Source organism: Pseudarthrobacter sp. NPDC092419 (genome assembly GCF_044755045.1).
GTDB lineage: Bacteria > Actinomycetota > Actinomycetes > Actinomycetales > Micrococcaceae > Arthrobacter.
In genome coordinates this window covers 1-115,343 of record NZ_JBIVQF010000004.1, presented here as the reverse complement: position 1 = coordinate 115,343, position 115,343 = coordinate 1, and the positions used below count along the sequence as shown (strand labels likewise).

Here is a 115,343-nt window from a genome sequence, read left to right as displayed (position 1 = left end):
AGGCCTGAACCGGGCCGTGGGCCGGCTTGCGGACGGCATTTACGACTTCGCCGATGCGGTGCGGGCCGGCATGCATGAGCGGGAGTCCGACCTCCGCTCGGCCCTGGGCGTCGAGCCAGCGGACGCGGCCCGCCGCTGACCGCCCTGGCCGCCACCCCCGGCAGGCCGGAAGCAAACCGGCAGGACCATCCTTGGGCCTGCCAATGAACGATCAATCCGTGCAGGTGCGCGGACCAAGAAGGGTAAGAAGACAGCACATGAAGTCGCAGGAGATTACGAAGCGCTGGGTGGACTTTTTTGTCAGCAAGGGCCACACGGCGGTTCCGTCCGCGTCGCTGGTATCCAGCGACCCCTCGCTGCTGTTCACGGTGGCCGGCATGGTGCCGTTCATCCCGTACCTCACTGCCCGTGAGGAAGCCCCCTACTCGCGCGCCACCAGCGTCCAGAAGTGCATCCGCACCGGCGATATCGAAGAAGTGGGCAAGACGGCCCGCCACGGCACCTTCTTCCAGATGTGCGGCAACTTCTCCTTCGGCGACTACTTCAAGGAAGACGCCATCAGGTTCGCCTGGGAACTGCTCACCAAGAGCGTTGACGACGGCGGCTACGGCCTCGCGCCGGAACGCCTCTGGGTCACCGTGTACCAGGAGGACGACGAGGCTGCCGAACTGTGGCTGAAGAACACCGGCGTCCCGGCAGAACGCATCCAGCGGATGGGCAAGTCGGACAACTATTGGCACACCGGCCAGCCCGGCCCGGCGGGCCCGTGCTCGGAGATCTACTACGACCGCGGCCCGGCCTACGGCGTTGAAGGCGGCCCCCTCGCCGACGAGACCCGCTATATCGAGATCTGGAACCTCGTGTTCATGCAGTACCAGATCGACAACGTCCGCTCCAAGGAAGACTTCGATGTGCTGGGGGAGCTGCCCAAGCGCAACATCGACACCGGCCTGGGCATGGAACGCCTCGCCATGATCCTCCAGGGCGTCGAGAACATGTACGAGACCGACCAGGTGCGTCCTGTCATCGACAAGGCAGCCGAGCTCTCCGGCAAGGAATACACGTCCGCAGAGTCCGATGACGACCCGCACCACACGGATGATGTCCGGATGCGCGTCGTGGCCGACCACATCCGCTCCGCGCTGATGCTCATCTCCGACGGTGTCACCCCCTCCAACGAGGGCCGCGGCTACGTGCTGCGCCGCCTGATCCGCCGCGCCGTTCGCTCCATGCGCCTTCTGGGCGTCGAGCAGGCCTGCCTGCCGGAGCTGCTGCCGGCCTCGCGGGACGCCATGAAGGGTGTCTACCCCGTGGTGGAAACCGATTTCGACCGCATCAGCCGGATCGCCTACGCCGAAGAAAAGGCGTTCCTGCGCACCATCGCCTCCGGCACTGCACGGCTTGAAGACGCGGTCCGCGAGTCCAAGGCGGCCAACCGCCCGTTGTCCGGCTCGGACGCGTTCACGCTGCACGACACCTACGGTTTCCCGATCGACCTCACCCTCGAAATGGCAGAGGAAGCGGGCCTGAAAGTGGACGAGGCGGCGTTCCGGAGCCTCATGCAGGAACAGCGGCAGCGCGCCCAGGCCGACGCCAAGGGCAAAAAGGGCGGCCACGCCGACCTCAGCGCCTTCCAGGAGATCCTCGCCCAGGGCGAAACTATCTTCACCGGCTACACAGAGCTCGACGGCGAATCCCGGGTCCGCGGGATCCTCACCAACGGACTTCCGGTACAGCAGGCGTCCACGGGCGACGAAATCGAACTGGTGCTCTCCGAGACGCCGTTCTACGCCGAGGCCGGCGGGCAGGCAGCGGACACCGGCCTGATCACGGGCGACGGCTTCGTCGTCGAGGTCCTGGACGTCCAGCGTCCGCTGAAGGGCCTGAGCGTCCACAAGGCCATTGTCCGCGAGGGCGAAATTGCGTCCGACGCCCTGGTGCGTGCCGCCGTCGACCGCGAACGGCGCCATGCCGCAGAGCAGGCGCACACCGGCACCCACATTGTCCACGCTGCACTGCACCAGATCCTGGGGCCGGAAGCCACCCAGCGCGGCTCCTTCAACAAGGCCGGCTACCTGCGCTTCGACTTTGCCTGGGGCGAAGGCCTGAGCACGGCCACCCGGTCCGAAATCGAGGAAGTCTCCAACCTCGCCATTCGCAACAACTTCCGGGTGGAAACCAAGGTCATGGGCCTGGCCGAGGCGAAGGCACTGGGCGCCATGGCGCTGTTCGGCGAGAACTACGGCAGCGAGGTCCGCGTCGTGGAAATCGACGGCGCTTGGTCCCGCGAGCTCTGCGGCGGTACGCACGTGGCCAACACGTCCCTTATCGGCAGCCTCTCGCTGCTCGGCGAACAGTCGGTGGGTTCTGGAAACCGCCGCGTCGAGGCCTTCGTGGGCATGGATGCCTTCCGCCACCTTGCTGCCGAGCGTGCCCTGGTGACGGAACTGACGGAGATGCTGAAGGTTCCCTCCGGCCAGCTGGCCGACCGCATCGCCACCACCTTGTCCAAGTTGAAGGCCACGGAAAAGGAACTGGACCGGCTGCGCAAGGAACAGCTGGCCGCTTCGGCAGCGCAGCTGGTGGGCAGCGCCAGGGACGCCGCCGGCGTCAGCGTGATTGCGCACGACGCCGGGACCGTCAGCGGTGCGGATGATCTTCGCGGGCTCGCCCTGGACCTGCGCAACCGGCTCGGTTCCGCCGCGGCAACGGTGGCGGTAGCGGGTGTGGCGAACGGCCGTCCCATGGTCCTGGTGGCCACCAATGAGGCTGCCCGCGAATTCGGTGTCAAGGCGGGTGCGCTGGTACGCCTGGCCGCCGGTGTTCTCGGCGGCGGTGGCGGCGGCAAGGACGACGTGGCCCAGGGCGGCGGAACCGACGCGACGAAGGTTCCCGCTGCCCTCACCGCCATTGTCGACGCCATCTCGGCCCGCTAAACCTCATCATGACCCATCCTGAACCGGCCGGCGGATACCCCCAGGGCGTGAAACTGGGGGTGGACGTAGGCACTGTCCGGGTCGGCGTGGCGCTCTGCGACCGTGACTCGATCCTGGCCACGCCCTACAAGACCCTGGACCGCAACGCCAAGAAGAACTCGGACGTGCGCATCATCGCGGACCTCGCCGCGGACCTCGGCGCAGTGCAGGTCTTTGTCGGGCTGCCCCGGACGCTCAAGGGCGAGGAGCGGGCGTCGGCGCAGATGGCCACGGACTACGCCGGGCTCCTGGCTGCCGAGCTGTCCGCGCGTGGCCTCGAGGTGCCTGTGAACCTGGTGGACGAGCGGCTCAGCAGCGTTACAGCCCACCGCAACCTGCATCAGGCTGGCATGAGCAGCAGGGACCACCGTAAAGTAATTGACCAGGTCGCGGCGGCAGGTATCCTCCAGCACGCGATCGACATGCAAAAAGCCAGGGGAGCGGACGTCGGTTCACGAGTGGACGCGCCGGCCCCTGCCATCGAGCCGGCATCCGGCGGACTGGACCAGCCCGCCCGGGACCTGCCGGTGGATACGGCCCGATCTTCAGATAATGGAAGGCAACAGTGAGCCCTGCCAACATCGACGACGCCTCCGGCTCGCGGGCCGGAGGATCCGGGCGTCCGCTGACCCGGAAGGAACTGCGCGCCCGGGAAAAGAGCCTTGAGACCGGCAAGCACGGGGCCGTTCCGGAGCAGGCCTATGAGACGGGCCATGACATCCCGCCCCAGCCGGTCCAGCCACCGGTGGCCCTGCCGCAGGAAGAGCCGGCCGTGCCGCCGGCCCCTGTGGAACCGCCCGCCGCGCAGGAGCCTGCCGCTGCCACGGTGCCGCCCGCTCCGGTGACACCGCCTGGAATCAACGTGCGCCAGGACCTCCGGATTGAAGCGCATCACGGTGCAGAACAGCAGCCTGACGCGCCACTCGTGGACGAACCCCACTACGCGGGTCAGCACTACGCGGAAGAGCCGGGCCACGGTCACGGCTACGATGATGGGCTGCACCAGGACGCGGTTCTCCTCAGGGAGGACTTTCACCACCCGGAGCTCCACGAAGATCAGCATCACGACGACGATCTCCACCACGGTCTGCTTCCGGCCGCGGTTGCCGCACCGCCGCGGCCCTCAAAGAAGGTTCGGCGCCGCCGTCGGATTCTTGCACTGTTCCTCACGCTGGCCGTGTTTATCACCGCGGTCGCAGTGGGAGCGCAGTTCCTCAAACCGCTCCTTGGCGACTCCCGGCCCAGCGATTTTCCCGGCCCCGGCACGGGAGAGGTCCAGGTGACCGTCGCCAACGGTGAAGGCAGCCGCTCAGTCGCTGCCACCCTCGAAAACGAACAGGTCATCGCCAACGCAGACACCTTCCTGCAGGCGTTCAACGCCTCGGGCGGAACCCTCTCTCCGGGCGACTACACGTTTAAGCGGGAGATGAAGAACTCCGACGCCGTCAGCGTCCTCCTGGGCGAAGGGTCGGAGAAGGTCATCTACTTTGCGCTAAGCGCCGGACTGCGGATCGGCGAGTCCCTTCAGGCCATCTCCGAAGGATCCGGCATTTCCATCCAGGACCTGCAGTCCTTCAGCGACAAACCGGCCCAGTTCGGCCTGCCCCCCGCCGCCAAGAACCTCGAGGGATACCTGGCGCCGGGAGAGTACCGCTTCCCGCTGGGTACCTCGGCCAAGGACATCCTGCAGAAGCTGGTGGACACCACGGTGGACGAACTGGTGGCGCAGGGAATCACGGACCCCGCCAAGCAGTACCAGGCCGTCACGGTAGCCAGCATCGTCCAGGCCGAAGGCGGCCAGGCGGACTACGGCAACGTTGCCGGCGCCATCTACAACCGCCTTAAGCCCAACGACCAGACCAACGGCTACCTCCAGGTGGACTCCGCCGTGACCTACGGGCTGGGGACGCGCAGCTTCAACTTCACCGAAGAGCAGCGCCGGGACAAGTCGAACCCGTACAACACGTACGCGAACCCCGGCCTTCCGCCTGGCCCCATCGGTTCCCCGGGCCGGACGGCCATCGACGCTGCCGCCAAGCCCACCAAGAACGACTTCCTGTACTGGGTCACCATCAACCTGGACACCGGGGAGACCAAGTTCGCCAAGACGCTGGCTGAGCACAACGCCTACGTGGAGCAGTACAACAACTGGTGCCGGGCGAATGAAGGACGCTGCACGTGAGCCTGAGGGCTGCTGTCCTGGGCCATCCCATCGGCCACTCAAAGTCGCCGGCACTGCACCGGGCAGCCTACGCCCGGCTAGGGATGGACATCAGCTACACCGCCATCGACGTCACCGAGGAGCTGCTGCCCGGATTCATGCAGCAGGTCCGGCACCAGCCCGGGTGGCGTGGCCTCTCGGTGACCATGCCATTGAAAACCGCCATCCTGCCAGAATTGGACGAGGTCCGCGGCATTGCCCGGACGCTGGGGGTGGTGAACACCGTGTCCTTCGAGGACGGGGGGGACGCCGCCCGGACTATCGGTTACAACACGGACGTGGCCGGTATCGTCAATGCGCTCCGGCACGGGGGAGCCGGCCAGGCCCCGTCCGCCGTGATCCTGGGCGGGGGAGGCACCGCGGCGTCGGCTGTGGCCGCGCTGAAGGAGTTGGGCACGGATCGCGTGCACGTCTATGTCCGTGACCCCTCCCGCGCCGGGGATGTCCGCGCCGCTGCCGGCAGCCTGGGCCTGGATCTGGACGTCCGTCCATTGACTGAAGCTGCCCGCCCCGCGGCGGAGGCCGACGTCGTCATCTCCACTCTGCCGCCCCGGGCCGCGGATGGTCTAGGCTCCGAAATCGCCGCCCTGAAAACCCGAACTCCCGGCGTGCTGCTGGATGTGGCGTATGATCCCTGGCCCAGCCTCGCCGCCTCCGTTTGGCAGGCCGGCGGCGGCACCGTGGTCCCGGGACTGGAGATGCTGCTCTACCAGGCCGTGGAGCAGGTGCGGCTTTTTACACGCCGCGACGGCGACGTCAACGCAGCCGTCATAGATGTGATGTGCGCCTCAGTCGGCCTTCCCCGACGGGCTTTGTGACCGCCCCCCGTGGCAGGATGGAAGATATGTTGCGTTGGTTGACAGCCGGTGAATCCCATGGCCCGGCTCTGATGGGAATTATTGAAGGCGTCCCCGCCGGGGTGGAAATCACCAGCGGCCACATTGCCGACTCGCTCGCCCGCCGCCGGCTTGGCTATGGCCGCGGCGCACGCATGAAGTTCGAACAGGACGTCGTCACCATCCTTGGCGGCGTCCGTCACGGCATCACCCAGGGCGGCCCGGTTGCCATCCAGGTGGGAAACACCGAGTGGCCCAAGTGGGAGCAGATCATGTCTGCCGACCCCGTTGAACCCGAAGCCCTGGCCGACCAGGCCCGCAACGCGCCGTTGACGCGGCCCCGCCCGGGGCACGCGGATTTCACCGGCATGCAGAAGTACGGCTTCGACGAAGCCCGGCCAGTCCTGGAGCGCGCCAGCGCCCGCGAAACCGCCACCCGTGTAGCCATGGGCACCGTTGCGGCGCAGCTCCTGAAGCACCTCGGCATTGAACTGGTCAGCCACACAGTGTCCATTGCCAGCGTCACGGTTCCCGAGGGCCGGCCGCTTCCCGTCCCCTCGGATGTCCTGGCCTTGGACGCCGACCCGCTGCGTTGCTTTGACCGCGACACATCAAACGCCATGGTCGCCGAGGTCGATGCGGCGCATAAGGAGGGCGAAACGCTGGGCGGCGTGGTGGAGGTCCTCGCTTACGGACTGCCGCCCGGACTGGGCAGCTACGTCCACTGGGACCGCCGGCTCGACTCCCGGCTTGCCGCAGCCCTTATGGGCATCCAGGCCATCAAAGGCGTGGAAGTGGGCGACGGCTTCCGTACCGCTGCCCGCCGTGGATCCGCGGCGCACGATGAAATCGTCCGGGACGCGGACGGCCGCATCATTCGCGCCAGCAACCGTGCCGGTGGCATTGAGGGCGGCATGAGCATCGGTGATGTCCTGCGGGTCCGGGCAGCCATGAAGCCCATCGCCACCGTACCGCGCGCCCTGAAGACCATCGACGTCAGCACCGGTGAACCGGCCAAGGCACACCACCAGCGCTCCGACGTCTGTGCAGTCCCTGCCGCCGGCGTCGTGGCGGAGGCCATGGTTGCACTGGTCCTCGCCGAAGCCGTCATGGAGAAGTTCGGCGGTGACTCGGTGGCGGAGACGGCGCGCAACATCAAGGGCTACCTGGACAACATCCCGGCCTCCCTGGACTCGATCGGCCAGTAGTGCCCCACCGCAACAACGACGGCGCCTTCACCGGGCCGGAAAAGCGCTCCATCGTGCTCATCGGCCCCATGGCCGTGGGGAAATCGGCCCTCGGCCAGCAACTGGCGCAGCAGCTTGGTGCCCCGTTTGTGGACACCGATGCGGTGGTCGTGGCAACCCACGGATCCATCGCCGAGATCTTCGCCGGCCGCGGTGAACACGCGTTCCGTGAAATCGAGGCGCGGACTGTGGCCGCCGCCGTGGAATCCGCGGAAGGCCAGGGCACCGTGATCTCCCTTGGCGGCGGGGCGGTGCTCGATTCGGGAACGCAGCAGATCATCAGCCGGTGTACCGTGGTGTACCTCGAATGCGACGCCGATACGGTCGCGTCGCGCATCGCCAAAAACTCCGGCCGCCCCTTGCTGGCAGGCGACGCCATGGGCCGCTGGCAGGCCATGTTCGCCACCCGCAGGCCTGTTTACGAGCGGCTTGCGGATATCACCCTGGACGTCCGGCACGGCTCGGTGGCCGAGCTCGGCGCCCGGCTGGAAGCAGCGCTGCGTGACTTCGCAGCTGCCCAACAGGAAGTTGAAAAGTGAGTACCGAATCAACGGTCATCAAAGTTACTGGCGCCAGTGCCGCGGAAAATTACGACGTCGTCGTCGGACGCGGGCTGCTCGGTAACCTTCCGGCGTTGCTGGGGGAGCGGGTGCGGCGCGTGCTGGTCATCCACCCCCGTGCGCTCCGCCTGACGGGCGACACCGTTAGGGACGAACTGGCGGAGGCCGGCTTCACCTCCCTCACTGCCGAGATCCCGGACGCCGAGGAAGGCAAACACATTCAGGTCGCCGCGTTCTGCTGGCAGGTCCTGGGACAAAACGACTTCACCCGGTCCGACGCCATTGTGGCCGTGGGCGGCGGCGCCGTCACGGACCTGGCTGGCTTTGTCGCGGCAACGTGGCTTCGCGGGGTCAAGGTCATCCACATGCCCACCAGCCTGCTGGGCATGGTGGACGCAGCCGTGGGGGGAAAGACCGGGATCAACACCGCGGAGGGCAAGAACCTGGTGGGCGCCTTCCACCCGCCGGCCGCCGTCCTTGCGGACCTTGATACCCTCCAGACACTGCCCCGGAACGAGATTGTGTCCGGGATGGCAGAGGTCATCAAGTGCGGGTTCATCTCCGACCCCGCCATCCTGGACCTGGTGGAGAAGGACGCGGCCGCCGTCGTCGATCCGCAGTCCCCGGTCATCCGCGAACTCATCGAACGGGCCATTGCTGTCAAGGCCGCGGTGGTCTCCGAAGATCTCAAGGAATCCGGACTGCGGGAGATCCTGAACTACGGCCACACGCTGGGCCACGCCATCGAACTGGTGGAGCGGTACTCGTGGCGCCACGGCGCTGCCGTGTCCGTGGGAATGATGTTCGCCGCGGAACTGGCCCGCAGCGTTGGGCGGCTCAGTGATGCCGATGCCGATCGGCACCGGAGCATACTTGAGGGGCTTGGGCTGCCGGTAACATACCGGCGGGACCGCTGGCAGGGCCTGCTGGACGGAATGCGGCGCGACAAGAAGTCCCGTGGTGACCTTCTGCGTTTCGTGGTGCTGGACGGCATCGCCAGGCCGGGCATCCTCGATGTTCCGGATACGTCACTGCTCTTTGCCGCCTACCAGGAAATCGCTTTCTGATGCAGGGCGATGTGACCGGAACCAGTGACTGGCCGGAAACCGGGTTCCCGGGCATCCGGATCAACCCGGAGACACTCCTGCCGCAGATCGTGAACTCCGAGGCGTGCCAGGCTGCGCTGGATGCGTCCCAGGACCCCGCGGACCGGATTTTCGTTCTGCTGGTCCAGGGCCAGGCAGCCGAGGCGGCTGAGCTTCTGGCGGAAGCCCGCTTTGCCGATCCCGAGTCGTTCCGCCTGCGTGCCTTCGAAGCCGAGGTGCTCCTGGTCTCCAAGCGCCTGGACCACGCCGTGGAGCTCTTCCGGCAGTTGCTCTCGGAGGTCCAGGGCACCCCGATGGAGGCGCAGGCGCTGCAGTTCCTCGGTAAGACCCAGTACGCCGCCGGCCAGGTTTCGGCCGCCGTCGATTCGTTCACCCGGGCGCTGGACCTGCGCGTGGCGCAGTCTGCGGACGCCGCACAAATCTATTCGTCGACGGTGGCGCTGCAGCGCGCCCGGGACGTGCTGGACCTGGCCTGCTGAAAGTCGTCGCCCCGGCCCGTCCGGGTGCATGGCCGGAGCCCTGCCCGAAAGCCGGTTGGATTTACCGGTAGAATAGTTCTTGGATTTTTGCAGACCCGCGATTTTTGACAAACACGCGCTGGCAGGCCGTCGGCCCTGCCGGCCGGCATACGAAGCCTGACCACGCGGCCAGGAACAGAAACCAGAGGAAACCAGTGGCAACCACTAACGACATCAAGAACGGAACGGTCCTGAAGCTCGAGGGCCAGCTCTGGAACGTTATCGAGTTCCAGCACGTGAAGCCGGGCAAGGGCGGTGCATTCGTCCGCACCAAGATGCGGAACGTGATGTCCGGCAAGGTTGTGGACAAGACCTTCAACGCCGGCCTCAAGATCGAAACCGCCACGGTTGACCGCCGCGACTACCAGTACCTGTACCAGGACGGCGCCGACTTCGTGTTCATGGACACCTCGGACTACGACCAGATCACCGTTTCCGGGGCCACCGTTGGCGACGCCACCAACTTCATGCTCGAAAACCAGATGGTCAACATCGCCATCCACGAGGGCAACCCCCTCTACATCGAGCTGCCGCCGAGCGTAGTCCTCGAAATCACGTACACCGAGCCGGGCCTCCAGGGCGACCGCTCGTCCGCCGGCACCAAGCCCGCCACGCTGGAGACCGGCTACGAGATCCAGGTTCCCCTGTTCATTGAGAACAACACCAAGGTCAAGGTGGACACCCGCGACGGCAGCTACCTCGGCCGGGTCTCTGAGTAGTGAGCGCCCGCGGCAAAGCCCGTAGCAGGGCCCTTGATGTTCTTTTCGAGGCCGAACAGCGTTCGGTGTCGGCCTTCGACGTCCTCCGGGCGCGGCGGGAAAAAACGGACCAGGTGGTCAATCCGTACACCGTAGACATCATCGAAGGCGTTGTCTCCCGGCAGACTGCCATCGACGAGTTCCTGGAAACTTATTCGCAGGGCTGGAGCCTTGAACGGATGCCGTCCGTGGACCGCATCATCCTCCGGATAGGTACCTGGGAACTGCTCTACAACGACGATGTTCCGGACGGCGTCGCCGTCAGTGAAGCGGTGGCTCTGGCCAAGACGCTTTCCACCGACGAATCGCCGCAGTTCATCAACGGACTGCTGGGCCGGTTGCAGCAACTGAAACCCTCGCTGCTGGCGTAGCTGGAGACCCCCTGACAGGACCAACCCCGCTAAAGGAGCCGACCGCCAACCAGGCGGCCGGCTCCTTTGCTGTTTCGGTTCAGCCGGCTACGGCGGCCCTGAGCGCCAGCACGCGCTGCAGCTGCAGCCGCTCTTCGGCCTGGTGGAGTGGCACGTCCCGGCCGCTGAGGATCCGTTGCCGAATGTTAGCCAGCCGGGTCACCGCCGCCACAAACTCCTTCATCTGCCGCTTCCGGCCGAGCCCGCCCGCCCATCTCAGCGCCGCACGCCGTCCGGCCGTTGTGGCAAGCATTTCCACCTCGTCCACGGTGAACCAGCCCGCGGCGGCGTACTCCAACAGGCGCTGCCGGGTGAGCCGATTCTCGGCGATGCGCAGGACCACGATGCCGGCCACGGCGGCCAGGAAGAGGGGTACCTGTACCAGCACGTATTCAGCCAGGAAGTTCTCGCCCATGCTGTTCCAACGGTTGTGCAGGAACATGGCCGGCAGCACGCCCACGGCGAATGCCATCACGGCTGTCCAAGCACGCCCGCGCCGGGCAGCGAAGCCCATGACCAGCCCCGTGGTGCCGGTGAATACCGCGTGGGCAAAGGGGGACATGATGCCGCGGAGGACGAACACCTGCGCCAGGTCCCCTGACACGACCGGATCAGCGATGGCACGGCCAAAATACAGAATGTTTTCGGTGAATGCGAAGCCTGCGGCGATGGTGAAAGCGAATACCACGCCGTCCACCGGCCCGTCGAAATGCCTGCGCGCCGCCAGCAACAGGACAAGCAGTCCCAAACCCTTGGCTGATTCCTCCACGATCGGCGCCTGGACAGTGACAAGGTAGGTCCGAAGCGCTGCTTCGCTCGGGAACTCCGCCCCGACCAGGAACAGCGGCTGCAGCAGCATCGTCCCGGCGATGGACACGGCGGCGCCCCACGTGAAGGCGAAGTACAGCAGGCGCTTGGGTTCCGGCTCCCACCGGTCAATCACCCTGACTGTCAGGAGTACAACCGCCAAGGGAAAGAGGGAGGCTACAAAACCGCCCAGAAACCCGGCAGGGCCCGTGCTGGCCAGCAGCGGCGGGACCACCAGAAACAGGCTGGCGAACGCCAGCAGGGTGACGGCAAACGTGAGCCATACCAGCCCGCCGCGGCGGCGCGGCGCGGCCGGTCCGGGAACGCCCCGCCAGCCAGGCGGTCCGCCAAGAGGCGCCGCAGGCTGCACGGCGGGGCCGAAATGCCCGGGAGCGGGACGGTAGTCCTGCGGCTGGACATGTCCCATCCAGCTGGGGTTGGCATCGCGCGGCAGTGGGGGAGGTGTCGGCATAACGAAAGCCTAGCGGCGGATCCGGACGCCTGTGGAGCAGGGCGTGTGACCAGCACCGCGCCGGTCCGGGCCGTCCGTGGACGGCGCCTGTGGTAATTTTGGAACGCACATGATCCTTTTTTAATTCCGTCCCGTGAGGCGGGGAAAGGGGAGACGAGCGTTGACTTCTGTCACCAACGCGCCGGGTCCGGCCAGGGTTGTCCTCAACCAGGCCGATATCGACCGGGCACTCACTCGTATCGCCCATGAGATCCTTGAAGCCAACAAGGGGTCCCAGGACCTGGTCCTGTTGGGCATCCCGCGCCGCGGCTATCCGCTGGCACTCCGGCTGGCGCACAAGATCGCAGCCGCCGATCCGTCCGTGGACCCCGCAGCAATCGTGGGGCAGCTTGACGTCACCATGTTTCGGGACGATCTGTCCCGCCAGGGCACCCGGCCTCCTTACCCCACCAAGCTGCCGCGGACGGGCATCGACAACAAGGTGGTGGTCCTCATTGACGACGTCCTGTACTCGGGCCGCACTATCCGCGCCGCGCTGGACGCCCTCGTGGATCTCGGCCGCCCCCGCATCGTGCGCCTTGCCGTCCTGATCGACCGCGGCCACCGCGAACTCCCCATCCGGGCGGACCATGTGGGAAAGAACCTCCCGACGTCCTCGGCCGAGAAAGTCCGGGTCCGGCTCGAGGAGACCGATACCCCGGCCGGTTCCGCCGCCGTCAACGAGGTTGTCATCGAGGGGCGTCCATGAGGCATCTGCTGTCCACTGAAGACCTCAGCCTGGCCAACGCCGTTGGTATCCTCGACACCGCCGAAGAGATGTCCGCGGTAGGGGAGCGGGAAGTCAAGAAGCTGCCCGCGCTGCGGGGCCGCACCGTGGTGAACCTCTTCTTCGAGGACTCCACCCGCACCCGTATCTCGTTTGAGGCTGCAGCCAAGCGCCTTTCCGCGGACGTCATCAATTTCGCCGCCAAGGGATCCTCGGTGTCCAAGGGGGAGTCCCTGAAGGACACCGCCCAAACGCTGTCCGCCATGGGGGCAGACGCCGTCGTGATTCGGCACTGGGCCTCGGGCGCCCCGCACCGCCTTGCTGCCACTGACTGGATCGATGCGGCCGTGATCAACGCCGGCGACGGCACCCACGAACACCCCACCCAGGCACTCCTGGACGCCTTCACCATGCGCCGTCACTGGGCCCGCCTGTCCGGCACCGCGTCCGAAGGCGCAGACCTGAAGGGCATGCGGGTTGTCATCGCGGGGGACGTCCTGCACTCCCGCGTGGCCCGCTCCAACGTCTGGCTGCTGCGTACCCTCGGGGCAGACGTCACACTGGTGGCGCCGCCCACCCTGCTGCCCATCGGCGTCGAAAAATGGCCCTGCAGGGTCAGCTACAACCTGGACGACACCCTGGCCCAGGGGGCTGACGCTGTCATGATGCTGCGCGTCCAGGGCGAACGCATGAACGCGTCGTTCTTCCCCACCACGCGCGAGTACTCGCGCCGCTGGGGCTTCGGCGACACCAGGCTGCAGGCTCTGGACAACCTCGGCATGAAAGACACCATCATCATGCACCCCGGCCCCATGAACCGCGGCCTGGAAATCTGCGCCGCTGCAGCCGATTCGCCCCGGTCCACGGTCCTGGCGCAGGTCCGCAACGGCGTCTCGGTCCGCATGGCCGCACTGTACCTGCTGTTGTCGGGGGACACCCGGACACAAGCCGCCCCTGCCCTGGCCTACGCCGGCACCCATTCCCCCAAGGAGAACAACTGATGGCCGCCAACACCGGAACGTACCTGATCCGCGGAGCCGCCATCCTGGGCGGCGAAGCCTCCGACCTGCTGATCCGGGACGGTGTCATCGCCGCCACCGGAACCGGACTTTCCGCCGAGGACGCCACTGTCATCGAGGGCGGTGGCCTGGTGGCGCTGCCGGGGATGGTGGATGTTCACACCCACCTCCGCGAGCCCGGCCGCGAGGACGCCGAAACCGTGGAAACCGGTTCACGCGCCGCCGCCCTGGGCGGCTTTACAGCCGTGCATGCGATGGCCAACAGCACTCCCGTGGCTGACACCGCCGGAGTGGTGGAGCAGGTCTACAGCCTGGGCCGCGCGGCAGGCTGGGTTGATGTACGCCCCGTCGGCGCCGTCACCGTGGGCCTGGCGGGTGAGCAGCTGGCCGAGCTCGGCGCCATGGCGGACTCCCGCGCACGCGTCCGGATGTTCTCCGACGACGGCATCTGCGTGCATGACCCGGTCCTGATGCGCCGCGCGCTGGAGTACGTCAAGGCGTTCGACGGCGTGGTGGCCCAGCATGCGCAGGAGCCGCGCCTTACCGCCGGGGCACAGATGAACGAGGGTGATGTCTCCGCAGTCCTGGGCCTTGCCGGCTGGCCCGCCGTGGCCGAGGAAAGCATCATCGCCCGTGATGTCCTCCTGGCCCAGCACGTCGGCTCGCGCCTGCACGTCTGTCACGTGTCCACGGCCGGGTCCGTGGAAATCATCCGCTGGGCCAAGGCCCGAGGGATCAACGTCACCGCCGAAGTCACCCCGCACCACCTGCTCCTGACCGACGACCTGGTCCGCAGCTACGACCCCGTCTACAAGGTCAATCCGCCGCTGCGCACCGACGCCGACGTCCAGGCGCTGCGCGCCGGCCTCGCCGACGGCACCATCGACGTGGTGGGCACAGACCACGCTCCGCACCCCAGCGAGCACAAGGAATGCGAGTGGGCGCAGGCGGCCATGGGCATGACCGGGCTGGAAACCGCCCTCTCCGTAGTGCAGCACACCATGATCGAGACCGGCCTGATGACTTGGGCGGACTTTGCGCGCGTCACCTCCACCGCCCCCGCCCACATCGGCCGGCTGACGGACCAGGGCAGGCCGCTGGCGGAAGGCGAACCGGCCAACCTGATCCTGGTGGACCCGGCCGCCCGCTGGACCGTGGACCCGTTCCGGATGGCCACCAAGGGCCGGAATTCGCCGTTCAAGGGCAGGGAACTGCCCGGCAAGGTGGTAGCCACCTTCTACCGCGGCCACCCCACCGTTCTGGACGGCGAGCTCAATACCCCTTGCGTCCTTTCGCCGGAGACCCCGGCGGGAGCTGCCTGATGGATACCAAACTTCTCACCGCGATCATCACCCTGGTGCTGATCGCGGCCTCCCTCCTGATGATCCGCGCAGGGTGGCGGAACCGCCTCAGGCGCCAGTCCGACGTCGACCGCCTCCCCAAGGTGCCCGGCGCACCCGGTGAGCCGGTAGCCGCAGCAGAAGGCCAGTATGTCGCCACCACCACCGGAGGCGACTGGCTCGACCGGATTGCTGTGCACGGCCTCGGCATCCGCACCAACGCCACGCTGGCCGTTTACCCGCACGGCGTGATGTTCGACCGCGCAGGCGCGCCGGCCCTGTACATCCCCGCAGCAGCCCTGGCGGATGTTCGCCAGGAAAGCGGCATGGCCGGTAAGTTCGTGGAAACGGACGGATTGCTGGTGCTTGCCTGGCTGCATGGCCGGCACGAATTGGACACAGGCTTCCGCACCCGCCGGGCCGCGGACAAGGACGTGCTGCTGACGGCACTCCGGAACTTGATTTCTTCAGCCCCGGCGGCTGACGCCAACAGTGGAAAGTAAGACAGTGAAAGCGAATACAGTGACAACATCCACCTCCGCTCCCGCAGCGCTGGTCCTCGAAGACGGACGCATTTTCCGCGGCACCAGCTACGGCGCTACCGGCACCGCACTGGGCGAGGCGGTTTTCGCCACCGGCATGACCGGCTACCAGGAAACCATCACCGATCCCTCCTATGCCCGCCAGCTGGTGGTCCAGACCGCCCCGCACATCGGCAACACCGGCGTCAACAGTGAGGACGCCGAGTCCCGCCGCATCTGGGTGGCCGGCTACATTGTCCGCGACGCCGCCCGCCGCCCGTCCAACTGGCGCTCCGAGCGTTCCCTCGACGAGGAGCTCGTAGCCCAGGGAGTAGTTGGCATCCAGGGCGTGGACACCCGGGCCATCACCCGCCACCTGCGCGAGCACAAGACCATGCGCGCCGGCATCTTCTCCGGCGACGCGGCACTCGCCACGGACAAGGAGCTGGTGGATGCCGTCCTGGCCAGCGCCCCGATGGAGGGCGCGCGGCTGGCCGAGGAAGTCAGCGTGGACGAAGCCTACGTAGTGGAGCCGAAGGACCACGGCTGGGAAGGCGAACCGCGGTTCAGCATTACCGCTATCGATCTGGGCATCAAGGCCATGACGCCGATCCGTTTCGCCGAGCGCGGCGTCCGGGTCCACGTCCTGCCTGCGACGGCCACGCTGGACGACGTCAAGGCCGTCAACCCGGATGGCTTCTTCATGTCCAACGGACCTGGCGACCCCGCCACGGCTGACACCCAGGTCAGCCTGCTGCGCTCGGTGCTGGACGAGAAGATTCCCTACTTCGGCATCTGCTTCGGCAACCAGATCCTGGGACGCGCGCTCGGGTTCGGCACGTACAAGCTGCGCTACGGCCACCGCGGCATCAACCAGCCTGTGATGGACCGCCGCACCGGCAAGGTGGAAATTACCTCCCAGAACCACGGCTTCGCCGTGGACGCTCCGCTGGACGGCGCCACCCGGGCGCCGGAAGAGCGCTACGGCCGCGTCGAGGTCAGCCACGTCAGCCTCAATGACGACGTCGTCGAGGGCCTCGCGTGCCTGGACATCCCGGCGTTCTCGGTCCAGTACCACCCGGAAGCCGCCGCCGGCCCGCACGACGCCGCTTACCTGTTCGACCGCTTCATCGAACTCATGGAGGGCACCCGCGACGGGCGCACCGCCAACCTGTCCAAGGAGCCGGTGGACGGGAAGCACCCCGCCGACGCGGAGAACCCCGCAGCCGGAACCGACATGAACGCCGACCAGCACCACAACCAGACTGAGGACAAGAAGTAATGCCGAAACGTACCGATCTCAAGAGCGTCCTCGTCATTGGTTCCGGCCCGATCGTCATCGGCCAGGCGGCCGAGTTCGACTACTCCGGCACCCAGGCGCTGCGCGTCCTGAAAGATGAAGGCCTCCGCGTCATCCTGGTGAACTCCAACCCGGCCACCATCATGACGGACCCCGAGTTCGCCGATGCCACCTACATCGAACCCATCACTCCCGAGGTGGTGGAGAAGATCATCGCCAAGGAACGTCCCGACGCCGTCCTGCCCACCCTGGGCGGACAGACCGCGCTGAACACGGCCATCGCGCTGGACAAGAACGGTGTGCTCGAGAAGTACAACGTGGAGCTCATCGGCGCCAACATTGCAGCCATCGAACTTGGCGAGGACCGCGAGAAGTTCAAGGGCGTGGTGGAACGCTGCGGCGCCGAATCCGCGCGCAGCCACATCATCCACAGCATGGACGAGGCCCTGAAGGCGGCCGACGACCTAGGCTATCCCATGGTGGTCCGCCCCTCCTTCACCATGGGCGGCCTGGGCTCGGGCCTCGCCTACAACGAGGACGACCTTCGCCGCATCGTGGGCCAGGGCCTGCAGTACAGCCCCACCAGCGAGGTGCTGCTCGAAGAGAGCATCCTGGGCTGGAAGGAATACGAGCTCGAGATGATGCGCGACAAGAACGACAACGTCGTGGTGGTCTGCTCCATCGAGAACTTCGACCCGGTAGGCGTCCACACCGGCGACTCCATCACGGTGGCGCCCGCCCTCACCCTTACCGACCGCGAATACCAGCGGCTGCGCGACATCTCCATCGCCGTCATCCGCGAAGTGGGAGTGGACACCGGCGGCTGCAACATCCAGTTCGCCATCGACCCGGCCACCGGCCGCGTGGTGGTCATCGAAATGAACCCCCGCGTGTCCCGCTCTTCGGCGCTGGCCTCCAAGGCCACCGGCTTCGCCATCGCCAAGATCGCCACCAAGCTCTCCCTGGGCTACACCCTGGATGAGATCCCCAACGACATCACGCAGAAGACTCCGGCGTCGTTTGAACCGACCCTGGACTACGTGGTGGTCAAGGTGCCCCGGTTCGCGTTCGAGAAGTTCCCCGCCGCGGACAACACCCTCACCACCACCATGAAGTCGGTGGGCGAAGCCATGGCCATGGGCCGCAACTTCACGGAGGCCCTGCAGAAGGCCCTGCGCTCCCTGGAGCAGAAGGGCTCCCAGCTGGATTTCAGCTCCGTCCCGGAATGGGAAGTCGCTGAGCTCATCGAAAAGGCAAAGCGCCCGACGACGGACCGGCTCCACCAGGTGCAGCGCGCCCTGCTGGGCGGTGCCACGGTTGAGCAGCTCTTCGAGGCCACCAAGATCGACCCCTGGTTCCTGGACCAGCTCCAGCTCCTCAACGAGATCTCGCACGAAATCCGCCAGGCCGGCGCCCTCACCGCGGACATGCTCAAGCGGGCCAAGCGCCACGGCTTCTCCGACGAACAGATCGGCTCCCTCACCCACAACTCCGAGGCCGTGGTCCGCGGAGTGCGCCAGGCCCTCGGCATCCGCCCCGTCTACAAGACCGTGGACACCTGCGCCGCCGAGTTCGCCGCGTACACCCCCTACCACTACTCGGCGTACGACGAGGAGGACGAGGTGGCGCTGCACGCGAAGCCGTCGATCCTGATTCTCGGCTCCGGGCCGAACCGCATCGGCCAGGGCATCGAGTTCGACTACTCCTGCGTCCACGCGTCCATGGCACTGCGCAAGGCCGGCTACGAGACCGTCATGGTCAACTGCAATCCGGAAACCGTCTCCACCGACTACGACATCTCCACACGCCTTTACTTCGAGCCGCTGACGCTCGAGGACGTCCTGGAGGTTATCGCGGCCGAGGAACGCACCGGCGGCGTTATGGGCGTATTCGTCCAGCTCGGCGGCCAGACCCCGCTCAAGCTGGCCCAGCAGCTGGCCGACGCCGGAGTCCCCATCCTGGGCACCTCCCCGGAGGCCATCGACCTCGCCGAGCACCGCGGTATGTTCTCCCGGGTGCTGGACAAGGCCGGGCTGGTTTCCCCGAAGAACGGCACCGCCGTGTCCTTCGAGGACGCCAAGAAGATCGCTGACGAGATCGGCTATCCGGTCCTGGTCCGCCCGTCCTATGTGCTGGGTGGCCGCGGCATGGAAATCGTCTACGACGAACCCAACCTGTCCCGGTACATCGCCAACGCCACCGAAATCACCCCGGACCACCCGGTGCTGATCGATCGGTTCCTGGAAGACGCCGTCGAAATCGACGTCGACGCCCTCTTCGACGGGAAGGACCTCTACCTGGGCGGCATCATGGAACACATCGAGGAAGCCGGGATCCACTCCGGCGACTCCGCCTGTGTCCTGCCGCCCATTACCCTGGGAGCCAACGTCCTGGAACGGGTCCGCACCGCAACGCGCGCCATCGCCGAAGGAGTAGGCGTGCGCGGGCTGATCAACATCCAGTTTGCGCTGGCCTCGGACGTACTCTACGTCCTGGAAGCCAACCCCCGCGCGTCCCGTACGGTGCCGTTCGTGTCCAAGGCCACCGGTGTGCAGATGGCGAAGGCGGCCGCACTGATCGGTACCGGCGTGACCATCGGGCAGCTGCGCAGCGCCTACAAGATGCTGCCGGAAACCGGGGACGGTTCCACGCTGCCGCTGGACTCGCCCGTTTCGGTCAAGGAAGCGGTGCTGCCGTTCAGCCGGTTCCGCACCCTGGAAGGCAAGGTGGTGGACAGCCTCCTCGGCCCCGAGATGCGTTCCACCGGCGAAGTCATGGGCATCGACAAGCACTTCGACACCGCGTTCGCCAAGAGCCAGGCCGCAGCGAACAACGCCCTGCCTACCGAGGGCAAGGTCTTCGTGTCCGTCGCCAACCGGGACAAGCGTTCGGTGATCATGGGCGTCAAGCGGCTGTCCGACCTCGGATTCGAGATCGTTTCCACCGGCGGCACCGCGGACGTGCTGCGCCGTAACGGCATCCAGGCCACTCCGGTCCGGAAGGTCGCCGAGGGAAGCAGCGCCGAGGGCGAAGGTACCATCGCCGACCTTATCGTCGCCGGGCAGATCGACATGGTCTTCAACACGCCTTCCGGTGGCGAGGCCCGCAGCGATGGTTACGAGCTGCGCGCCGCGGCCACGTCGATCGGCATCCCGTGCATCACGACGGTGGCTGAGTTCAACGCCGCGGTCCAGGCCATCGAGGCGATGCGTACCTACGAATGGTCGGTCACCAGCCTGCAGGAGCACGCCGCGGCCCTTGCCGAGTCGCAGAAGGCGGCGCTGCAGAATGCCTGAGCAGGCGGTACCGGTTTCCGCGCCGGGCCGGGAACCGTTCGGTGCCCGGCTTGGCGCGGCCATGGCCGCCCGCGGTCCCTTGTGTGTCGGCATCGACCCGCACCCTTCGCTGCTGGCAGCGTGGGGCCTGGCGGACGACGTCGAGGGGCTGCGCCGTTTCTCGCACACGGTTATTGAGGCGGTGGCGTCCCTCGCTGCCGCGGTAAAGCCGCAGGTGGCACTTTACGAGCGGCACGGTTCCGCGGGTATTGCAGTCCTTGAGGAACTGCTGGCCGCCGCGGCCGAGGCGGGCGTCCTGACCATCGCCGACGCCAAGCGCGGCGACATTGGCTCCACCATGGCCGCGTACGCCGATGCGTGGCTGCGCGACGGATCCCCGCTGGCAGCAGACTCCGTGACCCTCAGTCCCTACCTGGGCTTTGAGTCCCTCCGTCCGGCCCTGGAGCTTGCGGCGGCCACGGGCCGTGGGGTGTTCGTGCTGGCGCTGACCTCCAATCCGGAAGGGCCGTCCGTGCAGCATGCCGGCGGCGCTGATTCGGTGGCACGGAGAATCGCCATGGCAGCTGCGGCGGAGAACTCCCGGTACCCGGGCGCCATGGGATCGGTGGGCCTGGTGGTCGGCGCGACCGTCGGGCAGGCCCTGGCAGACCTCGGCCTGGACCTCGCGGCCGTCCGCGGCCCCGTCCTCGCTCCGGGCCTGGGTGCGCAGGGAGCCACGCCGGCGGACCTGCGTTCCACCTTCGGCGGCGCATATCCGCTGGTCCTTGGCACATCCAGCAGGGAAATCCTGTCCGCAGGTCCGGACCTGGCGGGCCTCCGGGAGGCCGCGGCGCGGACGCTGGACGGGCTCACGGCGGCATAGCCACCCGTTTTCCCCGATGCATTGCTTCATGCTGCGGCAGGGGGTAGTTTCAGGACAGGTCCATGGGCGGCCGCCCTTGGATGAAATCCGCCAAGTCCGGGGGTGCCTGCCATGGTCCTGCGACCATTGTCCGCGTCGGAACGGGCTGATGCCCTGAACAAGGCCGCGGCCGCCCGCGCCGCCCGCGCCGCTGCCAAGGAAAGCCTCAAGAACGGTAAACGGTCCGCGGCCGACATCATCGGAGCCGCCGCCGGAGACGACGCCCTCGCGCGGATGCGCGTCGTGGAACTCCTCGAAGCGCTGCCCGGCATCGGCAAGGTCCGGGCGGCGGCCATCATGGAGCAGCTTGGCATTGCGTCGTCCCGGCGGGTCCGCGGTCTCGGCGTGCACCAGCGCCAGGCGCTGGTAGATTTTATAGACGAGAAATAGGCGGACGCCGCGTCCGCTGTGGCCCCACCCGTCACCCCGAACCCCCTCCACTAAAGGAATACGTGAGCAAGAAACCCGGACTGACAGTCCTCGCTGGCCCCACGGCCGTTGGCAAAGGCACCGTATCCACCTACATCCGGGACAACTACCCCGAAGTCTGGCTCTCCGTATCGGCCACCACGCGGGCTCCCCGCCCCGGCGAAGTGGATGGCGTGCACTACTTCTTCAAGACCAGGGACGAGTTCGAACGCCTGGTCGCCGAGGGGGAATTCCTGGAATGGGCAGTGGTCCACGGCCAGAACACCTACGGCACGCTCCGCAGCACGGTGAAGCAGGCCATCGCGGACGGTCGGTCGGTGCTGCTGGAAATTGACCTGCAGGGCGCCCGGCAGGTCAAAGCCGCCGTTCCGGACGCCCAGTTTGTCTTCCTGGCCCCGCCCAGCTGGGACGAAATGGTGCGCCGGCTGGTGGGCCGCGGCACGGAAACACCCGAGGAACAGCAGCGCAGGCTGGAAACCGCTAAACTGGAACTTGCTGCTGAACCGGAGTTTGACCACACCGTCATTAATGACGATGTCCGCCGGGCAGCGGACGAGCTTGTTTCACTCATGGGGCTGACCCCGCACCCGCGCTGACCGCCGGACCGCATCAGCCCGCTAGGAATTTGGAGAATTCGTGTCCACGAACCTTGAAGGCATCATCAACCCGCCGATCGACTCGCTGCTTGAGGCAGCCGATTCCAAGTACGGCCTGGTGATCTTCGGTGCCAAGCGTGCTCGTCAGATCAACGCTTACTACGCCCAGCTGCACGAGGGCCTCTTCGAGTACGTCGGCCCGCTGGTCGACACCAAGCTCAACGAGAAGTCGCTGTCCATCGCCCTGCGCGAGATCAATGAGGGCAAGCTCGTTTCCACGCCGATCGAAGCCGCAGAATAATCTGCCCAGGCTGACCCGCTGCTGACGGAGGTCACGTGCGCATAGTCCTCGGAGTCGGGGGAGGGATTGCCGCCTACAAGGTGGCATCGCTCCTCCGGCTTTTTACTGAAGCCGGCCATTACGTCACGGTGATCCCCACCGAAGCGGCCACCCGGTTCGTCGGCACCGCCACCTGGGAGGCCCTCTCCGGGAACCCTGTCAGCAACAGCGTGTTCGACGATGTCCACCAGGTCAACCACGTCCGGCTGGGTCACGAGGCGGACCTGGTGGTCATTGCACCGGCAACCGCAGACCTCCTGGCGAAGGCTGCAGCGGGCCTGGCAGGGGACCTGCTGACCAACACTCTGCTCATGGCGCGCGGACCCGTCCTTTTCGCCCCGGCCATGCACACCGAGATGTGGCAGCACCCGGCAACCCAAGCCAACGTGGAGACCCTCCGTTCACGCGGCGCTGCTGTCCTGGAGCCCGCCACCGGACGGCTCACGGGGACGGACTCCGGCCCCGGCCGGCTGCCCGAACCGGAAGCCATCTTCGAAGCCGCCATGGCACTGGTCCAGGGCCGCTCCGACTATCAGTTGCCGCTGGCGGGACGCATCGTAACCATCAGCGCCGGCGGCACGAGGGAGCCCCTGGACCCCGTGCGGTTCCTGGGTAACCGGTCCTCGGGGAAGCAAGGCGTCGCCCTCGCCGTGGCAGCCCGGAATGCCGGCGCCACCGTGCGCCTGCTTGCCGCGCACATGGATGTGGCGCCGCCCGCCGGGGTCGAGGTGGTCCGGGTGGACACTGCGCTGCAACTTCGGGACGCCGCCCTGGACGCAGCGGCGGGTTCCGACGTCGTCATCATGTCCGCCGCCGTAGCGGATTTCCGCCCCGCAGAGGTGTCGGACACCAAGATCAAGAAACGCGACGGCGCCGGGGATCCCATGATCGCCCTGGTGCGGAACCCGGACATCCTCCACGAACTCGTCGAACGCCGGAACGCGGCGGGCCGTGCCGGACGCCAACTCATTGTCGGGTTCGCCGCGGAAACGGGCGACGACGACGGCGACGTGCTGGCCCACGCGGAGGCTAAACTCCAGCGCAAGGGCTGCGACCTGCTGGTGGTCAATCACGTAGGTACGGACAGGGTTTTCGGCCAGGACACCAATTCCGTGGTCATCCTTGCCCGCTCCGGCGCCGAACCACAGGAGGCGGCCGGCACCAAGGCCGACGTTGCCGCCGCCATCGTGGCCAGGATCGGCCTTGAACTGGAGCGGGTCTCGCCCCGCCCTTAAACGTGTTCCAGCCCACGATTGCTTCGAACTGCGACATCTGCCGACGTCTCCCGACGGGGGCAGGGATCCCAACCAGTAAGGTAGTTGAGTGACTTTACCGCTGCATCTTCCCCCGTCCCACGCGGCCATGCCGTCCGCACTCCGGCTTTTCACGTCCGAGTCCGTGACCGAAGGCCACCCGGATAAGATCTGCGACCAGATCAGTGACGCCATCCTGGACGCCCTGCTCGCCGCAGATCCCGAATCCCGCGTGGCAGTGGAAACCATGGCCACCACCGGGTTGGTCCATGTGGCCGGCGAGGTCACCACCGATGCTTACGTCGAGATCCCGCAGATTGTCCGCGAGACCATCCTGGGCATCGGCTACGACTCCTCCGCCAATGGCTTCGACGGTGCACGCTGCGGCGTTTCGGTGTCCATCGGCCAGCAGTCGAACGACATCGCCGGCGGAGTATTCAACTCCCTCGAAGCCCGTGAGGGACGCCAGGAAGACGACTACGACCTCCAGGGCGCCGGGGACCAGGGCCTGATGTTCGGCTACGCCAGCGACGAAACCGCCTCCTACATGCCTACGCCCATCTGGCTGGCGCACCGCCTGTCCGAGCGCCTCACTGAGGTCCGCAAGAGCGGGGAACTGGCATACCTCCGGCCGGACGGCAAGACTCAGGTGACGGTTGGCTATGACGGTAACGTTCCGGTCTCCGTGGAAACCGTGGTGATCTCCAGCCAGCACGCCGAGGGCGCCAGCCTGGACCAGCTCCGCGCGGACCTGGCCTCGATCGTGATCGACCCCGTCCTGGCCGGTGCCAACCTGGACATCTCGCGGACCCGGAACATCCTCAACCCGGCCGGCGAGTTCGTCATCGGCGGCCCGGTGGGTGATGCCGGACTGACAGGCCGCAAGATCATCGTGGACACCTACGGCGGCATGGCCCGCCACGGCGGCGGGGCCTTCTCCGGCAAGGACCCGTCCAAGGTGGACCGTTCGGCCGCCTACGCCATGCGTTGGGTTGCCAAGAACGTGGTGGCAGCCGGTTTGGCAAAGCGGGCCGAAATCCAGATCGCCTACGCCATCGGCCAGGCGCGCCCGGTGGGCACCTACGTGGAGACCTTCGGCACCGAGACGGTGGACCCGGCCCGGATCAGTGCTGCCATAGCGGAGATCTTCGACCTCCGTCCGCGTGCCATCATCGATGCCCTGGACCTGAAGCGGCCCATCTATGCCAAGACGGCAGCACACGGCCACTTTGGCAGGGACGAACCCGATTTCACTTGGGAACGGCTGGACCGCGTCGACGAACTGAAGGCCTACTTCAACGCCTGATTCCGGCTGCCCTGCAGCACCGCCGCACTGAAGGGAGGCAGCCGGGTGGCCGCTGAACAGTCCCTCCAGCCGTCCCTCCTGCAGGGTTTTCCGACCCGGACGATGCCCGCGGGCATCACCCCGGCGCCGCACCTGCCAGTGGCCCGGGTGCTGGTGGAGTCCTCCTTGCCGCACCTGGACCGGCCTTTCGACTACGCCGTTCCGGTGGACATGGACCAGGCTGCGCAGCCGGGCGTCCGGGTCAAGGTCAAGTTCAACGGCCAGGACCTTGGCGGGTACCTGCTGGAACGCGTCGCGGAATCGGACGCCGGCCACTCGCTGGTGCCGCTGGCGAAAGTAGTGTCCCCGGTCGCTGTCCTTACGCCTGAGGTCCGTGACCTTGCCTTCGCCGTCGCCGCCCGCTATGCCGGCACGGTCAGTGACGTGCTGCGCGTGGCGGTACCGCCGCGCGTAGCCAGTGCGGAGAAGGACTACGTGGCGGCGGGGGCCGCAGCGCCTGCCCCCGGAGCGGCGACGGCGCCTGGCGGCTCTGCGGCGCCGACCCCCTGGGACACCTACCGCAACGGCCCCGCGTTCCTCCGTCACCTGTCCGACGGCGGGTGCCCGCGCGCCGTCGTCAACCCGCTCCAGGGGTATGGTCCCGCAGGTTGGCCGCACCTTCTCGCGTCCGCAGTTTCAGCCGTCCACGCTTCGGGCCGCGGTGCCATCGTGGTGGTGCCGGACCAGCGGGACCTTGGCAGGCTGGAGGCGGCTTTGGCGGACCTGGTGCCCGCCGGGGCCATCGCACGGCTGACCGCTGAGGACGGACCGACGCCGCGGTACCGCAACTTCCTCCGGGTCCTGGCCGGCACGGCACAGATTGTCATTGGCACCCGATCCGCGGCGTACGCGCCGGTACGGAATCTGGGTCTGGTGATCTGCTGGGATGACGGCGATGACCTCCATATTGAACAGCGTGCCCCGTATGCCCATGCCCGGGAAGTCCTGCTGTTGCGGGCCGGGCAGGGAAACGCAGCCTGCCTCCTGGCCGGACACGCCCGGAGCACCGAGGTACAGCGGCTGGTGGAATCCGGTTGGGCCTTGCCCGTCGAGGCCGACCGGGCGGTTGTGCGGAGCGCGGTGCCGCGCGTGCTGAACACGGCGGACAGCTTCGAACAGGAACGCGACCCACTTGCCAGCATTGCCCGGCTGCCCGGTGCCGCGTGGCGTGCGGCCCGGGAAGGGCTGGAACGGGGCCCTGTCCTGGTGCAGGTGGCCCGTGCCGGCTATCTGCCGTCCCTCGCCTGCGAAACTTGTCGGGAGCCTGCGCGCTGCCGGGTGTGCCAGGGGCCGCTGGCCTATCCCGGCGGCAGCTCGCCGGCGCCCCAATGCCGCTGGTGCTCCACCACGGCGCCCGACTGGGCCTGCCCGCACTGCGGCGGCCGCCGGCTGCGGAAAGGCGCCACCGGTGTGCTGCGTACGGCCGAGGAACTGGGCCGCGGTTTTCCGGGGAAGACAGTTGTCACCTCCTCCGGTGACCAGGTGAAGGCCTCCGTTGGCGCGGCGAAGGCCCTCGTAGTGGCAACCATCGGCGCAGAACCGGTGGCCGAGGGCGGGTACGCGGCGGCGCTGCTGCTGGACGGGGACTCACTGCTGCGCCGCGAGAATCTGCGGGCTGGTGAAGACACAGTCCGCCGGTGGTTCAATGCTGCCGCCTTGGTCCGCCCGGCAGCCAAAGGTGGCCTCGTGGTGGTGACCGCAGCGGAAACGGCCGCAGTCGGAGCGCTGCTTCGCTGGGATCCGTCCGGCTATGCCGCTCGCGAGCTCGCCTTGCGGGTTGAACTCCAGCTTCCCCCCGCAGTCCGCATTGCCTCGGTTACTGGCCCAAGGGCCGCCGTCGAACACTTCACCGCCACGGCCCTGGGAGAACTCGCTGCAGCCGGCGTCACGCTCCGCAGCGCCGGTCCCGCCCCGTTGCTTTCCGGTCCGGCAACGTCCCGGCGGCCCGCTGAGGACGTGCGGACGCTGCTGTTTTTCCCGTACGGCCAGGCGTCCGCCGTCGCCCGGGTACTCCGCGCGACGAAGGCCGCTGCCGCAGCGAAAAGAACCGACGAACCTGTCCAGCTGCGGCTGGACGGCGTGGACGTCCTCTAGCGCCGGCGCCGTGCAACGATCTCGGCGGCCACGTCCACCAACTGCCGGGCGGATTCATCCCAACTGAACTCCGCGGCACGCTGCACTGAACGGCGGGAGGCGGACTCCCAGTACTCCGGATCCTGCAGCCGCAGCACTGCTTCGCTGAACTGGCCGGGGGAGTCCGGATCAACGTAGCCGGCTGCATCTCCGCCCACCTCGCGGAAGATCGGAATGTCGCTGGCAATCACCGGGGTTCCGACAGCCATGGCTTCCACCAGCGGCAGGCCATAACCTTCCGCACGGGAGAGGCTCACCAGGGCCGTGGCCCGGCGCAGCAGCGCGTCGTACTCTTCGTCGGAGACCCCGTTGTGGAACACCACCGACGCGCCCGGCGGGACCAGGGGCTCGAGTTCGGCCCGGCGCGCGGGAGTGATCCGGCTGAGCAGGTGCAGGGTATAGCCAGGGAGTCCTGCCATCCCGGCCACCATGGCCTCGACGTTCTTGTACGGCATGAATGAACCCATGTACAGCAGCGATTTCTCGGCTCCGGCGGCGGCGTCCCGTGGCACCTGCCCCGGCTGCGGAGCGTTGCTGATGATCCTGACCGGGCGCCGGGTGAGCCGGTACTTGGCGATCAGCGCCTGCGTCGTGCGGCTGATGGTGGCCACCGTGTCCGCCCGGTCCAGGAGGAGCCGCTGCGGCCAGTAGGCCTTGTGGTACAGCCGCCACAGGAGCCGGACCGGGGCGGGCAGGAAGCCGGGCGGGGCGGGGTGTTCGTAGTAGATGAGATCATGCAGGGTCAGCACCAGGCCGTACCTGCGGCCCCATGTGCCCATCGTCTGCATGGGGCATACCACCACGTCGGCGCCGAGTTTGTTGACTGTCCGGGCGACGAACAGCTCGCGGGGAGACAACGGGCTGTTGATCACTGTGTACGGCACGTCCGGGAGCATCCCCAGTTGCCTGGTGTCGGAGATCAACATTGAAACTTCGGCGATCCTGGCGGTGGCCGCGATCAGGCTGGCGCCGTAGCGGCTGATGCCGTCGTGGTGGCCGATCCTGGTAAATCGTGCATCGATGATGATCTTCACGCGGGATGGTCCTTAAGGAAGCTGCGGATGTGTGCGGCGGCCGGTTCCGGGGTTTCGTAGTGGATCAGATGTCCGACGCCGGGAATCACCTTGAGTTCTGCGTCAGGCAGGATCGCGGCCAGTCGGTGCTGGTCGGGCAGGGCGGCGATTTCGTCTTTTTCGCCCGCGATGAGGAGGACGGGGAGGGTGAGGCCGCCAGCCGCCTCCGACACGTGGCTTCCCACTGATGCCCGGAAGGATTCGAGCAGGCTCTCGCGGTTGGCGAACGCGCTGAAGTAGGCATGGTGCTGGCCATGGATGAACCGGCGCAGGTCCGGATCCCGGGTTTTCGCCATCGCTTCGCTCATCACGCGGACAATGAGCGGGCTGCGCAGGAGGGCCTGCCCCGGTCTGCTGGGCAGCCTGGCCGCCAGTTTGTAGTAGAGGACAGCGAGCCGGGTCATGATCCCCTTGGGGCCTTCAAGCGCCGGCGCAGCGATAGGGTTCACCAGGATGAGCGGCGTGACGGCCCCGGGGTGTGTCGCCACGAAATGCGCAGCAACGATGGAACCGAACGAGTGTCCCAGCAGCACCGTGTCCGGTCCCAGGTCCAGGGCCGCCAGAAACCCGGCGATGAACCTGCCATAGCCGGTCACGGAATGCTCGCCGGTCCGGAAAGCCGTGGAGGCTCCGAAGCCGGGGAGGTCAGGCATGATAATTCGCATATCCGGCAGCAGGTCGGCCACCCGCAGGAGTCCGTGGTGGTCTCCCCGGAAGCCGTGGATCACCAGGATGGTGCGGGTGTCCGGTGTTGGTTGTTCCGGCTCATAGGTCCAGTAGGCTACGGTGGCATCTTCCAGCTCTACCGTGGCTGCGGTAGTGCGCTCCGCCAAGGCCGGGCTGATGAAACGGGGCGCGGCGGACCGGCCGGTGTGTGCTGTTTCCACGGGGCCGCCCCTAATTGACGTTGTCCGGGTGGGATCCGGTGCGCTGGCCGCGTTCCAGGCCGGCGAGCGCGGCCATGTCCCGGTCGGAGAGCTCAAATCCGAAGATGTCAAGGTTTTCGCGGATGCGTGCTTCGGTACTGGCTTTGGGGATGGCGATGTTTCCCAGCTGCATGTGCCAGCGCAGGACTACCTGCGCCGCGGTTTTGCGGTGCTCGGTGGCGCAGGCGGCCACAACGGGGTCGGCCAGGACCTGGCCGCGGCCCAGAGGACTCCATGCTTCGGTGCGGATTCCCAGTTCCGAGTGCTTGGCACGGAGCTCCTCCTGCTGCAGCCAGGGGTGCAGTTCCACCTGGTTTACCGCAGGCACTACTTCGGCGGACTGCAGGAGCCGGTCCAGGTGGGCGGGCTGGAAGTTGCTGACGCCGATGGCGCGGACCCGGCCCTCCCGGTACAGCGTTTCAAGGGCGCGGTAGGTGTCCGGAAACAAGCCCCGCCGGGCGCACGGCCAGTGGATGAGGTACATATCCACGTAGTCCAGGCCCAGATTGACCATGGAGGTATCGAAGGCCTTGAGGGTGGCATCGTAGCCGTGGTCCTCGTTCCAGACCTTTGTGGTGACGAAGACGTCCTCCCTGGACAGGGTGGGGTGGAGCTCACCGGATCCGCCGTTTCCCGGCTGCCCGTCCAGTTGCGAACTGATCCCGCGGGCCACGCCGGTTTCATTGCCGTACATGGCGGCGGTGTCGAAATGCCGGTAGCCGGCGCTGAGGGCCGTGGCCACCACGTCTGCGGCATCTGCCGGGGGCACCTTATAGAGTCCGAAGCCCAGCTGGTCGATCAGCACGCCGTTGTTCAGGCTGAGCTGCGGTGATTTCCTCATGTTTCGACTTTACCCACTTCAGGCCGTGACACCCTCGAACTCCACCAGGCGGCGCGCAGTCCCTTCGTCCAGGATGAGGTCCGTGGCCAGTCCCGCCGCCAGCGCCCCCCGGAGTCCGTTGACTTTCGACTCGCCGGAGACCACGCAGATCCGTCGGCGCACCTGGCGCAGCTGTGCAAGCGACGGGCCCGTGGAGCGCTCGTTCAGGACGATGCCGTCGGAAGAGCCGTCGCCGCGGAAAAACACTGTGGCCACGTCTCCCACCACGTCCGAGGCGGCGAGGATGTTCAGGTCGGCCTCGTCGAGGTAGCCGCCGGCATAGACATGGCTGGGAAAGTCGGCGTGGACGGAGCCAACACCGAAGATGGCAATGCCCATCTTCGACTGGAGGGCCAGGATCCGTTGAACGCTGCGTTCATTCCACATGGCTGTCTTGGTGGCGGCGTGATCGAAGAACGCCGGAACCGGGAACTGTTCCACCCGGGCCCCGTAGGCGGTGCCGAACCGCCGCATGATGTCGCTGGCGTACGTCAGGCCGGTGGTGTGCATGTTGCCCGCTCCGTTCAGCTGGACAATGACGCTGTCATGGGTGATCTTGCGGGTCAGGTGCCTGCTGACTGCACTGAGCGTGGACCCCCAGGCCACGCCGATAATGGCGTTGGACTCCACCAGCGGCCCGATGGTGCGGGCTGCCTGGAGCGCCACGCGGTCCAGGGTTTCCGCTTCGTTCAGGCTCTCCAGCACCGGAACCACGTGGACGTCGACGCTATACCGCTGCCTGATCATTCCTTCCAGTTCCGGGCCGGTATCCAGTGGATTCCGGATCTGGATCTGTACCAGACCGGTCTCGCGGGCGGAGGACAGGAGCCGCGACACCGTGGACCGGGACGTGCGCAGCTCGCGCGCTATGGCATCCATGGTCAGGTCCTGCAGGTAGTACATCTGCGCCGCCCGAAGGGCATCGGCTGTGCGCGAGGGAGCCATCACCTGTCCAATCTGCACGTTTGTGCATTATGCTTGACGTCATTTTCCATACGTTCAAAGAATAGTTGGGAACGGCGGCGCACCCAAGGTGGCCGCGTCAGATACCAAAGCCCAAGGGAGTAGTTTTGGGACGCAAGGATTCAGCCGGTTACGCCGGCGACGCACTGCCCACGCCGGGAGCCGGACGGCCTTCAGTAAACCGGCTCCGCCAGCGGCCGCATGCCAGGGTCCTGGTGGTCGGCGGCGGCATCAACGGAGTGGGAACCTTCCGGGACCTGGCCCTTCAGGGCGTGGATGTGGCCCTCGTGGAGCGCGGCGACTATTGCCAGGGTGCCAGCGGCGCCTCGTCGCACATGATCCACGGCGGCATCCGTTACCTCGAAAACGGCGAGTTCCGGCTGGTCCGGGAGTCCGTGGTGGAGCGCAACCGTCTCCTGCGGATTGCTCCCCACTACGTCAAGCCGCTGCAGACCACCATCCCCATCTTCAGCACCTTTTCGGGGGTCCTCGCGGCGCCCCTTCGATTCCTGACGCACAAGCAGCAGGGCAGGCCGAAGGAACGCGGCGCTTTCCTCATCAAGCTGGGACTCAGCCTCTACGATTCGTTCTCCCGCGACGGCGGCGCTGTTCCCCGCCACCAATTCCGGGGCCGCAAGCGTGCGCTGGCCGAACTTCCGGAACTCCGGCACGATCTCAAGTACACCGCCACCTACTTTGATGCATCCGTGCACAACCCCGAACGCCTCACCCTGGATGTCCTGCAGGACGGCGAAAAAGCCGGGGCAGCTCGCGCGGGGAACAGCTCCGGCAGTTCGGCGCGCGCCAGCAACTACGTCTCCCTCGTCGCCATGTCCGGCGCTCCGAACACCGGCACCGGGCGCGGCGGTACTGTTCGGCTGCGTGATGAACTGTCCGGGGAAGAGTTCGATTTCACGGCAGACGTCATCGTGAACACCACCGGCGCCTGGGTGGACCTCACGAATGGAGCGATGGGCTCGGCCTCATCATTCATGGGTGGTACCAAGGGGTCGCACATCGTGCTGGACCACCCCGGGCTGCTCGCCGCCTGCCGCGGCCGGGAAATCTTCTTCGAGCACACCGACGGACGCATCGTCCTGATCTACCCGATGGGCGACCGCGTCCTGGTGGGGACCACGGATGTGGATGCCGACATGGCGCAGGATGCGGTCTGCACCGACGCGGAGATCGACTATTTCTTCGACCTGGTCGGCCACGTGTTCCCGGACATCGCGGTGAGCCGGGACCAGATCGTCTACACCTTCTCGGGTGTCCGCCCGCTGCCGCGCCATGACGCCACCCAGCCGGGCTTCGTCTCCCGCGACTACCGGATTGAGCGGCGTGCCCCGCAAGCCGGCGGCAGCGGCGCCGTCGTACTCAGCCTGGTGGGCGGCAAATGGACAACCTTCCGCGCGCTGGCCGAGCACCTGGCCAATGATGTCCTCGGGGAGCTGGGTATGGCGCGCAAGGTTTCCACGGCGCAGCTGGCCATCGGCGGCGGGGCGGATTTCCCCGCCGACGAGGCCGGTGTCCAGAAGTGGATCAAGGCGCACATGGGCGCCGGACGTGATGCCGACCGGACAGCTGTCCTGCTGACCCGCTACGGCACGCGCGCCAAGGACGTCATGGCGTACCTCGACGACGGTCCCGACCAGCTCCTGCGTTCCACGCGGGAGCTGAGTGTCCGGGAACTGGAGTTCATGGCCGCCAACGAACAGGTGGGACACCTCGTGGATGTCCTCATCCGGCGCACCTCCCTGGCCTTCCGCGGCCTGGTCACCGGCGAACTCCTGAACGAGGTGGCGGACATCCTGTCCCGCAGCCTCGGCTGGGACGCCGCACAACGTTCGGCGGAGATCGTCCACGCACAGGATGTGCTGCGGCGGCTCCACCGGGTGGAAACACCCAGCCTGGTCTCCTAGGACCCGCTGACGGCCGGGGCCTGCGCGCCCCGGCCACCCTCCGGCCCGCCAACCTGCCGCGGGCCGGCAACCTCTACAAAGGAGTCAAAGATGTCTCTTGGAATTGTTTTCCTTTCCGAAGTGTTCGGAACGGCGATGCTCACCCTGCTGGGTTGCGGCGTGGTGGCCAATGTCGCCCTGCGCGGAACCAAAGGCAACAGCGGCGGATTCCTGATGGTGACCTGGGGCTGGGGCATCGCGGTGTTCTCCGGCGTGTTCGTCGCGGCCAAGTCCGGTGCGCACCTGAACCCCGCAGTGACCCTCGGACTGCTGGTCAACGGCAAGGCCGAATATGCGCCGGAGGTCCCCGTGACCGTTGCATCCACCCTTACCTACTTCGGCGGCGAATTGCTCGGTGCTGCCCTCGGCGCAGCGTTCTGCTGGCTCGCCTACAAGCAGCACTTCGACGCGGAACCTGAAGCAGCCAGCAAGCTCGCCGTGTTCTCCACAGGCCCGGCCATCCGCTCCACCCCCTGGAACCTGGTGACGGAAATCATCGGCACGTTCGTCCTGGTCTTCGTTATTCTCACCTTTGGCGGAACCCCCTCCGGCCTCGGCCCGCTGGCCGTCGCACTGCTCGTGGTAGGCATCGGTGTCTCGCTCGGCGGGCCGACCGGCTATGCCATCAACCCTGCGCGCGACCTGGGTCCCCGGATTGCCCACGCACTGCTGCCCATCAAGGGAAAGGGCTCCAGCGACTGGGGCTATTCCTGGATTCCGGTGGTGGGACCCCTTGTGGGCGGCTCCCTGGGCGGTATTGTCGCCAAGATAGCACCCATCATCGTCGTCGCAGCCTCGTGACCCCCGCAAAAACCCGGCTTTACCAGTTTCAAACCAACGCACAGACAAGGATGTCAGCATGAACCAGTACGTCATCGCCATCGACCAGGGCACCACCAGCAGCAGGGCCATCATCTTTGACCACAGCGGCAGCATCGTCTCCACTGGCCAGATGGAGCATGAACAGATCTTCCCGCAGGCCGGCTGGGTGGAGCACGACCCCGCCGAAATCTGGAACAACACCCGTGAGGTCATCGGGTCGGCGCTCTCCAAGGCGAACCTGACGCGGCACGATATTGCCGCCGTCGGCATCACCAACCAGCGCGAAACCGCCGTGGTGTGGGACAAGACCACGGGTGAGGCTGTCTATAACGCCATCGTCTGGCAGGACACCCGCACGCAGCCGATCGTGGACGAGCTTGCCGCGGACGGCGGCCCCGACCGATTTAAGCAGAAGGTAGGCCTGCCGCTGGCCACCTACTTCTCCGGCACCAAGATCAAGTGGATCCTGGACAACGTCGAAGGTGCCCGGGAAAAGGCCGATGCCGGCGACCTGGTCTTCGGAAACACCGACTCGTGGGTCCTGTGGAACCTCACCGGCGGCGTGGACGGCGGCGTCCACGTAACCGACGTCACTAACGCGTCGCGTACCCTCTTCATGGATCTCGAAACCCTCCAGTGGGACGACGAGATCCTCGGGATCTTCGGGGTTCCGCGCAGCATGATGCCCGAAATCCGGTCCTCTTCCGAAACGTACGGCACCGTTCACAAGTCACAGCTGCTGCGCGAAGTACCCGTAGCCGGGATCCTCGGAGACCAGCAGGCGGCTACGTTCGGCCAGGCGGCATTCGGCACGGGCGAGGCCAAGAACACGTACGGCACCGGTTGCTTCCTGATCTTCAACACCGGAGAGGAGATCGTGCACTCCAAGAACGGCCTGCTCACCACCGTCGGCTACAAGCTTGGCGATGCGGCGCCGCACTACGCGCTGGAGGGTTCCATCGCCGTCACTGGATCGTTGATCCAGTGGCTGCGCGACAACCTGGGCATGATCAGCAGCGCGCCGGAGGTGGAGACACTTGCCGCGTCGGTGAAGGACAACGGCGGCGTGTACATCGTCCCTGCGTTCTCCGGCCTGTTCGCACCCTACTGGCGTTCAGATGCCCGCGGCGCCATCGTAGGTCTGACCCGCTTCGTGAACAAGAGCCACATCGCCCGCGCGGCACTCGAAGCCACTGCCTTCCAGACCCGCGAGGTTCTCGACGCGGTCAACGCGGACTCCGGCGTTCCCCTTACCGAGTTGAAGGTCGACGGCGGCATGGTGGCCAACGATGCGCTCATGCAGTTCCAGGCGGACATCCTGGGCGTCCCGGTGATCCGTCCCAAAGTCGTGGAAACCACCGCCCTCGGTGCCGCCTACGCAGCGGGCCTGGCCGTCGGGTTCTGGAAGGACCTGGGGGAATGCTCCGCCAACTGGTCCGAAGACAAGCGTTGGGAACCGCAGATGGATAAGGACGAGCAGGAACGGCAGATGCGCCTCTGGAAGAAGGCCGTCACCAAATCCATGGACTGGGTCGACGAGGACGTGAGGTAGTGTGACCCGTCGTTGACGGCAGCCGCACCTGCCCCGCCCGTCCCCTGCAGCTCCCTCCGCTCGCAAGCTCGCGGTGGGGCCCTCGCAGCAGGGGGCCCATCGCGGTGCCCACCACACCCGGGCGAGGTGCGGCTGCCGTCAACGTGACCGTCACACTCCCTCAGCCGCTCGTTTGCGACTGGGCCTGGCTGGGTGCGCTAAAGTAGACCCATGCGTGCGATGCTCCTGCTTAGTTAGCCGCCGGCTTCCGGATACCGGACAGCTGAGCGGCAGCCCCTCCCTTGGCGAGGGGCTTTTGTGTGTCCGGGAGCCTTCCGGACCGGCAGCAGGAGGATCAGGCCGTTATGGCAGAACAGATTGCCGTGACAGAACAGAAGAGGGCAGCAGTGGGCGTTCAGCCGGAGACAGAGACCGGAACATCAGCAGTGTCGGCGGAGGTGCCCGAAGAAGGCACCTACAGCTTTACCGCCATCGAGGCCAGGTGGCCGCAGGTGTGGGAGGACCTCAAGGTCTTCACGCCTGTGGACGATGGGTCCCGCGAGCGGCGCTACGTCCTGGATATGTTCCCGTACCCTTCCGGCGACCTTCACATGGGCCACGCCGAGGCTTTTGCCATGGGCGACGTGGTGGCACGGTATCTGCGCCAGCAGGGATACGACGTGCTCCACCCCATCGGCTGGGACTCCTTTGGCCTGCCGGCGGAGAACGCCGCCATCAAGCGCAACGCCCACCCCAGCGAGTGGACCTACGCCAACATCGACACCCAGGCGGCTTCCTTTAAGCGTTACGCCATTTCCGCCGACTGGTCGCGCCGGCTGCACACCTCCGATCCGGAGTACTACCGCTGGACACAGTGGCTGTTCAAGCGCTTCTACGAGCGCGGGCTCGCCTACCGCAAGGACTCGCCGGTCAACTGGTGCCCGAAGGACCAGACCGTTCTGGCCAACGAACAGGTCGTTAACGGTGCCTGCGAGCGGTGCGGCACCACGGTCACCAAGAAGTCGCTGAACCAGTGGTACTTCAAGATCACCGACTACGCGGACCGGCTGCTGGATGACATGGAGCAGCTGCGGGGCCACTGGCCCGAGCGCGTACTCGCCATGCAGAAGAACTGGATCGGGCGCTCCGAGGGCGCGCACGTCAACTTTCTCATCGAGGCCGACGGCGGGAAGCCGGCCAAAGAGGTCACGGTGTTCACCACCCGTCCGGACACCCTGTACGGCGCCACGTTCTTCGTGGTCGCCGCGGACGCGCCGCTCGCCGTCGAACTCACCACTGACGAGCACGCCGAGGCCCTGGACCAGTACCGTGAACAGGTCAAGGCACTTTCGGAAATCGAGCGCCAGTCAACCGAGCGGGAAAAGACCGGTGTGTTCACGGGCCGCTATGCCATCAACCCGCTGAACGGTGAGAAGCTGCCGGTCTGGGCGGCCGACTACGTCCTGGCCGACTATGGCACCGGCGCCATCATGGCCGTTCCGGCCCACGACCAGCGTGACCTCGACTTCGCCCGCACCTTCGACCTGCCGGTACGCGCGGTCCTGGACACCGGCGAGGAAGACCCCGCAGTGTCCGGCACGGCCACCGCCGGCGAGGGCACCCTGATCAACTCCGGCGAACTGGACGGGCTGCCCAAGTCCGAGGCAATCCCCGCCGCCATCGCCATCCTGGAGCGGCAGGGCACAGGCGAGAAGTTCGTGAACTTCCGGCTCCGCGACTGGCTGCTCAGCCGCCAGCGGTTCTGGGGCACCCCCATACCGATCATCCACTGCCCGTCCTGCGGCGAGGTGCCCGTACCGGACGAGCAGCTCCCCGTCACCCTGCCGTCAGACCTGCGCGGCGAAGACCTGGCACCCAAGGGCACCTCTCCGCTGGCTGCCGCCGGGTCCTGGGTCAACGTCGAATGCCCGTCCTGCCACGGCCCGGCCAAGCGGGACACGGACACGATGGACACGTTCGTTGACTCCTCCTGGTACTTCCTGCGCTTCGTCTCGCCGCACTACACCGAGGGCCCGTTCGACCCGAAGAAGATCAACGACTGGATGCCGGTGGGGCAGTACGTGGGCGGCGTGGAGCATGCAATCCTCCACCTGCTCTACGCCCGTTTCTTCACCAAGGTCATCAACGACCTCGGCATGATTGAAGCCAACGAACCCTTCAGCGCCCTGCTCAACCAGGGCCAGGTGCTCAACGGCGGCAAGGCCATGAGCAAGTCGCTCGGCAACGGTGTGGACCTCGGCGAACAGCTGGACAAGTACGGTGTCGACGCCGTCCGCCTCACCATGATCTTCGCTTCGCCGCCCGAGGACGATGTGGACTGGGCGGACGTGTCACCGTCAGGCTCGGCCAAGTTCCTTGCCCGAGCCTGGCGCCTGGCGCAGGACGTGGCGAGCGCCCCCGGTACGGACGCGGCTGCCGGTGACCGCGCACTCCGCTCGGTAACCCACCGCACCATTGCCGACGCCGCTGAACTCCTGGATGCCAACAAGTTCAACGTTGTGGTGGCCAAACTGATGGAGCTGGTCAACGCCACCCGCAAGGCCATTGACTCGGGCGCGGGCGGTGCAGACCCGGCCGTCCGCGAGGCGGCTGAAGCCGTTGCCGTCATCCTCAGCCTCTTCGCGCCCTACACGGCCGAGGACATGTGGCACGTCCTGGGCCACCCGGCCTCGGTTGCGAACGCCGGCTGGCCGTCCCACGACCCCGCGCTCCTGGTCCAGGCGACGGTCACCGCCGTTGTGCAGGTCCAGGGCAAAGTACGGGACCGGCTCGAGGTTTCGCCCGACGTCTCCGAGGACAGCCTTCGGGAACTCGCCCTGGCATCGGAGAACGTGCAGCGTGCCCTGGACGGCCGCGGTATCCGTACCGTTATTGTCAGGGCACCTAAACTGGTGAACATCGTCCCGGCCTAGCCGGACACCGACACCGGGGAGGCACGCTTGCCGGACAGAAACGCCGCCGCCTGGCCGTGGCTAAGGGCACGCCTGGCGGCGCTGCGCACGGCACCCGCTCCCGGTGCCGGCGGAAGCCGGCCCGCCGCCGTCGTACGCACCGCTGTGGTGACCGATTCGGCAGCCGCCCTTCCGGCGGAATGGGTGTCGGGTGCCGGAAACCTCGCCGTGGTCCCCATGCCGGTCATGGTGGGCGACGAAATCTACGGCGAGGGCGAAGATGACATCCTTGAAACGGTGGCGCTTGCGCTGGCCGCTGGGACGCCGGTTAAGACGTCCCGGCCGTCGCCCGGCCAGTTTGAGCAGGCCTACCGCGCCGCCCGGAGCCGCGGCTTCGAGTCGGTGGTGTCCGTGCATATTTCAGGCGACCTGTCCGGAACTGCGGACGCGGCACGACTGGCGGCCTCGCGGGTGGACATTCCGGTGGAAGTGGTTGACTCCAGGACTGCCGGGATGGCCCAGGGCCTTGCGGTCCAGGCTGCCGTGGAAGCCGCTGCGGAAGGCAGTTCGGCGGCCGAGGTGGCCCGGGCTGCTGCCGGGCAGGCCGGCCGCACCCGCGTCTATTTCTACGTCCCGAGCCTTGAGCAGCTCCGCCGGGGAGGCCGGATCGGTGCCGCGGCCTCGTTTGTCGGCGCCATGCTCGCCATAAAACCCATCCTCGCGATGGAAGACGGGCGCATTGTGCCGCTTGAGAAAGTGCGGTCTGCCGCCCGCGCGGTGGCGCGCCTTGAGGAGATTGTCGCCGCCGATGCCGGCGCGCGGTCAGGGTCGGTCCGGCTCGCTATACACCACTTCGGCAATCCCGAGGAAGCCGAGAGCCTGGCGGCCCGACTCGGAGCTGCCCTGCCGTCCTGCCCGCCGGCCCAGATAAGCCCGCTGCCGGCAGTCCTCGCGGCGCACGCGGGGTTGGGCGTCCTGGCGGTCATTGTCGGCGAAGACCCGGCCTGACCGGGCCTCCGGGGTGAGCGGTATCCACATACGCCGCTCCGGCGTTGTTCCGCTCCGGGGCCGACCATAGGTTGGAACCATGTCACGCCGGGAGCCAGGACCAGGCCGCCAGGGACGCCATGCCCGGGACCGGCTCGAGGCTACCCTCGGCGGCCCGGTGCGCCCACTCCTTGACGGCGGGGATGGACAGGAACCCTTCCAGTCCCGGGCCCCGGCAGATGGTCCCCGCGGCCGCGGGCAGGACGCAGCAACACCGGGGAAGCGGCTGACCACGGAACAGGGTGAACCGGGGGCGCGCACAGATACGATGCACGTACGCCTGCGGTGGCGGGTCGGGCTGCGCGTGTCGCTTCTCCTTGCCGTCCTCGCGCTCGGTGCCGCTGCCTGGTTTTGGTTTATGGCGGCCTCGGGCCGGCCGGAGGTGCTGCCGTTGAGTGACGCCGCCTCCGGGCCCCCGGTCACGCACAGCTCAGGCACCGGCACGCCGGATGGAGTGCCCTACGCGGCCGATGCTGAGGGGGAACCGGCAGGGGAGAGTGACGGTCGGGTGGTGGTCCATGTGGCCGGGGCGGTGGCCAAACCCGGAGTTGTCCAGCTTCCGCCCGGCAGCCGGGTGCACCAGGCCATCACCGCAGTCGGGGGTGCGGCAGCGGGCGCGGACCTCAACCGGCTGAACCTCGCCCTGGTGCTGGCCGATGGCCAGAAGATCCTGGTGCCGAGGGAAGGCGACGCCCAGCACCCTGACCCAACTGCCGCAGCCCCGGAGGGGGCGGCCCCGGGTGTGGAGGGGAGCAGTGCCGGCGGGGCGGACAGCCCCAAGGTCAACCTGAACTCTGCCACCTTGGAGGAGCTGGATGCATTGCCGAAGGTGGGGCCCGTCCTTGCCCAGCGCATCCTGGACTGGCGGAAGGATCACGGATCGTTCAAAAGCATCGAAGACCTGGATGCCGTGGACGGGGTGGGCCCAAAAATGCTGGAAGCACTGCTGCCCTTGGTGACGGTCTGAGGTGGCATGGTGACCGCGGACCGCACACATCCGGGGGGCAGGCACGTCAGCCCGTGGAGCAGGTACGTGGACTCCGCAGTCCGTGGTGCCTCTCGCGGGGGCCCTTCCTCAGGGGAGGCGCCCGTCCCTGACACGCCGCGGGCGCGCCGTGCGCGGTCCTGGACGCGTGCCGCTGACGCCGTGAGGCAGTGGGGACGGACAGAAGGGTCGGGACAAGGGCCCGACGGCGGCCCGGACGGACCGCGGCGTCGTACCGACCTGCGGCTGGTACCTGCCGCGCTATTGGTCTGGGGTGCCTCCGTGGCCGGCCTGTGGCTGCCGGCTTCAGCGCTGGCCGTGCTCTGTTTCGTGATGGTCGTTGCCGCAGCCTGGATGATCTACCGGATGGGCAGGCGTGGGCTATATACGGGGAGCTTCCTCGCCACCGGAGCGGTCGCCCTGCTGCTCGCGGCGGCCACAGCTGCCCACTCCTCGGCGGGGGCCGTGCACCGCTTCGACGGACCAGTCGCAGAAGCTGCAGCAACCAGGCGGACGGCCGTGGCGCTGGTGGAAGTCTGCGGCTTGCCGCGGGCATTGGCGGGCCCGGGAGCGGCCGCGGACCGGAGTGCAGAAGAACGGTCCGGGGCCGGGGCGGCTGCCACGCCGGAACCGGTACCGGCGGGCCGTTGGGCCGTGCCGGTGAGGACCCGCGAACTCACGGCCGGCGGCACGCTCATCCGGACGCGTGCCCTGCTTCTCGTCACGGGCGGGGGAGAGTGGGGGGCCGTGGTTCCCGGCCAGGTCTTCCGGGTGACGGGCACGTTGCGGCCAGCCGATCCCGGACGGCCTGAAGCAGGCGTCCTGGCAGCTTCCTCCATGATGCCCCTGGCCGGCCCGGGGACGGGGCTGCAGGCGACGGTGCTGCAGGGGGCGGCCAGGGACCTGCGGGCGCGCTTCGTCACGGCGGCGGCTTTCCTGCCCACGGACGCGCGCGGACTGTTGCCCGGTATGGTCACCGGCGACACTACTGCGCTGGACAGCGGTCTCGAGGGTGCCATGCAACTGGTGGGCATGACCCACTTGACTGCCGTCAGCGGGGCCAACTGCAGCCTGGTCCTGGGCGCGCTGCTGTTCGCCTGCAGATGGGCGCGGCTGCCCCGCGCTCCGGCGGCGGGTGCCGCCTTGGCGGGCCTTGGACTGTTCGTGGTCCTGGTGGGGCCCGACGCCAGTGTGCTGCGGGCCGCCCTGATGGGTGCTGTGGCAGCTACATCGCTTGCGGGCGGCCGGACGGGCCGCGGCCTGAGTTTCCTGTGTCTGGCGGTCATGGGACTGCTGTTTGCCAATCCGGCCCTCGGCAGCAGCTTTGGGTTCGTCCTTTCCGTTCTGGCTACCCTGGGCATCATTCTCCTGGGGCGCGGCATCGTGGACGGCACACCCCGTTGGGTTCCCCGGTGGGTGGCGGCGCTGGTGGCGGTGCCCCTGTCTGCGCAGCTCCTGTGCGGGCCCGTGATTGTCCTCCTCCAGCCACAGTTCGCCACCTACTCGCTGCTTGCCAACGTCGTGGCGGCGCCCCTGGTGGCACCTGTCACGCTGCTCGGAACTGCTGCCGTACCGCTGGTTGCCGTGGCGCCATGGCCGGCGGCCCTGCTTATTGGGGTGGCAGGAACATTCTGCGGCGCGGTTGCCGCAGTGGCCAGGGGTGCTGCCGGGCTTCCCGGGGCCTCGCTGCCATGGCCGGAGGGGCCTGCGGGGATGGTGACCATGATGCTGCTGTCAGCCTTCATGTATGGCTTGCTGGCGGCGATCCTGCGGCCCGCGGTTATGGTCGGGCTCGCGGTTCGGGCGCACCGTCGGACTGAACGCCTGCTCGAACTCGTGGAACACGTTCTTTCTGCCAAGGACCGCTCCTGCGGCGCGGGCCCGAAGCGCGGGCATGGCAGACTGGAATACCCAACAGCACTTTCCGGAAGGAACCCCCGATGGCCGCTGCGCAAAAACGCGCAACCCGTTCGCCGGCATCGAACGCGTCTGCCTGGCGCGACGCCGCCCCGGCCGCCGTCGTCCTGGTCAGCGGCCCGGAAGACTATCTTGCCGCCAGGGCGGTGGATAGTATCCGAGCCAAAGTCAGGTCCGCGGACCCGGAAGTCGAGGTTACCAGGATGAACGCCGCCGGCTACGAGGCCGGCACGCTGGCCATGCAGGTCAGCCCCTCCCTGTTCGGCGAAGGGAAGCTCATCGAGGTCGAGGCCGTGGAGGCCATGAATGACGCCTTCCTGGCAGACGCCCTGGCGTACCTCGGCCATCCCGGCGACGACGCGGTCCTGGTGTTGCGTCATGCCGGCGGCAACCGGGGAAAGAAGCTGCTGGACGCGGTCAAGAAGGCCGGCTGGCCCGTGGTGGACTGCCAGCCGCTCAAGAAGGACGCGGACAAGGCCGCCTTCGTAGCCACCGAGTTCAAAGCTGCCGGCCGCCGGATCGACCAGGAAGCAGTGCATGCGCTGGTCAACGCGGTGGGAGCCAATCTGTCCGAGCTGGCGGCGGCCTGCAGCCAGCTGATCGCTGACGCGGGCTCTGCCGTCACCGTCGAAGTAGTGGACCGCTATTACGGCGGCCGGATCGAAGCCACTGCCTTCAAGGTGGCGGACGCTGCGATGGCCGGCAACGGCCCTCTGGCACTTTCCACCCTGCGCCATGCGTTGGCGACGGGCGCGGACCCCGTTCCGCTGGTGGCGGCACTCGCTGCCAAGCTGCGGACTGTGGCCCGGGTCGCCGGCGCCTCCGGCTCGGCGGCGCAGGTCGCGGCCGAGCTCGGCATGCAGCCGTGGCTCGTGGAGCAGGCGCAGCGTGACGTCCGCCGCTGGACACCGGACGGGTTGGTCCGCTCCATCCAGGCCACCGCAGAGGCTGACGCGCAGGTGAAGGGGCTCTCCCGGGACCCCGTGTATGCGGTGGAGCATGCCGTCCGCATCATTGCCACTTCCGTCAAGGGCAGATAGCCGCGTCCGGTGAGGGGTCGCCCGGGAAGAGCCTTGGAACCCGGGCAATCCACTTAAAGCGGTGTGGCCGGCACCCCAGGGGTACCGGCCACAGCCATCAGTTCAGACGAACTGGAAACCTTACAGTGCGTTGACCTTCTTGGAGATCGCCGACTTGCGGTTCGCTGCGTTGTTCTTGTGCAGAACACCCTTGCTGACAGCCTTGTCCAGCTTGCGGCTGGCAGCAACCAGGGCAGCAGCAGCTGCATCCTTGTCCGTGGACTCAACGGCGGTGTTGACGGCGCGGATGGCCGTCTTCAGCTCGGACTTGACTGCGTTGTTGCGCAGGCGGGCCTTCTCGTTGGTGAGGATGCGCTTCTTCTGGGACTTGATATTCGCCACGTGTGAACTCTCTTTTTAATGCGGAAATGGTCTAGAGGGCTTTCAGATTGGCCATTGACTGAGCGGCGTGGGGATACCTATGGCGGCCAACCATCAGTGGCCGTCGACCTGCACGGACACACAGCTATAAAGAATAGCAGGTCAGGGCCCGGGCTGGCCATTTTCAGGGATGCCGTGTCCAGCCCTGGCGTTGCACCAGCGCGGAGGCCACCGCATCGAACCGCTTCCGGTCCAGAACGGCGCCCTCGCGCCGGACGCTGTCCGGCCTGATCCGCAGGACCCGGTCCACGCGCACCTCGCTGGGCCTGCCCTGCCTGTCCCACGCGCCCGGGCCGAGTTCGACGTAGTCGCCCGACCCTTCACGGGGCCGGAATGACATACCGGCCGGCGGCGGTGCCGCGGGGACGCGGTCCCGCGAGGTAAGCATCAGGCCCAGCAGATATCGCCCGTGCCGGCCCACCAGCAGCACAGGCCGGTCCTTGCCGCGGTTGGGGTCCTCCTCATATGGCACCCACGCCCACACCACTTCGCCGGGGTCCGGATCGCCGTCGGGGGTGGGGGTGTACCGGATGGTGGCGCTGCCGTGGAAATCCCCGGGATAGGACGTGGACGGGAGGGAAGCAGCGGTTGTGGCCGCCTGCCGCCGCAGGGAGCGCAGGCCCGCGCGGACGGCGCCCGCCAGGGAACGGAGGTTGATTGCCATGTGGCAACACTATCGCCGGGCCACGATGGAGGGCGGGCATGCGACCCCGGCGGGTGCTATCGCTTTGCCGTTGCCCGGCAATCCGCACGGGAATGCGGCGGCACCTGCCAGGACGTGGGACACTGGTCGTTGAAGATGTGCGGCCCCTCCGAAGGTAATGGTGAACGTTCCTGCCGGCCGGCCGCGGAAAAGCCAACAGTAAGGACCTTGCGTGTCTCCCATGGCCCGCACCGCCCCGGTGCCCGCCGCGACAGATCCGGCTATTATTCGGAATTTCTGCATCATCGCGCACATTGACCACGGCAAATCCACCCTGGCCGATCGGATGCTGCAACTGACCGGCGTGGTGCAGCCCCGCGATATGAAGGCCCAGTACCTGGACCGGATGGACATTGAACGCGAGCGTGGCATCACCATCAAGTCCCAGGCAGTCCGCATGCCCTGGGAACTCGACGGCACCAGCTACGCGCTGAACATGATCGACACGCCCGGCCACGTTGACTTCACCTACGAGGTTTCCCGATCGCTGGCCGCGTGCGAGGGGGCCATCCTCCTGGTGGACGCCGCCCAGGGCATCGAGGCGCAGACCCTCGCCAACCTGTACCTGGCGATGGAAAACAACCTGACCATCATCCCGGTCCTGAACAAGATCGACCTCCCGGCAGCGCAGCCCGAGAAATACGCAGCAGAACTTGCCAGCCTGATCGGCGGCGACCCGGAGGACGTACTGCGGGTGTCGGGAAAGACCGGAATGGGCGTCGAGGCACTGCTGGACAAAATCGTCCGCGACCTGCCGGCTCCGCACGGCGACGCCAACGCCCCAGCGCGCGCCATGATTTTTGATTCCGTCTATGACACCTACCGCGGCGTGGTCACGTACGTCCGGGTGGTGGACGGCATGCTGCACCCCCGCGAACGCATCCAGATGATGTCCACCCGGGCCACCCACGAACTCCTCGAAATCGGTGTGAGCTCACCGGAGCCCACACCGTCCAAGGGCCTGGGGGTCGGTGAGGTGGGTTACCTGATCACCGGCGTAAAGGACGTACGCCTGTCCAAGGTGGGCGATACCGTCACCAACATGGCCAAGCCTGCCGCGGACTCGCTCCCCGGCTACGCTGATGCCAAGCCCATGGTTTTCTCCGGCCTGTACCCGCTGGACGGCACGGACTACCCCGTGCTGCGCGATGCACTGGAGAAGCTGATGCTCAACGACGCCGCCCTCGTCTATGAGCCCGAGACTTCCGCGGCCCTGGGCTTCGGATTCCGTGTCGGCTTCCTCGGCCTGCTCCACCTTGAAATCACGCGTGAGCGGCTGGAACGCGAGTACAACCTGGACCTGATCTCCACCGCACCCAACGTGGAGTACGAAGTAACGCTTGAGGATAAGAAGGTGGTCCACGTGACCAACCCGAGCGAGTACCCGTCCGGAAAGATCTCCGAGGTCCGCGAGCCCATGGTGGCAGCCACCATCCTGGCCCCGAACGAGTTCGTGGGCGCCATCATGGAGCTGTGCCAAAGCCGCCGCGGCGTGATGGGCGGCATGGACTACCTCTCCGAGGACCGGGTGGAAATCCGTTACCGGCTCCCGCTGGCCGAGATCGTGTTCGACTTCTTCGACATCCTCAAGTCCAAGACCCGCGGCTACGGATCCCTGGACTGGAAGGCCGATGGTGACCAGGTCGCCGATCTGGTCAAGGTGGACATCATGCTGCAGGGTGAGCAGGTGGATGCCTTCTCTGCCATCACCCACCGTGACAAGGCGTACGCCTATGGCGTCATGATGACCACCAAGCTGCGCGAGCTTATTCCGCGCCAGCAGTTCGAGGTGCCCATCCAGGCCGCCATCGGTTCCAGGATCATTGCCCGCGAAAGCATCCGCGCCATCCGCAAGGACGTCCTGGCCAAGTGCTACGGCGGCGACATCAGCCGTAAGCGCAAACTCCTCGAGAAGCAAAAAGAAGGCAAGAAGCGCATGAAGATGGTGGGCCGCGTAGAGGTCCCGCAGGAGGCCTTCATCGCCGCGCTGACCACCGACGAGTCCAAGGACAAGGCGAAGAAGTAGTGATCACCGTGGCCGGACTGACCCAGGGCCGCAGCAATGCCTAGCGTTCTTCCCCTCGGCGACCCCGCGCCGTCGGACGGCCTTCTGCCTGCCCAGGCAGCGGAAGGTGCGGACGGCCGCGCCTTCGGCCTGTACGTCCATATTCCGTTCTGCGCCGTACGCTGCGGGTACTGCGACTTCAACACCTACACAGCCACGGAGCTCGGCGGCGGGGCGTCGCAGGATGCCTACGCTGCCACCGCTGCCGCAGAAGTGGAGCTCGCGGCCGGGGTGCTGGCCGGGTCCGGTGTGCCAGAACGTCCGCTCAGCACGGTTTTCTTCGGCGGCGGGACGCCCACGCTCCTGCCCGCCGCGGACCTTGCCCTGATCCTGCGCACGGCCATTGCGCGGTGGGGCATCGTGGCAGGCGCCGAGGTCACCACGGAGGCCAATCCGGATTCGGTCACGCCGGAATCGCTCGCCGTGCTCAAAGAGGCGGGCTTCACCCGGGTATCCTTCGGCATGCAGTCCGCGGTGCCGCACGTGCTCAAGGTCCTGGACCGGACCCATTCGCCGGCGAGGGTGCCGCAGGTGGTCCGGTGGGCGCGGGAAGCCGGCCTGGACGTCAGCCTGGACCTGATCTACGGGACACCGGGGGAGTCGCTGGACGACTGGCGCTTCTCGCTCGAAACAGCACTGTCCTACGGTCCGGACCACATCAGCGCCTACGCGCTGATCGTAGAGGACGGGACCAAGCTTGCGGCACAGATCCGCCGGGGCGAGGTACCGGGGATTGACGACGACGACCACGCCACCAAGTACGAGCTCGCCGACCAGCTCATCACCGCTGCCGGGCTTGGCTGGTACGAGGTCAGCAACTGGTCCCGGACGCCGGGCCACGCCTGCCGGCACAACCTGGCCTACTGGCGTGGAGACGACTGGTGGGGGATTGGCCCCGGTGCACACTCGCACGTGGGCGGTGTGCGCTGGTGGAACGTCAAGCACCCCTCGGCCTACGCCGGCCGGCTGGTCCAGGGGCTGTCACCGGCTGCGGGCCGGGAAACGTTGGACCCCGAGACCCAGGCCGTTGAACACGTGATGCTGGAGACGCGGCTGGCGACGGGGCTTACGGTCGACTCGCTGACTCCGGCGGGCCGCCACGAGGTGGCCGGACTGATCGCCGACGGGCTGGTGGATCCCGTCGCCGCGTTTCGCGGCCGTCTGGTGCTCACCCTCAAGGGCCGTCTCCTGGCAGACGCCGTGGTGCGACGACTCCTCCCGGACTGACCCTGCCTTGCTGGAGGTTATTTGATCCAGCGCAGGTTGTACTGGTACCGGTGCGGCTGGCCCTTGTTCACGTGGATGCCGGCGGAGACGGAGAAGCAGGTCAGCGCTATCCAGATCAGGGTGGCGATGACCGCGAAGATGTTGCCTACTACTGGGACGAACACCAGGATGTTGGCAATCACGGCCGCGATGGTGGGCGGCAGGCTGAAGTTCAGCGCCTCTTTGGATTCCTGCGCCGTGAACGGGCCGCGGTCCCGGAAGATCAGGTAGATCAGGAGCGACGGCACGCAACCCAGGATGCCGCCGAAGTGCGCCAGCGTGGCCCACTGCCGGTCCTCGCTGGCCGTCAGCGGCAGCGCATTCGCTGGAACGCCATGGTATTCGGAGCGGCCCGGGCCGTCCTGGCGGTTCCTGTGATCACGTGCGTTTTCTGCCACGGTCTGATTCCTTCTAAAGTGCGTTGTGCCAACTGCGCTTGGTGCCCAGTGCTGCCGGTCCGCCATGATTCTGCGAACCTGCACTACCAAGAATACTGTCTGCCGGCCATGACTCCTCCCCCCTTCTTGCTAGGGGACGGTCAGGAAATCAATCACTTCTTCCACGCGTCCCAGCAGCGACGCCTCGAGGTCTGCGTAGGTCCGGACTGCGCCCAACAGTTTCTGCCAGCCCAGGCCGATGTCCTCCTTCGTCTCATGAGGCCAGCCGAACGCCGCGAGAATCCCGGTTTTCCAGTCCTGCCCGCGGGGCACTACAGGCCACCGGTCGATGCCCAGGACGGACGGCCGGATTGCCTGCCAGACGTCCACGTACGGGTGACCGACGATCAGGACGTTCCCGGCCGCGCCGGGGGAGCGCATCACTGCCTCGGCGATGCGGGATTCCTTCGAATCCGGAACGAGGTGGTCCACCAGGACACCGAGTCGCCGTTCGGGGCCGGGGCGGAACTCCGAGACCGCCGCGGCGAGGTCGTCAATGCCATGGAGGGGTTCGACGACGATTCCCTCCACCCGGAGGTCGTCCCCCCAGACTTTCTCCACCAGTTCGGCGTCGTGCTTGCCTTCCACCCAGATGCGGCTCGCCTTGGCTACCTGGGCGCGTTGCCCGGTCACACGTACAGACCCGGACGCGGTGCGGCCGGGTCCGCCTGGCTGTCCTGCGCCCGGCCGTCCCGCGGCTGCGCGGGGAGCAGGCGGCATCAGCCGGATGGGCCGGCCATCGAGGAGGAACCCGAATCCCAATTTGAAGGAGCGGGACTTTCCGCGCCGGTCCTCCAGTGCGACCACATGCATACCGCCGGACTTCTCGACCCGGGTCACTGCTCCCACCCAGCCCGACTGGACGTCCTCCAGGACCATGCCACGCTCAACCGGGACCTCTGGCGGCGCGGTCCTGGCGGGAGCCGCTATGTCACGGGGGCCCCAGTTCTGGTAATCCATGGATTCGTTCCGCCTAGTGCTAGTCAGTACCCGGTTCTGCCCGGAGCGGTTCCAATGCTAACAACGGGCCGAGGCATAATAGACTGTTAGCACTAAGGCATGTCGAGTGCTAACCGCCAAGGCGGACTGAACGGGGAGGCGAGGCCGTCCCGGACCCTGGATGGAGGTGGAGTGTGAGCGAACCGCGCAAGCTGGAAGTGCTGCGGGCCATCGTCGAGGACTATGTCCATTCGCGCGAACCGGTGGGTTCGAAGGCCCTCGTGGAGCGGCACCATCTTGGCGTTTCCAGCGCAACCATCCGCAACGACATGGCCGCTTTGGAGGATGAGGGGCTCATTACCGCGCCGCACACCAGTGCGGGCCGGATACCCACGGACAAGGGCTACCGGCTGTTCGTGGACCAAATCTCGGCAGTGAAGCCTCTGTCCCAGGCGGAGCGCCGCGCCATCCAGTCGCTGCTGGAGGGCGCGGACGACCTCGACGACGTCCTGGACCGGACCGTGCGCCTGCTGTCGCAGCTCACCAACCAGGTGGCCGTGGTGCAGTATCCGCACCTCAGCCGGGCGCTGGTCCGCCACATCGAATTCGTACTGCTGGCCCCGCGCAAGGTGCTGGTAGTGCTGATCGCCAACAGCGGCAAGGTGGACCAGCGGGTGATCGACGTCGGGCAGGACCTGGGGGACGACGCCCTGGCCGCGCTGCGGACCCGTTTCCTGGGATCGCTGGGCGGAACTCCGCTCAGCCAGCTGGCCCAGTCCCTCTCCGCAGTAGTCACTGCGGTGAGCCCCGGGCAGCGGCAGGCGGCACAGGCCCTGGCGCACGGCCTCGAAGCGCTGGCACACAACAGCCGGGAAGACCGTATGGTCATGGCCGGCACAGCAAATCTGGCCCGTTCCAACGTGGACTTTCCGCTGAGTATCGGCCCTGTCCTGGAAGCCTTGGAGGAGCAGGTGGTCATGCTGCGCCTCCTGAGCGAAATGGCGCAGGACCACCGCGGCGTGGCCGTGAGTATCGGCCGGGAAAACCCCTACGACGGCCTGGCGGAAGCTTCCGTGGTGGCCACGGGCTACGGTCCGGACAGCGCAGCGAAAATCGGAGTACTCGGGCCCACCCGGATGGACTATCCCACCACCATGGCCGCTGTGCGCGCCGTGGCACGGTACCTGTCCCGGATCCTGGGACCCTGACGTTACAACAAGGAAGAGAAACCAACTTTGAGCAGCCACTATGACGTCCTTGGAGTCTCGCCGGAGGCTACGGGGGAAGAGATCAAAAAGGCCTACCGCAAGCTGGCCCGCACGCTCCACCCCGACGTCAACCCCGGCCAGGATGCCTCGGACCGCTTCAAGGCAGTGACCCACGCCTACGAGGTCCTCTCGGACCCGCAGAAGCGCCGTGTCTACGACACCACGGGGAACGAGAACGGCACCGACAACGGTTTCGGCGGCGGCGGATATGCAGGCCAGGGGTTTGCGTTCCAGGACATCTTTGACACGTTCTTCGGAGCCGGCGGCACCACCGGTCCGGCATCGCGTGTACGGCGCGGACAGGACGCCCTGATCAGCGTCCGCATCGAGCTGCGCGACGCCGTTTTCGGTGTCAACAAGAAGCTTGAGGTGGATACCGCGGTCACCTGCCCCACCTGCGAAGGTTCCTGCTGCCAGCCGGGCTCCCACCCGGAGCGCTGCGACATCTGCGGCGGCAGCGGCCAGGTCCAGCGGGCGGTCCGCTCGATCCTGGGCCAGGTCATGACCGCCGCACCCTGCGGGAGCTGCGAAGGTTTCGGCACTGTCATTAAGGATCCCTGCAACGAGTGCAGCGGCCAGGGCCGTATCCGCAGCCGCCGGTCACTGACCATCAAGGTGCCTGCCGGCGTTGCCACCGGCACCCGGATCCAGCTCTCGGGACAGGGAGAGGCGGGCCCCGCCGGCGGTCCGTCAGGCGATCTTTACGTGGAAATCCGCGTCAACAACGATGCCACCTACGTCCGCGACGGCGATGACCTGCACGCCACCTTGAACATCCCCATGACGGCGGCAGCGCTGGGCACCGATGTCAGCCTGGAGACCTTCGACGGGATCCAGGAAATCGACGTCAAGCCGGGCACGCAGTCGGGCGAAATCATCACCCTCCGCGGACTTGGCGTAACCCACCTGCGCGGCTACGGCCGCGGAGACCTGAAGGTCCACCTGCAGGTGGAAACCCCGGCACGGCTGGATGCTGCCCAGGAAGACCTGCTGCGCCAGCTGGCCAAGCTGCGTGGAGAACAGATCACCGAAGGCAAGCTGGCCGCCAGCGGCGGCATGTTCGCCAAGCTCCGGGACCGACTGGGTAACCTGTAGCGGTGAGCAACCCGGTCTTTTTCGCCCCCGCCGGAAGCCTCGACGGGGTTGGTCCCGGCGCGGTCTTCGTCCTGGAAGGCCCCGAGGCGCGGCACGCAGTCGCCGTAAAACGCCTGGCGCAGGGTGAACCCGTGGACATCGTGGACGGCGTCGGCAGGCGCCTGACCGGGACGGTCACCTCGTCCGGGCCGTCTAGGCTGGAAGTCGAGTGCCTTACCATCACAGCCGAGGCACGGCCGGACGTCAGGCTGATACTGGTACAGGCCCTCGCTAAGGGCGACCGGGACGAACTGGCCATCGAGACGGCCACTGAATTGGGCATCGACGCGGTGGTTCCGTGGCAGTCGGAACGTTCCATCGTGCGCTGGAAGGGTGACCGGGCCGCAAAGGCGCACGCCAAATGGCAGTCCGTGGTTGCGGCGGCCGCAAAGCAGGCGCGGCGCGCCTGGATCCCCGAGGTGCGTCCCGCGGTCGAGACCTCCGCGCTTGCCGCGGCCGTGGAAGCCGCAGACCTGGCCGTGATCCTGCATGAGGACGCGGTCCGCCCGCTGCGAAACGTCCTTGAAGAATGGCGAATCCGTGGCGACGGCGTGCGGGAAGTGCTGCTGATCGTTGGTCCGGAAGGCGGCATCAGTCCGCGCGAGGTGACACGGCTGTGCGATAAGGGGGCGGTGACGGCCTTGCTCGGCACGCACGTCCTGCGTTCCTCCACGGCCGGGCCCGCCGCCGTCGTCCTCGCCAGCGATGTCTTGGGCCGCTGGGACACTACCGGACGGTAAACGACCTGGTATCTGCGTTCCGGTCGGGTCCGTCACCGGCACCCGCCTGCGCAACTTTCAGCTCATAGTCACCAGCGGGAAGCTTCAGGTCCAGGGTGAATACGCCGGACCGCCCGGCTTCCGCGGCGGCTGTCGCTTCACCGGTGAGGTACGGCGCCTTCGCCTCGCCCTCGGCGCCCTTCAGGACCTGCCAGCGCAGCTTGCTTCCGGCCTTGGTGCTGCGTCCGGTGATCTTGACGTTACCCGCGCCCAGTTCCACGCCCTCCTGCGGGTCGATGATCCAGACCGGAGCCACCATCCCGGGCCCACGCGACATCAGGTCGCCCAGCTGGATATGTTTGAAGGCTGGATAGTCGGTATGGCCGTCCACCAGGATGCGCACCCTGATCTGCTGGCCGGAGTCGATCAGGCCGGAACTTGCCGCGGCGGCCGTTGCCGTGTACACCAGTTGCTGCACCGCGCGGGCAGCCATATCCGCGTCGAGGTTGCTGTTGAAGGCGTCCTCGGAGACGTCTACGTTGATGACGTCCTTGCCCGAGATGGACGTGGCAAGGCTGCTGGGATTCTGCCAGGGCGTGAAGAAATCAGGGTCCAGCGGCTCCTCGGACATCATGGCCCGCAGCGCCCGGGTCACGGGATTCTCCTGCTCCGGCACGTCCCGGAACTCGCGGTAAAGGAAGACGTTCGGGCCGCTCCGGCCAATCCAATAGACCGGGGCCTTGTTGGAGGACTGTGTTGTTTCAAGCGGTGCGCTTGTGGCCGGGACGCCGGGAGTTCCCGCTGCAGTGGTGCCGGAGCCGGAAGGTGTGGTGGGTTCCGGGACAGGCTCTGCGATGCATCCGGTCAGCAGGGGCACCGCCAGAAAACCCGCCACGACCGCGGTACGCACACGGCGGTCCGCGCGTGCGCTCCTGCGGGGAGCGGTGGTTTCCGGCACGATGATGTCCCTGTCCTTTCTGGGTGGTGCGCCGATCCCCGGGCGGCTCCTTCCAACGGAAGCTGGATTTCCAGCATCGCACAGGACCTGTGGCAGGAACCCCGGATCAGACCGTCCGGAGCGAACTGCAACGGGAACGATATCCGGCTGATATGAACTTGAGACATAATCGGCCGGTGCCGCCGGTCGGCACCCCGGGGCAGGCTTACGTGAGCGGTCAGGAGCGGCCGGAGGGGGCCTCCTGGCGTAAGATGTAAGGACCCGTTGGGAAGAACGACGCCGGCACCGGCTCCGCCCTTTCCCGGCGGCAAACGTTTATCAGACTTGAAGGGGATCACGGGCCCGCGGGCCAGCACTATGACTGAATCAGCGAACGGAAAGCGCCGGCTCACCGGAGAGGGCGCCGCAGCAGAGTTCCCCCATTCCCTTCCGGGAGTCCGGACGGAGGTGGTCCTCTTCGATAACTCCGACCAGATGGTTCAGTCCCTGGGCAGCCATGATGAAGCGCTTCGCTTTATCGAGGAGCAGTTCCCCAACGTCAACTTCCACGTCCGTGGCAACGAACTGACCATCAGCGGCCCGCCCGCTGAGGTGCCGCGGATCATGCGACTCCTCGACGAGGTCCGAGGACTGGTGTCGCGTGGGACTGTGATTACTCCCGCTGTGCTGCAGCAGCTTGCCGCGCTTTTGCGCAGCCAGTCCCTGCAGAACCCTGTCGACGTTCTGACCCACGACATCCTCTCCAGCCGGGGCCGTACCATCCGGCCGAAGACGCTGAACCAGAAGAACTACGTGGACGCCATCGATGACAACACGGTGATCTTCGGCATCGGCCCTGCGGGTACGGGGAAGACTTACCTGGCCATGGCGAAAGCCGTCCAGGCGCTCCAGCAGAAGGAAGTCAGCCGCATCATCCTCACCCGCCCCGCAGTGGAGGCCGGTGAGCGGCTGGGATTCCTGCCGGGCACGCTCAGCGACAAAATCGACCCCTATCTGCGCCCCCTCTACGATGCCCTGCACGACATGATGGACCCCGAGTCCATTCCCCGGCTCATGGCGGCCGGGACCATCGAGGTGGCACCCTTGGCCTACATGCGCGGACGCACGCTCAATGATGCCTTCATCATCCTCGACGAAGCCCAGAACACCACGCCGGAACAGATGAAGATGTTCCTGACCAGGCTCGGATTCGGTTCCAAGATGGTGGTCACCGGCGACGTGACGCAGGTGGACCTGCCCTTCGGCACCCGTTCCGGACTCCGCATCGTGGAGGAGATACTGCACGGCATCGAGGGCGTCAACTTCTCCGTCCTCGATGCAGCAGACGTGGTCCGGCACCGGCTGGTGGGCGACATCGTTAATGCCTACAGTCTCTGGGATGACGCGCAGCGCAGCCGCGTCAAACATTCGACCGTACGGGATAAGCGGGGGGAACACGCGTGAGCATCGAGGTTAACAACGAATCCGGGGTCCGGGTGGACGAAGCGGCGCTGGTCGCCCTGGCGAGGTACATCTTCGAACAGCTCTTCATCCATCCACAGGCAGAACTTTCCATCCTGCTGGTTGATGAACCCGCCATGGAGAAGCTGCACATCGAACTGATGGACGAGCCGGGGGCCACGGACGTGCTGTCCGTTCCTATGGACGAGCTGACCCCCGGCACCCCGGACCGGCCAACGCCTCAGGGCATGCTGGGCGATATTGCCATCTGCCCCCAGGTGGCCGAGGTTCAGGCCCGCAACGCCGGCCACGGCCTTGAGGACGAGATGCTGCTGCTCACGACGCATGGAATCCTGCACCTGCTCGGCTATGACCACGCAGAACCCGAGGAGAAGGCCGAGATGTTCGGGCTCCAGCGTGAACTGCTCGCCGGGTTTACGGGCAAAGAAGCGCCTGCCGAGACCACCCAGTGACCGAATCGCTCCTGGTCTTCATGGCCTTGGTTTTCCTTGGCACGGCGGCGGTACTGACGGCGGCCGAGGCCGCGTTCAATTTCCTTCCACGCCACGAGGCCGAAGACGCCCTGGCGCGCAATCCGGCGGGGACCATGCGGAAGATCCTCGCCCATCCCGTAGCCCACATCCGTGCCCTGCGGTTCTGGCGTATCTGGTTCGAGATGGCCTCGGCAGTGGCAGTGGCAGTGCTCCTCTACAGCCTGCTGGACAACGTATGGCTGGCCGGCCTCGCTGCCACCGGCATCATGGCCCTTCTCGGTTTCGTCATTGTCGGTGTCTCGCCCCGCCAGTTCGGCCGGCTGCACTCCACCGCCGTGGTCCGGTTCACCGCGCCCATGATCCGTTTCCTGACCTGGGTCCTCGGCCCCATCCCCGGCTGGCTGGTGGCACTTGGCAGCTCAGCGGCCCCCGGGGCGCCCATCGGTGACGAGGCGTTCTTCAGCGAGCAGGAGTTCCGCGAACTGGTGGAACGGGCCAGTGAATCGGACATGATCGAGGACACCGAAGCGGAGATGATCCAATCGGTCTTCGACTTTGGAGACACGCTGGTGCGCGCCGTGATGGTTCCGCGGACGGACATCCTGAGCATCGACGCCGGGTCCACCCTCCGGCAGGCCATGTCGCTCTTCCTGCGTTCCGGCTACTCGCGGGTGCCAGTCATCCGTGAGGACACCGACCACATCCTGGGGATTGTCTATCTCAAGGATGTCGCCGCAGTCCTGCACCGGCTGGCACCGGGCGAGGAGCCGCCGCCCGTGGAGACGCTGGCCCGGGACGTGCGTTACGTACCGGAGTCAAAACCGGTCAGTGACCTGCTCAGGGAGTTGCAGAAGGAATCCACGCACGTCGCTATCGTGATTGACGAATACGGCGGCACGGCCGGGCTGGTAACCCTCGAAGACCTGATCGAGGAAATTGTCGGCGAAATCGTCGACGAATACGACACGGAAAGCGCTGAGGCTGTCGAACTCGGCGACGGATCCTTCCGTGTCAGCGCACGGATGAGCATCGACGACCTCGGCGAGCTGTTCGATTTCGAACTCGACGACGACGAGGTGGACACGGTGGGCGGGCTCCTGGCCAAGGCACTGGGACGGGTACCGATCGTTGGCAGCGCCGTCCAGGTCCACGGGCTCTCATTGCGTGCCGACCGGCTGGAAGGCCGCCGCAACCGCGTCAGCCACATTATTGCGGCGCGGGTGACAAAAGAAGACACTGACCTTGAAGACCTCCTCGACGAGGCCGAAGCAACCCAGCAGGGAGTTCCACGTGAGCAAGAAAAATAAGGCCGCAGGCGAAGAAGACTTCGGCGGTTTCCGGGCAGGGTTCTCGGTGCTGGTGGGCCGCCCCAACGCCGGCAAGTCCACCCTCACCAACGCTCTGGTGGGCAAGAAAGTGGCCATCACTTCGGCCAAGCCACAAACCACGCGGCACACCATCCGCGGCATCGTGCACCGTGATGATGCCCAGCTGATCCTGGTGGACACACCCGGCCTCCACCGGCCCCGCACCCTCCTGGGCAAGCGGCTGAACGACCTCGTGGCGGACACCCTGGCCGAGGTTGACGCAATCGGTTTCTGCCTGCCGGCCAACGAAAAAATCGGCCCCGGAGACAAGTTCATCGCGGCCCAGCTGGCCGCCGTAGGGCGCAAACCGGTGATCGCGATCGTGACCAAGGCGGACCTTGTTGACCGGCAGGCGCTGACGGAGCAGCTGCTGGCGGTTGCTGCGCTGGGCCGGGAGGTCATGGGAGAGGATGGCTGGAAGGACATCGTGCCCGTTTCGGCCAGCGACGGATTCCAGGTAGGGACCGTGGCCGACGTGCTGATCAGCCACATGCCGCCGTCGCCCCCGCTGTACCCCGATGGAGAGCTTACGGACGAGCCCGAGGCCGTCATGGTTGCCGAGCTTATCCGCGAGGCTGCACTGGAGGGCGTCCGCGACGAATTGCCGCACTCGCTTGCCGTCGTCGTCGAGGAAATTGTGCCGCGCGAAGACCGGCCCGAGGACAACCCGCTGCTGGACGTCCGTGTGAACCTGTATGTGGAGCGTCCCTCGCAGAAGGCAATCATCATCGGCAAGGGCGGAAGCAGGTTGCGGGAAGTGGGAACCAACGCCCGCAAGGGGATTGAGGCGCTGCTCGGAACAAGGATCTACCTGGACCTCCATGTGAAGGTGGCCAAGGACTGGCAGCGGGATCCCAAGCAGCTGGTTAAACTCGGCTTCTGACCCGTTGGCTGCCGGCATCGCCCCGGGGTCGGCGCGCTGTGGGGTAAGTTCCCAGACTGGACCACTAAAATGGACCGGATTTTGTTTTTTAGAGGAAGGTTCAGCACGTGGGTCGAGGCCGCGACAAACGCCAGAACGCGACGGGTGCCGCCGCCGGTCCGGCGCCGGTATCCCGTCACTCCGGCACGGGGCCCGCCGGAGCCGCGCGCCACATGGGCCGTCCGCACGGCATGCCACTGTGGCTGAAGATCGTGACCGGAATCCTCACCGTGGCCCTTGCAGGAGCCCTGGTTTTTGCCGGCTTCTGGTTCCTGCGGCTGCAGAACAACATCTCCAAGGCGCCTCTGAATGCCGGCGGCGGCGGGAACGAGGTTGCCGATGACGCCAAGGGCAGGCTGCAGATCCTGATCCTGGGGTCGGACACGCGGGACGGGAAGAACTCGAAATACGGTGTCGCTGAGGATTCAACCGGTTACGGCAACTCGGACGTCATGATGCTCATGGACATCTCGGAGGACAACAGGCGCGTCAGCGTGGTCAGTTTCCCCCGCGACCTCCTGGTGGACATCCCTGAGTGCAAGGACCCCGAATCCGGCAAGACGTTCCCGGCGCGGTCCGGCGTCATGATCAATGAGGCCATGGCGGAAGCGGGCATTGGCTGCGCCGTGGATACAGTCAATGAAATTACCGGCCTGGAGGTGGACCACTTCATGATGGCCGACTTCAACGCGGTCAAGGAGCTCTCGAACGCAGTGGGCGGCGTAGAGGTCTGCATCAGCGATGCCGTTTACGACCCCGACTCGCGCCTGCGCCTGCCGGCCGGAACCTCATCCGTCCAGGGCGAAATGGCCTTGGCTTTCCTCCGTACCCGCCACGCTTTTGCCGACGGCGGCGACCTGGGACGTATCAAGGCCCAGCAGGGCTTCCTCTCTTCGCTGACCAGGAAGATCAAGGACGAGGGAACCCTGTCGGACCCGCCCCGCATGCTGAAAATAGCCGATGTGGTGACGAAGAACCTCACCGTTGATGAAGGACTGGCCTCCGTGCCCACCCTGCTGACCATCGGCACCAGGCTCAAGGACATCGACGTCAGCAAGGTGGCCTTTGTCGCAGTCCCCACCAGGCCCGCCCAGAGCGACTCCAACCGCCTTGAGATCGCGGAGCCGGCAGGATCGCAGCTTTTTGCCGCCATGCGCAAGGACGTGGACCTTACCGATCCCGCGGCCCCGGCCACACCTTCGCCCGGTGCCACGCCAAAGCCGACGACCCCCGCCCCCACGCCAAGCGCTCCGCCTGCGCAGCCTTATGACAAGACCCTGCAGCCGGTCGCAGTAGCCAACGGAACCGGCGAGCCGGGCCGCGCGCAGGAGATCGTGGAAGCGGTGATCGCCGCAGGGTTCACCCAGGCCAGCCAGTTCGAGGCTACTCCGGTGGAACAGTCCGTGGTGTACTACGGCGCCGACTTCGCCGACGTGGCGCGGGACGTGGCAAAGATCTTCGGAATTCCGGCGGCCCAGATCCTTCCTGCCGACGGGGTCTATGGCGTCCAGGTGTACCTGGGAACAGATTTCCCGTCTGGGGTGAAGTACGGCGGGGTCGCGCTGCCGAAGGACATTGTCAACCAGACGGCCAAGGACAGCACCTGCCAGCAGGCCAATCCTGCACTGATTGTGCAGGAATAGGGCCGGCCGGCAGGTACAGGACGGCTACCAGATACTCACGCGTTCGTCCGGGGCCATCCACATGCCGTCCTGTTCGGTGACGGCAAAGGCGTCATGGAAGGCGTCCAGGTTGCGCGCGATGGCGTTGGTGCGGAACTCGTTGGGGGAGTGTGGGTCCGTGGCCAGGCGCCGCACCGCCTCCTCGTGCCTGATCACCTGGCGCCAGCCGGCGGCCCAGGATGCAAAGAACCGCTGCTGGCCGGTCAGGCCGTCCAGGACTTCCGGCTCCTTGCCGTCCAGGCTGATCAGGTAGGCCTTATAGGCGATGGCCAGGCCCGCCAGGTCGCCGATGTTTTCGCCGAGGGTAAGCCGGCCGTTAACGTTATGGCCGGGTGCCGCATAGGGGGACAGGGCATCGTACTGGGCGACCAGCCTTGCGGTGAGCGACTCGAACGCCTTCCGGTCCTCGTCGGTCCACCAGTTCCGCAGGGTACCCCCGCCGTCAAACTGGGATCCCTGGTCGTCGAAGCCGTGGCCGATTTCGTGGCCGATAACTGCCCCGATGCCCCCATAGTTGACAGCATCATCAGCGTCCGCAGTGAAGAACGGCGGCTGCAGGATGGCGGCCGGGAACACGATCTCGTTCATCATCGGGTGGTAGTAGGCATTGACCGTCTGCGGCGTCATCAGCCATTTGTCCCGATCCACCGGCTTGCCTACCTCGTCAAGGTGGCGGTCGACGTCGGCGTTATGGGCGCGCTCCACGTTGCCGAGGAGGTCGTGGCGGTCGATCTCCACGGCTGAGTAGTCAATCCACTTGTCCGGGTATCCGATTTTCGCGCGGAAGGCTTCCAGCTTGCGGAGCGCTTCGGCGATCGTTGCTCCGCCCATCCAGCTCACCGAGGTGATGCTTCGGCGGTACGCTTCGATGAGGTTGTCGACCAGTGCCTGCATCCGGGCTTTGTGCGTTTCCGGGAAGTGGCGTTCCACGTAGATCTGGCCCACGGCTTCACCAAGGCCGGCCTCCACGGCGCCGACAGCCCGCTTCCAGCGAACTTTATTCTGCGGGGTGCCGCTCAACGCGGTGCCGTAGAAGGCAAAGTTGGCGTCCACGAAGGCGGAGGACAGGTAAGGGGCGGCGGCACTGATGACCCGCATGGCCAGCCAATCCTGCCAGGTGGAGAGCGGCACCTCGTCCAGGAGTCCTGCCGTACCTTCAAAGAAGTCCGGGGTGCTGACCACCAGTTCGGTGCGCTTGTCCTCTTCGATGCCGGCCGCCTCGCACCACCCGGGAAAGTGGGGGAAAAGTTCGGCGGCCTCCCCGGCGGTTTTCAGATTGTAGGTTTTCTGGGGGTCGCGGAGGGTGACGTTGTCCCAGTGGTGCGCCGCAAGCCGGGTTTCCAGCTCGACCACCCGCGTGGCGGCAGCAGCAGCGTCCGGCAACTCAGCCAGGGCGAACATCCGCTCCACATGGCCGGTGTAAGCGGACACCAGCGGAGCAAACTTCTCTTCGCGGTAATACGACTCGTCGGGAAGGCCAAGGCCGCCCTGGCCGATATAGAGCAGGATGCGGTCAGGGTTCCCGGCGTCCGGAGCAGGGTAGATGTAGAACAGGCCACCGACGTCCGCCCGGAACAGGCGGCCCGTCAGGGACACCAGGTCAGCTACGGAGGAGGTGGCGAAGACATCCGACAGCCGCCGCCGAATCGGCTCCATGCCCTTGGCTTCCACTCCGGCCTCATCCATGAAGCTGTTGTAGAGGTCGCCGATCTTCCGTTCGATGCCGGTTGCCGCGGCACCCTTGCCGGCGGCTTCCTCGATGATCGCGCGCACTGCCAGCTCAGAGCCGTCGCGGAGCGCAGTGAACGTGCCTTCAAGCGGCCGGTCTTCGGGAATCTGTGTGGCCTTCAGCCAGGCCCCGTTCACGTGCCGGTAAAGGTCATCCTGCGGCCGGACGGTGTGGTCGAAGGTGGATAGGTCGATGCCGGAATTAGGCACTGAAACTCCTTTGGCCGCAGGGCCGTACCGGTGTCGGTTCGGCCTCGCGTCTGCATGGTGGACGTTACGGACGGTAGCGCCCTTTCATCTTACGCACCCGTGTTACCCTCAAATGGTGCGTGCAGAACTGCTTCTCCTTAGCTGCCGCGGCGAGGCCACAGACGCGATCTAGCGCAAGGCCCACCCTCGCTGCGGAGTTTGTGTTGCCCGGCCACCTTTCAACGAAGAACCACAGAAAAGGCCCCGATAGTAATGCGAAACGCACAGAAGCCCTCAGGAATGCCTGCCCACCGCTATACCCCGTTCCAGGACCTGATCACGGTCGAACTGCCCGACCGCACCTGGCCGGACAAGGTCATCACCAAGGCTCCGCGCTGGTGCGCCGTAGACCTGCGCGATGGCAACCAGGCGCTGATCGATCCCATGAGCCCCGCCCGCAAAATGAAGATGTTCGATCTGCTGGTGCGCATGGGCTACAAGGAGATCGAGGTCGGGTTCCCGTCGGCGTCGCAGACAGACTTCGACTTCGTCCGCCAGCTCATCGAAGGCAACCACATTCCGGACGACGTCACCATCCAGGTTCTCACCCAGGCCCGGGAACACCTGATCGAACGGACCTACGAGTCCCTGGTCGGCGCCAAGCAAGCCATTGTCCACCTGTATAACTCCACGTCCGTGCTGCAGCGCCGCGTCGTCTTCAACCAGGACGAGGACGGCATCCTGGACATCGCGTTGCAGGGTGCGCGGCTGTGTAAGAAGTACGAGGAAACCCTCGCGGACACGCACGTGACTTACGAATACTCCCCGGAATCCTTTACCGGCACCGAACTGGAGTATGCCGCGCGGGTGTGCAACGCCGTCGCCGATGTCTTTGAAGCCTCCGCGGACCGCCAGGTCATCATCAACCTGCCGGCCACGGTGGAGATGGCCACGCCCAATGTGTACGCCGACTCCATTGAATGGATGAGCCGGCACCTGCACCCCCGCGAGGGCATCATCCTCTCGCTGCACCCGCACAATGACCGCGGCACCGGCGTGGCCGCCGCCGAGCTGGGCTACTTGGCCGGCGCGGACCGCATCGAGGGCTGCCTGTTCGGCAACGGAGAACGTACCGGCAACGTCGACCTTGTCACTCTGGGCCTGAACATGTTCGTGCAGGGCATCGATCCCATGATTGACTTCTCCAACATCGACGACGTCCGCCGCACCGTAGAGTACTGCAACCAGCTGCCCGTCCCCGAGCGTTCGCCCTACGGCGGCGACCTGGTCTTCACGGCTTTCTCCGGCTCGCACCAGGACGCCATCAAGAAAGGCCTGGAAGCCTTGGAGCGCGATGCGGCCGCGGCCGGCCAAGACATTGCCGACTTCAAGTGGGAAGTTCCCTACCTGCCTGTGGACCCCAAGGATCTGGGCCGGAGCTACGAGGCCGTCATCCGGGTCAACTCCCAGTCCGGCAAGGGCGGCGTTGCCTACCTGCTCAAGAACGAGCACAGCCTGGACCTGCCCCGCCGCGCACAGATCGAGTTCTCCGGCGTGATCCAGCGCCGCACGGACACTGTCGGCGGCGAGGTCAGCGGCGCACAGCTGTGGCAGATCTTCCAGGACGAATACCTGCCCTCGGGCCGGGAAGACGGGCAGTGGGGCCGCTACTCCCTGGGGGCGGTCAAGACGGAAACAGACGACGACGGCGGCATGACGTTGCATGCGTCCCTCACCGTGGACGGCGTGCAGGCCAACCGGACAGGCACCGGAAACGGTCCCATCGCCGCGCTGCTGAGCATCCTGCGCGAAGACGGGGTGGACGTGCGGGTGCTGGACTACAGCGAACACGCACTCTCCGAGGGCGGCAACGCCATGGCCGCCGCCTACGTCGAGTGCGCGGTGGGGGAGCGGGTCCTGTGGGGCGTCGGCATTGACGCCAACACGAGCATGTCCTCCCTGAAAGCCGTCATCTCGGCCGTCAACCGGGCCATCCGGGACGCACAGGCCTGACCCCGCAGGCCAAAGTGCCGCCGGATTTTCCGGCGGCACTTTGTCGTTTGTCGAAACTGGGCAGTGCACGGCGGAACAATGCCGCCGCCGGGGATGGGAAGATAAAGCGTGGCCCAACAGTCTTTCGCTTCCCGCGCGTACCGGGACGACGCCGTCGTGCTCCGTACCCACAAGCTGGGAGAGGCGGACCGCATCATCACCCTGCTCACCAAGCACCATGGCCAGGTCCGGGCGGTGGCCAAGGGGGTGCGGCGGACCAGCAGCCGGTTTGGCGCCCGGCTGGAACCCTTCATGGTGGCTGACCTGCAGCTCGTTTCCGGGCGGACGCTGGATATCGTCACGCAGGCGGTGGCCAAGGGCGCCTATGGCGGGAGCATTGCCGCCGACTACGGCAGGTATACGGTAGCCGCGGCCATGACGGAGACCGCCGAGAAGCTGACGGACGTGGACGGCGAAGCCGGTACCGCCCAATACAACCTGCTGGTGGGCGCCCTCGCCGCGCTCAGCCGGGACGACCATGCAGCCGGGCTGATCCTGGACTCCTACCTGTTGCGTGCCCTGGCTACCGGCGGCTGGGCACCGAGCTTCACGGACTGCGCCCGCTGCGGCGCACCCGGTCCACACTCTGCCTTCTCGGCTCCGATGGGCGGCATGGTGTGCGGGGACTGCCGGCCGCCGGGTTCACCGGCACCTGCCGCGGAGACGGTGGTGCTTCTGGCCGCACTGCTGACCGGAGACTGGGCCACCGCCGATGCCTCCCTGCCCGTCCACCGGAAGGAGGCCGCCGGCCTGGTGGCCGCCTACCTGCAATGGCACCTCGAAAGAGTCCTGAAATCCCTCAAGCATGTGGAGCGTAGCTGACAGTGGCCCTCGGAAAAAAGAAGAACGCCGCCCGGCGCACCCGTCCCGTCGTGGCACCGTACCCGCACCCCTCGGGTGCGGAGGCGCCCGCCATACCGCAGGAGTTTATCCCGCGCCACGTGGCCATCGTGATGGACGGCAACGGACGGTGGGCCAACCAGCGCGGCCTGCCCCGCATCGAAGGGCACAAGGCGGGCGAACCGGCGCTGCTGGATGTCATGGCCGGTGCCATCGAGTTGGGGATCGAGTACGTGAGCGTGTATGCGTTCTCCACGGAAAATTGGCGCCGCTCCCCGGAGGAAGTCCGTTTCCTGATGGGATTTAACAAGGATGTGCTACGCCGCCAAAGGAACCAGCTCGACGAGTGGGGGGTTCGAGTCCGCTGGGCCGGCAGGAGGCCGCGGCTCTGGGGGTCCGTTATCAGGGAACTGGAGGATGCGGAGGAATTCACTGCCGGGAATAGCACCTGTACGTTGACCATGTGTGTTAATTACGGCGGCCGTGCGGAGATCACCGACGCCGTTTCCGCCATCGCGGAGGATGTCGCCGCCGGCAGGATCAAGCCCGGCGCCATCACCGAACGCACCATCCAGAAGTACCTGGACGAGCCGGACCTGCCGGACGTGGACCTGTTCCTGCGCAGCTCCGGTGAGCAGCGCCTTTCCAACTTCCTGCTCTGGCAGTCGGCCTACGCCGAATTCGTCTTCATGGATACCCTGTGGCCGGACGTGGACCGCAGGACCCTGTGGGCGGCCGTGGAAGAGTACGCGCAGCGGGACCGGCGCTATGGCGGTGCCGTGGATGCGGCATCTCCGGACTCCGCGCCGCCCGCCTCGCTACCATAGGCGGCCAGCCAGCGTCCCAGCCGGGCATACGCGTCGTGCCGGACTGCCGCAGGTGAAAGGAACACGTCATGGAGCCCGCCGTCGATCCGTTCCACGGTCACGGTACGGCCAAGCGTCAGTGCACGGGCTGCGATGATGCCCACGTCAAGGACGGCGTCGGCCCGCCGCATCTCATCCGACCAGAAGAGCCCCGTGGCGCTGGTCCGGGACAGCAGCACCAGGACGGGCATCTCCAGTCCCAGCCCCCGCGCCACCTGCGCGTGGCCGGACAGCACCGCGTTCAGCCAGCCCGCACGGACGGGAAAAGCCATCGGAGGCCTGTAACGGTCGTCCAGGTTCCATTCGCCTTCGGCCGCGCTGCTGATGGTACGCCAGTAGTAGCCGCGCTCCGGTAGGCGCAGCACCGCTTCAGGACGGAAACGTGCCACAGGACCAACCATGCCCGCCGCGGCGCGGCGGACCAGCGAGCTCCCGTGCATCTCTAGCCAAGGACTGTTGAGGACCAGCCCGGCGAGACCTTCCGGGTGCCGGCTGGCCCAGAGGGCAGCGACCAATCCGCCGGTGGAGTGCCCCATCAGCGTCAGGGGCGCGCCCGCTTCGTCACGGATGAGGCTGATGGCCGTGGCCAGTTCGGCGTCATAGTCTGCGAGGTCTGCCACATAGCCGCCCGGCAGCCCGGGCCGGATGCTCCGGCCATGGTTGTGCATGTCGAGGGCATAGAACGCATAGCCGCGCCTTGCCCAGAAGCGGGCGAGGTCGGTGTTGAAGAAGTAATCGCTCCAGCCGTGCAGGAAGAGCACGGCGCCTATCGCCGGCCGCCGGCCCCGTGCCTCCGCCGGAGGGGGATCCGCGGATTCGGCGCCGGGGTGCAGCCTCACCAGGGTGGCGGTCCGCTGCACCCCGTCCTCACCGGCGGCAACGAAGGCCAGCGACTCGAAGCCGCCGCCCAGAATGTCCTGCTCCCACTGCATGGCCCCATATTAACCAACCGGCAGCTACCTGCCCCGGCTGACTGTTCCCCGGGCCCGTTACAGGGCGCGGTTTGGTCTGGGCTTCCGAAACCGGAAAACTAGAGGCATGCGCGTTTACCCCACTTTCTTCAGGCTTGCCTTTTCATGGATGGACGCCGAGCGCGCCCACACCCTCGGGTTCAAGGGGATCCGGCTTGCCCACCGCACGCGTGCCGGGAAGGTCCTGCAGAAACTGACAGCCCCGCCTGCCTCGCTGCAGACCACGGCTTTGGGCCTGACATTTCCGTCTCCTTTCGGCCTCGCAGCCGGCTTTGACAAGGAAGGCCACGGCATTGAAGCCCTCACCGAACTCGGCTTCGGCCATGTCGAGGTGGGCACCATCACCGGGCAGGCGCAGCCGGGCAACGAAAAGCCCCGGCTGTTCCGGCTGATCCAGGACCGCGCCGTCATCAACCGCATGGGGTTCAACAACGACGGCGCCGCGGCAGTAGCGCCGCGACTTAAGGCCGCGCGCGCCGCACTTCAGCGCAAGCACCCTGCGGTCCGGCCGGTCATCGGCGTGAACATCGGCAAGACCAAAGCTGTTGAACTCGAAGACGCCGTGGCCGATTACCTTGTCAGTGCCCGCAACCTCGCCCCGGCCGCAGACTATTTGGTGGTTAACGTCAGTTCTCCGAATACCCCGGGCCTGCGGCTGCTGCAGGACGTCGAAACGCTTCGCCCGCTGCTGTTAGCAGTGGGGGAGGAAGCCGACCGCGCAGCCGGCCGGCACGTGCCGCTCCTCGTCAAGATCGCGCCGGACCTGAGCGATGAGGATATTGACGATGTTGCCCGCCTTGCGCTGGACCTGAAGCTGGACGGCATCATCGCTACCAACACCACCATCGCGCGCACCGGCCTTGCCTCGCCCGCGGACGAGGTGGAGCGCTGCGGTGCCGGTGGCCTCTCCGGCGCGCCCCTCAAGCATCGTTCCCTGGAAGTGCTGCGGCGGCTCAAGCAGTCCGTTGGCGACCAACTCACCCTGGTGGCTGTGGGCGGCGTGGAAACAGCCCGGGACGTGCAGGAACGGCTGGATGCAGGTGCCACCCTGGTACAGGGCTACACGGCGTTCCTCTACGAGGGTCCGTTCTGGGCGGCCCGCATTAACAAGGGACTGGCCCGGAACCGGCGCCAGGCACGCTAACGCCCTGAAGAGGTCCGTGCAGTAAAGAGTTCCGGTGCATAAACGAATGAACCCCGGCGGACTGGTCCACCGGGGTTCTGCCGTCTTGGACGGCAAGGGAATAATGACGCCGGTCAGACCGGGTACTGGCCGCGCTTGACCTGGGGTTTGGGAAGCCGCAGCTTTCGGAACTGGAGTGACCGCATGGAACCGTACCAGACGGTGCCGCGTTCCACCTCGCCGAACTTTGATTCAAGGGCCCTGCGGAGTTTACGGGACAGGATGAACACGTCCACGAAGACGGCCAGGAACATCAACCAGAAGCCACCCAGCACGTAGACCATCAGGTCGCTGGAGGCCGGCACCACGAGGGAAACCAGCACAAAGACCAGCGCGCCGAACATCAGGTACTCGCCCAGGCTGAACCGTGCGTCCACAAAGTCGCGGGCAAACCGCTTCTGCGGACCCTTGTCCCGCAGCGGCAGGAACCTTTCGTCGCCGGTGTCCAGGGCCTGGCGCATCTTCAGCCGCTGCTCCTGCACCGCCTGGCGTTCGGCTGCCTTGGATGCCTTGCGGTCCTCGGGCACCAATGGCCGCTTGCGGGCTGCTTCCTGGGCCTTGCGGGTGGGGGTCGGCGCGCCTTTTCCGGTCGCTCCGCCCTGGCGCGCCGCGGCTTCTGCCGCCTGCTGGTCTACTGATTCCTGCGCCGAGGGCGCTTCCTTTTTACGTCCGAACACCCGTACAGAATACCTTGTGCGCGCAGGCGCGAACCGCGCCTGATGTGACGGAGGTAATGTTCTCGGCATGACTTCCAACCCCGCCCAAAACAGCCTGACGGAAGATCTCCGCTCAGCAATCGACGCCAGCTTCCACGACACCCTCGCCCGGCTCAAGGAACTCGTGGCCATCCCGGGGATCGCGTGGCCCAGTTTCGACCGTGCCCCGCTCGACCACAGTGCCGAGGCCACCGCCGCACTCCTGCGGACCGCCGGCCTGGCCGAAGTCCGCGTGCTGGGCTGCGACAAGGAGGACGGGACGCCCGGGGGACCCGCCGTCGTCGCCCGCCGTCCCGCGCGGGACGGAAAGCCGACCATCCTTCTCTATGCCCACCACGACGTCCAGCCCGCCGGCGACGAGACGCTGTGGGAGACCCAGCCGTTCACCGCCGTCGAAAAGGACGGGAGGCTGTACGGCCGCGGCGCGGCGGACGACAAGGCCGGGATCATGGCGCACGTCGCGGCCTACGCCGCGGCGGCGGAAGTCCTGGGCGACTCCTTCGGGCTGGGCGTGACCTTCTTCTTCGAGGGCGAGGAAGAAGCAGGATCACCCACGTTCCGGACCTTCCTGGAAGCGAACCGGGAACTGCTCCGGGCGGACGTCATCGTGGTGGCCGATTCCAGCAACTGGAAGGTGGGCACGCCGGCACTGACCACCAGCCTGCGCGGCCTCGTTGACGGCACCATCGAGGTCCAGGTCCTCGACCATGCAGTGCACTCGGGCATGTTCGGCGGCCCGGTGCTGGACGGAACCACGCTGCTGTCGCGTTTGATTGCCACGCTGCACGACGAGGACGGGAACGTGGCCGTCCGCGGACTGGTGGCCGCGGACACGGCAGCGGTGGACCTCCCGGAGGAGGATTACCGGGCGGACGCGTCCGTCCTGGCCGGGGTGCGCCTGGCCGGGACCGGAAGCATCGCCTCCCGGCTGTGGACCAAGCCTGCGCTGTCGATCATCGGCATTGATGCGCCGGCAGTGGATGTCGCGTCGAATACGCTGCTGCCCCGCGCCCGGGCAAAGTTCAGCCTGCGCCTGGCGCCGGGGCAGGATCCCGCCGAGGCCATGGCGGCCATGCGCCGGCATGTCGAAGAGAACGCACCCTTCGGCGCTAAAGTCGTCTTTACTCCGGGCGAGAGCGGTAATCCGTTCTCCACCGACACGTCCTCATCCGCGGCGGCCCTGGCCATGTGGGCGCTGGGCGAGGCCTGGGGCGTGCCCGCCGTGGAAACGGGCATCGGCGGCTCGATTCCCTTCATCGCGGACCTCACGGAGATGTATCCGGACGTGCAGATCCTCGTGACCGGAGTGGAGGACCCGGACTCACGGGCCCACAGCGCCAACGAGTCCCTGCACCTGGGCGATTTCCGCAACGCAATCCTGGCCGAAGCGCTCATGCTGGCACGGCTGAATAATGAGGGACTCCGGGAACAAGCGCGGGCCGGGCATGGTTACGCAGGGAGTTAGAGCTACACGCCTGTCCGACGTAGCATGTAGCTATAGCCCATACCGAATCCGTAAGGGCAGGCACTGCCACGGCAGTGCCGCCAGGACCGCTCAAAGAAGGTAGGCCACATGAGCACCGCAACCAATGAGAACAGCACTGAAACCACCGCCGCGGCCAGTGACGAACTAGCCGTCCATGAGGTTAACCTCACCGACGTCGCCGCAGGCAAGGTACGCAGCCTTCTCGAACAGGAAGGCCGCACGGACCTGCGCCTTCGGGTTGCCGTGCAGCCCGGCGGCTGCTCAGGGCTGATCTACCAGCTCTACTTCGACGAAAGGCTGCTGGACGGGGACGCCGTCCGGGACTTCGACGGCGTGGAAGTTGTCGTAGACAAGATGAGCGTTCCGTACCTCACCGGCGCCAGCATTGACTTCGAGGACACCATCTCCAAGCAGGGCTTCACCATCGACAACCCCAACGCCGGTGGCTCCTGCGCCTGTGGAGATTCCTTCCACTAGCCCGGTTGTTTCGCCCGATGCCGGCGCCGGACGCCCCGCGAGGAGAACAGCGGGGAGCCACGGCGCCGACATGTGGGCGAAACGCCCGGCGGAGCGGTAAGCTCTACACCGAGTAGTAAAACTTTTAGTGTGCCCGGAGCGCCAATGGCTGCCCGGGCAACAGCATCAAGTAGGAAGGGCCGTCTGTGAGTTCGCAGAACCGAACCGGCAGCCGACGCAAAACGATCACCACGATCACAGGCTTGGCAGTTGCCGGCGCGTTGGTTTTGACCGGATGTTCGCCAGAGGTAGAGAAGGGGTGGCTGCCCACCGAGCGTGGCACCACCAGCAACACCGACCGCATCATGGACCTCTGGGTCAACTCATGGATTGCCGCCCTCGTGGTGGGTGTCATTACCTGGGGCCTGATCATCTGGTGCCTGGTGGCCTACCGCCGGCGCAAGGGGACCGTGGGTTTCCCGCGGCAGACCAGCTTCAACCTGCCCCTGGAAGTCTTCTACCTGACCATCCCCATCTTCATGGTCCTGGTGTTCTTCTACTTCACCGACCGCGACCAGCAGGCCATTGACGACCGGTCGCAGCCTGCGGACGTCGTTGTGGATGTCCGCGGCAAGCAGTGGGCCTGGGACTTCAACTACAAGGCTGGAGACGTCATTGAAGAAGACGTCCACGAGGCCGGCGTGCAGGCGCACCTGACGGGCAACACCATCGACAAGGAATTGCTTCCCACGCTGTATCTGCCGGTTAACAAGTCGGTTGACCTCGAGCTCAACGCCCGTGACGTCATCCACTCTTTCTGGGTACCCGCTTTCCTGCAGAAGCGCGACATGATCCCGGGCAAGACCAACTACATGCGGTTCACCCCCACCAAAGAGGGAACCTACGACGGCAAGTGTGCCGAACTCTGCGGTGAGTACCACTCCGAAATGCTGTTCCGCGTCAAGGTGGTGTCCGAAGCTGAATTCCAGGCCCACCTGGAGGAACTGAAGGCGGCCGGCAACACGGGCCTGATCGGCAACGAGTACGACCGCAACCCGAACGTGAACGACATCAAGTAAGGGCAGCGACGTGGCTACATACACCCAACCCGCACCCACCGGAGCCCTGACTGCTCCCGTGGTTCCCAAATCCAAGGGACGCATCGTCGTCAACTGGATCACCTCCACTGACCACAAGACCATCGGGTACATGTACCTGATCGCGTCCTTCGTGTTCTTCTGCTTCGGCGGCGTCATGGCGCTGCTGATCCGTGCCGAACTCTTCGAGCCGGGTATGCAGATCCTGCAGACCAAGGAACAGTACAACCAGCTGTTCACCATGCACGGCACGGTCATGCTGCTGATGTTCGCCACCCCGCTCTTCGCCGGGTTCGCGAACGTCATCATGCCGCTCCAGATCGGTGCGCCTGACGTTGCGTTCCCGCGACTGAACGCCTTGGCCTTCTGGTTCTTCCTGTTCGGCTCCACGATTGCGGTGTCCGGCTTCATCACCCCGCAGGGAGCGGCCTCCTTCGGCTGGTTTGCCTACGCGCCGCTGTCCAACACCACGTTCAGCCCCGGCGTCGGCGGTGACCTCTGGGTCTTCGGCCTGGCACTGTCCGGTTTCGGAACGATCCTTGGTGCCGTCAACTTCATCACCACGATCATCTGCATGCGTGCCCCGGGCATGACCATGTGGCGGATGCCGATCTTCACCTGGAACACGCTTATCACCGCGATCCTGGTCCTGATGGCCTTCCCGCCGCTGGCGGCAGCGCTGTTCGCCCTCGGCGCCGACCGCCGGTTCGGTGCACACATCTTCGACCCGGAAAACGGCGGCGCAGTGCTCTGGCAGCACCTGTTCTGGTTCTTCGGCCACCCCGAGGTCTACATCATCGCCCTGCCGTTCTTCGGTATCGTTTCGGAGATCTTCCCGGTGTTCAGCCGCAAGCCGATCTTCGGTTACAAGGGCCTGGTGTACGCGACCATTGCCATCGCCGCCCTGTCGGTGACCGTGTGGGCCCACCACATGTACGTGACCGGCTCGGTACTGCTGCCGTTCTTCGCCTTCATGACCATGCTCATCGCAGTGCCCACCGGCGTGAAGTTCTTCAACTGGATCGGCACCATGTGGCGGGGTTCGCTGACGTTCGAGACCCCCATGCTGTGGAGCATCGGCTTCATCATCACCTTCCTCTTCGGTGGCCTGACCGGCATCATCCTGGCTTCGCCGCCGCTGGACTTCCACGTTTCGGACTCCTACTTCGTGGTGGCGCACTTCCACTATGTGGTGTTCGGTACCGTTGTGTTCGCCATGTTCGCAGGCTTCTACTTCTGGTGGCCCAAGTGGACCGGCAAGATGCTGAACGAGCGCCTGGGCAAGATCCACTTCTGGCTCCTGTTCCTCGGCTTCCACGGCACCTTCCTCATCCAGCACTGGCTGGGCGTCGAGGGCATGCCCCGCCGCTACGCCGACTACTTGGTCGAGGACAACTTCACTTGGATGAACCAGTTCTCCACCGTTGCATCCTTTGTCCTGGGCGCTTCGCTGATCCCGTTCTTCTGGAACGTCTACATCACCTGGCGCAGCAACGACCGCGTCACCGTGGATGACCCGTGGGGCTTCGGCGCTTCCCTGGAGTGGGCAACGTCCTGCCCGCCGCCGCGCCACAACTTCACGTCACTGCCCCGGATCCGTTCGGAGCGTCCCGCCCTGGACCTGCACCACCCGGAGCTGCGCCAGGTGCACACCGTCGAGTCGCCCGCTCCCGTTGCACAGGCATTGGGCAACGCTGACCAGAAGGACACTGCCCAGTGAAAATCGAATCTTGGATCTTTGGAGCCGGAGTATTCTTCTTCGTTCCCGTTTCGATCGTCTATGGTTTCCTGACCGACTGGAGCGAGTGGGTCGGCATCCTCGGCGTCCTGCTGGTCGGCGGGCTCGCCGGAATGATCGGCGCCTACCTCGGTTTCACGGCCAAGCGGGTAGGCCTCCGTCCCGAGGACCGCAGCGACGCTGAAATCCACGAAGGCGCCGGCGAGCAGGGGCACTTCAGCCCCTGGAGCTGGTGGCCGCTGGTTCTCGGCCTGGCCTGCGCAGGTGGCTTCCTGGGTCTGGCTGTCGGTTGGTGGATCGTCTTCGTAGCTGCTGGCCTGGCGGTCGTCGCCCTTGTCGGCTGGGTGTACGAATACAGCCGTGGAGACCACGCGCACTAGGACACCACATATAGCCAAACGGCGCCGGGCCCCACCATTGCGGTGGGGCCCGGCGCCGCTTTTCGTGTTGCAGGGAGATGTACAACCAGCGGTCAGCCGTTGTTTCCCTGGGACTCGAGGAGGGCGGCCAGCGACGAAAGAATCCGCTCCGCTTCCTCGGTGAGGTGCGGCTCACGAGCTGTCTCGGACTCGATCTCCAGACGAACTTCGCACCCATGCTGAAAGTCTGCCGCCATGACCTGCAGCAGCGACCGGGCGTCGGCTGCGGCCGTTCCGTCCTTGCTGATAGTGACGGGTAATCCGGACGCGGTGACTGCCCGGACAAACTCAGCGGCTGGTCTGGCATGCAGGCCGACCAGGGCCCTGACCACGGCCTTGCGTGATGGCAAAAGTACTCCTCGATTCGGCTTCCTCACGAAGCCGCTATGCAATTTCCCATCCAATATAGCCGCCGCGCCTACGGCTCCGGACACCCGCCCCGCCATGTTGCGGAAAGCGGGGCATTAGCGGTCTAGACCTGCCATAAAATGGATGCTGCAACCCAACGGCAGGGAGAACAACCATGGCAGGTAGCGCTGCGGCCATTGCAGGCACTATCGACCGCGAGAGTGGCATCGCCATATACGTCCAGCTCCGCGAAATCCTCCGGACCTATATCGCTGAGTCATGTCCCCCAGGGTCGGCGCTGCCCTCCGAACGGGATCTCGCGGACCGTTTCGGCCTGGCCCGCATGACGGTCCGGCAGGCGATTGATGCCCTGGTAGGGGAGGAGGTCATCGAGCGCGTGGTGGGGCTGGGGACTTTCGTGCGCAAGCCGAAGGTTGATCTCCAGGTAAAGCTGACGTCATACAGCGAAGAGATGCAGCGCCGCGGGATGGTACCCGCTGCCAAAGTCCTGAGCTTCGAGCAGATCGGCGCCAGCGCCTTTCTGGCGCGCGAACTCCAGGTTGAGGAGGGAACGCCCCTGGTTCGCTTCCGGCGGCTTCTGCTCGCCGATGGAGAGCCGATGAGCGTTGATGAGAACTTCATCCCGGCCCATCGGGTGCCGGGGCTGCTGGACCAGGAGCCCCCTACGTCTCTCTACAACGTCCTCAGTGAACAATTCGGGCTGGTGATGGAGTGGGGGGAGGACATGATCGAGGCGACGGCCGCCTCCCCCTCCACCGCGCGGCTCCTGAACGTGGAGGTGGGCTCGCCGTTGTTGAAGATTCAACGCCATGCGTTTGTTGCACGTGCCATGGTTGACTATTCGGTGTCCTACTACCGTGCCGACCGCTACAAGCTGTGGGTTCCGCTCCAGCGGCCCGGTGCGCGGAGGGCGCGAAACCACTAAACGCGCCGTTCCCCCCGTGGATGCCGGCGCAGGCTGGGGAGACGTGAAAGACGGAAGGCCCGGTCCTTATGGACCGGGCCTTCCGTCTATGGCATGGAACCTAGTGGCTCAGACTCTTGGACTCGTCGGCTGCCTCGACCGCCGCATGTCCGTGGCCGTGTGCGGCCTCGAGTTCAGCAGGAGTGGCCGGAGCGACACGATCCTCGAAGAACCACCGGGAGAGGAACGCGCGACGCTTCTCCTTGCGTGTCACCACGCCGTGCTCGTTCGGTTGGGCAGGAATCACCGTTGGCGACTCGAAACCAACCAGCTTGTAGCGCTTGTACTCGTCCAGCGGAGCGTGGACCTCGATGAATTCACCATGCGGCAGGCGAACAATGCGGCCAGTCTCCCGGCCGTGGAGGGCGATCTCGCGGTCCTTGCGCTGGAGGGCCAGGGCCACTCGCTTGGTGACAATGAATGCGATGACCGGTCCGATGAAGAACAGGGCCCGCAGCCAGTAGGTCACGTCGTTCAGAGAGACACTGAAGTGCGTTGCGATAAGGTCGGAGCCCGCAGCGGCCCACATCACGCAGTACCAGACAAAGCCGGCCATACCGATAGCCGTACGGGTAGGAGCGTTACGGGGACGGTCCAGCACGTGGTGTTCCCGGGTGTCCTTGGTTACCCAGCTCTCGATCCACGGGTACATGAACATAACAGTGAACAGTATGCCGGCCGGGACCAGGGCCGGGAGCAGCACGTTCAAGGTGAGCGTGTAACCGAAAATCACGTATTCGAAGTAGAAGTCGCCGATGACGCCGGGCATCAGGCGGAGAGCGCCGTCAACGAATCCGATGTACCAGTCGGGCTGGGTGCCTGCAGACACAGGGGAAGGGTCGTACGGGCCATAGTTCCAGATCGGGTTGATGGTGAAGAACCCGGCCATCAGAGCCAGGACCCCAAACACGATGAAGAAGAAACCGCCTGCTTTGGCTGCGTAGACAGGACCCAGAGGATAGCCCACAACATTGTTGTCGTTGCGGCCTGGACCGGGGTACTGGGTGTGCTTGTGCACTACCACCATGAAGAGGTGCAGGACAATCATCAGCAGGATCAAGGCCGGTACCAGCAGAATGTGCAGGACATACAGGCGGCCGATGACGGCCGTGCCGGGGAACTCGCCCCCGAAGAGGAAGAACGAGATATATGTACCGACGACCGGGATGGACTTGATGACGCCGTCGATGATGCGCAGGCCGTTACCGGAGAGCAGGTCATCGGGGAGGGAGTAGCCGGTGAAGCCGGCAGCCATGGCCAGGATCAGCAGGACGCCACCTACGACCCAGTTCATTTCACGGGGCTTGCGGAACGCCCCGGTGAAGAACACCCGCAGCATGTGCACGGCAATCGAGGCAACGAAAAGTAGTGCGGCCCAGTGGTGGACCTGGCGCATGAAGAGGCCGCCGCGGATATCGAACGAGATGTTCAACGAGGAGCTGTAGGCAACCGACATCTCCACGCCCTTCAACGGCACGTACGAACCCTCATAGTGCGTCTCCGCCATGGAGGGATCGAAGAAGAACGTCAGGAAGGTGCCTGAGAGCAGCAGTACTACGAAAGAGTAAAGTGCCACTTCGCCGAACATGAAGGACCAGTGGTCGGGGAAAACCTTGCGGCCGAATTCACGGAGGATCCCGGAACCGCCGACACGCGCGTCAACGAAGTCGGTAATCCGGCCTGCCTTGGTTTTGGCGACGAAAGCGGGCTCAGCTGTTGATGCTGCGCTCATGCATATCACGCTCCCAGTAACTCGGTCCTACAGGTTCTTTGAAATCGCTGGTAGCGACAAGGTAGCCCTCGTCATCGACTGCGATAGGCAGCTGGGGCAGTGGGCGGCTCGCCGGTCCGAAGATCACCTTGCACTCTTGAGTGAGGTCGAAGGTGGATTGGTGGCACGGGCACAGCAGGTGGTGGGTCTGCTGCTCGTAAAGGGCAACAGGGCATCCCACGTGGGTGCAGATCTTGGAATACGCAACAATACCGTTGTAGCCCCAGTCTTCACGGCCCTCGGAAGGGTTGAGCGACGCGGGGTCAAGGCGCATGAGCAGGACGACGGCCTTGGCCTTCTCGTTCAGCTTGCCTTCGTGGAGCTCGTTGAGCCCCTCCGGAATGACGTGGAACGCGGACCCGATCGTGACATCCGAGGCCTTGATGGGGGTACCGTCCGGGTCGCGGGTAAGGCGCTTAAGCTTGCCTTCCTGCGGAGCCCACATGGTGTGCGCCAGCTTGTCATCGGGACGCGGTCCCAGGTCGCCGAAGATGGCGACGGCGGGGAGGGGTGCAAGCGCCACAGCGCCGAGGAGGGTGTTGCGGATCAGCGGACGGCGCTTGATGCCGGTTTCCTCCACAATGTCGTCCACGATGCGGACTGCAGCCTGGCGGTCCTCTTCGTAGCGGATCGCGTGGCGCTCTTCCGAGACTTCGTGGTCGGGCATCAGGGCCTTGGCCCAGTGGACGATGCCGGTACCAATGCCGAGCATCGCGAAGGCGGTGCCAAGGCCAAGCAGCATGTTCTGCAGCCGGATAGTGCCGATGCTGGATTCTTCGCCTCCCAGGTCGATGGCAAAGTACGCCACCAGGAAGATCAGGGTTCCAACAACAGAGATGCCAAATAGTAAGGCGACCTGCCGTTCTGCCCGCTTTGCGGCCTTCGGGTCCGTGTCAGCCAGGCGCAAACGGTGCGGGGGAATTCCAGGGTCCTGGAACTTCTCCACCTCATTCTGACCAGCCGTAGCTACGGTGCCCGAGTGGTTCGGACTGCCGTCACTATGGTTGCCCATAATTCGCCTCATCCTTCTCTCGTCCCGGCGGTAGCCGGGTTAGTTTCTAATTTCAAGCTGCTGTTGACCAGCAGAAGTGTTTGCCCGTTCGGGCGGATCCCTAGGATGTCCGGGAGGTTAGCCAAATCGTGAAAGCGATGATGACGCCGAGGCCGGCAACCCACACAAAAAGACCTTCGGCAACGGGACCCAGGGAGCCCAGGGCGGCGCCACCGGGCGAACCGGTGCTTTCGATCTGCTTCAGGAACGTGATGATGTCACGCTTGCCCTCTGGGGAGATGTTCGAGTCGCTGAAGACGGGCATATTCTGCGGACCGGTGACCATGGCCTCGTAGATGTGTTTTCCGGAAACGTCGGCCAGGCCCGGGGCGAACTTGCCCCGGGTCAGTGCACCACCGGCAGCGGCCGCGTTGTGGCACATCGCGCAGTTGACGCGGAAGAGCTCGCCGCCTTCGGCTGCGTTTCCGCCTTCGTCCAGCAGTCCTTCTTCAGGGATTGCCGGGCCGGCACCGAGAGAGGCAACGTAGGCTGAAAGCTGCTCGGTCTGCTCATCGTTGAACTGGACTGGCTTCTTAAGGGCCTGAGGGCCGTTCATCTGCATCGGCATGCGGCCGGTTCCGACCTGGAAGTCCACGGATGCTGCACCGACGCCTACCAGGGAAGGGCCGTCCTGGGTGCCGCTGGCTCCCATGCCGTGGCAGGTGGCGCAGTTGGCGGCGAAGAGCTTGCCGCCTTCTTCGACATCATCGGAGCTGTAGCTCGTCGTGGAGGCCTTTGCCTCATTGACGGAGGTGGCCGCAGCGTAGATCCCACCCGTGAGGAGGAGGCCCATCAGAAGCAGCGCGATGGCTGCGAGTGGGTGACGCCGCTTTTGTGAGAGTGCCTTCACGTGGTGGTTCCTTTATTCGATCGTGCGCCGGCTCGTGGAGCCGCTACCTGAAATTCTGCCTCTTGTAGAAAAAGAATCAAAGCTGGCTACTTGAGTACGTAGATGACCAGGAAGAGGCCGATCCACACCACGTCGACGAAGTGCCAGTAGTACGACGTGACGATCGCGGAGGTGGCCTCGAAGTGGCCGAACTTCTTGGCTGCGAAGGAGCGTCCCATAATCAGCAGGAAGGCGACCAGTCCACCGATCACGTGCAGGCCGTGGAAGCCGGTGGTCATGTAGAACGCGGAGCCATAGGCGTTCGAGGAGAGCGATACGTGCTCGGAGACGAGCATCGCGTATTCGGTGGCCTGGCCGGCGACGAAGAAGGCGCCCATCAGGAACGTGAGGGTGAACCATTCGTTCATTCCCCAGCGGCCGAACTGGAAGACACCACCGGTTCGGCGCGGCTGGAGGCGCTCGGCGGCGAAGACGCCCATCTGGCAGGTGAAGGAACTTGCCACGAGGACGATGGTGTTGGCGAGCGCAAACGGGAAGTTCAGTTTGGCGGTCTCATCCGCCCACATCTCACCACTGGTGGAGCGGAGCGTGAAGTACATGGCAAAGAGACCGGCAAAGAACATCAACTCGCTGGAGAGCCACACTACGGTTCCAACGGAAACCATATTGGGGCGGTTCAGCGTGGGGTGCGCCGGGGTACTGGGGGCATGGGTCGCAGATGTCACATAGACATTATGTCTGTAAAAGTCCGTGCTGCCCAACGCAAACCGCCTTTTGGAAGGACTTTTTCTACAAAGACGCGAAATCGCGGTGAAAAGTTCCCCGGGGCCGTTCATATTGGTCACCCGCTGGTGTGATCGATAGCATCAGGACGTGACTTCTCAGGCATCCACGGCGCCGGTCAACTCCTGGCCCCGCCTTATCTCGGCGTTGATCAAAGGCACGGACCTCACGGCCGACGACACCTCCTGGGCCATGGACAGGATCATGTCCGGAGAAGCGACGCCGGCCCAGATTGCCGGCTTCCTGGTGGCGCTCAGCGCCAAGGGCGAGACGGTGGAGGAACTGTCCGGCCTGGTGGAGACGATGCTGCTGCATGCCAACCCGATCTCGATCGCAGGCGAAAAGCTGGACATCGTCGGCACCGGGGGCGACCAGCTCAACACTGTGAATATCTCCAGCATGGCAGCCCTGGTGGCTGCCGGGGCCGGCGCAAGAGTGGTCAAGCACGGGAACCGCGCCTCGTCGTCGTCCTCGGGTTCCGCGGACGTGCTGGAGGCACTCGGCGTGCGGCTGGACCTGCCCATAGAGAATGTGGCGAGGAACGCCGCAGAGGCTGGTATCACCTTTTGCTTCGCGCAGGTCTTCCACCCGTCATTCCGCCACACCGCCGTGCCGCGCAGGGAACTTGCCATCCCCACTGCCTTTAACTTCCTGGGCCCGTTGACGAACCCGGCACGGGTGCAGGCCTCGGCTGTCGGCGTCGCCAATGCACGGATGGCTCCCCTGGTGGCAGGAGTACTGGCGCAGCGGGGGAGCAGGGGCCTGGTGTTCCGAGGAGACGACGGGCTGGACGAGCTCACCACCACTGGACCGTCCACTGTATGGGAGATCCGGGACGGTGCCGTCACTGAAGCGGGGTTCTCGCCGGAAGACCTGGGCATCAGGCTGGCGACAGTCGAACAGCTTCGTGGCGGCGATGCGGAGGCCAACGCCCAGGTGGTGCGCGACGTGCTTGCAGGACAGGAAGGCCCTGTACGCGATGCGGTTCTGCTCAATGCGGCGGCCGGGCTCGTGGCGTTCGACACAGCCGCCGAAGGGACCTTCCTGGAGCGGATGCGCACGGCTTATGTCCGCGCCCAGCAGTCCATAGATTCCGGAGCGGCGGCTGCCGTGCTCGATAAGTGGGTCGCGCTGACCCGCCCCTGATCCGGCCGGCTTACTGCTCGAATCCTAGGGCGAAGGCGGCGTCGAGGTCGTGTTGTGAGTAGGCCCGGAAAGCAATGTGCGTAGTCGTGTGCACTACAGCGGGCACCTTGGAAAGCTTGTCTGCAATGACGTCGGCGAGGTCCTCGTGCCTGGCCACCCGCGCTACGGCGATCAGGTCCCATTCACCGGTCACCGAATACACCTCACTGATTCCCTCGATGGCCGAGATCTCTTCAGCCGTTTCCGGAATGCGGGCGGCGTCGGTCTTGATCAGAACGAATGCGGTGATCACGGTGAATCCTTTCGGATCAGTTGCGCCGTAGCAATGCCCGGCAAGCTTTTCGGTGCTGACAGCCTATTACATCAGGGCAATGTTCCCCGCGAGGTTGAGCGCACAACGAGCCCTGCCAGCAAGCGATAGCCGAGCAGCAGAACGCCCAGGCTCAGGAACGCGACGATCACGAAGGGGAGCACTACCGTTTGTCCTGTGAGGGCGCGCAGGAGCATGCCGCCTGCCAGGCTGCAAAGCCAAATCACGACGCCGGCCCATCGCACCTTCAACGGGTGCAGCCATGCACGGGAGGCCAGCCAGCCTATCGCCGCGCCGGCCAGGAACGGCCACGCGGTTAGCAGCACCCCCGCCACTACGTCTCCACGTTCGTGGGCTCCGCGTCCGACAGCGGCAAACAGCATGATCAGCACGGCGTCAGTCAGTGCCACAGCGGCTACGGGCCAGGGGGACCGCAGGTCGCGGCGGCTAAGCAGGGAAGGCATGCTTCGAGCCTAGCGTCCACAGGCTGCGTCTTCGTGCCGTTGTGTGTGGCAAGTGGCAGGGTTAGGCTCGGGGCGGAAGGGGGCACCATGCCGCGCAATATTGGAACCTGCCTGTGGTTTACGGACCAGGCTGAGCAGGCAGCCGAGTTTTACACGTCTGTTTTTGACGGGGGACGGGTCGTGAATGTGTCGCGGTTTGGCGACGGCGGGCCGGGTGGTTCCGGCCACGCGGCCGCAGTCGAATTCGAGATTGAAGGGCGACGGTTCATGGCACTTAACGGATCCAGGGGAGCACCTTTTACCGCGGCTGTCTCACTGGTGGTTGACTGCGAGAACCAGCAAACCATCGACAGGTACTGGAATGCGCTGACTGCCGGCGGTTCCGAGGGACGCTGCGGATGGCTTACCGACCGGTTTGGCCTGACGTGGCAGATCGTGCCCACCGGATTGCCCGGGCTGATCGGTGGCCCTGATGCCGCTGGGTCGCGCCGCGCCATGGATGCCATGTTGGGAATGGGCAAGCTTGACGTAGACGCACTCCAGAAGGCCTACAGGGGCTGAGCGCCGGTGGGCAGGGGAGTTGGCTGCTGTGCGGGCATCGGGCTGTGAACAAGGCGCTGTGGATCTGCTCCCTGCTCGGGGCGGCCGTCGGGATCACGCTGGGATTGGCTGTCTTTGACAATCCTGTGCTGGGCTTCGCGCTGGGGCTCGGCGTGGGGGCGCTGGTTGGTACTTCCATCGGGCGCAGGGCATAGCTTCACATTTCGCTGCTTTGGCCTCACGCCAGGCGCCTCGCGCGTAGGAGTGCAGGGAAGAGAAGCCATCGTGCCGCGACGGGGATATCAAAAGCGTTACTTGACATAATGTAGATTATCGGCGTTTTCCAAGTGGTGTCGGACAGGGGTTCCCTGAGCCGCATGAGATGGCAAACGGGCAGGTCAGGCCATTGTCTAAACGTCCGGCCTCGCTAAGAATGAGTTGATGACGGTCTACGTGCAAGCCCTCGAAACCGCAGTTCCACCAACGAAGCTCATCCAGTCCGAGGCCCGCGACGTGTTCGCAGCACAGCCGGGCCTGACACGGCTTGGCTCCAGGCTGGTCAGCACGTGCTTCGATTCCGCCGCGATCGATACCCGGTATACGGCCGTCGATGAGCTGACGATGGATCACGGCGCTGACGATCCACAGTTCTTCGACGCGGCCACGGGCCTGCTCCTGAACCCGAGCACCAAAGTCCGCAACGAGATCTTCGGCCGCGAGGCCACCAGGCTCTTCGTCCAGGCCGCGCGCGCTGCGGTGAATGCGTGTCCGGACCTCAATTTACTTGACATAACTCATCTGGTCACCGTCTCCTGCACGGGCTTTTTCAACCCCGGGCCTGACTACAAGATCGTCAGGGAGCTTGGCCTGGACCCCGCCGTGCAGCGTTACCATCTCGGATTCATGGGCTGCTATGCGGCCTTTCCCGCCCTTCGTGCGGCTAAACACTTCTGCGAGGCGGACCCCAACGCCGTCGTCCTGGTGGTCTGCGCGGAACTCTGCTCCCTGCACGTGCGCACCTCCAATGATCCGGACACCATCATGGGATCGGCACTCTTTGCCGATGGTGCCGCAGCGGCGGTCATCACCGCCCGTCCCGGCACGCGGGAATCAGCCCTGCTCCAGCTGGACCACTTCGAGACAGTCCTCACGCCTGTCGGAGAGGACTCCATGGCCTGGAACATCGGCGACCACGGGTTCGAGATGATCCTGGGTAATTACGTGCCGCATATCATCGATGACCACATCATCGGCGCCCTCCGGCCCCTGCTGGCGCGGGACCCGGAACTCGAGCCCCTCCCCTACGCCTCCATCCCCCACTGGGCGATCCACCCCGGTGGCCGGAGCATCCTGGACAAAGTCCAGTCCCGCCTGGAGCTCACGGACACCCAGTTGGTCCCCGCCCGGGAAACACTGCGCAATTACGGCAACATGAGCAGCGCAACGGTCCTCTTCGTCCTCAAACACATTCTGGCGCAGCCGCCTGTAACAGACTCCGGTCAGAAAGACGCCGGCGAACGGATCTGCTCGATGGCCTTCGGACCCGGACTGACCGTGGAGACAGGGCTTTTCACCAAGCTGCGGCAGCAGCCGGACGTCGCAACAGGCGTGTCAGAGCCCGGCCGGGCGCAAGTGCCGGTGGGCTGAGCATGCCACTCCTGATGCGGCGGCGGGCGGCAGCGGCGGAAGAGCTCATGGACCGGCCGGACTGCGATCCCGCCCGCCTGGAAAACACGTACCGCCAGTTCGGCGTGGTTAATCGCGTGGTGTCGGGATGGCGCCGGCTCTACGTCCGTGAAGTGCGTCCGCTCCTCGCCCCGACCGGCACGGCAACGCTTCTGGACGTCGGGTCCGGCGGCGGAGACCTCGCCGTCACCCTGCGCCGATGGGCACGAAGCGACGCTTTCGACCTTCGGATCACCGGGATCGACCCTGATCCCCGGGCCATTGCTTTTGCCGTCCAACGCCCCCCAGTGAGTGGCGTGGAATTCCGCCAGGCGCACAGCTCCGACCTGGTTGCTGAGGGCAGGCGCTACGACCTGGTGGTCTCCAACCATGTCCTCCACCATCTCAGCCCGGCCCAGCTCCACCAGCTGCTGGAGGACACGGAAACCCTCGCCACCCGCCTCTGCCTCCACAATGACCTTCGCCGCAGTCCTGCCGCCTACGCACTGTTCAGCGTGGCGGCGCTGCCGTTCAGGCACTCGTTCATCCGGGCAGACGGGCTGACATCCATCCGCCGGAGCTATACACCGGCCGAACTCACCGCGGCAGCGCCGCCGGGCTGGGCGGTGGCCCGCACCGCTGCCTTTCACCACGCGCTCGTGCGCCGTGCCTGAAGCGAGGCCGGATGTCGCCATTGCCGGGGGCGGCCCTGTCGGGCTGTACCTGGCTGTCCTGCTCCTGCAGCAAGGGCTCAGCGTTCGGGTGTATGAACAGCGCCGCACCCGCGAACGTCACTCGCGGGCCATCGGGATCCATCCCCCGGCACTGCGCGCGCTGGCCCTGGCCGGGGCCGCTTCGGCGATGGTGCGGGACGGCGTCCCGATCCGTTCCGGCTTGGCCATGAGCCGGGGGCGGGTGGTGGGCAGAATGGACTTTGGTGGCGTCGCGGAGGATTTTCCCTTCATCCTGGCGCTCCCGCAGTTCCGGACAGAGGAGATCCTGGAGGAACGGGTCCTCGCCCTCGACTCCGGGGCCATCGTGCGGGGCGCGAAGGTTACAGGAGTAGCGGACGACGGCGGCGCGGTCACCTTCACGGTCCGCTACACCACGGGCAGGACACCCCCAGCCGTACTCACCGCCGGGGTCCTGGTCGCCGCGGACGGCGCCCGGTCCGGTTTGCGGGACTATTTCGGCCCGGCCGTGGTCAGGCGGAACTACCCGGACCACTACCTGATGGGAGACTTCGCGGCCGGGGACCTGGACGCGGAGCGGGCGGTCCTGTTCCTCGAACCGGACGGAATCGTGGAGTCCTTTCCCCTGCCCGGCCATCTGCGGCGCTGGGTGGTGCGGTTGCCGGCGCCCGCAGGCAACGCGGATGCGACTGAGCTGGGCAGGCTGGTGCGCCAGCGGACCGGGATCAATCCGGCTCCGGCGACGAACACCATGCTGAGCGCCTTCAGTGTCCGCTCCGCGATTGCCCGTGACTCCGTGCGCGGCCGGGCCGTCCTGCTGGGGGACGCCGCGCACGAGATCAGCCCCATCGGCGGCCAGGGAATGAACCTGGGCTGGCTGGATGCCGCCTCCCTGGCGCCGCTGATGCCGCGCATCCTGGCCGGTCCCTACCCGGCGGGGGAACTGCGGGACTACGGGCGTGCCCGGCACCGGGCAGCACTCGTGGCCAGGCGCCAAGCCGAAATCAACATGCTGCTGGGCCGCCCCCTGCCCGCTCCCCTGCTCACCGCGCGCAATGCCGCCGTCGGCGCCGCCGCGGCAGTTCCAACGGTCAACAGATGGGTGGCCCGCCGCTTTACGATGCAGTCGGATACCAGCGGGCCGGCATAACGGCCCAGGACTGCCGGCCGGCCGATAGGCTGGGTCCATGACCCATACCCCTCCGCGGACGCCACTGGGCGCCGCGGAAATCAGCGACCTGGTGGACCGGATCCTCGACGCCGGCACCCTGCCGCCCATTGTGCAGGCGGGCCATCCGGCCCTGCGCCAGCAGGCCGCGGCCTTCGACGGCCAGTTGTCACGGGACCGGCTGGAACGGTTAATCGGTCTCATGCGGCAGGTGATGCATGAGGCCCCCGGCGTCGGTCTTGCGGCACCCCAGCTGGGCATTCCCCTCCAGCTTGCGGTGCTCGAGGACCAGTTCGACGTCGATCCGGAGGCCGCCACCCTGCGGCGACGAAGCCCGCTGGAATTCCTGGCCATCCTGAATCCGCGGTACGGCCCCGCCGGGCCCACCACGGCGGCGTTCTATGAAGGCTGCCTCTCGCTCAACGGTCTCCAGGCCGTCGTGGCTCGTCCGGAGTCGGTGGTGCTGGAGTTCCAGGCGCCCGACGGCGCGGCGCAGCGCCGGGAGTTCTCGGGCTGGCAGGCCCGCATTGTGCAGCATGAGACGGACCATCTCAATGGAATCCTCTACCTTGACCGGGCGCAACTCCGATCCCTGAGCACCAATGCCGAGTACGCCGCGCACTGGGCCGAGGCCGGTACCGGCAAGGCACAGGAAGGGCTGGGCTTCGACGCCACCCCTGCAGGAATCAGTGTCCCGGGGGCGCATCCCGATGCCTGACGCTGCCCTGCCGCTGCTGTGCCCGGTGTGTTGCGGTCCCCTCAGCCGGGCGGGCGTCGGGGCAGCCGCAGCGCGAACGCTTTCCTGCGCATCGGGCCACAGCTTCGACGCAGCCCGGCAGGGCTACTTCAACTTCCTGGTGGGCAAAGGCACTCCCTTCGAACCGGACTCCGCCGCGATGGTGGAAGCACGCGTCAACTTCCTGTCCCGCGGGCATTACCTGCCGCTCGCCCGGGCGGTGGCAGCCGCCGTCGTGCCTTCCCTGGGTGAGCACCCGGCTGTCCTTGACTCAGGAACGGGAACCGGCCACTACCTGCGGGCCGTACTTGATGCTTCGGCAGCGGCGGGAAGGCCGGCCGCCGCGCTGGGCCTGGACATTTCGAAGTTCGCGCTGCGCCGCGCTGCGCGCCTGAATCCGGAAGCCCTCAACGTGGTGTGGGACGTGTGGCGGCCGCTGCCGCTCGCCGACGATTCAGTCGACGCCGTCACCGTCGTCTTCGCTCCCCGCAACCCGGCCGAGTTCGCACGCGTCCTGAGACCCGGCGGCCGCCTCGTCGTGGTGACCCCGCGCCCCGGCCATCTCAACACTGTCGCGGACCTGACCGGCATGTTGGGGCTTGAAGAAAGCAAGGAGGACCGACTGGGGCAGGCCATGGCCGAACATTTCGATACCCACAGTGCGGCCCCCGTGGATATTCCGCTGGAGCTCTCCCGCCAGGACGCTGCCGACCTGGCGCTCATGGGTCCGGCCGGACACCATCTGGACAGGGAGAGCGTGGAGGCGCGTCTTGCCGGCGTGCCGGAACCCCTCCAGGCGGGCGCACGGTTCCAGGTAACGGTATTCGCGGTTCGGTGACGGCCCTTACCGGGCACGTGTCGGCCCACTGCGGTCTTGCGGATAACGAGTTGGCCACGGTAAGGCTGCCGACCGTATGATCCTGCCCACAGTGCACCCGCCGCGCCTACGATGGGAAGACAGGCACAGGCGGCACCGCGCGCGGTTGCCGTGCTGCGAAGGGGGCACGAAGTGTTCGAATGGTTGGGCGAAAACTGGTGGGCGTTGTGGCTCACGGCCTTCCTTGCCTTTGCCGTGGTCGAAATGATCACCCTGGATCTCTTTTTCATCATGCTGGGAGGCGGCGCCCTCGCTGCACTCGTCGCGGATTTCGCCGGCGCGGACCTTTGGCTGCAGATTGTCGCCTTTTGCGTGGTTTCACTGCTGATGATCGGATTTGTCCGGCCCGTCGCCCTGGCGCACTTAAAGAACGGGCCGGCAACCCAGCGCAGCAACATCGACCGGCTTATCGGCGAGCACGCCGTGGTGATGGAAGCGGTGACGTCCGACGGCGGCCTGGTCAAGATCGGGGGCGACGTCTGGACTGCGCGCACCGCCTCGGGAATCCTGCCGGCGGGGCAGCGCGTCGTCGTGTCCGCGATCGAGGGAGCCACAGCAGTCGTGTCAGCCGACGCCGTCGAACCGCCGCCTGCGGGCGCCGCCTGACCGCCCCGGCGCAGCCGGTACCGCTACAGCCACAACTGATTGGGGAAGAGGGAATAGATGGATATCGCCGGAGGTGCCGCGCTGACCATAGTCCTCGCGGTCCTGATCGTCTTTGTGATTATTGTCCTGGTCCGTTCGGTACGGATCATTCCGCAGGCCAGGGCGGGCGTGGTGGAGCGGCTGGGCAAATACCAGCGCACGCTGAACCCGGGACTGACCATCCTCATCCCGTTCGTGGATCGGCTCCTCCCCCTTCTGGACCTGCGCGAGCAGGTTGTCTCCTTTCCGCCCCAGCCGGTGATCACCGAGGACAACCTGGTGGTATCCATCGACACCGTGGTCTACTTCCAGGTCACCGATGCGCGGGCGGCCACCTACGAAATCGCCAACTACATCCAGGCCGTGGAACAGCTCACCACAACCACCCTGCGAAACGTGGTGGGCGGCCTGAACCTCGAGCAGGCCCTCACCTCCCGAGACCAGATCAACGGGCAGCTTCGCGGTGTCCTCGACGAGGCCACCGGCCGATGGGGCATCCGGGTCTCGCGGGTGGAGCTCAAGGCCATCGACCCGCCGCACTCCATCCAGGACTCGATGGAAAAGCAGATGCGTGCCGAGCGCGACCGCCGGGCGGCCATCCTGACCGCCGAAGGCACCAAGCAGTCGGCCATCCTCACCGCCGAAGGCCAGCGCCAGGCCTCCATCCTCGCGGCCGAGGGTGACGCCAAGGCCGCCATCCTGCGGGCGGACGGTGAAGCGCAGGCCATCCAGAAGGTCTTCGATGCCATCCACCGGGGAAACCCCGACCAGAAGTTGCTGGCCTACCAATACCTGCAGACGTTGCCCAAGCTGGCCGAAGGGTCGGCGAACAAACTCTGGATCATTCCCAGCGAAGTGGGCGAGGCGCTCAAGGGAATCGGGAACGCGTTGGGCGGGACCAGTCCGGACGCCTCCGGCGGCCTGTTCGATGAAGCGGGCACTCCTCCGGTGGATCCCGTGGCGGACCGGGCCGAACCCTAGGCGCACCGTAACCCTGGGCTAACCGGGCCGAACAAGGCCGGAGGACCCTCCTAGGGACCCTCCGGTTTTTGCCGCGCAGCCCTCTGCGCCCGTATAATGGGGTATTTGTCCGGCTTGAGCAAATCTGCCGGAACAAGAGAGCTTGGCGATGCGTTGAATCTTATGATGCAGCAAAGCGCAAACGATAGTCCGGTGATGCCACGGTGCCGCCGGCTTCCGCGGAGTCCCGCTCCGCGAACCGACCAGAGGGAGAAATCATGAGCGATCGCAGCCTGCGGGGCATGCGCCTTGGTGCGCAGAGCATGGAGACCGAGTCCGGAGTTGAGCCGGCTCCGCGCCAGCGCGTTGAATACCGTTGCGAGGACGGCGAGCAGGTGTTTGTCACCTTCTCCTCCGAGGCAGAGATTCCTCCGGTGTGGGTTTCCAAGACCGGCAAGGAAGCCCTCCTGGTTGACGGCGAACGTCCTGATACCAGCAACGACAAGGCTGTCCGGACGCACTGGGACATGCTCCTGGAACGCCGCTCCCTGCCCGAGCTCGAGCAGATCCTTGAGGACCGCCTCACCATCCTGCGCGAACGCCGCGGAGAACGGCGCAGCGCCTAGGACCCGGCTTCACCACCGGCCTCTTATGCCGTAGCGCAAAAGGGGGCGGCCGCTGCAACTGCAGCGGCCGCCCCCTTCGGTGTTCAGATCCGTTTCGGCGGTCGGACCCTTAGGGGCGGGCGGCCTTCCGGCGGGTCAGGGTGTTCCAGCGGGCCAGCAGGCCCCACTTGGTGACGTTAATCATTGCCTCGACAACGATGTTGCCGCTCATCTTGGAGGCACCCAGCTCGCGCTCGACAAAGGTGATGGGCCGCTCCTCGATCCGCAGGCCCAGCTTGGCCACACGCCAGGCGAGGTCCACCTGGAAGCCGTAGCCCACAGAGTCCACCTCAGCCAGGTTCAGTTTTTCCAGCGTGGTGCGTCGGAATGCGCGGTAGCCGCCCGTGACGTCCTTGATCTTCAGGCCAAGCATGAGCCGTGCGTAGGTGCTGCCAACGCGGGAGATGGCCTGGCGGTACAGCGGCCAGTTCACCACGCTGCCGCCGGGCACCCAACGGGAGCCCATGGCCAGGTCCGCGCCCTGCTCAATGGCTTCGAGGAGCTGGGGCAGTTGTTCCGGCTGGTGGGAGCCGTCGGCGTCCATTTCGACCAGAATGTCGTAGCCGGCGTCCAGGCCCCACTTGAACCCTGCGATGTAGGCGGCCCCGAGGCCTTCCTTGCCTTTGCGGTGAAGAACATGGACTTGGGCGTCCTCGGCTGCGAAGGTGTCTGCCAGCTTGCCGGTACCGTCAGGGCTGTTGTCGTCAACCACCAGGACATCCGATGCCGGCACTGCGTCCCGGAGCCGCTTCAGCGTCTTGGGCAGTGATTCCAGCTCGTTGTAGGTGGGGATGATGGTAAGGACGCGCACTGAGGGCCTTTCCGGGTGGGAGCGGTCGGAGCGCCTGGCCGTCAAGGCATGACCGGCAGGCGCAACTATCCATTATAGGGCGGCGGTTAGATGATCCGTGGTCACGCCCGGAGCACAGGGCTGGCGAACAATTCCGCTCCGTCCCGGACGGTCTGGAGACACACCGGATCCGTGCCCCTATCCAGGGCAGGAAGGAGCGGAGTGCGGGCCCTGGGGTCAGTGCTCCAAGACTGCACCCGGCCGTCGGCCACCTGCACCATGAGCTCTTCAACCTCCCAGACGGCGAAACTTGCCGGGGCTCCCGGGACAAGCTGCCCGGCCATGGGGTTGCGGTACCTGGCAGCCCGCCAGCCGGCACGGGTGTGTCCCAGAAACGCGGCGCGGGCGGAAATCCGTTCGGTATCCGTATGGTGCTCCAGGCAGGCGCGGACACTGGACCAGGGCCGCAACGGGGTCACCGGGCTGTCGCTGCCGAAGCAGACGGGAACGCCGGCGGAGTAGAGCGTGGCGAACGGGTTCATGCCGCGGCTCCGCTCCCCCAGTCTTTTGCCGTAGAGTCCTCCCGGGCCTCCCCATACCGCATCGAAGGCCGGCTGGGCACTGACCGTCACCGCATAGTGGGCCAGCTTCTGCACGGCGCCGGCATCGATCATCTCGACGTGTTCAAACCGGTGGCCAGCAGCACGGATGCGTTGTTCACCCACCTCAGCGGCGGCAAGGTCCAGCGCCGTCAGGGCGGCGTCGAGGCCGGCGTCGCCAATGACGTGGAAGCCGCCTTGGAGACCCGCGAGCGAGCACGCCGCCAGGTGGGCCGCAGCTTCCTCCACCGTCAGGTAGAGACTCCCGCGTTCCCCGGGCGCGTCGGAATATCCGTCCCGCAATGCTGCGGTCCGCGAACCAATGGACCCGTCGATGTTCAGGTCCCCGGCGAGTCCGTGGACAGTGCCGCCGAATTGCCCGGCCAGCTCCCTGGCGTGTTCTTCCGAGGTGGCAAGTTCGCCCCAGTACGGGAGGACCTCCGGGTACGCTCCGGGACCTGCCGCGTGTGTTCCATTCCAGGCAGCCGCCACGCGCAAGTCCGCTTCGCCGCCGATGTGTGGTGCACCCATTTCAGCCACCGCCACGTATCCGTTGGCCGCAGCCTCGGACAGGGCCCGTTCCTGGTGGCGGCGCAGCACTTCCTCCGGCAATTTGCGCGTGGCCCGCCGGGCGGCCGAGTGCGCGTCGCGCGATACCCTCGCGCCGCCGTCGTACCCTTCCAGCGCGGCGAGCCCCGCTGCGCTGGCGAGAGAGCCCGACACGAGGGCCGAATGCACGTCCACCCGGGCAAGGTAGACCTGCCGGCCGCGGGCAGCCCGCTCCAGCTCTGCCGCCTCAGGGAGGGTGGCATCGACCCAGTTGGTCTCGTCCCATCCGTGGCCCAGGACAGGACCTTCTCCAGGAGCGGCCGCGACGGCGTCCAGCAACTCACGCGCGGAACGCACGGTCCCGAGCTGAAGGGACGCCAGGGCAATGCCTGTCTCGGTCAGGTGCACGTGGGAGTCGACAAAGCCCGGAGCAACAAGCGCTCCCTGCAGATCGATGACGTCCATGGAACTGTCCACAATGGAGGACGCGGCCTGCTCCGATCCCACCCACGCGACGGTATCCCCATCCACCAGCATCGCCGTGGCAAAGGGGTCGGCAGCTGAGTAAACGGATCCGTTACGATACAGGACCGGGGCATGGCGGGAATCAGGCTCAGGGTGGGTCATGAGGAAAGGCTCCTGGCTACGCGCCGGCCCGTTGGCCGGCGGGGTTAGAGAACAGATGAATAAGCGACGACGCCGCGGCGGATCAGTGCGATGGCGTCACCGCACAGCCGGGCCAAGCGGGGATCCAGGCCTGGGATCTTGGCCAGCTGGTCAAGGAGGTCCACCACCTGTTTCACCCAGCGGACGAAATCGCCGGCTGCCAGGTCCGTGCCGCTCAGCACGTCCTGGAGGTGGCGGCCGCGGGCCCACTTGTACACGGGCCACACCAGCCCTAGCTCGGGCTCCCCCGTGAGCGGAAGCTTGTTCTCCTCCTCCACGTCCTCCAGAGCAGACCATTCCCTCACCACGATGTCGACGGATGTTTCCAGTGAAACGCTCGGCATCCGCGGGCGCAAACCCCGGTCCTCGCGCTTGGCCTGGTAGACCAGGACGCTGGCAAGGGCGGCCACCTCGGCGGCATCGAGGTCATCGAATGCGCCCAGCCGGAGGGACTGCGAAATCAGCAGGTCTTTCTCGCCGTAGATCCGGCGCAGCCGCTGGCCGTCAGGGCTGATCACCAGCCCGCCGTCGCCGGCCGGTGCCAGATACCCGTAGGCGGAGAGGACATCGCAGACCCGGTCGAAGGTCTTGGCGATGGTGTTGGTCCGGCCCTGGATCTGGCGGACCAGCCCGTCGGTCTCGCGCCGCAGTTTCCACCAACGTTCCGCCCAGCGGGCGTGGTCCTCCCGTTCGCTGCACCCGTGGCAGGGATGCGCCCTCAGGGCGCGGCGCAGCTCGGTGATCCGCTTTTCCTGGTTAGGCGATGCTGCCGCCCGGCCGAAGTCGTTGCTTCGGTTGTTCCCGGGCGACGGCGGCCTGTTTTCGCGGAGCGCGTTCCGTGCGGACGACGCAAGGTCCCTCCGGGATTTCGGCACTTTGGCGTTGAAGGCTTTGGGGATGCGGATGCGAGTCACCGGCGTGATGGGCCCTTCAAGGTCATCGGTACCGATCCTGCGCAGCTGGCTGTCCAGGGTAAGGATGGCTGGCCGCGGATCACGGCTGCCGTGGTCTGAGCTGAGGACCACGGCCGGTCCCGGCACCCGGCCACCGGGTACGTTGACCACGTCCCCGGGAAGCAGCCGCGCCAGCGAATCGGCACTAATGGACTTCTGTGCGCGGGACATGGACCGGGAGCCGGCATTTTCCGCGTCGGAGAGCTCCCGGCGAAGCCGGGCGTACTCGGTGAAATCCCCCAAGTGGCAGGTCATGGACTTGGCATAACCGGCCAGGGACTCCTCCCGGCTCCGCACCTGGCGGGCAAGTCCCACCACGGAACGGTCCGCCTGGAACTGGGCGAACGAGGACTCAAGGATCTCCCGCGCGCGGGCCCGGCCGAACTGAGCCAGGAGGTTGATGCTCATGTTGTACGTGGGGCGGAAGCTGGAGTTCAGCGGATACGTCCGCCGGGAGGCGAGCCCTGCCACCGCGGTGGGGTCGGTTCCCGGCTGCCAGAGGACCACGGCGTGGCCTTCGACGTCGATGCCCCGCCGCCCGGCGCGTCCCGTAAGCTGCGTGTACTCCCCCGCCGTGATGTCCACGTGGGATTCGCCGTTGAACTTGTCCAGCTTCTCCAGGACTACCGAGCGGGCGGGCATGTTGACTCCGAGGGCAAGCGTTTCCGTTGCGAAGACGGCCTTGACCAGGCCGTCGACGAAAAGCTTTTCCACGACTTCCTTGAACGTCGGCAGCATGCCCGCGTGGTGGGCAGCAAATCCACGGAGGAGGCCGTCGCGCCAGCTCCAGAAACCCAGGACATCCAGGTCATCGGAAGGAATCTCCAGGGCTGCCTCGTCCACCCGCTGGGCGATGATGCGCTGTTCCTTTTCGGTGGTCAGCCACAGGCCCGAGGCTACGCATTGCGCCACGGCAGCGTCGCAGCCGGCCCGGGAGAAGATGAACGTGATGGCGGGCAGCAGGTCCATCCGGTCCAGGCTGGCAATGACCTGCGGCCGGCTTGCCCGCCTCACGGCGGAGCCTTCCTGGCCGCGGGGGGCTGGCCGTTCGCTGCCGCGGCGGCCCCGCTGGTCCCGCCTGCCCGGCCTGCTCCGGAAACCCTGCTGGACCTCGCTGCGGGCTACAGCCAGGAGGTCCGGGTTGACGTCGAAGCCGCGGCTGGAGGGAAGTTCCCTGGCGGACCCGGTGCGCTCCTCGTTCAACGGCGGCGCGATCTCGTCGAAGGTGGTTTCGCCGGCGAACAGGTCCATGATCCGGCGGCCCACCATGACGTGCTGCCACAGCGGCACCGGGCGGTGTTCGGAGACGATGATGTCCGTATCTCCCCGCACGGTATCCAGCCAGGCGCCGAACTCCTCGGCGTTGGAGACGGTGGCGCTGAGTGAAACGACCTGCACCTCGCTGGGAAGGTGGATGATGACCTCTTCCCACACGGCGCCGCGGAACCGGTCCGCAAGGTAATGCACCTCGTCCATGACCACGTAGCCGAGGTCGAACAGTGTTTCGGAGTCCGCGTAGAGCATGTTGCGCAGGACCTCGGTGGTCATCACGACGACGGGCGCGTCCCCGTTGATGCTGGTATCGCCGGTGAGGAGCCCGACGTTTTCGGCACCGTATCTCTCGCCCAGTTCGCTGAACTTTTGGTTGCTAAGGGCTTTGATGGGCGTGGTGTAGAAGGCCTTGAGGCCGCGCTGCAGGGCAAGGTAGATGGCGAACTCGCCCACGATGGTCTTACCGGCCCCGGTGGGCGCAGCAACCAGGACGCCCCTGCCCTCCTGGAGGGAGCGGCATGCCTGCCGCTGGAAGTCATCGAGCTCAAAGTCCAGTGTCCGGATAAAGGAACCCAGGTAAGTGGCCGCCTCAGCCCTGCGCTCTGCGCTGGCACGGTATCTTTCGGCAGGTGACAGTTCTTCGGGATCGCTGGGACCGCCGGGCTGGGGCCCTGAAGAAAACGGCCCGGTGTTGGAGGACATACCCCAAGCCTACTGGGAGCTCAGAGGTTCTTAAGCTCGCTGCTTGGTGTGGCGATGTTGGCCGACGCTTCGGTTTCCTCGGCACGTTTAGCCGTGCGCCGGTCCCGCCGTTTGTCGTTCATCAGGCACAGCACCACGGCCAGGAAGAACAACGCCAGCATGGGAATGGCAAGGTAGAACATGCTCATGGCATCCGCACCGGGAGCCGCCATTGCAGCGAACAGGCACACCAGGAACACCGTGATGCGCCAACTCTTCACCAGCTGGGCGCCGCGGAGCAGACCGGCCACGTTGAGCCCGAAAAGGACGACGGGCAGGAGGAAAGCAATGCCGAAGGCCAGCATCAGGCGGGTCACGAACGACAGGTACACCTGTGCGGTGATGAAGTTCGACGCTCCGGCAGGAGTGAAGTCGGTCAGGACCCGCACCGCGTTGGGCAGCACCAGCCAGGCGAGCACCACGCCGCCGACGAACAGGGGAACGGCGGCCGCCACGAAGCCGAGCGCCATGCGGCGTTCCTTCTTGTGCAGACCGGGAACAATGAAGGCCCAGAGCTGGTATAGCCAGACCGGGCTGGCCAGTATGAGGCCCATGAACACGGAGATCTGGATCATGAGATCGAAGGAGCTCGCCACACCGTCGAAGTTCAGGCTCGCCAGCCGTCCTTCTTTTTCATTGAGATCCGTGATCGGCTTGATGAGGGCCGCAAGCATGGGCTGGTACAGGATGAATCCCGCAACCGTGCCGAGGATGACGCCGATGGCGGACTTAAACAGCCTGTTCCGCAGCTCCCGCAGGTGGTCCACCAGCGGCATGCGGCCTTCGGGGTTTGCCTGCCGCCCCATAGCTATGGCCACGTGGGGTGTCAGGCGCGGGACGAGGGCGGAACGTCAGTGCCGTCCACGGGACCGCCCGGGTTCGACTGAGGGTGGTTGACAACCCTGCCCTCTACCGGACCGGGACCGGTTTGTCCGGAGGTGTCCTCGGCCGTGCCCTCTTTCTTCATCTCACGGACTTCGGATTTGAAGATGCGCATGGACTGCCCCAGGCTGCGGGCCATTCCGGGCAGTTTGGGCGCTGCAAAGAGAACAAGCGCCAAAACGATGATGATGATCAGGTGCCAGCCTTCAAGCCTCATGTCTAAATCCTTTCGTCTGCATACATCCTACCTCTAGGTGAGGTCCAGATCTCCAAGCCGTTGGGGCTGGCCGCGGTCCGCTTTGCGCTGCACTCTGCGGCGGCGCCGTTGTTCGCTGCGGACGGCCGTGGATGCCTCGTAATCATGTCGCATTGCGGCAGGGGAGGCAAAAACGGCGGAACCGGGAAGAGCCAAGCGTGCATTGGCCGCCTTCGTCGCAGCGTCGCGGACGGCAGAATCGAGTGGCCCCAGCCTGCCCAACTGCTCCCCTGCCGCGCCAAGGTCCGCCATAGTGGCCATGAACTGGCGGAACAGGCGGATGCCCAGCAGGACATAGAACAGCAGGGCCAGCGCCACGAGGGACACCCAGATCAATATCCACGACCACCAAGGCATGCTGAAAAGTCTAGCCTTCGTATTTGGCCAGCGCGTCCGCGAGCCAGTGCCGGGTCGCGTCGCCGAGCCCGGTTGGCGCGAGTATCCTGGCCGTTCCGCCGTGCTGGGCCACGAACATTGGCAGCCAGGCCGTGTTGCCGAAACGGATGTCCGCCACCATTCCGCCGTCCGGCAATTCCGCCACCCGCTCGGCGTAATAGTCCTCCGCGAGTCCCCTGCCCTGCCGGGTCAGCTGCACAGTGACCGTGGTGTCGCCGTCGTTCGGGGTGAAGAGCCTTTCCGGCACTCCCCCGGCGCCCGCGGCCGCGGCGGAAGCCCCGCGGCCATTCGGCACCAGTTCCTCTACCCGGTCCAGCCGAAAATTGCGGATGCCCTGGACCAGGTGGCAATACGCTTCGAAGTACCAGACATCATCCTGGGAATAGAGCCGGATCGGATCAACGTCGCGGACGGTCAGGCTGTCCCGCTGCGGTGAAAGGTAGGTCAGCCGCAGCTGGCGGCGTCCGGTGATGGCATCGCGGACGGTGTCATGGACAGCCATGGCTGCCGGGGCGACCGTGGGGCCGGACAGTGCGGCAGCCCGGCGTCCCACGTCGCCGGCTGCCGCACTAAGCTTCAGTGCCACCGCTTCCAGCGCCCCTCCGTCGGCCACGCCCGGCAGGCCTCGCAGGGTCTCAACCCCCGTCAGCAGGGCGGACGCCTCCTCCGTTGTAAACCGCACTGGCCTGGTGAGGTCAAGGTCCTGGCTGATATAGACGCGCCCGTCCTCCCACTGGATATCCAGCAGGTCGTCCGGATAGCCGCCTGGAAGGCCGGAGCAGATAAGGATGTGGAGGTCGTTCTCCAGTTGCCGGCGGCTGATCCCGAAGTGGGCGGCGACCTCTTCGATGCGCAGGCCCTGGTTATGGACCAGGAACGGCACCAGCTGGAGCATCCGCTGCAGCTGGTCCTCTGAGGTTCCCTTGCGGGTGCCGCGGGGTCCGGTTCCCGGGAACTCGTACCGTGGTTTCGGCGCAGCGCTGAATTCCGATGCAGCGCGCAGGCGCCGCCGGACAGCCTCAACAAGCTCTTCAGGCTCAACCGCAACCGCATCAGGACCGTACGAAGCGATTTCTTCGGCGAGCACCTCAGGATCCCGGAACGGGAGGCGAAGAGTGTCGTAGCCGCCGTCGTCAGCTGCCCCATCTGCTGCGGGCGCCGTGCCGCCGCGCTGCTCAGCACGCCGGCGCAGAGCCAGCAGGCGGCCCTTCCTGACGCGTACGACGGCGGTGCGGAGCGGCAGTTCGGGCAGGCGGTCCAGCTCTTCGCGGATGTTGAAACCGGCGGGCGGGGAGTAGCTGTCCCTGTCCAGCGTAGTGACGGCGCTGGTGAAGCGGGACAGCCGGAAGTGCCTGACCGATTTGCGGGCGCGGTCGAATCCCATGAGGTACCACTGGCCGAACCGGCTGCCCAGGCCCCACGGCTCGACGGTACGGACCTCTTCCCTGCCGGTGCTTCCTGCCAGGTAGGTGAACGTCACGGGGTGCCGGGCGTGCATGGCAGCGACCAGGTCGTCGAACGCCTGGCCGGCGGGCTTGATGCGCGGTTGCACGCCTGCGGGAAGCTCGACGGCGGCCAGGCTTCCGGACGACTGAAGTTTCCGGACTGCGCTACGCGCGGCAGTGCCCAGCGCCGCGCGCTCCCAGAGCTGGGACGCCAGCAGGAGGACTGTCCATTCCTCGGGTCCAAACTGGACTTCCGGCAGCCGGTTGGATTCCTTGCCGATGCGGTAACGCGTGGTGGTGCTGTCGTCCTCTGCCCAGCCGGCGTCGGTCAGAGTCTCCACTTCGAAACCCATCCGGCGGAGGTCGTTTTTGTCCCGTTCGAACATCCGGGCAAAAGCCACGTCGTTGTCGGAGGTGTCGTGGTAGACCTTATCGCGCAGTTCGCTGCGGCCGAGGCCGTAGCGGGTGTTCAGGAGCGCTATCAGGAGGTTCAGGAGTCGTTCGGTACGCGATACGGGCACGGTCGCTACGTTACTAAACCCGGGCCCGGAACGCAGGAAGCGCGACAGCGCCGGGCGACGATGTCGCCTGGCGCTGTCGCGCTGTGCCGGACCGCAGGGGACTTTAGCGTACGCCCACCAGGTCCACCACGAAGATCAGGGCTTCGTTGGGAGCGATAGCTCCGCCGGCGCCACGGGAGCCGTAAGCCAGCTCGGACGGGATTTCCAAACGGCGGCGGCCGCCGACCTTCATGCCGAGGAGGCCCTGGTCCCAGCCTTGGATGACCTGGCCTACGCCCACGCGGAAGTCCAGCGGCGCGCCGCGGCCCCACGAGGCGTCAAACTCTTCGCCGGTGGACCAGGCAACGCCCACGTAGTGAGTGGACACAGTGTCTCCCGCTTTGGCTTCGCGACCGTCACCTTCAATCAGGTCGGTGATGACGAGCTCCGTGGGGACGTCGCCTTCCGGGAAATCGATCTCGGGCTTCTGGCGGTCGAATTCGCGCTGTCCAAATGACATGCTTGCTCCTTTTCCTGGTTCTGTGCTTCGGCATCGCGGCCAGAGGCCGCGCTTGTACCAGTCTTGCTACTTGGCGCCGAGGATGTCCACTACGAAGACCAGGTCTCCCTTGGCCTTGCCCTGGCCGGCGTCGCCGTATGCCAGGTCCTTGGGGACCACCAGCAGCACGCGCGACCCAACCGTCTTGCCGGCCAGCCCCTGGGTCCAGCCCTTGATGACCTGGTTCAGCGCGAAGGATGCCGGTTCGCCGCGGTCAAAGCTCGAATCGAACTTCTCACCGCCTTCGAGGTTCACGCCCACGTAGTTGACGGTCAGGGTGTCGGTGGCTTTGACCACGGCTCCCTTGCCCTTGATGAGGTCCTGCGCCACCAGCTCCTTGGGAACGGATGCACCTTTCACCGAAATCTCCGGGACCCCGTCCTTTTCGGTGACGGTGGGCAGGCCGGCCGGCGGGGTTACGGGTTCACCTTCAGGCTTTTCGAGGGCCGGGGCGACGTCCTTGGCCGAAAGGACCTTGATGACCAGCAGCTGCGTGGGCTGCGCCTGGGCGCCTTCCGCGCCGGCCTGGCCCGGAACCGCGAGGGCCAGGCTGGAGCCGACCTTGGCGCCGACAAAGGCGTTGTAGATGACGGCGCTTCCGGTCTTGAGCTCCTCGTTCAGCTCCAGCGGTTCCGGATCGTTCGGGAAGGTATCCTCCAGGGTGCTGCCGTCGGTACCGTTCAGCGCGAGGATGGAGATGTTCGCCAGCTGGTTCGCCTTGAGGGGGTCACCGCTGCCTTCGGCCACCACCTTGACGGTTGGTTCTGTGACTTCCAGGGGCTTATCGAACTCGACGCCGGGGGCCTTCTTGTCCCCGTTGTCGGTCAGTTTGAGGGAGTCGAACTTTGCAGTCTCCCCGGCAGATTGGCTGCTGGGCTCCGGCTCGGATGCCGTACCGCTGCAGGCGGTGAGCATCAGCAGGCCGGGGAGAAGGATTGCTAGTAGTCGGCGCACGTAAAAAACTTTCGTCGGGGCAGGATGGATGCAACAGGTCCGCGGAAGGCGGACAGCGTCGCCACGGGCCGGCAAAACGGCCCTGTCCAGAATAGCCCCTCAAGCTGGGAGTCAGCCCATAGTCTCCAGGAGCGCATCCACGCGTTCATCCACGCTGCGGAAGGGATCCTTGCACAGGATGGTCTGGTGTGCCCGGTCGTTAAGCTTCAAGTGCACCCAGTCCACCGTGTAGTCCCGGCCCAGTTCCTGGGCACGGCGGACGAAGTCTCCACGGAGCTTGGCACGCGTGGTCTGGGGCGGGGCATCGACAGCGTCCTTGATGATGGTATCGTCCACGATCCGCCGTACAGCGCCCCGCGACTGCAGCAGGTAGTACAGGCCGCGTGAGCGGGAAATGTCGTGGTAGGTCAGGTCCAGCTGGGCAATGCGGGGTGCGTCAAGGCCGAGCCCATGGCGTTCCCGGTAGGAGTCCATCAGTTTCTTCTTGATGGCCCAGTCGATTTCGGTTTCGATGCCGCGGGTGTCGCCGGATTCAATCGCTTTCAAGGTCCGTTCCCACAGATCCAGGATCAGCGGCACGTGCGGATTGTGTGCGCCATGGTCGTGGACGAAGGCCGTGACTTTGGAGAGGTACTCCTGCTGGATTTCGAGGGCGGTCAGCTGCCGGCCGTTAGCGAGCCGGACGAGCGCCCTGCCGCTGAGGTCGTGGGAGATCTCGCGGATGCTCCGGATAGGGTTTTCCATCCGCATGTCCCGCATGATGACACCGGCCTCGATCATGCGCAGCACCAGGTCCACGGTGCCCACCTTCATGAGGGCCGTGGTTTCGGACATGTTGGAGTCGCCAACGATAACGTGCAGGCGGCGGTAGAACTCAGCGTCCGCATGCGGTTCGTCCCGGGTGTTGATGATCGGGCGCGACCGGGTGGTGGCTGAGGATACGCCCTCCCAGATGTGGTCTGCGCGCTGGGAGAAGGCATAGGTGGCGCCGTGCGGGGTCTTGAGGATTTTGCCGGCCCCGGCAATGAGCTGGCGGGTCACCAGGAACGGAATCAGGATTTCGGCGAGCCTGGAAAACTCGCCGCGCCTCGGGATCAAGTAGTTCTCATGGCTGCCGTAGGAGTTGCCGGCCGAATCCGTGTTGTTCTTGAAGAGGTAGACGGTGCCGTTGAAACCTTCGGCCGCCAAGCGGGCCTGGGCCTCGTCCACGAGGTCGTCCAGGATGAGTTCGCCGGCCCGGTCGTGGGCAATCAGTTGGGCGAGGTCGTCGCATTCCGCCGTCGCGTATTCAGGGTGCGAGCCGACATCCAAGTAGAGTCGCGAGCCGTTGGTGAGGAAGACGTTGGACGAACGCCCCCAGCTGACCACCTTGCGGAAGAGATAACGCGCCACTTCCTCAGGGGCGAGGGGCCGGGAATCCGGGCTGGAATAGGAGATTCCGAACTCGGTTTCGATGCCAAAAATCCGCTTGTCCATCAGTCCTCCCGGTCCAGCAGTGCCGTCATGTCCGCGTCGTTGAGCCGCCGGAACGCCCGCCGGGTGCCCCGGACCGTTTCCGAGAGCCTGTCCAGGACGGCAACCTCAAGGGCACGGGACGGGACAGGGGCAGTCGGCTCTTCCGACTCCGTGGCCGCGGCCAGGCCGGACATAGCCAGACGAACAGCGCCGGCAAAGTTCAGGGATGCCTGCCAGCCGCCCTCGATGGCGGCGGAAACCTTCTCGGCCTGGCCACCCATCACCACAAAGCTGTGTTCGTCGGCAATGGAACCGTCAAAGGTCAGCCGGTAGAGGTGGTCCTCGGCCTGGGTCCGGCCTACCTCAGCGACCGCAAGCTCCACTTCGAAAGGTTTCTGCTCGGCGGTGAAGACGGCGCCCAGGCTTTGGGCGTAGACGCTGGCCAGGCCGCGCGCGGTGACGTCCTCGCGGTCATAGGAGTAGCCGCGGACGTCGGCGTAGCGGACGCCGGCCTGGCGCAGGCTCTCGAATTCGTTGTACTTTCCCACCGCAGCGAAAGCGATCTTGTCGTAAATCTCGCCGATCTTATGCAGGGACGGGGAAGGATTCTCCGCCACAAGCGCAATTCCGTCGGCGCAGCTGATGACCACCACAGACCGGCCGCGGGCGATTCCCTTCCGGGCAAAATCGGCCCGGTCCTTCATCAGCTGCTCGGGAGAAACGTAGAACTGCTGCGTCATCCTAGGCCTCCCGTCCGGCAATGGTCCGTACTTCGATCACATGCCGTGCCGCCGCGGCAAGCCGATCCTCGGGTACACGCCGAGCGCCGGTGGCATCAACGGTGTACACCACGGGCCAGAGCTGGCGGACGGTGTCCGGACCGCCCGTGGCCGAATCGTCGTCGGCCGCGTCGAAGAGGGACTCCACCGCTATGGCCACTGCTTCCTCTTCGCTGAGGTTGGGCCGCCACAGTTTCTTCAGGGCGCCGCGGGCGAAGACGGAACCGGATCCCACCGTATGATGCTCGTGTTCCTCATACCGGCCCCCGGTGACGTCGTAGGAGAACAGCCGCCCGACGCCCGCGCCGGTGTCGAAGCCGGCAAAAAGCGGTACAACAGCGAGGCCTTGCAGGGCCATGGGCAGGTTCCCGCGGATCATGGCGCCCAGCCTGTTCGCTTTACCCTCGAGGCTGAGCTGGGTGCCCTCAATTTTTTCGTAGTGCTCCAGCTCCACCTGGAAGAGGCGGGTCAGGTCGATGGCGATGCCGGCAGTTCCCGCGATGCCCAGGACAGAATAGTGGTCTGCGGGAAACACCTTCTCAATGTGCCTGCTGGCAATGATGTTGCCCATGGTAGCGCGCCGGTCCCCCGCCATCAGCACGCCGCCGCCGTAGCTCATGGCCACGATGGTGGTGGCATGAGGCGCCTGCAGAGGTGCGGCCGGAGTCCCATGCTGGATGTTCCGGTTGTACGGCAGAAGATCGGGACGGTCCCGCTGCAGGTGTTCAGTGAAGGACGAGGTGGCGTTCGCAGCTACCTGGTTGGCGGTTGATTCCTGCACTCATGCACTCCTAGAACGTGGTGGTTCAACTCAGGGTCGGTCCAGCCCCCGGCAGGATGCGGCTTCCGCCACCTCCGGGTTACCTTCTACTGGCCGCCCTTTTGGACGAACGCCCGCACGAACTCTTCGGCGTTGGACTCCAGGACACCATCGATTTCGTCGAGGAGGTCATCCACGCCTTCCGTCGACGCCGAGGCCTGGGCCTCGGGCGGAGCGGGAGGGGCGTCAGGGAGCTCCTCTTCCACCTGGCTGTCCCGCGGTTGCGGCTGCTGCTGCTCCTGACCTGCCATTTCTATCCTCTTTCCTTCCCTGCCGGGCCCTGTGGATCCGGCGATAAGCCCATCCTGCCACGGTGCCGCCGCTGCGGAGCGGTTTACGCCGCAGGCGGAGAAGTTTTGTGTCCCAGCAGTTCCGCAAGGAACGGGGCGGCTTCCCGGTGGCGTTGGAATAACGGGCCGGTCAGTGCTTTGGTTCCCCGCAGCGGCTCCCTGGTGGGTACGCGCTGAAGGCGTCCGGACCCCGGCACGTCGAAGATGACCGAATCCCAACTCGCGCCCACCACGTTCTTGCCGAAGCTGCTCACACACCTGCCCCGGAAAAAGGCACGCGTATCCTGCGGCGGCTCGGACACCGCAGCTGCAATGCCGGCGTCGTCCACAATTCTGTGCATGCGGCCCCGGGCCAGGAACCGGTAGTAGAGGCCCTTCTCGGGCCTTAGATCCGCCCACTGGAGATCCACCAGTCCGAGCCGGGCGTCATCCCAAGCCAGTCCGTCCCGGTTGCGGTAGCCGTTGAGGAGGGAAAGCTTGGCCACCCATTCCACCGAGCCGGCTGCAGCCGGACGGTCCGTATCCAACTGGGTGAGGACTGTGGCCCAACGCTCCAGGACCTCATGGGTGTGGCCGTCACCGTAAGCGGCATCGCCCACTCCGGTGTCCTGGGCGAGTTTCGCTGCTGCCTCGTGGTACATCCACTGGAGATCCAGCGCGGTGACGCGCCGGCCGTCCAAGAGGCGGACTTTTGTGGTGAGCGACGTGTCATGGCTGACCGCCTGGAGTGCCGCGACCGGTTCGTGGACCTCGATCCGGGGGGCGAGCCCTGCCTCGATCAGGCTAAGTACCATGGCGGTGGTGCCAAATTTGAGGTAGTTGGACACCTGGCTCAGGTTGGCGTCGCCGATGATCACGTGCAACCGCCGGTACTTGTCCGCGGTGGCGTGCGGTTCGTCACGGGTGTTGATGATGGGCCTGCGGATGGTGGTTTCAAGCCCGACTTCCGCTTCGAAGAAGTCTGCCCGCTGGCTGATCTGGTAGCCGGGGGCGGAACTGTCCTGGCCTATGCCCACCCTGCCGGATCCGCAGATGACCTGCCGGCTGACGAAGAACGGGGTCAGGCCGCGCACAATCTCGCCGAAAGGCACCGAACGGGGCATCAGGTAGTTCTCGTGCGATCCGTAGGAGACCGACTTGTTGTCCGTGTTGTTCTTGTAAAGATTCACGGGTGGCAGGTCCGGGTCTGCAGCCAGCCGGCGCACCGCCGCGAGCCCCACGAGGTCTCCCGCGGCATCCCAGGCAACGGCGTCGCGGGGATTCGTGACCTCGGGACTGGAATATTCAGGATGGGCGTGGTCGACGTAGAGGCGTGCCCCGTTGCCCAAAACCATATTCATCAGCAGCGTCCCGGACTCGTCCTCCCCGTCGAGTTCCAGGTCCTCCGCGCCGTAGGCGAGGGCCACGGCTTCGGCGTCAAGCACCGGTGGCTGGTCCGTCAGCTGGCTGGGATGGGCGGCAGACCTCTCCAGGGTCCAGCCCCGGGCATCATGGAGGGGTTCCTCGTCCGTATAGTCCCAGCGGGTCTCCGCTCCCCCGGCAGCACGCTGGCGGGTTACCTGGGCGTAGGCCTGGACCACCCGGGCGCTCATCATGGTGGCGTTGGCAGATGGTGCCGACGGTGCGTGGATGCCATACTCCGTCTCGGCTCCCATCACGCGCATGGCGCCGCCGGCGGGAAGGGCCTCCCCGCCGGCGGGCTCCACCGCAGGCGTCACAGATACTGTCCGGTAGTCGGCATCGTCTCAATGGACTTGCCGGGCTCCTGGCCCGCCTTGCCCTGGACGATGGTTCGGATGTAAGTGATCCGTTCGCCCTTCTTACCGGAAATCCTGGCCCAGTCGTCCGGGTTCGTGGTGTTCGGCATGTCCTCATGCTCGCGGAACTCATCAACCACGGCCCGCAGCAGGTGCTCGATTCGCAGGCCCTTCTGGTTGGTGGTGAGCAGGTCCTTAATGGCGTACTTCTTGGCCCGGTCCACCACGTTCTGGACCACGGCACCCGAGTTGAAATCCTTGAAGTACAGCATCTCAGTGTCCCCGTTGGCGTAGGTGACCTCCAGGAACTCATTGGACTTGTCCGTGGAGTACATAGCCTCTACCGTGCGCTGGACCATGGCGTCAACTGTCGCCTGGACATCCCCGTGATGCTCGGCCAGGTCCGACTCATGGAACGGGAGGTCCGTGGTGATGTATTTGTTGAAGATGTCAGCGGCAGCCTCCGCGTCCGGTCGCTGGATCTTGACCTTCACGTCCAGGCGGCCGGGCCGAAGGATCGCAGGATCGATCATGTCCTCGCGGTTGGACGCACCAATCACGATGACGTTGTCCAGCCGCTCCACGCCGTCGATCTCGCTCAGGAGCTGGGGAACGATGGTGGTCTCGACGTCGGACGAGATGCCCGTGCCCCGCGTGCGGAACAGGGAGTCCATTTCGTCGAAGAACACCACGACCGGGCTGCCGTCGGATGCCTTCTCGCGGGCACGGGCGAAAATCAGCCGGATGTGGCGTTCCGTCTCGCCCACGTACTTGTCCAGCAGTTCCGGGCCCTTGATGTTCAGGAAGTAGCTCTTTAGGTCAACGTTCCCGGACCGCTCCGCGGCTCGGGCGGCGAGTGAGTTGGCCACCGCCTTGGCGATCAGCGTCTTGCCGCAGCCCGGCGGCCCGTACAGCAGGATGCCCTTAGGCGCCTTGAGGCCGTGCTCACGGTAGAGGCCGGGGTGCAGGAACGGCAGCTCCACAGCATCCCGGATCTGTTCTATCTGCGGGCCCAGGCCGCCAATGTCCTCGTACGTAATGTCCGGGACTTCTTCCAGCACCAGGTTCTCGACTTCCGAACGGGGCACCTTTTCCAAGGCATACCCTGTGCGGGAATCGACCGAAAGCGCATCCCCCACCCGCAGCTGTTCGGCCATGAGGGCGCCGGAGAGACGCACGACGCGTTCCTCATCGGCCCTGCCCACCACCAGCGCGCGGTCCCGCCCGAGCATCTCCTTCAGCGTGGCCAGCTCGCCGGCACGTTCGTAGCCGAGACCCGCCACGATGAGGAGTGCCTCGTTCAACAGCACTTCCTGACCCACTGAGAGCTGGTTCATGTTGACCAGCGGGCTGATGCCCACACGCATCTTCCGGCCAGCGTTGAAGATGTCGACAGACTCCTCGGTGGCTGCCTGACCGCTGGCACCCGGTGACGGCTGCCGCCGCGGGTTCAGCTGCAGGATGGTGCCGAAGCTGTAGGGCGGCTGCCCCTCCTGGTCCAGGGCGTTCTTGAGCCGGAGGATCTCCGCCTTCGCCGTCTCCAGCATGGTGACCAGCTTGGAGTTGTTCTGCGTTGCCGCCGCCAACTGGCGGTCGATGTGCCTGAGCTTGTCCCGGAGGATATTGATCTGCCGGTCGGTGACCGAGAGCTCATTGGCGGCAGACTCATCTGCCGGTGTACGTCCGGAGTCCTGGTTCGGCGTCTCCATGATGTATCAGCCCCTTCCTGCGGTTCTCTTTAAGACATTAGTCCCAAGAAGGCCGGCAGGACGGGTGACTCCCGAAATGTGGACTAGTTCGTAATCTCGGGTGCGTCCTTGACGTTGGTCCCGGCAATGGCGTCCCGGGCTGCGCGGCGCAGTTTCTTGTCCGAGACGGCACGCTCCCCCACGGCCCCGGGCGTCCAGGCGTTGACGTCCTCTTCGTTGAACTCCGTCTTGGAGGGCCTGCGCTTCACGGAAATGCCCGTGACGCCGTCGGCCAGTCGGCGGGTCACCAGCAGGAAGCCCGTGTGGGCCACCATGCGGTGGTCGGGACGGACGGCCAGTCCCTCCAGGTGCCAGCCGCGAACCATTGACTCCCAGGCGTCCGGTTCAGTGAAGCGGCCGTCGGCGCGGATTGCCTCAGCGGTGCGCGAAAGCTGGGTAACAGTTGCCACGTAGTTGATCCAGACCCCGCCGGGAGCCAGCACGGTTGCCACGGCGTCCAGGCATTCCCAGGGTGCCAGCATGTCCAGGACCACGCGGTCCACTGAACCGGGTGCTTCGCTGCGGACCACTTCCTCCTGGAAGTCGCCCAGCGATACCTGCCAGGCAGGGTGCGGCCCGCCGAAGATGGTTTCCACGTTGCCCCGGGCGATGTCAGCAAACTCTTCCCGGCGCTCAAAGGAATGGAGATAACCGTTGTCCCCTACGGCCCGCAGCAGGGAAATGGAGAGAGCGCCGGAGCCGACGCCCGCCTCCACGACGCGCGCGCCGGGAAAGATGTCCGCCATCGTGACAATCTGGCCGGCGTCCTTCGGGTAGACGACGGCGGCGCCGCGCGGCATGGACAGCACAAAATCGGACAGCAGCGGACGCAGGGTCTGATACTGCTGGCCCACGTTGTTGACCACCACGGAGCCGTCCACTTTGCCAATGATGTCGTCGTGGTTCAGGAAACCGCGGTGGGTGTGGAACGCTCCGCCACGTTCCAGCGTGATGGTGTTCATTCGGCCGCGCTCATCGGTCAACTGGACTCGCTCACCTTCCCGGAAGGGGCCACGGCGGCGGGCAGCCCCCACCGGCTGCGAGGCGCCGCCGGCAGCACCGGCCCGGGCTGCTCCGTGGGCGTCGTTGACGGCAGTTTCGCTGCTCATGATGTTCCTCGCTCCTATAAACCTTTGGTGCCTGCGCAGGGCCGTCACCGGACGACGGTGCGGCAACTGCGGCGGCAATGCACGACCGGCAGGTAACTCTACCGGTTCCGGCCCTTGGCCCGCTTGTCGGACGCCTGCCGTTTGCCCGTGATGGCAGCGACGACTGCTTCCTGGGACAGGAGCCCCGTGACGATTCCGTTGTGGTCCACCACCGCATACTGGCGGCCCTCCACCTGGGAAAGGAACTGCACCAGCTCCTGGCCTTTGGACCACTCGGGGACATATGCGCCCGGTGCCAGTGCATAGGAAACCGCAGTAACCGGCGTCGACGGCGCCGCGGCAACAGGAACAGCGGCGAGGGCCGTGGGGTCAACGACGGCCTCGGGCCGGCCTTCAGGTCCGCAAACGACGAGGGCGCGGGACTGCCCGGCGTGTTTGCGTGCCTCGGAAACGGAGGCCGTGGCAGGAAGGCCCACTGCCGGCGTCGACAGTCCCGCCGCGGTTACCAGGGGCAGGCGGCCGCGGAGCGTGCCCTGCTGGATTGCCGCCGAGGCGCCCACCCATAGGAAGCCGCCCACAAGCAGGGAAATCATCAGCAGCGGGAAGTCGGGCGGACTCCCGGCGAGCACGGGCCTGGCAATGAACCAGTAGCCGATTGCCACGACGATCACACGCCCCGCCCAGCCCGCAGCAACGGTGCCCTTGGCCTGGCTGCCGGTGACCTTCCAGACGGCAGACTCCACCATGCGTCCGCCGTCCAGCGGAAGCCCTGGCAGGACGTTGAATATCCCGATCAGGAAGTTGGCCCACATAAAGATATTGATCAGGATCTCGGCCACACTGCCGAGGCTGGCCGTGCCCAGCACCAGCCAGGCGCCGCCGGCCAGGACCAGGTTTGCGGCGGGTCCCGCCAGCGCCACGAGGACGGACCTGCCGGGGCTGGCGGTGAAGCTTTCGAACTGGGTATGCCCGCCCCACAGGTTGAGCACGATTTTTTGTGTGGGCCAGCTATAGATGCGGGCCGTCAGGGCGTGCGCCAGTTCATGGATCAGCACCGACACGAGAAGCAGCAGGGCGTACGCGAAAGCTACAAGATAGGCGCTGAAGCCCAGCGCGGGGTTATTCCTGATGAGGATCGGCCCGTAGACGATGACGGTAAAGGCGGCGATGATGAACCACGAATAGGCCAGGATGACGGGAACGCCAGCAATACGGCCCAGCGGAATACCTTCGCGGCGCACCGGGGCTGCGGGATCAGCCACGGGCGGTCCCCAGCGCAGCAGTCTGCTCCAGCGCAGCAGCCTCCCCATCCGACCCTCTGCTGCCGCCTGGAGCCAGCAGTTCCTCAAGGTCGGCCACGGAGCGCCCTGCCAGCGAATTCCAACGTGCATAGGCGGGATGCTCGGGAAGCGGCACGATGTGCGGAATGGCCACGGTGGCCACGCCGGAGGCAACGGCGGCGGCAACGCCCGGCCCAGAGTCCTCCAACGCAACACAGTTCCCGATTTGGAGCGCCGCATCGCGTTCCCGGAGAAGGTCGACGGCGGTCAGGTACGCCTCCGGGTCCGGCTTGCCCCGCGTGACGGTGTCCCCGGTGACCAGGACCTCGAAGTATGGCCGGGGCAGGCTGGCCACCACCTGGCGTGCCAGCGGTCCCTCGGACATGGTCACGAGTGCGCAGCGGACGCCGGCGAGGTGGAGTTCCTCGAGGAGCTCGCGGGCGCCGGGACGCCACGGGACCTCTTCTTTGACGCGGCTGACCACCGCCTCCGTGAGGGTGTCAACGATGTCCCGGATTCCGAGCACCACCCCGGCCTTCTGGAGCAGGCCAGCCGAGTAGGTCAACGACTGGCCCACCAGTTGCATGGCCTGTTCATGGCTCCAGGTTCCGCCGTGTGCTTCCACCAGGGCACGCTCGGCGGCGATCCAGTATGGCTCGGTGTCCACAATGGTTCCATCCATGTCCCAGAGGACGGCTTTCAACGGGGCATGGGCGGGTGTGGATTGCATGGATTTAGTCTACGGTCGGTCGCCGAAGGGATCCCGGCAGGTACGCCATCGGCGTACTGCAGCGAACTACCCCGCCGGACCCGGAGGCAGGCAGGCGCGTTGCAATCCCTGCGCAGGGACACATCTTGGACGTAGGGTGAAGAAATGAATAGCTTCGAGGAAGACACCAGCGGGCACGGTGCCGAAGCCGGCCGGGAGCGGTTCCTGCAGCCGGCGGCGCAGGGGCGGCGCGTGACCGTGATGCTTGCGGCGTTCGAGGGGTGGAATGACGCCGGTGAAGCGGCCAGCGACTCGCTGCGCTACCTGAATAAGGCCTGGGGCGGCAAGAAGGTGGCGTCCATCGATGCGGACGAGTACTACGATTTCCAGTTCACCCGGCCTACGGTGCGCCGCAATGCAGCTGGTGAGCGCAAGATTAAGTGGCCTTCCACCCGCATCTTCAAGGCGAGCGTCCCGAATTCCAACGTGGATGTGATTTTTGTCCAGGGCATCGAACCTTCCTACAAATGGCGGGCCTACACCGCCGAACTCCTGGTGCACGCCGAGGCCTTGAACGTCGAGTACCTCGTGCTGGTCGGTGCCCTGTTGGCCGATGTGCCGCACAGCCGGCCCATCCCGGTAAGCACTTCCTCGGACGACAGTTCACTCCGTGAGCGCATGAATCTCGAGGCCTCGCAGTACGAGGGGCCGGTGGGCATCGTCGGGGTCATGGCGGAGGTGGCCCTGCTCGCCGGAATTCCTACCGTGTCGCTGTGGGCAGCCGTGCCGCACTACGTGGCGCAGGCGCCGTCGCCGAAGGCCCAGCTGGCACTGCTGCACCGGATTGAAGAGCTTCTTCAGGTTCCGCTGGACACCCATGAACTGGCTGAGGAAGCGGCCGCCTGGGAACGCGGCGTGGATGAGCTCGCAACGGAGGACCCGGAGATCGCCGCTTACGTGCGCCAGCTGGAGGAGGCCAAGGACACGGCCGACCTGCCCGAGGCCACCGGCGAGTCCATCGCCCGTGAGTTCGAGCGGTATCTTAAACGGCGCGGCCAGGACCGGCCATAGCGCGGCTGGCCGGGGCCGGAAGCGTCAGAGCCTGATCCCCAGGAGGGCGTCCACGGCGTCCACCACCAGGGCGCGGTCGGCCGCGCTGGCGGGACCGGCGTCGTCCATTGCCTCGCGCGCCCACCGGGAAACGGCGGCGACGGCGGCAGGTGCGTTCAGGTCTTCGGCCAGCGCCGCGCGCATGGCGGCGAGGAGCGGCGCGGCCGAACCGTGCGGGGCGTGGTCCAGGGCGCGGCGCCATCCCTCGAGGTCCCGTTTGGCAGCAGCGAACCCTTCTTCGGTCCAGGACCAGTCCGAGCGGTAGTGGTGGGCCAGGATGGCAAGCCGGATTGCTGCAGGCTCTTCACCGGCTGCCCGGAGCTTCGAGACCAGCACCAGGTTGCCTTTCGACTTGCTCATTTTTTCGCCGTCCAGCCCAACCATGCCCGCGTGGGCGTAATGGTGCGCCAACGGAACACCGGCGAGGGAGTACGCGTGGCCGGCGCCCATTTCGTGGTGCGGGAAAATGAGGTCCGACCCGCCGCCCTGCACGGTGAAGGGTGCCGGCAGGTACCGCTGCGCGATCACGGTGCACTCGATGTGCCAGCCCGGGCGGCCCGCGCCCAGGCTTCCTCCGGGCCAGCTGGGCTCGCCGGGCCGCTCCACCCGCCACAGCAGCGGGTCAAGGGCCTGGTGCTTGCCGGCACGTCCGGGATCTCCGCCGCGTTCGGCGAAGAGCTCGAACATTTCGCTTTCGCTGAGGCCGGACACCGAGCCCAGGGTCCAGGCGTCAGGCGCCACGGACTGTTTGCCGGCCGCCTCGACGTCGTAGTAGACATCCCCGTCCGGCTCGCCGCCGCTACCGGCGACCCGGTAGGCCAGCCCCATAGCCAGTAACCGTTCCACCTCAGGCACGATGAGTTCTATGGATTCCACCGCGCCGACGTACCGGTCCGGCGCCAGGACGTTGAGCGCCTCCATGTCGGTCTGGAACAGTTCGATCTGGCTGGCGGCGAGATCGCGCCAGTCGACACCGGTGGCAGTGGCGCGTTCCAGCAGGGGATCATCCACATCCGTCACGTTCTGCACATAGGACACGTGCTTGCCGGCATCCCGCCAGGCGCGGTTCAGGAGGTCGAAAGCGACGTAGCTGGCCGCGTGGCCCATGTGCGTGGCGTCATACGGCGTGATTCCGCAGACATACATCGAGGTCTCTGCACCTTCGTCCAGCTCGATTTCGCGGCCCGCGGCCGTGTCGAACAGCCGGATTGAAGGCATGGTGCCGGGCAGGCCGGGGACGGGGCGGGAAGTCCAGGATTTCACATGCCAAGCCTAGTGCTAGGCGCTGATGACCCCGAAACCGAGCAGCAGATACACGGCAAGTCCCAAGCCGATGCGGTACCAGACGAAGAGACGGTAGCTGCGAGTGGAAACGAACTTCAGGAACCAGCCAATAATGATGTAGCCCACCACGAACGCGATCACGGTGGCCAGCGCAGTCTCCGGCAGTCCGTAGGGCCCGCTGACGCCCTCCTTGGAAACCACTTTATAGAGCTGGTAGAGCCCGCTGCCGAACACTGCGGGGATAGCCAGCAGGAATGAGTAACGGGCGGCGGCCTCACGGGTGTACCCCATGAGCAGGCCTGCAGTGATGGTTCCACCGGACCTGGACACGCCGGGAATGAGCGCCAGGGCCTGCGCGAAGCCGTACAGGATGCCGTGTTTATAGGTCAGGCGGCTGAGTTCCCGTTCCTGCCGGCCCACTGCGTCAGCCACCGCGAGAAACAGTCCGAAGACGATCAGCATCGTCGCCACGATCCACAGGCTTCGCAGCACCGATTCGATCTGGTCCTGGAAAAGGAGCCCGAGGACCACGATGGGCAGGCTGCCAAGGATCACCAGCCAGCCCATCCGGACATCGGGATCCTGCCGCGGGACCTTGCCGGTCAACGACCCCGCCCACGCCTTAACTATCCGGACGATGTCACGCCAGAAGTAGACCAGCACGGCGGTCTCGGTGCCCAGCTGGGTGATGGCGGTGAAGGCGGCGCCAGGATCGGCCGCATTCGGGAGGAACTGCCCGACGATCCTCAGGTGTGCGCTGGAGGAAATGGGTAGAAATTCGGTCAGTCCCTGCACAAGGCCCAGCAGGGCCGCCTCAAACCAGTTCACGCTACGACACTACGTCATGGCCGGCAGGGATTCTGGCCGTAAGCTTGCTGCTATGCAGCAGCGTTACGTCGGCAACAGCGGATTGCGGGTCTCCGCCCTCTCACTCGGCACCATGTCCTGGGGGGCCGAAACGGATGAACAGGATGCGTCCGAGCTGCTGCAGACATTCCTCAACGGTGGCGGCCGGCACATCGACACGTCGGCTTCCTACGGCGACGGCGCCGCCGAGGCCTTGGTCGGGTCTTTGCTCGGTGACGTCGTTGCACGGACGGAAGTATCCATCAGCACCAAGGCAGGAATGACGACGGCGGGTGGCCGCCGGCGGATCGACACCTCCCGCAGCGCCCTGCTCAATGGGCTGGACGCAAGCCTTGCGCGGCTGGGCACCGATTACGTCGACGTCTGGTTCGCCGAGGCGTGGGACGGCAACGTTCCCCTTGAGGAGACGCTCTCTGCCATGGACTTCGCCTTGCGGACTGGCCGGGCTCGGTACGCCGGCGTCGCGAACTTTGCCGGTTGGCAGGCAGCCAAGGCGGCCGCCCTTGCCGGGTTCCCGCTGGTCTCGGTCCAGGCGGAATACTCACTGCTGAACCGCATCCCGGAATCGGAACTGATTCCCGCCGTCGAAGATGCGGGCCTGGGACTGATGGCGTGGGGCCCCCTGGGGCGCGGTGTGCTCACGGGCAAGTACCGTGGCGGGACTCCCGCCGGCTCGCGTGCTGCCTCGGCCACCGAGGCTTCCTACGTGGAGCGGTATCTTGGTGAGTCGTCAACCCGGACCGTAGATGCCGTCTGCACGGCCGCGAAGGGGCTGGGGCGCACCCCGCTGGACGTGTCACTTAGCTGGCTGCTGGGACAGCCTGGTGTGGCCACGGCAATCGTCGGTGCCAGGAACCCCGCCCAGCTGAAGGAAATGCTGGACGCGCAGCTCCTTCCCCTGCCGCCGGAAATCGCCCTGGCGCTCGAAGACGTATCGGCACCCTGAGGCTGCTCAAGCCGGTTACTCTTCGACGATCTCCAGGTCCTCGTCGTCATCGACGTCCATTTCCTCATCGTCCTCGTCGTCGAATACCTGAAGCGGAGTTACCTCGTTGTAGGCCTCGTACAGAGCGTCCTCATACACTTCAAAAGCGTCCGCCACTGCGAAGAACGCTGCTTCCACAGACGGATCACCGTCCCCGCGGCGGTTGGATGCTGCTATAAGGTGTTCTTCCAAAGCTGTGGTCAGGGATGAAAGCGCGACACGCGGATCGATGCTCATGACTTCACGTTAGCCGGAAAAGGACGAAAATGGAGAGCAATGAAGGAACAATTTCTCACCAGCTCGGTCCGGCGGGAACGGGACTATTTGAAGCAGTACGAGTACCTCGTGCTGACGGTCAGTCCCGTCGATTCCCTGCATGAGGCCCGACGCCGCCTCGTGGAGCACTCCGAGTACGGAAAGTGGGAACTGGAGCGCAGCAAGCTGTACATGGGCGGCGGCCGTCGCTTCTGGCTCCGGCGCCGTGTGATGCAGGTCCAGCGGACCGTCTAGCCAGCTGTCTTATCAGTAGTTCGTCAGCAGCGTGTCGAGGACCCGGGCGCCGAACTTCAGGCTGTCGGCCGGGACGCGCTCGTCCACGCCGTGGAACATCCCGGTGAAGTCCAGGTCATCCGGCAGCATCAGCGGCGCGAAGCCGTAACCCGTGATCCCCAGCCGGCTCAGGGACTTATTGTCCGTTCCACCGGAAAGGGTGTACGGCAGCACCTTCGCGCCGGGGTCCTCGGAGTGCAGGGCATCGATCATGGCGTCCACCAGGTTGCCGGCGAACGGCACCTCCAGCGAAACGTCCTGATGCACGTAGCTGACGTCCACTCCGGCGCCGGCCAGCTCACGCACAATCTCCAGCACCTGCTCCTGCTGGCCCGGGAGCGTACGGCAGTCGATCAATGCCTCGGCCGACTCGGGAATGACGTTGTGTTTGTACCCGCCCCTGAGAAGCGTGGGGTTTGTGGTGTTCTGCAAAGTGGCACCAACGAACCTGGCAACGGTCCCCAACTGCTCCAGCAGAACGTCCGGGTTATCTGGGTCGAATTCCACTCCTGTGAGTTCCATCACCCCGTCCAGGAACTGCCGCGTGGTAGGGGTAAGTTCGATGGGCCATTTGTACCCCCCGATGCGTGTTACCGCCGCAGCGAGGCGGGTCACGGCGTTGTCGGTATTGATTTGGGAGCCGTGCCCCGCCCGGCCGTGGGCCACAAGGCGCAGCCACGAAATGCCCTTCTCGGCCGTCTGCAGCAGGTAGGTCCGCTGTCCGCCGACGGTGGCGGAAAACCCGCCGACTTCCGAGATCGCTTCGGTGGCACCATCGAAGAGCTCAGGACGCTTGTCCACGGCGTAGCGCGCGCCATAGGTGCCGCCGGCTTCCTCGTCCGCAAAGAACGCAAAGATGATGTCCCGTTTCGGCTTCGTGCCGGAGCGGGCGAAACTGCGCAGCACGGAAAGAATCATGGCATCCATGTCCTTCATGTCCACGGCGCCGCGGCCCCAGATCAGGCCGTCCTTGAGTTCCGCGCCGAACGGGTCGACGGACCACTGGTCACGCAGGGCGGGAACGACGTCGAGGTGGCCATGCACCACCAGTGCACTGGCGGAAGGGTCCTGCCCTTCCATCCTGGCGACCACGTTGGCCCGGCCGGGTGCCGACTCAAAGATCTCCGCCTCCATGCCGACCTCCGAGATTAGCCCGGCGGTGTATTCGGCGGCCGCCCGCTCCCCCGGGCCTGAACCATCCCCATAGTTGGAAGTATCGATCCGGATGAGTTCCTGGCAGATCCGGACAACCTCGTCCTCGGGCAGGATGTCAGGCATGCGAACTCCTTTGATGGGCAACGGCACCGGCTGGATTGCTGCCCCCAGACTACCCAAGCGGACCGATTCCATGTTTCCGGAAAGTTCGTGTTAGAGTTTTTCTCGCTGCTTCGGAGAGGCGCGAAACGCCGAAAGGCGGGAACACTTTCCGAAATACCACCTGCGCGGGTGGCGGAATGGCAGACGCGCTAGCTTGAGGTGCTAGTCCTCGAAAGGGGGTGGGGGTTCAAGTCCCCCTCCGCGCACACATGTGATGAGTCGAGACATCCTTCACGGATGAGTCGGGTCATCGGTTACACCCCGGTCTTCGGACCGGGGTGTTTTTCTTTGTCCGGATGTTCTGG

General features: G+C 66.0%; 108 protein-coding genes and 1 tRNA gene (1 of these 109 running past the window's edge). 67 read left to right on the top strand and 42 right to left on the bottom strand.

The window, feature by feature from the left end; all coding sequences use genetic code 11:
- From ACIQC0_RS08200 to nusB, 11 genes are all read left to right on the top strand, one after another.
- A protein-coding gene (locus ACIQC0_RS08200) for a DUF6167 family protein (RefSeq protein ID WP_377216124.1) crosses the window boundary here: on the top strand, positions 1-139 show its 3' portion. Its footprint begins 92 nt before the window's first position; the window shows 139 of its 231 coding nt (coding positions 93-231); its start codon lies beyond the left edge, outside the window; its stop codon occupies positions 137-139.
- 118 nt (positions 140-257) lie between these two features.
- Complete coding sequence (alaS, locus tag ACIQC0_RS08195; protein ID WP_377216125.1) at positions 258-2,936, top strand: alanine--tRNA ligase; 2,679 nt, start codon at positions 258-260, stop codon at positions 2,934-2,936.
- Between the two features lie 8 nt (positions 2,937-2,944).
- Positions 2,945-3,544, top strand: coding sequence for a Holliday junction resolvase RuvX (gene ruvX, locus ACIQC0_RS08190; protein ID WP_377216126.1), 600 nt, complete (start codon positions 2,945-2,947; stop codon positions 3,542-3,544).
- Positions 3,541-5,157: an endolytic transglycosylase MltG gene (gene mltG / locus ACIQC0_RS08185; protein WP_377216127.1), complete on the top strand. Its 1,617-nt coding sequence runs from the start codon at positions 3,541-3,543 to the stop codon at positions 5,155-5,157. The genes ruvX and mltG overlap by 4 nt, the downstream gene beginning before the upstream one ends.
- On the top strand, positions 5,154-6,014 hold the full coding sequence (locus tag ACIQC0_RS08180) for a shikimate dehydrogenase (protein WP_377216128.1): 861 nt from the start codon (positions 5,154-5,156) through the stop codon (positions 6,012-6,014). Before mltG ends, ACIQC0_RS08180 begins: the two co-directional genes overlap by 4 nt.
- 26 nt (positions 6,015-6,040) lie before the next feature.
- The gene (gene aroC, locus ACIQC0_RS08175; RefSeq protein ID WP_377216129.1) at positions 6,041-7,240 is read left to right on the top strand and encodes a chorismate synthase; all 1,200 of its coding nucleotides are present in this window, start codon (positions 6,041-6,043) and stop codon (positions 7,238-7,240) included.
- Between the two features lie 68 nt (positions 7,241-7,308).
- Positions 7,309-7,818, top strand: a complete 510-nt coding sequence (locus ACIQC0_RS08170; RefSeq protein WP_377216193.1) for a shikimate kinase — start codon at positions 7,309-7,311, stop codon at positions 7,816-7,818.
- Entirely contained in the window at positions 7,815-8,906 is a 1,092-nt protein-coding gene (aroB, locus tag ACIQC0_RS08165) for a 3-dehydroquinate synthase (protein WP_400534094.1), read from the top strand. The genes ACIQC0_RS08170 and aroB overlap by 4 nt, the downstream gene beginning before the upstream one ends.
- Positions 8,906-9,424, top strand: a complete 519-nt coding sequence (locus tag ACIQC0_RS08160; RefSeq protein ID WP_400534091.1) for a tetratricopeptide repeat protein — start codon at positions 8,906-8,908, stop codon at positions 9,422-9,424. The genes aroB and ACIQC0_RS08160 overlap by 1 nt, the downstream gene beginning before the upstream one ends.
- Positions 9,425-9,618: 194 nt before the next feature.
- Positions 9,619-10,182 (top strand): elongation factor P, encoded by a 564-nt coding sequence (efp, locus tag ACIQC0_RS08155; RefSeq protein ID WP_377216132.1) that lies wholly within the window; start codon positions 9,619-9,621, stop codon positions 10,180-10,182.
- Entirely contained in the window at positions 10,182-10,592 is a 411-nt protein-coding gene (nusB, locus tag ACIQC0_RS08150; RefSeq protein ID WP_377216133.1) for a transcription antitermination factor NusB, read from the top strand. Before efp ends, nusB begins: the two co-directional genes overlap by 1 nt.
- Before the next feature lie 79 nt (positions 10,593-10,671).
- Here the strand turns inward: nusB and ACIQC0_RS08145 are convergent, their stop codons facing one another.
- Entirely contained in the window at positions 10,672-11,910 is a 1,239-nt protein-coding gene (locus ACIQC0_RS08145) for a PrsW family intramembrane metalloprotease (protein ID WP_400534087.1), read from the bottom strand.
- A gap of 160 nt (positions 11,911-12,070) precedes the next feature.
- Here ACIQC0_RS08145 and pyrR point away from each other — a divergent pair, with 160 nt between their 5' ends.
- From pyrR to ACIQC0_RS08080, 13 genes are all read left to right on the top strand, one after another.
- Entirely contained in the window at positions 12,071-12,658 is a 588-nt protein-coding gene (gene pyrR / locus ACIQC0_RS08140) for a bifunctional pyr operon transcriptional regulator/uracil phosphoribosyltransferase PyrR (RefSeq protein ID WP_377216135.1), read from the top strand.
- A complete protein-coding gene (locus ACIQC0_RS08135; RefSeq protein ID WP_400534084.1) occupies positions 12,655-13,677 on the top strand; it encodes an aspartate carbamoyltransferase catalytic subunit in 1,023 nt (340 codons plus the stop codon). The genes pyrR and ACIQC0_RS08135 overlap by 4 nt, the downstream gene beginning before the upstream one ends.
- Positions 13,677-15,017: a dihydroorotase gene (locus tag ACIQC0_RS08130; protein WP_377216137.1), complete on the top strand. Its 1,341-nt coding sequence runs from the start codon at positions 13,677-13,679 to the stop codon at positions 15,015-15,017. The genes ACIQC0_RS08135 and ACIQC0_RS08130 overlap by 1 nt, the downstream gene beginning before the upstream one ends.
- Entirely contained in the window at positions 15,017-15,538 is a 522-nt protein-coding gene (locus ACIQC0_RS08125; protein WP_400534081.1) for a hypothetical protein, read from the top strand. Before ACIQC0_RS08130 ends, ACIQC0_RS08125 begins: the two co-directional genes overlap by 1 nt.
- 4 nt (positions 15,539-15,542) lie before the next feature.
- Positions 15,543-16,838, top strand: a complete 1,296-nt coding sequence (gene carA / locus ACIQC0_RS08120; protein WP_400534078.1) for a glutamine-hydrolyzing carbamoyl-phosphate synthase small subunit — start codon at positions 15,543-15,545, stop codon at positions 16,836-16,838.
- Entirely contained in the window at positions 16,838-20,152 is a 3,315-nt protein-coding gene (gene carB, locus ACIQC0_RS08115) for a carbamoyl-phosphate synthase large subunit (protein ID WP_377216140.1), read from the top strand. Before carA ends, carB begins: the two co-directional genes overlap by 1 nt.
- Positions 20,145-21,014, top strand: a complete 870-nt coding sequence (gene pyrF / locus ACIQC0_RS08110) for an orotidine-5'-phosphate decarboxylase (protein ID WP_377216141.1) — start codon at positions 20,145-20,147, stop codon at positions 21,012-21,014. The genes carB and pyrF overlap by 8 nt, the downstream gene beginning before the upstream one ends.
- Positions 21,015-21,125: 111 nt before the next feature.
- Positions 21,126-21,443, top strand: coding sequence for an integration host factor, actinobacterial type (gene mihF / locus ACIQC0_RS08105; protein WP_377216142.1), 318 nt, complete (start codon positions 21,126-21,128; stop codon positions 21,441-21,443).
- A gap of 62 nt (positions 21,444-21,505) precedes the next feature.
- Positions 21,506-22,078 carry a guanylate kinase gene (gene gmk, locus ACIQC0_RS08100; RefSeq protein ID WP_400534073.1) on the top strand — a complete coding sequence of 191 codons (573 nt, stop codon included), beginning with the start codon at positions 21,506-21,508 and terminating at the stop codon, positions 22,076-22,078.
- A gap of 40 nt (positions 22,079-22,118) precedes the next feature.
- Positions 22,119-22,379, top strand: coding sequence for a DNA-directed RNA polymerase subunit omega (rpoZ, locus tag ACIQC0_RS08095; RefSeq protein ID WP_003800778.1), 261 nt, complete (start codon positions 22,119-22,121; stop codon positions 22,377-22,379).
- A 35-nt stretch (positions 22,380-22,414) separates the two neighbouring features.
- Entirely contained in the window at positions 22,415-23,653 is a 1,239-nt protein-coding gene (coaBC, locus tag ACIQC0_RS08090) for a bifunctional phosphopantothenoylcysteine decarboxylase/phosphopantothenate--cysteine ligase CoaBC (protein ID WP_400534070.1), read from the top strand.
- Positions 23,654-23,741: 88 nt separating this feature from the next.
- Positions 23,742-24,977, top strand: a complete 1,236-nt coding sequence (gene metK, locus ACIQC0_RS08085; protein ID WP_377216145.1) for a methionine adenosyltransferase — start codon at positions 23,742-23,744, stop codon at positions 24,975-24,977.
- Positions 24,978-25,079: 102 nt separating this feature from the next.
- Entirely contained in the window at positions 25,080-27,110 is a 2,031-nt protein-coding gene (locus ACIQC0_RS08080; protein ID WP_400534514.1) for a primosomal protein N', read from the top strand.
- Here ACIQC0_RS08080 and ACIQC0_RS08075 read toward each other — a convergent pair.
- The 4 genes from ACIQC0_RS08075 to ACIQC0_RS08060 are packed head-to-tail and all read right to left on the bottom strand — an operon-like array spanning position 27,107 to position 30,973.
- A complete protein-coding gene (locus ACIQC0_RS08075; RefSeq protein WP_377216146.1) occupies positions 27,107-28,183 on the bottom strand; it encodes a glycosyltransferase family 4 protein in 1,077 nt (358 codons plus the stop codon). The two genes, ACIQC0_RS08080 and ACIQC0_RS08075, sit on opposite strands and share 4 nt — an antisense overlap.
- On the bottom strand, positions 28,180-29,109 hold the full coding sequence (locus ACIQC0_RS08070) for an alpha/beta fold hydrolase (RefSeq protein ID WP_377216147.1): 930 nt from the start codon (positions 29,107-29,109) through the stop codon (positions 28,180-28,182). The genes ACIQC0_RS08075 and ACIQC0_RS08070 overlap by 4 nt, the downstream gene beginning before the upstream one ends.
- Positions 29,110-29,119: 10 nt before the next feature.
- Positions 29,120-29,989, bottom strand: coding sequence for an aldo/keto reductase (locus ACIQC0_RS08065; protein ID WP_400534065.1), 870 nt, complete (start codon positions 29,987-29,989; stop codon positions 29,120-29,122).
- An 18-nt stretch (positions 29,990-30,007) separates the two neighbouring features.
- Positions 30,008-30,973, bottom strand: a complete 966-nt coding sequence (locus ACIQC0_RS08060; RefSeq protein ID WP_377216195.1) for a sugar-binding transcriptional regulator — start codon at positions 30,971-30,973, stop codon at positions 30,008-30,010.
- A gap of 125 nt (positions 30,974-31,098) precedes the next feature.
- On the opposite strand from ACIQC0_RS08060, the gene ACIQC0_RS08055 reads away from it, so the two are divergent.
- The 8 genes from ACIQC0_RS08055 to holA all read left to right on the top strand — a co-directional run bounded on the left by ACIQC0_RS08055 (position 31,099) and on the right by holA (position 43,206).
- Positions 31,099-32,913 carry a glycerol-3-phosphate dehydrogenase/oxidase gene (locus ACIQC0_RS08055; protein ID WP_377216149.1) on the top strand — a complete coding sequence of 605 codons (1,815 nt, stop codon included), beginning with the start codon at positions 31,099-31,101 and terminating at the stop codon, positions 32,911-32,913.
- A 90-nt stretch (positions 32,914-33,003) separates the two neighbouring features.
- Positions 33,004-33,753, top strand: a complete 750-nt coding sequence (locus ACIQC0_RS08050; protein WP_400534062.1) for an MIP/aquaporin family protein — start codon at positions 33,004-33,006, stop codon at positions 33,751-33,753.
- A gap of 58 nt (positions 33,754-33,811) precedes the next feature.
- On the top strand, positions 33,812-35,326 hold the full coding sequence (glpK, locus tag ACIQC0_RS08045; protein ID WP_400534060.1) for a glycerol kinase GlpK: 1,515 nt from the start codon (positions 33,812-33,814) through the stop codon (positions 35,324-35,326).
- Positions 35,327-35,712: 386 nt separating this feature from the next.
- The gene (gene leuS / locus ACIQC0_RS08040) at positions 35,713-38,238 is read left to right on the top strand and encodes a leucine--tRNA ligase (RefSeq protein ID WP_400534511.1); all 2,526 of its coding nucleotides are present in this window, start codon (positions 35,713-35,715) and stop codon (positions 38,236-38,238) included.
- Positions 38,239-38,265: 27 nt separating this feature from the next.
- Entirely contained in the window at positions 38,266-39,225 is a 960-nt protein-coding gene (locus ACIQC0_RS08035) for a DegV family protein (protein ID WP_400534057.1), read from the top strand.
- 79 nt (positions 39,226-39,304) lie between these two features.
- A complete protein-coding gene (locus ACIQC0_RS08030) occupies positions 39,305-40,231 on the top strand; it encodes a ComEA family DNA-binding protein (protein ID WP_400534054.1) in 927 nt (308 codons plus the stop codon).
- Between the two features lie 180 nt (positions 40,232-40,411).
- Entirely contained in the window at positions 40,412-42,373 is a 1,962-nt protein-coding gene (locus ACIQC0_RS08025; protein WP_400534051.1) for a ComEC/Rec2 family competence protein, read from the top strand.
- Positions 42,313-43,206, top strand: a complete 894-nt coding sequence (holA, locus tag ACIQC0_RS08020; RefSeq protein ID WP_377216155.1) for a DNA polymerase III subunit delta — start codon at positions 42,313-42,315, stop codon at positions 43,204-43,206. The genes ACIQC0_RS08025 and holA overlap by 61 nt, the downstream gene beginning before the upstream one ends.
- Before the next feature lie 120 nt (positions 43,207-43,326).
- Here holA and rpsT read toward each other — a convergent pair whose 3' ends face one another.
- Entirely contained in the window at positions 43,327-43,587 is a 261-nt protein-coding gene (rpsT, locus tag ACIQC0_RS08015) for a 30S ribosomal protein S20 (RefSeq protein ID WP_011692086.1), read from the bottom strand.
- Positions 43,588-43,750: 163 nt separating this feature from the next.
- Positions 43,751-44,290: a type II toxin-antitoxin system PemK/MazF family toxin gene (locus ACIQC0_RS08010; RefSeq protein ID WP_400534048.1), complete on the bottom strand. Its 540-nt coding sequence runs from the start codon at positions 44,288-44,290 to the stop codon at positions 43,751-43,753.
- A 211-nt stretch (positions 44,291-44,501) separates the two neighbouring features.
- Between ACIQC0_RS08010 and lepA the strand changes: the two genes are divergently transcribed.
- Both lepA and hemW read left to right on the top strand, forming a co-directional pair.
- Entirely contained in the window at positions 44,502-46,355 is a 1,854-nt protein-coding gene (lepA, locus tag ACIQC0_RS08005; RefSeq protein WP_377216157.1) for a translation elongation factor 4, read from the top strand.
- A gap of 36 nt (positions 46,356-46,391) precedes the next feature.
- Positions 46,392-47,621: a radical SAM family heme chaperone HemW gene (gene hemW / locus ACIQC0_RS08000; protein ID WP_400534044.1), complete on the top strand. Its 1,230-nt coding sequence runs from the start codon at positions 46,392-46,394 to the stop codon at positions 47,619-47,621.
- Between the two features lie 17 nt (positions 47,622-47,638).
- Here hemW and ACIQC0_RS07995 read toward each other — a convergent pair whose 3' ends face one another.
- Together ACIQC0_RS07995 and ACIQC0_RS07990 are read right to left on the bottom strand one after the other, a co-directional pair.
- Entirely contained in the window at positions 47,639-48,058 is a 420-nt protein-coding gene (locus tag ACIQC0_RS07995) for a DUF4870 domain-containing protein (protein WP_377216159.1), read from the bottom strand.
- 129 nt (positions 48,059-48,187) lie between these two features.
- Entirely contained in the window at positions 48,188-49,057 is an 870-nt protein-coding gene (locus tag ACIQC0_RS07990; RefSeq protein ID WP_400534041.1) for a DUF3097 domain-containing protein, read from the bottom strand.
- A 173-nt stretch (positions 49,058-49,230) separates the two neighbouring features.
- Here ACIQC0_RS07990 and hrcA point away from each other — a divergent pair, with 173 nt between their 5' ends.
- From hrcA to ACIQC0_RS07975, 3 genes are read left to right on the top strand one after another with little or no spacing between them, the layout of a single operon-like run.
- A complete protein-coding gene (hrcA, locus tag ACIQC0_RS07985) occupies positions 49,231-50,244 on the top strand; it encodes a heat-inducible transcriptional repressor HrcA (RefSeq protein ID WP_377216161.1) in 1,014 nt (337 codons plus the stop codon).
- Positions 50,245-50,271: 27 nt separating this feature from the next.
- A complete protein-coding gene (gene dnaJ, locus ACIQC0_RS07980; RefSeq protein WP_377216162.1) occupies positions 50,272-51,399 on the top strand; it encodes a molecular chaperone DnaJ in 1,128 nt (375 codons plus the stop codon).
- 2 nt (positions 51,400-51,401) lie between these two features.
- Positions 51,402-52,178, top strand: a complete 777-nt coding sequence (locus ACIQC0_RS07975) for a 16S rRNA (uracil(1498)-N(3))-methyltransferase (RefSeq protein ID WP_400534036.1) — start codon at positions 51,402-51,404, stop codon at positions 52,176-52,178.
- Here the strand turns inward: ACIQC0_RS07975 and ACIQC0_RS07970 are convergent.
- A complete protein-coding gene (locus tag ACIQC0_RS07970; protein WP_400534034.1) occupies positions 52,165-53,115 on the bottom strand; it encodes a GerMN domain-containing protein in 951 nt (316 codons plus the stop codon). The genes ACIQC0_RS07975 and ACIQC0_RS07970 overlap by 14 nt on opposite strands.
- Positions 53,116-53,472: 357 nt before the next feature.
- Between ACIQC0_RS07970 and ACIQC0_RS07965 the strand changes: the two genes are divergently transcribed.
- The 5 genes from ACIQC0_RS07965 (at position 53,473) to ACIQC0_RS07945 (ending at position 58,981) form a co-directional block, all read left to right on the top strand.
- Positions 53,473-54,558, top strand: coding sequence for a PhoH family protein (locus tag ACIQC0_RS07965; protein ID WP_377216165.1), 1,086 nt, complete (start codon positions 53,473-53,475; stop codon positions 54,556-54,558).
- Positions 54,555-55,028, top strand: a complete 474-nt coding sequence (gene ybeY / locus ACIQC0_RS07960; protein ID WP_377216166.1) for an rRNA maturation RNase YbeY — start codon at positions 54,555-54,557, stop codon at positions 55,026-55,028. Before ACIQC0_RS07965 ends, ybeY begins: the two co-directional genes overlap by 4 nt.
- Positions 55,025-56,356 (top strand): hemolysin family protein, encoded by a 1,332-nt coding sequence (locus ACIQC0_RS07955; protein ID WP_377216167.1) that lies wholly within the window; start codon positions 55,025-55,027, stop codon positions 56,354-56,356. Before ybeY ends, ACIQC0_RS07955 begins: the two co-directional genes overlap by 4 nt.
- Complete coding sequence (era, locus tag ACIQC0_RS07950) at positions 56,340-57,299, top strand: GTPase Era (protein WP_377216168.1); 960 nt, start codon at positions 56,340-56,342, stop codon at positions 57,297-57,299. Before ACIQC0_RS07955 ends, era begins: the two co-directional genes overlap by 17 nt.
- A gap of 107 nt (positions 57,300-57,406) precedes the next feature.
- A complete protein-coding gene (locus tag ACIQC0_RS07945) occupies positions 57,407-58,981 on the top strand; it encodes an LCP family protein (protein ID WP_400534029.1) in 1,575 nt (524 codons plus the stop codon).
- A 24-nt stretch (positions 58,982-59,005) separates the two neighbouring features.
- Here the strand turns inward: ACIQC0_RS07945 and ACIQC0_RS07940 are convergent, their stop codons facing one another.
- A complete protein-coding gene (locus ACIQC0_RS07940) occupies positions 59,006-60,958 on the bottom strand; it encodes a M13 family metallopeptidase (RefSeq protein WP_400534026.1) in 1,953 nt (650 codons plus the stop codon).
- 252 nt (positions 60,959-61,210) lie between these two features.
- Here ACIQC0_RS07940 and leuA point away from each other — a divergent pair, with 252 nt between their 5' ends.
- From leuA to ACIQC0_RS07925, 3 genes are all read left to right on the top strand, one after another.
- Positions 61,211-62,950 carry a 2-isopropylmalate synthase gene (gene leuA / locus ACIQC0_RS07935; protein ID WP_400534023.1) on the top strand — a complete coding sequence of 580 codons (1,740 nt, stop codon included), beginning with the start codon at positions 61,211-61,213 and terminating at the stop codon, positions 62,948-62,950.
- 108 nt (positions 62,951-63,058) lie between these two features.
- Positions 63,059-63,811 carry a DNA repair protein RecO gene (gene recO / locus ACIQC0_RS07930; RefSeq protein WP_400534020.1) on the top strand — a complete coding sequence of 251 codons (753 nt, stop codon included), beginning with the start codon at positions 63,059-63,061 and terminating at the stop codon, positions 63,809-63,811.
- Positions 63,812-63,813: 2 nt separating this feature from the next.
- Positions 63,814-64,656 carry an isoprenyl transferase gene (locus ACIQC0_RS07925; RefSeq protein ID WP_377216173.1) on the top strand — a complete coding sequence of 281 codons (843 nt, stop codon included), beginning with the start codon at positions 63,814-63,816 and terminating at the stop codon, positions 64,654-64,656.
- On the opposite strand, the gene ACIQC0_RS07920 is transcribed toward ACIQC0_RS07925, so the two are convergent.
- Positions 64,596-65,627 (bottom strand): alpha/beta hydrolase, encoded by a 1,032-nt coding sequence (locus tag ACIQC0_RS07920; RefSeq protein WP_400534016.1) that lies wholly within the window; start codon positions 65,625-65,627, stop codon positions 64,596-64,598. The genes ACIQC0_RS07925 and ACIQC0_RS07920 overlap by 61 nt on opposite strands.
- A gap of 106 nt (positions 65,628-65,733) precedes the next feature.
- Here ACIQC0_RS07920 and ACIQC0_RS07915 point away from each other — a divergent pair, with 106 nt between their 5' ends.
- Complete coding sequence (locus tag ACIQC0_RS07915; RefSeq protein WP_400534013.1) at positions 65,734-66,810, top strand: quinone-dependent dihydroorotate dehydrogenase; 1,077 nt, start codon at positions 65,734-65,736, stop codon at positions 66,808-66,810.
- Between the two features lie 113 nt (positions 66,811-66,923).
- Here ACIQC0_RS07915 and ACIQC0_RS07910 read toward each other — a convergent pair whose 3' ends face one another.
- A complete protein-coding gene (locus tag ACIQC0_RS07910; protein ID WP_400534010.1) occupies positions 66,924-67,526 on the bottom strand; it encodes a DUF3043 domain-containing protein in 603 nt (200 codons plus the stop codon).
- 67 nt (positions 67,527-67,593) lie between these two features.
- On the opposite strand from ACIQC0_RS07910, the gene ACIQC0_RS07905 reads away from it, so the two are divergent.
- The 5 genes from ACIQC0_RS07905 (at position 67,594) to ACIQC0_RS07885 (ending at position 72,722) form a co-directional block, all read left to right on the top strand.
- The gene (locus ACIQC0_RS07905) at positions 67,594-69,030 is read left to right on the top strand and encodes a dipeptidase (protein ID WP_400534007.1); all 1,437 of its coding nucleotides are present in this window, start codon (positions 67,594-67,596) and stop codon (positions 69,028-69,030) included.
- A 108-nt stretch (positions 69,031-69,138) separates the two neighbouring features.
- On the top strand, positions 69,139-69,528 hold the full coding sequence (locus ACIQC0_RS07900; RefSeq protein WP_377216178.1) for a HesB/IscA family protein: 390 nt from the start codon (positions 69,139-69,141) through the stop codon (positions 69,526-69,528).
- Positions 69,529-69,713: 185 nt separating this feature from the next.
- Complete coding sequence (gene coxB, locus ACIQC0_RS07895; RefSeq protein ID WP_377216179.1) at positions 69,714-70,586, top strand: cytochrome c oxidase subunit II; 873 nt, start codon at positions 69,714-69,716, stop codon at positions 70,584-70,586.
- A gap of 10 nt (positions 70,587-70,596) precedes the next feature.
- Positions 70,597-72,324 (top strand): cytochrome c oxidase subunit I, encoded by a 1,728-nt coding sequence (gene ctaD / locus ACIQC0_RS07890; RefSeq protein WP_400534003.1) that lies wholly within the window; start codon positions 70,597-70,599, stop codon positions 72,322-72,324.
- On the top strand, positions 72,321-72,722 hold the full coding sequence (locus ACIQC0_RS07885; RefSeq protein ID WP_377216181.1) for a cytochrome c oxidase subunit 4: 402 nt from the start codon (positions 72,321-72,323) through the stop codon (positions 72,720-72,722). Before ctaD ends, ACIQC0_RS07885 begins: the two co-directional genes overlap by 4 nt.
- A gap of 92 nt (positions 72,723-72,814) precedes the next feature.
- On the opposite strand, the gene ACIQC0_RS07880 is transcribed toward ACIQC0_RS07885, so the two are convergent.
- Positions 72,815-73,111, bottom strand: a complete 297-nt coding sequence (locus ACIQC0_RS07880) for an HPr family phosphocarrier protein (RefSeq protein ID WP_377215898.1) — start codon at positions 73,109-73,111, stop codon at positions 72,815-72,817.
- A 173-nt stretch (positions 73,112-73,284) separates the two neighbouring features.
- On the opposite strand from ACIQC0_RS07880, the gene ACIQC0_RS07875 reads away from it, so the two are divergent.
- Entirely contained in the window at positions 73,285-74,055 is a 771-nt protein-coding gene (locus tag ACIQC0_RS07875) for a GntR family transcriptional regulator (RefSeq protein WP_377215897.1), read from the top strand.
- Positions 74,056-74,155: 100 nt separating this feature from the next.
- Here ACIQC0_RS07875 and ACIQC0_RS07870 read toward each other — a convergent pair whose 3' ends face one another.
- The 4 genes from ACIQC0_RS07870 to ACIQC0_RS07855 form a co-directional block, all read right to left on the bottom strand.
- Entirely contained in the window at positions 74,156-75,826 is a 1,671-nt protein-coding gene (locus ACIQC0_RS07870) for a cytochrome bc complex cytochrome b subunit (RefSeq protein ID WP_400533999.1), read from the bottom strand.
- Entirely contained in the window at positions 75,804-76,877 is a 1,074-nt protein-coding gene (locus ACIQC0_RS07865) for a Rieske 2Fe-2S domain-containing protein (protein WP_377215895.1), read from the bottom strand. Before ACIQC0_RS07865 ends, ACIQC0_RS07870 begins: the two co-directional genes overlap by 23 nt.
- Positions 76,878-76,977: 100 nt before the next feature.
- A complete protein-coding gene (locus tag ACIQC0_RS07860) occupies positions 76,978-77,766 on the bottom strand; it encodes a c-type cytochrome (RefSeq protein ID WP_377215894.1) in 789 nt (262 codons plus the stop codon).
- 86 nt (positions 77,767-77,852) lie between these two features.
- On the bottom strand, positions 77,853-78,527 hold the full coding sequence (locus tag ACIQC0_RS07855; protein ID WP_377215893.1) for a heme-copper oxidase subunit III: 675 nt from the start codon (positions 78,525-78,527) through the stop codon (positions 77,853-77,855).
- Between the two features lie 112 nt (positions 78,528-78,639).
- Between ACIQC0_RS07855 and trpD the strand changes: the two genes are divergently transcribed.
- Positions 78,640-79,695, top strand: a complete 1,056-nt coding sequence (trpD, locus tag ACIQC0_RS07850) for an anthranilate phosphoribosyltransferase (protein ID WP_400533994.1) — start codon at positions 78,640-78,642, stop codon at positions 79,693-79,695.
- 10 nt (positions 79,696-79,705) lie between these two features.
- On the opposite strand, the gene ACIQC0_RS07845 is transcribed toward trpD, so the two are convergent.
- Both ACIQC0_RS07845 and ACIQC0_RS07840 read right to left on the bottom strand, forming a co-directional pair.
- Positions 79,706-79,987, bottom strand: a complete 282-nt coding sequence (locus ACIQC0_RS07845; RefSeq protein ID WP_377215891.1) for an Lrp/AsnC family transcriptional regulator — start codon at positions 79,985-79,987, stop codon at positions 79,706-79,708.
- Positions 79,988-80,058: 71 nt separating this feature from the next.
- Positions 80,059-80,469 carry a DUF3054 domain-containing protein gene (locus ACIQC0_RS07840; protein ID WP_377215890.1) on the bottom strand — a complete coding sequence of 137 codons (411 nt, stop codon included), beginning with the start codon at positions 80,467-80,469 and terminating at the stop codon, positions 80,059-80,061.
- Positions 80,470-80,556: 87 nt separating this feature from the next.
- Here ACIQC0_RS07840 and ACIQC0_RS07835 point away from each other — a divergent pair, with 87 nt between their 5' ends.
- The 10 genes from ACIQC0_RS07835 (at position 80,557) to ACIQC0_RS07790 (ending at position 88,378) form a co-directional block, all read left to right on the top strand.
- Complete coding sequence (locus tag ACIQC0_RS07835) at positions 80,557-81,030, top strand: VOC family protein (protein WP_377215889.1); 474 nt, start codon at positions 80,557-80,559, stop codon at positions 81,028-81,030.
- A 44-nt stretch (positions 81,031-81,074) separates the two neighbouring features.
- Complete coding sequence (locus ACIQC0_RS07830) at positions 81,075-81,224, top strand: hypothetical protein (RefSeq protein ID WP_377215888.1); 150 nt, start codon at positions 81,075-81,077, stop codon at positions 81,222-81,224.
- A 226-nt stretch (positions 81,225-81,450) separates the two neighbouring features.
- Positions 81,451-82,656 carry a type III polyketide synthase gene (locus ACIQC0_RS07825; protein ID WP_377215887.1) on the top strand — a complete coding sequence of 402 codons (1,206 nt, stop codon included), beginning with the start codon at positions 81,451-81,453 and terminating at the stop codon, positions 82,654-82,656.
- Positions 82,657-82,658: 2 nt separating this feature from the next.
- Positions 82,659-83,348 carry a class I SAM-dependent methyltransferase gene (locus ACIQC0_RS07820; RefSeq protein WP_377215886.1) on the top strand — a complete coding sequence of 230 codons (690 nt, stop codon included), beginning with the start codon at positions 82,659-82,661 and terminating at the stop codon, positions 83,346-83,348.
- The gene (locus ACIQC0_RS07815; RefSeq protein ID WP_400534508.1) at positions 83,314-84,516 is read left to right on the top strand and encodes an FAD-dependent oxidoreductase; all 1,203 of its coding nucleotides are present in this window, start codon (positions 83,314-83,316) and stop codon (positions 84,514-84,516) included. Before ACIQC0_RS07820 ends, ACIQC0_RS07815 begins: the two co-directional genes overlap by 35 nt.
- Before the next feature lie 37 nt (positions 84,517-84,553).
- On the top strand, positions 84,554-85,252 hold the full coding sequence (locus tag ACIQC0_RS07810; protein ID WP_400533988.1) for a peptide deformylase: 699 nt from the start codon (positions 84,554-84,556) through the stop codon (positions 85,250-85,252).
- Positions 85,245-86,108, top strand: a complete 864-nt coding sequence (locus ACIQC0_RS07805; protein ID WP_400533985.1) for a methyltransferase domain-containing protein — start codon at positions 85,245-85,247, stop codon at positions 86,106-86,108. Before ACIQC0_RS07810 ends, ACIQC0_RS07805 begins: the two co-directional genes overlap by 8 nt.
- Positions 86,109-86,279: 171 nt before the next feature.
- On the top strand, positions 86,280-86,753 hold the full coding sequence (locus ACIQC0_RS07800; RefSeq protein ID WP_400533982.1) for an NfeD family protein: 474 nt from the start codon (positions 86,280-86,282) through the stop codon (positions 86,751-86,753).
- A gap of 57 nt (positions 86,754-86,810) precedes the next feature.
- Positions 86,811-87,773 carry an SPFH domain-containing protein gene (locus ACIQC0_RS07795; RefSeq protein ID WP_377215882.1) on the top strand — a complete coding sequence of 321 codons (963 nt, stop codon included), beginning with the start codon at positions 86,811-86,813 and terminating at the stop codon, positions 87,771-87,773.
- A gap of 257 nt (positions 87,774-88,030) precedes the next feature.
- The gene (locus tag ACIQC0_RS07790) at positions 88,031-88,378 is read left to right on the top strand and encodes an RNA polymerase-binding protein RbpA (RefSeq protein WP_013600997.1); all 348 of its coding nucleotides are present in this window, start codon (positions 88,031-88,033) and stop codon (positions 88,376-88,378) included.
- 109 nt (positions 88,379-88,487) lie between these two features.
- On the opposite strand, the gene ACIQC0_RS07785 is transcribed toward ACIQC0_RS07790, so the two are convergent.
- From ACIQC0_RS07785 to ACIQC0_RS07700, 18 genes are all read right to left on the bottom strand, one after another.
- The gene (locus ACIQC0_RS07785) at positions 88,488-89,228 is read right to left on the bottom strand and encodes a polyprenol monophosphomannose synthase (protein ID WP_400533979.1); all 741 of its coding nucleotides are present in this window, start codon (positions 89,226-89,228) and stop codon (positions 88,488-88,490) included.
- Between the two features lie 101 nt (positions 89,229-89,329).
- Positions 89,330-90,982: an amidohydrolase gene (locus ACIQC0_RS07780; protein WP_400533976.1), complete on the bottom strand. Its 1,653-nt coding sequence runs from the start codon at positions 90,980-90,982 to the stop codon at positions 89,330-89,332.
- Between the two features lie 44 nt (positions 90,983-91,026).
- On the bottom strand, positions 91,027-93,948 hold the full coding sequence (locus ACIQC0_RS07775; protein WP_400533973.1) for a DEAD/DEAH box helicase: 2,922 nt from the start codon (positions 93,946-93,948) through the stop codon (positions 91,027-91,029).
- A 20-nt stretch (positions 93,949-93,968) separates the two neighbouring features.
- Entirely contained in the window at positions 93,969-94,763 is a 795-nt protein-coding gene (tatC, locus tag ACIQC0_RS07770) for a twin-arginine translocase subunit TatC (RefSeq protein ID WP_377215915.1), read from the bottom strand.
- A gap of 50 nt (positions 94,764-94,813) precedes the next feature.
- On the bottom strand, positions 94,814-95,086 hold the full coding sequence (tatA, locus tag ACIQC0_RS07765; RefSeq protein ID WP_377215878.1) for a Sec-independent protein translocase subunit TatA: 273 nt from the start codon (positions 95,084-95,086) through the stop codon (positions 94,814-94,816).
- Between the two features lie 33 nt (positions 95,087-95,119).
- Complete coding sequence (locus ACIQC0_RS07760) at positions 95,120-95,482, bottom strand: hypothetical protein (RefSeq protein ID WP_400533970.1); 363 nt, start codon at positions 95,480-95,482, stop codon at positions 95,120-95,122.
- Between the two features lie 10 nt (positions 95,483-95,492).
- On the bottom strand, positions 95,493-97,487 hold the full coding sequence (locus ACIQC0_RS07755; RefSeq protein WP_400533967.1) for a helix-turn-helix transcriptional regulator: 1,995 nt from the start codon (positions 97,485-97,487) through the stop codon (positions 95,493-95,495).
- Between the two features lie 103 nt (positions 97,488-97,590).
- Positions 97,591-97,986, bottom strand: coding sequence for an FKBP-type peptidyl-prolyl cis-trans isomerase (locus tag ACIQC0_RS07750; RefSeq protein ID WP_066275847.1), 396 nt, complete (start codon positions 97,984-97,986; stop codon positions 97,591-97,593).
- A 66-nt stretch (positions 97,987-98,052) separates the two neighbouring features.
- A complete protein-coding gene (locus ACIQC0_RS07745; RefSeq protein ID WP_400533964.1) occupies positions 98,053-98,979 on the bottom strand; it encodes an FKBP-type peptidyl-prolyl cis-trans isomerase in 927 nt (308 codons plus the stop codon).
- 111 nt (positions 98,980-99,090) lie between these two features.
- Positions 99,091-100,455, bottom strand: a complete 1,365-nt coding sequence (pafA, locus tag ACIQC0_RS07740; RefSeq protein WP_377215874.1) for a Pup--protein ligase — start codon at positions 100,453-100,455, stop codon at positions 99,091-99,093.
- Entirely contained in the window at positions 100,455-101,174 is a 720-nt protein-coding gene (gene prcA, locus ACIQC0_RS07735; protein WP_400533961.1) for a proteasome subunit alpha, read from the bottom strand. The genes pafA and prcA overlap by 1 nt, the downstream gene beginning before the upstream one ends.
- 1 nt (position 101,175) lies before the next feature.
- A complete protein-coding gene (gene prcB / locus ACIQC0_RS07730; protein WP_400533958.1) occupies positions 101,176-101,994 on the bottom strand; it encodes a proteasome subunit beta in 819 nt (272 codons plus the stop codon).
- A gap of 86 nt (positions 101,995-102,080) precedes the next feature.
- The gene (locus tag ACIQC0_RS07725; protein ID WP_377215871.1) at positions 102,081-102,284 is read right to left on the bottom strand and encodes a ubiquitin-like protein Pup; all 204 of its coding nucleotides are present in this window, start codon (positions 102,282-102,284) and stop codon (positions 102,081-102,083) included.
- Positions 102,285-102,367: 83 nt separating this feature from the next.
- Complete coding sequence (gene dop / locus ACIQC0_RS07720) at positions 102,368-103,987, bottom strand: depupylase/deamidase Dop (protein ID WP_400534504.1); 1,620 nt, start codon at positions 103,985-103,987, stop codon at positions 102,368-102,370.
- A gap of 50 nt (positions 103,988-104,037) precedes the next feature.
- Positions 104,038-105,789, bottom strand: coding sequence for a proteasome ATPase (gene arc, locus ACIQC0_RS07715; RefSeq protein ID WP_400533955.1), 1,752 nt, complete (start codon positions 105,787-105,789; stop codon positions 104,038-104,040).
- Between the two features lie 83 nt (positions 105,790-105,872).
- The gene (locus ACIQC0_RS07710; RefSeq protein WP_377215869.1) at positions 105,873-106,937 is read right to left on the bottom strand and encodes a tRNA (adenine-N1)-methyltransferase; all 1,065 of its coding nucleotides are present in this window, start codon (positions 106,935-106,937) and stop codon (positions 105,873-105,875) included.
- 98 nt (positions 106,938-107,035) lie between these two features.
- The gene (locus ACIQC0_RS07705; protein WP_400533952.1) at positions 107,036-108,247 is read right to left on the bottom strand and encodes a site-2 protease family protein; all 1,212 of its coding nucleotides are present in this window, start codon (positions 108,245-108,247) and stop codon (positions 107,036-107,038) included.
- Positions 108,192-108,947, bottom strand: coding sequence for an HAD family hydrolase (locus ACIQC0_RS07700; protein ID WP_400533949.1), 756 nt, complete (start codon positions 108,945-108,947; stop codon positions 108,192-108,194). Before ACIQC0_RS07700 ends, ACIQC0_RS07705 begins: the two co-directional genes overlap by 56 nt.
- A 144-nt stretch (positions 108,948-109,091) precedes the next feature.
- Here ACIQC0_RS07700 and ACIQC0_RS07695 point away from each other — a divergent pair, with 144 nt between their 5' ends.
- Positions 109,092-109,997 (top strand): PAC2 family protein, encoded by a 906-nt coding sequence (locus ACIQC0_RS07695; RefSeq protein WP_377215866.1) that lies wholly within the window; start codon positions 109,092-109,094, stop codon positions 109,995-109,997.
- Positions 109,998-110,021: 24 nt separating this feature from the next.
- Here the strand turns inward: ACIQC0_RS07695 and mshC are convergent, their stop codons facing one another.
- Complete coding sequence (gene mshC / locus ACIQC0_RS07690; protein WP_400533946.1) at positions 110,022-111,299, bottom strand: cysteine--1-D-myo-inosityl 2-amino-2-deoxy-alpha-D-glucopyranoside ligase; 1,278 nt, start codon at positions 111,297-111,299, stop codon at positions 110,022-110,024.
- Positions 111,300-111,314: 15 nt separating this feature from the next.
- A complete protein-coding gene (locus tag ACIQC0_RS07685; RefSeq protein ID WP_400533943.1) occupies positions 111,315-112,148 on the bottom strand; it encodes an undecaprenyl-diphosphate phosphatase in 834 nt (277 codons plus the stop codon).
- A gap of 52 nt (positions 112,149-112,200) precedes the next feature.
- Between ACIQC0_RS07685 and ACIQC0_RS07680 the strand changes: the two genes are divergently transcribed.
- The gene (locus ACIQC0_RS07680) at positions 112,201-113,133 is read left to right on the top strand and encodes an aldo/keto reductase (RefSeq protein ID WP_400533940.1); all 933 of its coding nucleotides are present in this window, start codon (positions 112,201-112,203) and stop codon (positions 113,131-113,133) included.
- A gap of 15 nt (positions 113,134-113,148) precedes the next feature.
- Here the strand turns inward: ACIQC0_RS07680 and ACIQC0_RS07675 are convergent, their stop codons facing one another.
- Entirely contained in the window at positions 113,149-113,409 is a 261-nt protein-coding gene (locus ACIQC0_RS07675) for a hypothetical protein (RefSeq protein WP_377215862.1), read from the bottom strand.
- Positions 113,410-113,448: 39 nt separating this feature from the next.
- On the opposite strand from ACIQC0_RS07675, the gene ACIQC0_RS07670 reads away from it, so the two are divergent.
- The gene (locus ACIQC0_RS07670; protein ID WP_377215861.1) at positions 113,449-113,682 is read left to right on the top strand and encodes a DUF5703 family protein; all 234 of its coding nucleotides are present in this window, start codon (positions 113,449-113,451) and stop codon (positions 113,680-113,682) included.
- Between the two features lie 12 nt (positions 113,683-113,694).
- On the opposite strand, the gene ACIQC0_RS07665 is transcribed toward ACIQC0_RS07670, so the two are convergent.
- On the bottom strand, positions 113,695-114,999 hold the full coding sequence (locus ACIQC0_RS07665; protein ID WP_400533936.1) for a M20/M25/M40 family metallo-hydrolase: 1,305 nt from the start codon (positions 114,997-114,999) through the stop codon (positions 113,695-113,697).
- A 162-nt stretch (positions 115,000-115,161) separates the two neighbouring features.
- Between ACIQC0_RS07665 and ACIQC0_RS07660 the strand changes: the two genes are divergently transcribed.
- Positions 115,162-115,244: transfer RNA gene (locus tag ACIQC0_RS07660), tRNA-Leu, on the top strand.
- Positions 115,245-115,343: the final 99 nt, after the last annotated feature.

Excerpts from the sequence above, each read along its gene's own strand:
- ACIQC0_RS08010 (WP_400534048.1), bottom strand. The coding sequence starts at position 44,290 with ATGGCAATCAACCTCCGTTCCCTGGCGGGCGCCGTCCGCGCGGGCCTG.
- ACIQC0_RS07825 (WP_377215887.1), top strand. The coding sequence starts at position 81,451 with ATGACGGTCTACGTGCAAGCCCTCGAAACCGCAGTTCCACCAACGAAG.
- leuA (WP_400534023.1), top strand. The coding sequence starts at position 61,211 with ATGCGAAACGCACAGAAGCCCTCAGGAATGCCTGCCCACCGCTATACC.
- alaS (WP_377216125.1), top strand. The coding sequence starts at position 258 with ATGAAGTCGCAGGAGATTACGAAGCGCTGGGTGGACTTTTTTGTCAGC.
- ACIQC0_RS08050 (WP_400534062.1), top strand. The coding sequence starts at position 33,004 with ATGTCTCTTGGAATTGTTTTCCTTTCCGAAGTGTTCGGAACGGCGATG.
- ACIQC0_RS07870 (WP_400533999.1), bottom strand. The coding sequence starts at position 75,826 with ATGAGCGCAGCATCAACAGCTGAGCCCGCTTTCGTCGCCAAAACCAAG.
- ACIQC0_RS07875 (WP_377215897.1), top strand. The coding sequence starts at position 73,285 with ATGGCAGGTAGCGCTGCGGCCATTGCAGGCACTATCGACCGCGAGAGT.
- ACIQC0_RS07865 (WP_377215895.1), bottom strand. The coding sequence starts at position 76,877 with ATGGGCAACCATAGTGACGGCAGTCCGAACCACTCGGGCACCGTAGCT.
- ACIQC0_RS07725 (WP_377215871.1), bottom strand. The coding sequence starts at position 102,284 with ATGGCAGGTCAGGAGCAGCAGCAGCCGCAACCGCGGGACAGCCAGGTG.
- ACIQC0_RS07820 (WP_377215886.1), top strand. The coding sequence starts at position 82,659 with ATGCCACTCCTGATGCGGCGGCGGGCGGCAGCGGCGGAAGAGCTCATG.
- carB (WP_377216140.1), top strand. The coding sequence starts at position 16,838 with ATGCCGAAACGTACCGATCTCAAGAGCGTCCTCGTCATTGGTTCCGGC.
- ACIQC0_RS07775 (WP_400533973.1), bottom strand. The coding sequence starts at position 93,948 with ATGTCCTCCAACACCGGGCCGTTTTCTTCAGGGCCCCAGCCCGGCGGT.
- ACIQC0_RS07915 (WP_400534013.1), top strand. The coding sequence starts at position 65,734 with ATGCGCGTTTACCCCACTTTCTTCAGGCTTGCCTTTTCATGGATGGAC.
- ACIQC0_RS07920 (WP_400534016.1), bottom strand. The coding sequence starts at position 65,627 with ATGCAGTGGGAGCAGGACATTCTGGGCGGCGGCTTCGAGTCGCTGGCC.
- ACIQC0_RS07965 (WP_377216165.1), top strand. The coding sequence starts at position 53,473 with ATGACTGAATCAGCGAACGGAAAGCGCCGGCTCACCGGAGAGGGCGCC.
- ACIQC0_RS07680 (WP_400533940.1), top strand. The coding sequence starts at position 112,201 with ATGCAGCAGCGTTACGTCGGCAACAGCGGATTGCGGGTCTCCGCCCTC.
- mihF (WP_377216142.1), top strand. The coding sequence starts at position 21,126 with ATGGTCCTGCGACCATTGTCCGCGTCGGAACGGGCTGATGCCCTGAAC.
- ACIQC0_RS07750 (WP_066275847.1), bottom strand. The coding sequence starts at position 97,986 with ATGTCATTTGGACAGCGCGAATTCGACCGCCAGAAGCCCGAGATCGAT.
- ACIQC0_RS07835 (WP_377215889.1), top strand. The coding sequence starts at position 80,557 with ATGCCGCGCAATATTGGAACCTGCCTGTGGTTTACGGACCAGGCTGAG.
- ACIQC0_RS08030 (WP_400534054.1), top strand. The coding sequence starts at position 39,305 with ATGTCACGCCGGGAGCCAGGACCAGGCCGCCAGGGACGCCATGCCCGG.
- tatA (WP_377215878.1), bottom strand. The coding sequence starts at position 95,086 with ATGAGGCTTGAAGGCTGGCACCTGATCATCATCATCGTTTTGGCGCTT.
- ACIQC0_RS08130 (WP_377216137.1), top strand. The coding sequence starts at position 13,677 with ATGGCCGCCAACACCGGAACGTACCTGATCCGCGGAGCCGCCATCCTG.
- ACIQC0_RS07990 (WP_400534041.1), bottom strand. The coding sequence starts at position 49,057 with ATGGATTACCAGAACTGGGGCCCCCGTGACATAGCGGCTCCCGCCAGG.
- ACIQC0_RS07905 (WP_400534007.1), top strand. The coding sequence starts at position 67,594 with ATGACTTCCAACCCCGCCCAAAACAGCCTGACGGAAGATCTCCGCTCA.
- hemW (WP_400534044.1), top strand. The coding sequence starts at position 46,392 with ATGCCTAGCGTTCTTCCCCTCGGCGACCCCGCGCCGTCGGACGGCCTT.
- ACIQC0_RS08125 (WP_400534081.1), top strand. The coding sequence starts at position 15,017 with ATGGATACCAAACTTCTCACCGCGATCATCACCCTGGTGCTGATCGCG.
- ACIQC0_RS07670 (WP_377215861.1), top strand. The coding sequence starts at position 113,449 with ATGAAGGAACAATTTCTCACCAGCTCGGTCCGGCGGGAACGGGACTAT.
- tatC (WP_377215915.1), bottom strand. The coding sequence starts at position 94,763 with ATGCCGCTGGTGGACCACCTGCGGGAGCTGCGGAACAGGCTGTTTAAG.
- ACIQC0_RS07700 (WP_400533949.1), bottom strand. The coding sequence starts at position 108,947 with ATGCAATCCACACCCGCCCATGCCCCGTTGAAAGCCGTCCTCTGGGAC.
- ACIQC0_RS08060 (WP_377216195.1), bottom strand. The coding sequence starts at position 30,973 with ATGGCTCCCTCGCGCACAGCCGATGCCCTTCGGGCGGCGCAGATGTAC.
- ACIQC0_RS07780 (WP_400533976.1), bottom strand. The coding sequence starts at position 90,982 with ATGACCCACCCTGAGCCTGATTCCCGCCATGCCCCGGTCCTGTATCGT.
- ACIQC0_RS08080 (WP_400534514.1), top strand. The coding sequence starts at position 25,080 with ATGCCCGCGGGCATCACCCCGGCGCCGCACCTGCCAGTGGCCCGGGTG.
- ACIQC0_RS07790 (WP_013600997.1), top strand. The coding sequence starts at position 88,031 with ATGAGCGATCGCAGCCTGCGGGGCATGCGCCTTGGTGCGCAGAGCATG.
- ACIQC0_RS08065 (WP_400534065.1), bottom strand. The coding sequence starts at position 29,989 with ATGAGGAAATCACCGCAGCTCAGCCTGAACAACGGCGTGCTGATCGAC.
- ACIQC0_RS07900 (WP_377216178.1), top strand. The coding sequence starts at position 69,139 with ATGAGCACCGCAACCAATGAGAACAGCACTGAAACCACCGCCGCGGCC.
- ACIQC0_RS07795 (WP_377215882.1), top strand. The coding sequence starts at position 86,811 with ATGGATATCGCCGGAGGTGCCGCGCTGACCATAGTCCTCGCGGTCCTG.
- ACIQC0_RS07705 (WP_400533952.1), bottom strand. The coding sequence starts at position 108,247 with ATGGGGAGGCTGCTGCGCTGGAGCAGACTGCTGCGCTGGGGACCGCCC.
- ACIQC0_RS07675 (WP_377215862.1), bottom strand. The coding sequence starts at position 113,409 with ATGAGCATCGATCCGCGTGTCGCGCTTTCATCCCTGACCACAGCTTTG.
- dop (WP_400534504.1), bottom strand. The coding sequence starts at position 103,987 with ATGCGCGTGATGGGAGCCGAGACGGAGTATGGCATCCACGCACCGTCG.
- pafA (WP_377215874.1), bottom strand. The coding sequence starts at position 100,455 with ATGGACAAGCGGATTTTTGGCATCGAAACCGAGTTCGGAATCTCCTAT.
- ACIQC0_RS08135 (WP_400534084.1), top strand. The coding sequence starts at position 12,655 with ATGAGGCATCTGCTGTCCACTGAAGACCTCAGCCTGGCCAACGCCGTT.
- ACIQC0_RS07840 (WP_377215890.1), bottom strand. The coding sequence starts at position 80,469 with ATGCCTTCCCTGCTTAGCCGCCGCGACCTGCGGTCCCCCTGGCCCGTA.
- ruvX (WP_377216126.1), top strand. The coding sequence starts at position 2,945 with ATGACCCATCCTGAACCGGCCGGCGGATACCCCCAGGGCGTGAAACTG.
- ACIQC0_RS07695 (WP_377215866.1), top strand. The coding sequence starts at position 109,092 with ATGAATAGCTTCGAGGAAGACACCAGCGGGCACGGTGCCGAAGCCGGC.
- aroC (WP_377216129.1), top strand. The coding sequence starts at position 6,041 with ATGTTGCGTTGGTTGACAGCCGGTGAATCCCATGGCCCGGCTCTGATG.
- ACIQC0_RS07805 (WP_400533985.1), top strand. The coding sequence starts at position 85,245 with ATGCCTGACGCTGCCCTGCCGCTGCTGTGCCCGGTGTGTTGCGGTCCC.
- ACIQC0_RS08170 (WP_377216193.1), top strand. The coding sequence starts at position 7,309 with ATGGCCGTGGGGAAATCGGCCCTCGGCCAGCAACTGGCGCAGCAGCTT.
- ACIQC0_RS08145 (WP_400534087.1), bottom strand. The coding sequence starts at position 11,910 with ATGCCGACACCTCCCCCACTGCCGCGCGATGCCAACCCCAGCTGGATG.
- prcA (WP_400533961.1), bottom strand. The coding sequence starts at position 101,174 with ATGACGCAGCAGTTCTACGTTTCTCCCGAGCAGCTGATGAAGGACCGG.
- pyrF (WP_377216141.1), top strand. The coding sequence starts at position 20,145 with ATGCCTGAGCAGGCGGTACCGGTTTCCGCGCCGGGCCGGGAACCGTTC.
- glpK (WP_400534060.1), top strand. The coding sequence starts at position 33,812 with ATGAACCAGTACGTCATCGCCATCGACCAGGGCACCACCAGCAGCAGG.
- ACIQC0_RS07665 (WP_400533936.1), bottom strand. The coding sequence starts at position 114,999 with ATGCCTGACATCCTGCCCGAGGACGAGGTTGTCCGGATCTGCCAGGAA.
- ACIQC0_RS07760 (WP_400533970.1), bottom strand. The coding sequence starts at position 95,482 with ATGCCTTGGTGGTCGTGGATATTGATCTGGGTGTCCCTCGTGGCGCTG.
- ACIQC0_RS07810 (WP_400533988.1), top strand. The coding sequence starts at position 84,554 with ATGACCCATACCCCTCCGCGGACGCCACTGGGCGCCGCGGAAATCAGC.
- ACIQC0_RS08160 (WP_400534091.1), top strand. The coding sequence starts at position 8,906 with ATGCAGGGCGATGTGACCGGAACCAGTGACTGGCCGGAAACCGGGTTC.
- ACIQC0_RS07710 (WP_377215869.1), bottom strand. The coding sequence starts at position 106,937 with ATGAGCAGCGAAACTGCCGTCAACGACGCCCACGGAGCAGCCCGGGCC.
- arc (WP_400533955.1), bottom strand. The coding sequence starts at position 105,789 with ATGGAGACGCCGAACCAGGACTCCGGACGTACACCGGCAGATGAGTCT.